Annotated in this window: 103 protein-coding genes, 4 pseudogenes and 1 riboswitch (2 of these 108 running past the window's edge); of the genes and pseudogenes, 42 read left to right on the forward strand and 65 right to left on the reverse strand. The window is 71.9% G+C overall.

The window, feature by feature from the left end; all coding sequences use genetic code 11:
• From ACGFR9_RS01875 to ACGFR9_RS01930, 12 genes and pseudogenes are all read right to left on the reverse strand, one after another.
• Window positions 1-812: the 5' portion of a phytoene desaturase family protein gene (locus ACGFR9_RS01875; protein WP_393201936.1), read on the reverse strand. The gene continues 598 nt to the left of window position 1, outside the view; only the first 812 of its 1,410 coding nucleotides appear in the window; the start codon lies at window positions 810-812; its stop codon lies beyond the left edge, outside the window.
• 46 nt (window positions 813-858) lie between these two features.
• Window positions 859-1,734, reverse strand: a complete 876-nt coding sequence (locus ACGFR9_RS01880) for an inositol monophosphatase family protein (RefSeq protein WP_393201937.1) — start codon at window positions 1,732-1,734, stop codon at window positions 859-861.
• A 100-nt stretch (window positions 1,735-1,834) separates the two neighbouring features.
• On the reverse strand, window positions 1,835-3,664 hold the full coding sequence (locus ACGFR9_RS01885; RefSeq protein ID WP_393201938.1) for a gamma-glutamyltransferase family protein: 1,830 nt from the start codon (window positions 3,662-3,664) through the stop codon (window positions 1,835-1,837).
• A gap of 153 nt (window positions 3,665-3,817) precedes the next feature.
• Complete coding sequence (locus ACGFR9_RS01890; protein ID WP_393201939.1) at window positions 3,818-4,351, reverse strand: EF-hand domain-containing protein; 534 nt, start codon at window positions 4,349-4,351, stop codon at window positions 3,818-3,820.
• A gap of 182 nt (window positions 4,352-4,533) precedes the next feature.
• Window positions 4,534-5,445 carry a class I SAM-dependent methyltransferase gene (locus ACGFR9_RS01895; RefSeq protein ID WP_393201941.1) on the reverse strand — a complete coding sequence of 304 codons (912 nt, stop codon included), beginning with the start codon at window positions 5,443-5,445 and terminating at the stop codon, window positions 4,534-4,536.
• 68 nt (window positions 5,446-5,513) lie between these two features.
• Window positions 5,514-6,617 carry an NAD(P)-dependent alcohol dehydrogenase gene (locus ACGFR9_RS01900; RefSeq protein WP_393201942.1) on the reverse strand — a complete coding sequence of 368 codons (1,104 nt, stop codon included), beginning with the start codon at window positions 6,615-6,617 and terminating at the stop codon, window positions 5,514-5,516.
• A gap of 1 nt (window position 6,618) precedes the next feature.
• Window positions 6,619-8,013, reverse strand: a complete 1,395-nt coding sequence (locus ACGFR9_RS01905) for an aldehyde dehydrogenase family protein (RefSeq protein WP_393201944.1) — start codon at window positions 8,011-8,013, stop codon at window positions 6,619-6,621.
• Complete coding sequence (locus ACGFR9_RS01910; protein WP_393201945.1) at window positions 8,010-8,768, reverse strand: (5-formylfuran-3-yl)methyl phosphate synthase; 759 nt, start codon at window positions 8,766-8,768, stop codon at window positions 8,010-8,012. Before ACGFR9_RS01910 ends, ACGFR9_RS01905 begins: the two co-directional genes overlap by 4 nt.
• Window positions 8,769-9,060: 292 nt before the next feature.
• A complete protein-coding gene (locus ACGFR9_RS01915; protein ID WP_393201946.1) occupies window positions 9,061-10,365 on the reverse strand; it encodes an MFS transporter in 1,305 nt (434 codons plus the stop codon).
• A 72-nt stretch (window positions 10,366-10,437) separates the two neighbouring features.
• Window positions 10,438-10,668 (reverse strand): annotated as a pseudogene (locus tag ACGFR9_RS01920) (ATP-binding cassette domain-containing protein); the annotation flags it as partial.
• Window positions 10,665-10,896 (reverse strand): annotated as a pseudogene (locus tag ACGFR9_RS01925) (iron ABC transporter permease); the annotation flags it as partial. The pseudogenes ACGFR9_RS01925 and ACGFR9_RS01920, both read right to left, overlap by 4 nt.
• Window positions 10,897-11,148: 252 nt before the next feature.
• A complete protein-coding gene (locus ACGFR9_RS01930) occupies window positions 11,149-11,919 on the reverse strand; it encodes an AraC family transcriptional regulator (RefSeq protein WP_393201948.1) in 771 nt (256 codons plus the stop codon).
• A 78-nt stretch (window positions 11,920-11,997) separates the two neighbouring features.
• On the opposite strand from ACGFR9_RS01930, the gene ACGFR9_RS01935 reads away from it, so the two are divergent.
• The 3 genes from ACGFR9_RS01935 (at window position 11,998) to ACGFR9_RS01945 (ending at window position 15,133) form a co-directional block, all read left to right on the forward strand.
• On the forward strand, window positions 11,998-13,062 hold the full coding sequence (locus ACGFR9_RS01935; RefSeq protein ID WP_393201950.1) for a biotin/lipoate A/B protein ligase family protein: 1,065 nt from the start codon (window positions 11,998-12,000) through the stop codon (window positions 13,060-13,062).
• Between the two features lie 183 nt (window positions 13,063-13,245).
• Window positions 13,246-13,911, forward strand: coding sequence for a hypothetical protein (locus tag ACGFR9_RS01940; protein WP_393201952.1), 666 nt, complete (start codon window positions 13,246-13,248; stop codon window positions 13,909-13,911).
• Between the two features lie 346 nt (window positions 13,912-14,257).
• Window positions 14,258-15,133 carry a CAP domain-containing protein gene (locus tag ACGFR9_RS01945; protein WP_393201954.1) on the forward strand — a complete coding sequence of 292 codons (876 nt, stop codon included), beginning with the start codon at window positions 14,258-14,260 and terminating at the stop codon, window positions 15,131-15,133.
• Here the strand turns inward: ACGFR9_RS01945 and ACGFR9_RS01950 are convergent.
• From ACGFR9_RS01950 to ACGFR9_RS01975, 6 genes are all read right to left on the reverse strand, one after another.
• Window positions 15,130-16,662, reverse strand: coding sequence for an NCS1 family nucleobase:cation symporter-1 (locus tag ACGFR9_RS01950; protein ID WP_393201956.1), 1,533 nt, complete (start codon window positions 16,660-16,662; stop codon window positions 15,130-15,132). The genes ACGFR9_RS01945 and ACGFR9_RS01950 overlap by 4 nt on opposite strands.
• Window positions 16,663-16,684: 22 nt before the next feature.
• Window positions 16,685-17,686, reverse strand: coding sequence for a TIGR03842 family LLM class F420-dependent oxidoreductase (locus ACGFR9_RS01955; protein WP_393201958.1), 1,002 nt, complete (start codon window positions 17,684-17,686; stop codon window positions 16,685-16,687).
• A gap of 11 nt (window positions 17,687-17,697) precedes the next feature.
• On the reverse strand, window positions 17,698-19,101 hold the full coding sequence (gene hydA, locus ACGFR9_RS01960) for a dihydropyrimidinase (RefSeq protein WP_393201960.1): 1,404 nt from the start codon (window positions 19,099-19,101) through the stop codon (window positions 17,698-17,700).
• Window positions 19,102-19,144: 43 nt separating this feature from the next.
• Entirely contained in the window at window positions 19,145-20,431 is a 1,287-nt protein-coding gene (locus tag ACGFR9_RS01965; protein ID WP_393201962.1) for an aspartate aminotransferase family protein, read from the reverse strand.
• Window positions 20,428-21,270, reverse strand: coding sequence for a nitrilase-related carbon-nitrogen hydrolase (locus ACGFR9_RS01970; RefSeq protein WP_393201964.1), 843 nt, complete (start codon window positions 21,268-21,270; stop codon window positions 20,428-20,430). Before ACGFR9_RS01970 ends, ACGFR9_RS01965 begins: the two co-directional genes overlap by 4 nt.
• A gap of 156 nt (window positions 21,271-21,426) precedes the next feature.
• Window positions 21,427-21,696 carry a helix-turn-helix domain-containing protein gene (locus tag ACGFR9_RS01975; protein ID WP_393201966.1) on the reverse strand — a complete coding sequence of 90 codons (270 nt, stop codon included), beginning with the start codon at window positions 21,694-21,696 and terminating at the stop codon, window positions 21,427-21,429.
• 33 nt (window positions 21,697-21,729) lie between these two features.
• On the opposite strand from ACGFR9_RS01975, the gene map reads away from it, so the two are divergent.
• Window positions 21,730-22,500, forward strand: coding sequence for a type I methionyl aminopeptidase (gene map / locus ACGFR9_RS01980; protein WP_393201967.1), 771 nt, complete (start codon window positions 21,730-21,732; stop codon window positions 22,498-22,500).
• A gap of 655 nt (window positions 22,501-23,155) precedes the next feature.
• Window positions 23,156-25,690, forward strand: a complete 2,535-nt coding sequence (locus ACGFR9_RS01985; protein ID WP_393202746.1) for an ATP-dependent Clp protease ATP-binding subunit — start codon at window positions 23,156-23,158, stop codon at window positions 25,688-25,690.
• On the opposite strand, the gene ggt is transcribed toward ACGFR9_RS01985, so the two are convergent.
• Window positions 25,687-27,489, reverse strand: a complete 1,803-nt coding sequence (ggt, locus tag ACGFR9_RS01990; protein WP_393201969.1) for a gamma-glutamyltransferase — start codon at window positions 27,487-27,489, stop codon at window positions 25,687-25,689. The two genes, ACGFR9_RS01985 and ggt, sit on opposite strands and share 4 nt — an antisense overlap.
• 153 nt (window positions 27,490-27,642) lie before the next feature.
• Here ggt and ACGFR9_RS01995 point away from each other — a divergent pair, with 153 nt between their 5' ends.
• Window positions 27,643-28,398: a hypothetical protein gene (locus ACGFR9_RS01995; protein ID WP_393201971.1), complete on the forward strand. Its 756-nt coding sequence runs from the start codon at window positions 27,643-27,645 to the stop codon at window positions 28,396-28,398.
• A 271-nt stretch (window positions 28,399-28,669) separates the two neighbouring features.
• On the opposite strand, the gene ACGFR9_RS02000 is transcribed toward ACGFR9_RS01995, so the two are convergent.
• From ACGFR9_RS02000 to ACGFR9_RS02030, 7 genes are all read right to left on the reverse strand, one after another.
• Complete coding sequence (locus ACGFR9_RS02000; RefSeq protein WP_393201973.1) at window positions 28,670-29,413, reverse strand: amino acid ABC transporter ATP-binding protein; 744 nt, start codon at window positions 29,411-29,413, stop codon at window positions 28,670-28,672.
• 143 nt (window positions 29,414-29,556) lie between these two features.
• The gene (locus ACGFR9_RS02005; protein WP_393201975.1) at window positions 29,557-29,964 is read right to left on the reverse strand and encodes a DUF6278 family protein; all 408 of its coding nucleotides are present in this window, start codon (window positions 29,962-29,964) and stop codon (window positions 29,557-29,559) included.
• Between the two features lie 67 nt (window positions 29,965-30,031).
• On the reverse strand, window positions 30,032-30,811 hold the full coding sequence (locus ACGFR9_RS02010) for an exodeoxyribonuclease III (RefSeq protein ID WP_030211981.1): 780 nt from the start codon (window positions 30,809-30,811) through the stop codon (window positions 30,032-30,034).
• A gap of 45 nt (window positions 30,812-30,856) precedes the next feature.
• Window positions 30,857-31,492, reverse strand: coding sequence for an MBL fold metallo-hydrolase (locus tag ACGFR9_RS02015; RefSeq protein WP_393201977.1), 636 nt, complete (start codon window positions 31,490-31,492; stop codon window positions 30,857-30,859).
• A 46-nt stretch (window positions 31,493-31,538) separates the two neighbouring features.
• Entirely contained in the window at window positions 31,539-32,834 is a 1,296-nt protein-coding gene (gene pcaC / locus ACGFR9_RS02020) for a 4-carboxymuconolactone decarboxylase (protein WP_393201979.1), read from the reverse strand.
• A 348-nt stretch (window positions 32,835-33,182) separates the two neighbouring features.
• Complete coding sequence (locus ACGFR9_RS02025; protein ID WP_393201981.1) at window positions 33,183-34,829, reverse strand: glycoside hydrolase family 27 protein; 1,647 nt, start codon at window positions 34,827-34,829, stop codon at window positions 33,183-33,185.
• Window positions 34,830-35,102: 273 nt separating this feature from the next.
• Window positions 35,103-36,116, reverse strand: coding sequence for a LacI family DNA-binding transcriptional regulator (locus ACGFR9_RS02030; protein WP_393201983.1), 1,014 nt, complete (start codon window positions 36,114-36,116; stop codon window positions 35,103-35,105).
• A gap of 205 nt (window positions 36,117-36,321) precedes the next feature.
• On the opposite strand from ACGFR9_RS02030, the gene ACGFR9_RS02035 reads away from it, so the two are divergent.
• Window positions 36,322-37,287 (forward strand): glycoside hydrolase family 6 protein, encoded by a 966-nt coding sequence (locus tag ACGFR9_RS02035; protein WP_393201985.1) that lies wholly within the window; start codon window positions 36,322-36,324, stop codon window positions 37,285-37,287.
• A gap of 394 nt (window positions 37,288-37,681) precedes the next feature.
• Here ACGFR9_RS02035 and ACGFR9_RS02040 read toward each other — a convergent pair whose 3' ends face one another.
• Both ACGFR9_RS02040 and ACGFR9_RS02045 read right to left on the reverse strand, forming a co-directional pair.
• Window positions 37,682-37,885 carry a cold-shock protein gene (locus tag ACGFR9_RS02040; RefSeq protein WP_356180235.1) on the reverse strand — a complete coding sequence of 68 codons (204 nt, stop codon included), beginning with the start codon at window positions 37,883-37,885 and terminating at the stop codon, window positions 37,682-37,684.
• A gap of 240 nt (window positions 37,886-38,125) precedes the next feature.
• Complete coding sequence (locus ACGFR9_RS02045) at window positions 38,126-38,464, reverse strand: MerR family transcriptional regulator (protein ID WP_393201987.1); 339 nt, start codon at window positions 38,462-38,464, stop codon at window positions 38,126-38,128.
• A 1,033-nt stretch (window positions 38,465-39,497) separates the two neighbouring features.
• Between ACGFR9_RS02045 and ACGFR9_RS02050 the strand changes: the two are divergent.
• A pseudogene (locus ACGFR9_RS02050) lies at window positions 39,498-39,799 on the forward strand (hypothetical protein).
• Window positions 39,800-39,899: 100 nt separating this feature from the next.
• Here the strand turns inward: ACGFR9_RS02050 and ACGFR9_RS02055 are convergent.
• The 7 genes and pseudogenes from ACGFR9_RS02055 to ACGFR9_RS02085 all read right to left on the reverse strand — a co-directional run bounded on the left by ACGFR9_RS02055 (window position 39,900) and on the right by ACGFR9_RS02085 (window position 44,922).
• Complete coding sequence (locus tag ACGFR9_RS02055; RefSeq protein ID WP_393201989.1) at window positions 39,900-40,208, reverse strand: SCO5918 family protein; 309 nt, start codon at window positions 40,206-40,208, stop codon at window positions 39,900-39,902.
• A 52-nt stretch (window positions 40,209-40,260) separates the two neighbouring features.
• Complete coding sequence (locus ACGFR9_RS02060; RefSeq protein ID WP_393201991.1) at window positions 40,261-40,665, reverse strand: CBS domain-containing protein; 405 nt, start codon at window positions 40,663-40,665, stop codon at window positions 40,261-40,263.
• 47 nt (window positions 40,666-40,712) lie between these two features.
• Complete coding sequence (locus tag ACGFR9_RS02065) at window positions 40,713-42,206, reverse strand: DEAD/DEAH box helicase (protein WP_393201993.1); 1,494 nt, start codon at window positions 42,204-42,206, stop codon at window positions 40,713-40,715.
• A 333-nt stretch (window positions 42,207-42,539) separates the two neighbouring features.
• Entirely contained in the window at window positions 42,540-42,743 is a 204-nt protein-coding gene (locus ACGFR9_RS02070) for a cold-shock protein (protein WP_023586116.1), read from the reverse strand.
• Window positions 42,744-43,508: 765 nt separating this feature from the next.
• A complete protein-coding gene (locus ACGFR9_RS02075; protein WP_393201995.1) occupies window positions 43,509-43,997 on the reverse strand; it encodes a GNAT family N-acetyltransferase in 489 nt (162 codons plus the stop codon).
• A gap of 287 nt (window positions 43,998-44,284) precedes the next feature.
• Window positions 44,285-44,437: pseudogene (locus ACGFR9_RS02080) on the reverse strand (DEAD/DEAH box helicase); the annotation flags it as partial.
• 200 nt (window positions 44,438-44,637) lie between these two features.
• Entirely contained in the window at window positions 44,638-44,922 is a 285-nt protein-coding gene (locus ACGFR9_RS02085) for a GlsB/YeaQ/YmgE family stress response membrane protein (RefSeq protein ID WP_393201997.1), read from the reverse strand.
• 339 nt (window positions 44,923-45,261) lie between these two features.
• Between ACGFR9_RS02085 and ACGFR9_RS02090 the strand changes: the two genes are divergently transcribed.
• The 4 genes from ACGFR9_RS02090 to ACGFR9_RS02105 all read left to right on the forward strand — a co-directional run bounded on the left by ACGFR9_RS02090 (window position 45,262) and on the right by ACGFR9_RS02105 (window position 49,688).
• Window positions 45,262-46,470, forward strand: coding sequence for a PP2C family protein-serine/threonine phosphatase (locus ACGFR9_RS02090; protein WP_393201999.1), 1,209 nt, complete (start codon window positions 45,262-45,264; stop codon window positions 46,468-46,470).
• A 197-nt stretch (window positions 46,471-46,667) separates the two neighbouring features.
• A riboswitch (cobalamin riboswitch) is annotated at window positions 46,668-46,789 on the forward strand.
• Window positions 46,790-46,843: 54 nt separating this feature from the next.
• A complete protein-coding gene (locus tag ACGFR9_RS02095; RefSeq protein ID WP_393202748.1) occupies window positions 46,844-47,848 on the forward strand; it encodes an ABC transporter substrate-binding protein in 1,005 nt (334 codons plus the stop codon).
• Window positions 47,845-48,915, forward strand: a complete 1,071-nt coding sequence (locus tag ACGFR9_RS02100) for a FecCD family ABC transporter permease (RefSeq protein WP_393202001.1) — start codon at window positions 47,845-47,847, stop codon at window positions 48,913-48,915. Before ACGFR9_RS02095 ends, ACGFR9_RS02100 begins: the two co-directional genes overlap by 4 nt.
• A complete protein-coding gene (locus tag ACGFR9_RS02105; RefSeq protein WP_393202003.1) occupies window positions 48,912-49,688 on the forward strand; it encodes an ABC transporter ATP-binding protein in 777 nt (258 codons plus the stop codon). Before ACGFR9_RS02100 ends, ACGFR9_RS02105 begins: the two co-directional genes overlap by 4 nt.
• A gap of 18 nt (window positions 49,689-49,706) precedes the next feature.
• Here the strand turns inward: ACGFR9_RS02105 and ACGFR9_RS02110 are convergent, their stop codons facing one another.
• From ACGFR9_RS02110 to ACGFR9_RS02130, 5 genes are all read right to left on the reverse strand, one after another.
• Complete coding sequence (locus ACGFR9_RS02110; RefSeq protein ID WP_393202005.1) at window positions 49,707-51,989, reverse strand: SWIM zinc finger family protein; 2,283 nt, start codon at window positions 51,987-51,989, stop codon at window positions 49,707-49,709.
• A complete protein-coding gene (locus ACGFR9_RS02115; protein ID WP_393202006.1) occupies window positions 51,986-54,868 on the reverse strand; it encodes an SNF2-related protein in 2,883 nt (960 codons plus the stop codon). Before ACGFR9_RS02115 ends, ACGFR9_RS02110 begins: the two co-directional genes overlap by 4 nt.
• Window positions 54,869-54,967: 99 nt before the next feature.
• Window positions 54,968-55,546: a sugar kinase gene (locus ACGFR9_RS02120; protein ID WP_393202008.1), complete on the reverse strand. Its 579-nt coding sequence runs from the start codon at window positions 55,544-55,546 to the stop codon at window positions 54,968-54,970.
• On the reverse strand, window positions 55,543-56,691 hold the full coding sequence (locus ACGFR9_RS02125; RefSeq protein WP_393202010.1) for an ROK family glucokinase: 1,149 nt from the start codon (window positions 56,689-56,691) through the stop codon (window positions 55,543-55,545). The genes ACGFR9_RS02120 and ACGFR9_RS02125 overlap by 4 nt, the downstream gene beginning before the upstream one ends.
• Before the next feature lie 385 nt (window positions 56,692-57,076).
• Window positions 57,077-57,826 carry a GntR family transcriptional regulator gene (locus tag ACGFR9_RS02130; RefSeq protein ID WP_393202750.1) on the reverse strand — a complete coding sequence of 250 codons (750 nt, stop codon included), beginning with the start codon at window positions 57,824-57,826 and terminating at the stop codon, window positions 57,077-57,079.
• Between the two features lie 116 nt (window positions 57,827-57,942).
• Between ACGFR9_RS02130 and ACGFR9_RS02135 the strand changes: the two genes are divergently transcribed.
• Window positions 57,943-58,965, forward strand: coding sequence for a Gfo/Idh/MocA family oxidoreductase (locus ACGFR9_RS02135; RefSeq protein ID WP_393202012.1), 1,023 nt, complete (start codon window positions 57,943-57,945; stop codon window positions 58,963-58,965).
• A 2-nt stretch (window positions 58,966-58,967) separates the two neighbouring features.
• Here ACGFR9_RS02135 and ACGFR9_RS02140 read toward each other — a convergent pair whose 3' ends face one another.
• Complete coding sequence (locus ACGFR9_RS02140; protein WP_393202014.1) at window positions 58,968-59,642, reverse strand: response regulator; 675 nt, start codon at window positions 59,640-59,642, stop codon at window positions 58,968-58,970.
• A 58-nt stretch (window positions 59,643-59,700) separates the two neighbouring features.
• Window positions 59,701-60,951 carry a histidine kinase gene (locus tag ACGFR9_RS02145; RefSeq protein ID WP_393202016.1) on the reverse strand — a complete coding sequence of 417 codons (1,251 nt, stop codon included), beginning with the start codon at window positions 60,949-60,951 and terminating at the stop codon, window positions 59,701-59,703.
• Between the two features lie 180 nt (window positions 60,952-61,131).
• Here ACGFR9_RS02145 and ACGFR9_RS02150 point away from each other — a divergent pair, with 180 nt between their 5' ends.
• Window positions 61,132-61,332, forward strand: a complete 201-nt coding sequence (locus ACGFR9_RS02150; RefSeq protein ID WP_393202018.1) for a hypothetical protein — start codon at window positions 61,132-61,134, stop codon at window positions 61,330-61,332.
• A gap of 16 nt (window positions 61,333-61,348) precedes the next feature.
• Here ACGFR9_RS02150 and ACGFR9_RS02155 read toward each other — a convergent pair whose 3' ends face one another.
• The 4 genes from ACGFR9_RS02155 to allB form a co-directional block, all read right to left on the reverse strand.
• Window positions 61,349-61,792 carry a ribonuclease domain-containing protein gene (locus ACGFR9_RS02155; RefSeq protein WP_393202020.1) on the reverse strand — a complete coding sequence of 148 codons (444 nt, stop codon included), beginning with the start codon at window positions 61,790-61,792 and terminating at the stop codon, window positions 61,349-61,351.
• 97 nt (window positions 61,793-61,889) lie between these two features.
• Window positions 61,890-62,504, reverse strand: a complete 615-nt coding sequence (locus ACGFR9_RS02160; RefSeq protein ID WP_393202021.1) for a dihydrofolate reductase family protein — start codon at window positions 62,502-62,504, stop codon at window positions 61,890-61,892.
• A gap of 529 nt (window positions 62,505-63,033) precedes the next feature.
• Window positions 63,034-64,107, reverse strand: coding sequence for an allantoicase (alc, locus tag ACGFR9_RS02165; protein WP_393202022.1), 1,074 nt, complete (start codon window positions 64,105-64,107; stop codon window positions 63,034-63,036).
• Between the two features lie 26 nt (window positions 64,108-64,133).
• Window positions 64,134-65,468: an allantoinase AllB gene (gene allB, locus ACGFR9_RS02170; protein ID WP_393202024.1), complete on the reverse strand. Its 1,335-nt coding sequence runs from the start codon at window positions 65,466-65,468 to the stop codon at window positions 64,134-64,136.
• Between the two features lie 240 nt (window positions 65,469-65,708).
• Between allB and ACGFR9_RS02175 the strand changes: the two genes are divergently transcribed.
• Window positions 65,709-66,503: an IclR family transcriptional regulator gene (locus ACGFR9_RS02175; protein ID WP_393202026.1), complete on the forward strand. Its 795-nt coding sequence runs from the start codon at window positions 65,709-65,711 to the stop codon at window positions 66,501-66,503.
• A gap of 12 nt (window positions 66,504-66,515) precedes the next feature.
• On the opposite strand, the gene ACGFR9_RS02180 is transcribed toward ACGFR9_RS02175, so the two are convergent.
• Window positions 66,516-66,830 carry a DUF5955 family protein gene (locus ACGFR9_RS02180; RefSeq protein WP_393202027.1) on the reverse strand — a complete coding sequence of 105 codons (315 nt, stop codon included), beginning with the start codon at window positions 66,828-66,830 and terminating at the stop codon, window positions 66,516-66,518.
• A gap of 196 nt (window positions 66,831-67,026) precedes the next feature.
• Between ACGFR9_RS02180 and ACGFR9_RS02185 the strand changes: the two genes are divergently transcribed.
• Both ACGFR9_RS02185 and aceB read left to right on the forward strand, forming a co-directional pair.
• Window positions 67,027-67,644 (forward strand): NTP transferase domain-containing protein, encoded by a 618-nt coding sequence (locus ACGFR9_RS02185; protein ID WP_393202029.1) that lies wholly within the window; start codon window positions 67,027-67,029, stop codon window positions 67,642-67,644.
• A 194-nt stretch (window positions 67,645-67,838) separates the two neighbouring features.
• Window positions 67,839-69,464 (forward strand): malate synthase A, encoded by a 1,626-nt coding sequence (gene aceB, locus ACGFR9_RS02190; protein ID WP_393202031.1) that lies wholly within the window; start codon window positions 67,839-67,841, stop codon window positions 69,462-69,464.
• A gap of 3 nt (window positions 69,465-69,467) precedes the next feature.
• Here aceB and ACGFR9_RS02195 read toward each other — a convergent pair whose 3' ends face one another.
• On the reverse strand, window positions 69,468-70,394 hold the full coding sequence (locus ACGFR9_RS02195) for a HipA family kinase (protein WP_393202033.1): 927 nt from the start codon (window positions 70,392-70,394) through the stop codon (window positions 69,468-69,470).
• 589 nt (window positions 70,395-70,983) lie between these two features.
• On the opposite strand from ACGFR9_RS02195, the gene ACGFR9_RS02200 reads away from it, so the two are divergent.
• Complete coding sequence (locus tag ACGFR9_RS02200) at window positions 70,984-71,394, forward strand: SRPBCC family protein (protein WP_393202034.1); 411 nt, start codon at window positions 70,984-70,986, stop codon at window positions 71,392-71,394.
• Between the two features lie 327 nt (window positions 71,395-71,721).
• Here the strand turns inward: ACGFR9_RS02200 and ACGFR9_RS02205 are convergent, their stop codons facing one another.
• Window positions 71,722-72,108, reverse strand: coding sequence for a VOC family protein (locus tag ACGFR9_RS02205; protein ID WP_393202036.1), 387 nt, complete (start codon window positions 72,106-72,108; stop codon window positions 71,722-71,724).
• Between the two features lie 64 nt (window positions 72,109-72,172).
• Between ACGFR9_RS02205 and ACGFR9_RS02210 the strand changes: the two genes are divergently transcribed.
• Window positions 72,173-73,138 carry a helix-turn-helix transcriptional regulator gene (locus tag ACGFR9_RS02210; protein ID WP_393202038.1) on the forward strand — a complete coding sequence of 322 codons (966 nt, stop codon included), beginning with the start codon at window positions 72,173-72,175 and terminating at the stop codon, window positions 73,136-73,138.
• Window positions 73,139-73,276: 138 nt separating this feature from the next.
• On the opposite strand, the gene ACGFR9_RS02215 is transcribed toward ACGFR9_RS02210, so the two are convergent.
• Entirely contained in the window at window positions 73,277-73,822 is a 546-nt protein-coding gene (locus ACGFR9_RS02215) for a MarR family transcriptional regulator (RefSeq protein ID WP_393202040.1), read from the reverse strand.
• Window positions 73,823-73,893: 71 nt separating this feature from the next.
• Here ACGFR9_RS02215 and ACGFR9_RS02220 point away from each other — a divergent pair, with 71 nt between their 5' ends.
• Window positions 73,894-75,984: an MMPL family transporter gene (locus ACGFR9_RS02220; RefSeq protein ID WP_393202041.1), complete on the forward strand. Its 2,091-nt coding sequence runs from the start codon at window positions 73,894-73,896 to the stop codon at window positions 75,982-75,984.
• Between the two features lies 1 nt (window position 75,985).
• On the opposite strand, the gene ACGFR9_RS02225 is transcribed toward ACGFR9_RS02220, so the two are convergent.
• Window positions 75,986-77,536, reverse strand: coding sequence for an IucA/IucC family protein (locus tag ACGFR9_RS02225; protein WP_393202043.1), 1,551 nt, complete (start codon window positions 77,534-77,536; stop codon window positions 75,986-75,988).
• Between the two features lie 37 nt (window positions 77,537-77,573).
• Here ACGFR9_RS02225 and ACGFR9_RS02230 point away from each other — a divergent pair, with 37 nt between their 5' ends.
• Genes ACGFR9_RS02230 through ACGFR9_RS02240 form a run of 3 tightly spaced genes read left to right on the forward strand, consistent with a single transcriptional unit; the run spans window position 77,574 to window position 81,196 of the window.
• Complete coding sequence (locus ACGFR9_RS02230; RefSeq protein ID WP_393202045.1) at window positions 77,574-79,079, forward strand: IucA/IucC family protein; 1,506 nt, start codon at window positions 77,574-77,576, stop codon at window positions 79,077-79,079.
• 45 nt (window positions 79,080-79,124) lie between these two features.
• Window positions 79,125-80,399 (forward strand): VWA domain-containing protein, encoded by a 1,275-nt coding sequence (locus tag ACGFR9_RS02235; RefSeq protein ID WP_393202047.1) that lies wholly within the window; start codon window positions 79,125-79,127, stop codon window positions 80,397-80,399.
• Window positions 80,399-81,196, forward strand: a complete 798-nt coding sequence (locus ACGFR9_RS02240; protein WP_393202049.1) for a hypothetical protein — start codon at window positions 80,399-80,401, stop codon at window positions 81,194-81,196. Before ACGFR9_RS02235 ends, ACGFR9_RS02240 begins: the two co-directional genes overlap by 1 nt.
• 50 nt (window positions 81,197-81,246) lie before the next feature.
• Here ACGFR9_RS02240 and ACGFR9_RS02245 read toward each other — a convergent pair whose 3' ends face one another.
• Complete coding sequence (locus ACGFR9_RS02245) at window positions 81,247-81,873, reverse strand: winged helix-turn-helix transcriptional regulator (RefSeq protein WP_393202051.1); 627 nt, start codon at window positions 81,871-81,873, stop codon at window positions 81,247-81,249.
• 83 nt (window positions 81,874-81,956) lie between these two features.
• On the opposite strand from ACGFR9_RS02245, the gene ACGFR9_RS02250 reads away from it, so the two are divergent.
• Together ACGFR9_RS02250 and ACGFR9_RS02255 are read left to right on the forward strand one after the other, a co-directional pair.
• Window positions 81,957-83,165: a pyridoxal phosphate-dependent aminotransferase gene (locus tag ACGFR9_RS02250; RefSeq protein ID WP_393202053.1), complete on the forward strand. Its 1,209-nt coding sequence runs from the start codon at window positions 81,957-81,959 to the stop codon at window positions 83,163-83,165.
• 36 nt (window positions 83,166-83,201) lie between these two features.
• Window positions 83,202-83,528 (forward strand): hypothetical protein, encoded by a 327-nt coding sequence (locus tag ACGFR9_RS02255; protein ID WP_393202055.1) that lies wholly within the window; start codon window positions 83,202-83,204, stop codon window positions 83,526-83,528.
• Window positions 83,529-83,583: 55 nt separating this feature from the next.
• Here the strand turns inward: ACGFR9_RS02255 and ACGFR9_RS02260 are convergent, their stop codons facing one another.
• Both ACGFR9_RS02260 and ACGFR9_RS02265 read right to left on the reverse strand, forming a co-directional pair.
• Window positions 83,584-84,288: a hypothetical protein gene (locus ACGFR9_RS02260; RefSeq protein ID WP_393202057.1), complete on the reverse strand. Its 705-nt coding sequence runs from the start codon at window positions 84,286-84,288 to the stop codon at window positions 83,584-83,586.
• Between the two features lie 34 nt (window positions 84,289-84,322).
• Entirely contained in the window at window positions 84,323-84,649 is a 327-nt protein-coding gene (locus ACGFR9_RS02265; protein WP_393202059.1) for a hypothetical protein, read from the reverse strand.
• A 159-nt stretch (window positions 84,650-84,808) separates the two neighbouring features.
• Here ACGFR9_RS02265 and ACGFR9_RS02270 point away from each other — a divergent pair, with 159 nt between their 5' ends.
• Window positions 84,809-85,696 (forward strand): serine/threonine-protein kinase, encoded by an 888-nt coding sequence (locus ACGFR9_RS02270; protein ID WP_393202061.1) that lies wholly within the window; start codon window positions 84,809-84,811, stop codon window positions 85,694-85,696.
• A 32-nt stretch (window positions 85,697-85,728) separates the two neighbouring features.
• Window positions 85,729-89,247 carry a protein kinase gene (locus tag ACGFR9_RS02275; RefSeq protein WP_393202063.1) on the forward strand — a complete coding sequence of 1,173 codons (3,519 nt, stop codon included), beginning with the start codon at window positions 85,729-85,731 and terminating at the stop codon, window positions 89,245-89,247.
• A gap of 217 nt (window positions 89,248-89,464) precedes the next feature.
• Here ACGFR9_RS02275 and ACGFR9_RS02280 read toward each other — a convergent pair whose 3' ends face one another.
• The gene (locus ACGFR9_RS02280; protein ID WP_393202065.1) at window positions 89,465-90,337 is read right to left on the reverse strand and encodes a helix-turn-helix domain-containing protein; all 873 of its coding nucleotides are present in this window, start codon (window positions 90,335-90,337) and stop codon (window positions 89,465-89,467) included.
• Window positions 90,338-90,482: 145 nt separating this feature from the next.
• On the opposite strand from ACGFR9_RS02280, the gene ACGFR9_RS02285 reads away from it, so the two are divergent.
• The gene (locus ACGFR9_RS02285; RefSeq protein WP_393202067.1) at window positions 90,483-91,415 is read left to right on the forward strand and encodes an MBL fold metallo-hydrolase; all 933 of its coding nucleotides are present in this window, start codon (window positions 90,483-90,485) and stop codon (window positions 91,413-91,415) included.
• A gap of 44 nt (window positions 91,416-91,459) precedes the next feature.
• On the opposite strand, the gene ACGFR9_RS02290 is transcribed toward ACGFR9_RS02285, so the two are convergent.
• Window positions 91,460-91,864 carry a hypothetical protein gene (locus ACGFR9_RS02290; RefSeq protein WP_393202068.1) on the reverse strand — a complete coding sequence of 135 codons (405 nt, stop codon included), beginning with the start codon at window positions 91,862-91,864 and terminating at the stop codon, window positions 91,460-91,462.
• 349 nt (window positions 91,865-92,213) lie between these two features.
• Here ACGFR9_RS02290 and ACGFR9_RS02295 point away from each other — a divergent pair, with 349 nt between their 5' ends.
• The 5 genes from ACGFR9_RS02295 to ACGFR9_RS02315 all read left to right on the forward strand — a co-directional run bounded on the left by ACGFR9_RS02295 (window position 92,214) and on the right by ACGFR9_RS02315 (window position 95,301).
• Window positions 92,214-92,336, forward strand: coding sequence for a hypothetical protein (locus ACGFR9_RS02295; protein WP_393202070.1), 123 nt, complete (start codon window positions 92,214-92,216; stop codon window positions 92,334-92,336).
• The gene (locus ACGFR9_RS02300; RefSeq protein ID WP_393202072.1) at window positions 92,333-92,959 is read left to right on the forward strand and encodes a hypothetical protein; all 627 of its coding nucleotides are present in this window, start codon (window positions 92,333-92,335) and stop codon (window positions 92,957-92,959) included. Before ACGFR9_RS02295 ends, ACGFR9_RS02300 begins: the two co-directional genes overlap by 4 nt.
• A 67-nt stretch (window positions 92,960-93,026) precedes the next feature.
• Window positions 93,027-93,449 carry an acyl-CoA thioesterase gene (locus tag ACGFR9_RS02305; RefSeq protein ID WP_393202074.1) on the forward strand — a complete coding sequence of 141 codons (423 nt, stop codon included), beginning with the start codon at window positions 93,027-93,029 and terminating at the stop codon, window positions 93,447-93,449.
• Window positions 93,450-93,688: 239 nt separating this feature from the next.
• A complete protein-coding gene (locus ACGFR9_RS02310; RefSeq protein ID WP_393202076.1) occupies window positions 93,689-94,564 on the forward strand; it encodes a lysozyme in 876 nt (291 codons plus the stop codon).
• A 137-nt stretch (window positions 94,565-94,701) separates the two neighbouring features.
• The gene (locus tag ACGFR9_RS02315; RefSeq protein ID WP_393202752.1) at window positions 94,702-95,301 is read left to right on the forward strand and encodes a peptidoglycan recognition family protein; all 600 of its coding nucleotides are present in this window, start codon (window positions 94,702-94,704) and stop codon (window positions 95,299-95,301) included.
• Between the two features lie 111 nt (window positions 95,302-95,412).
• Here the strand turns inward: ACGFR9_RS02315 and ACGFR9_RS02320 are convergent, their stop codons facing one another.
• From ACGFR9_RS02320 to ACGFR9_RS02345, 6 genes are all read right to left on the reverse strand, one after another.
• The gene (locus ACGFR9_RS02320; RefSeq protein WP_393202078.1) at window positions 95,413-96,792 is read right to left on the reverse strand and encodes an 8-oxoguanine deaminase; all 1,380 of its coding nucleotides are present in this window, start codon (window positions 96,790-96,792) and stop codon (window positions 95,413-95,415) included.
• A gap of 55 nt (window positions 96,793-96,847) precedes the next feature.
• Complete coding sequence (pucL, locus tag ACGFR9_RS02325; RefSeq protein ID WP_393202080.1) at window positions 96,848-97,756, reverse strand: factor-independent urate hydroxylase; 909 nt, start codon at window positions 97,754-97,756, stop codon at window positions 96,848-96,850.
• A gap of 4 nt (window positions 97,757-97,760) precedes the next feature.
• The gene (gene uraH, locus ACGFR9_RS02330; RefSeq protein WP_393202082.1) at window positions 97,761-98,132 is read right to left on the reverse strand and encodes a hydroxyisourate hydrolase; all 372 of its coding nucleotides are present in this window, start codon (window positions 98,130-98,132) and stop codon (window positions 97,761-97,763) included.
• A 1-nt stretch (window position 98,133) separates the two neighbouring features.
• A complete protein-coding gene (gene uraD, locus ACGFR9_RS02335; protein ID WP_393202084.1) occupies window positions 98,134-98,655 on the reverse strand; it encodes a 2-oxo-4-hydroxy-4-carboxy-5-ureidoimidazoline decarboxylase in 522 nt (173 codons plus the stop codon).
• 91 nt (window positions 98,656-98,746) lie between these two features.
• A complete protein-coding gene (locus ACGFR9_RS02340; RefSeq protein ID WP_393202754.1) occupies window positions 98,747-99,058 on the reverse strand; it encodes a helix-turn-helix domain-containing protein in 312 nt (103 codons plus the stop codon).
• A gap of 41 nt (window positions 99,059-99,099) precedes the next feature.
• Complete coding sequence (locus ACGFR9_RS02345; protein ID WP_393202086.1) at window positions 99,100-99,351, reverse strand: hypothetical protein; 252 nt, start codon at window positions 99,349-99,351, stop codon at window positions 99,100-99,102.
• Window positions 99,352-99,721: 370 nt separating this feature from the next.
• Here ACGFR9_RS02345 and modA point away from each other — a divergent pair, with 370 nt between their 5' ends.
• The 7 genes from modA to ACGFR9_RS02380 all read left to right on the forward strand — a co-directional run bounded on the left by modA (window position 99,722) and on the right by ACGFR9_RS02380 (window position 106,140).
• Window positions 99,722-100,525 (forward strand): molybdate ABC transporter substrate-binding protein, encoded by an 804-nt coding sequence (modA, locus tag ACGFR9_RS02350; RefSeq protein WP_393202088.1) that lies wholly within the window; start codon window positions 99,722-99,724, stop codon window positions 100,523-100,525.
• Window positions 100,522-101,331 carry an ABC transporter permease gene (locus ACGFR9_RS02355; protein ID WP_393202090.1) on the forward strand — a complete coding sequence of 270 codons (810 nt, stop codon included), beginning with the start codon at window positions 100,522-100,524 and terminating at the stop codon, window positions 101,329-101,331. The genes modA and ACGFR9_RS02355 overlap by 4 nt, the downstream gene beginning before the upstream one ends.
• Window positions 101,328-102,413, forward strand: coding sequence for an ABC transporter ATP-binding protein (locus ACGFR9_RS02360; protein WP_393202092.1), 1,086 nt, complete (start codon window positions 101,328-101,330; stop codon window positions 102,411-102,413). The genes ACGFR9_RS02355 and ACGFR9_RS02360 overlap by 4 nt, the downstream gene beginning before the upstream one ends.
• A 354-nt stretch (window positions 102,414-102,767) precedes the next feature.
• Entirely contained in the window at window positions 102,768-103,589 is an 822-nt protein-coding gene (locus ACGFR9_RS02365) for a TIM barrel protein (protein ID WP_393202094.1), read from the forward strand.
• A 31-nt stretch (window positions 103,590-103,620) separates the two neighbouring features.
• The gene (locus ACGFR9_RS02370; RefSeq protein ID WP_393202096.1) at window positions 103,621-104,538 is read left to right on the forward strand and encodes a 2-hydroxy-3-oxopropionate reductase; all 918 of its coding nucleotides are present in this window, start codon (window positions 103,621-103,623) and stop codon (window positions 104,536-104,538) included.
• A 501-nt stretch (window positions 104,539-105,039) separates the two neighbouring features.
• Window positions 105,040-105,279, forward strand: coding sequence for a hypothetical protein (locus ACGFR9_RS02375; protein WP_393202098.1), 240 nt, complete (start codon window positions 105,040-105,042; stop codon window positions 105,277-105,279).
• Window positions 105,280-105,441: 162 nt separating this feature from the next.
• Window positions 105,442-106,140, forward strand: a complete 699-nt coding sequence (locus tag ACGFR9_RS02380) for a TIGR04222 domain-containing membrane protein (RefSeq protein ID WP_393202100.1) — start codon at window positions 105,442-105,444, stop codon at window positions 106,138-106,140.
• A 24-nt stretch (window positions 106,141-106,164) separates the two neighbouring features.
• Here ACGFR9_RS02380 and gcl read toward each other — a convergent pair whose 3' ends face one another.
• A complete protein-coding gene (gene gcl, locus ACGFR9_RS02385) occupies window positions 106,165-107,949 on the reverse strand; it encodes a glyoxylate carboligase (protein ID WP_393202102.1) in 1,785 nt (594 codons plus the stop codon).
• 201 nt (window positions 107,950-108,150) lie between these two features.
• Between gcl and ACGFR9_RS02390 the strand changes: the two genes are divergently transcribed.
• Both ACGFR9_RS02390 and ACGFR9_RS02395 read left to right on the forward strand, forming a co-directional pair.
• On the forward strand, window positions 108,151-108,777 hold the full coding sequence (locus tag ACGFR9_RS02390) for a hypothetical protein (RefSeq protein WP_393202103.1): 627 nt from the start codon (window positions 108,151-108,153) through the stop codon (window positions 108,775-108,777).
• A 43-nt stretch (window positions 108,778-108,820) separates the two neighbouring features.
• Entirely contained in the window at window positions 108,821-109,333 is a 513-nt protein-coding gene (locus ACGFR9_RS02395) for a GNAT family N-acetyltransferase (RefSeq protein ID WP_393202105.1), read from the forward strand.
• Here ACGFR9_RS02395 and ACGFR9_RS02400 read toward each other — a convergent pair.
• Together ACGFR9_RS02400 and ACGFR9_RS02405 are read right to left on the reverse strand one after the other, a co-directional pair.
• A complete protein-coding gene (locus ACGFR9_RS02400) occupies window positions 109,330-110,949 on the reverse strand; it encodes an AMP-binding protein (RefSeq protein ID WP_393202107.1) in 1,620 nt (539 codons plus the stop codon). The genes ACGFR9_RS02395 and ACGFR9_RS02400 overlap by 4 nt on opposite strands.
• On the reverse strand, window positions 110,946-111,685 hold the end of the coding sequence (locus ACGFR9_RS02405; RefSeq protein ID WP_393202109.1) for an AMP-binding protein. The gene runs 934 nt beyond the window's last position; the window shows 740 of its 1,674 coding nt (coding positions 935-1,674); its start codon lies beyond the right edge, outside the window; it ends in the stop codon at window positions 110,946-110,948. The genes ACGFR9_RS02400 and ACGFR9_RS02405 overlap by 4 nt, the downstream gene beginning before the upstream one ends.

The raw sequence follows: 111,685 nt of genomic DNA on the forward strand, positions 1-111,685 counted from the left end.
TGGCTGCCGAAGCCGGCGATGCGGGCCAGGGCGGTGGGCGAGGTGTCGAAGACGTAGGCGCGGGCCGGTGGCAGGTCGTCGAGGCGCTTGACCTCGTAGTCGGTGTGGACGCTGCCGCCGAGGTCCTTCAGATACGCGGCGAGGGCGTCGGAGAGGGACTGGGAGCCGCCGCGGGCGACGGGCCAGCCGCGGGAGTGCGCGGCGAGCGCGAAGACCAGGCCGACGGCGGAGGTGGCGAAGCCGCCGAGGGGAGCCATGACATGGGCGACGAGGCCGGCGAACAGGGTGCGGGCCCGCTCGTCGCGGAAGCGGCGGGTGAGCCAGGTCGACGGGGGCAGCCCGACCAGTCCGAAGCGGGCGAGGGTGAGCGGGTCGCGGGGCAGCGCGGTGAGCGGCAGGGACATGAAGTCCCTTGCCAGGGTGTCCCACTTGGGCAGGAACGGCTCGACGAGCCGGCGGTACGTGCCGGCGTCACGCGGTCCGAAGGAGGCGGCGGTCTCCCCCACGGACCGGGAGAGAACGGCCGCGGTGCCGTCCGGGAACGGGTGCGCCATGGGGAGTTCGGGGTGCAGCCACTCCAGGCCGTAGCGCTCCAGCGGCAGGGCGCGGAACGCGGGCGAGCTGATGGCGAGGGGGTGTGCGGCGGAGCAGGGGTCGTGGCGGAAACCGGGCAGGGTGAGTTCCTCGGTGCGGGCCCCGCCGCCGACGGTGCCCTTCGCCTCGAACAGGGCCACGGAGAAGCCGCGCCGGGCCAGTTCCACGGCAGCCGTCAGACCGTTCGGCCCCGCACCCACCACGACCGCATCGAGCATCGACGGCACCTTCGGACTCCTTCGTCAGCCGACGGCCACTGGGGGATCAGGATATGCCGGGGCGCTCGCGTTCTCCCGGGGCCTTCCGCGACAGCAGGTCCACGACCCGGCGGGCGGTGGCCTCGTCGCGGGCCGCGGTGAAGGGCAGGGTGTTGCCGCCGCGGATGCCGAAGGGCAGGCCGGCGCGGGTGAGGTGGGTGCCGCCCGCCTCCTCGACCAGGAGCAGTCCGGCCGCGTGGTCCCAGGCGGCCTCCCAGCTGAACGCGGTCGCGTCGGACTCGCCGCGGGCGATCGCCAGGTATTCCAGCCCGGCGGAGCCGCAGGAGCGGGGAGCCACGCCCTCGGTCCACAGGCCGAGCAGGGCGCGCTTCTGTTCGTCGGTGGTGTAGTCGGGGTGGGAGGTGGCCACGCGCAGGTCGCGGCCGGGTTCAGGGGAGCCGGCGCGCAGCGGCTCGCCGTCGAGGAGGGCGCCCCTGCCCCGTACGGCCGTGGCGAACTGCTCGCGGACGGGGGCGTAGGTCCAGGAGGCGTGGACGACTCCGCGCACCGCGAGGGCCACCAGCGTGCAGAACCCGGTCTCGCCGCGTACGAACTGGCGGGTGCCGTCGACGGGGTCGACGATCCACACGGGGGTGTCGCCCTGTATCGCCTCGTACGACGCCGGATTGGCGTGCACCGCCTCCTCGCCGACCACGACGGAGCCGGGCAGCAGGGTGGCGAGCTCTCCCGTGAGGTACAGCTCGGCGTCCCGGTCGGCGTCCGTCACCAGGTCGTGCGGGCCGGACTTGAGGTCCACATCGTGCTCGCCGAGCCGCCGCCAGCGCGGCAGGATCTCCTTCGCCGCGGCCTTGCGGATCAGCTCCTCCACGTCGGAGGAGCGGCGGGCGAGAAACTCGTCGATGGTTTCGTGTGTCTCGATCATGTCTCCATGAGAGCACGCACCACTGACATTCCCCGCCCGTCCGGTGCACTCCAGGTGGAAACGGGATGAAAATGGGGTGTGCGCCCCGGCGGGCGTGGGTTCAGCGGCCCACGGCGTAGCCCTGCTGGCCGCGCGGATTGGCCGCCGCCGAGAGGACGCCGGTGGCCGGGTCGCGGGCGACCGCGCAGAGCCGGCCCTCGGACCAGTCGTCGCCGACGGTCACCTCGTGGCCGCGGCGGCGGAGCGCCTCCACCACCGCCGGGTCGGTGCGGGACTCGACGGTGACGCTGCCGGGGCGCATGCCACGCGGGAAGAAGGAGCCGGGGAAGCTGTCGTTGTGCCAGTTGGGGGCGTCCATGGCGCCCTGGAGGTCGAGTCCGCCGCGCACGGGCTCGCGCAGGGCGACGGCGAGGAGGAAGTGCAGCTGCCACTGGTCCTGCTGGTCACCGCCGGGCGTGCCGAACGCCATGACGGGCACCCCGTCGCGCAGGGCCATGGACGGGGTGAGGGTGGTACGGGGGCGGCGGCCGGGGGTGAGGGTGTTGGGCAGGCCCTCCTCGAGCCAGGTCATCTGCAGCCGGGTGCCGAGCGGGAAGCCCAGTTCGGGCACGACGGGGTTGGACTGGAGCCAGCCGCCGCTGGGGGTGGCCGCGATCATGTTGCCCCAGCGGTCGACGATGTCGAGGTGGCAGGTGTCGCCCCGGGTGCCGCCGTCGGCCGAGACATCGGGTTCGCCGGGGACGGGGGACGTCGGGCTCTTGGCGAACGTCGGCTCACCGACGCCCATCGGTCCGGCGCCGGGGTCCTCGGTGGCCACCAGGTGCGCGTACGCGCTCAGCCGTGGGGTGCGTCCGCCGGGGCTGCCGGGCCGCAGGTCGTGGGAGGCGCGGGGGCCCACCTTGGTCCGCCGCTCGGCGTTGTACTCGGCCGACAGCAGGTCGTCGAGCGGCACCTCGGCCGCGTCGCCGTACCAGGCCTCGCGGTCGGCCATGGCGAGCTTGCAGCCCTCGATCAGCAGATGCACATAGTCGGCGGAGCCGTAGCGGGGCAGTTCCGGCGGCAGCAGGGCGAGCTGCTGGAGCAGTACCGGCCCCTGGCTCCAGGGGCCCGCCTTGCACACGGTCCAGCCGTTCCAGTCGTAGGTCACCGGCGTCTCGTACGTGGCGGACCAGCCGGCGAGGTCGGCGGCGGTCATGGTGCCGGTGTGGCGTTCGCCGCTGGTGTCCAGCGTGGGGCGGCCGGACTGCCGGACCAGGGCCTCGGCGATGAACCCGGTCCGCCACACCTCCCGCGCGGCGTCGATCTGCGCCTCGCGTCCGCCCGCCCCGGTGACCTCGGCGAGCAGCCGCTTCCAGGTGGCGGCGAGGGCGGGGTTGCGCAGCAGCTCACCGGGGCGCGGGGAGCGGCCGCCGGGCAGATACACGTCGGCGGAGGAGGTCCATTCCGTCTCGAACAGCTCGCGTACGGTCTCGACGGTCCGGCCGACCCGCTCCACGGGCGCGTGCCCGTCCTCGGCGTAGCCGATGGCGTACTTCAGGACGTCGGCGAGGGACTTGGTGCCGTGGTCGCGCAGCAGGAGCATCCAGGCGTCGAAGGCGCCGGGCACGGCCGCGGCGAGCGGTCCGGTGCCGGGGACGAGGTCGAGGCCGAGCCCTGTGTAGTGGGCGACGGTGGCCCCGGCCGGGGCGACGCCCTGTCCGCACAGCACCCGCACCTCGCCGCCGACGGGCGCGAGCAGCATCGGCACCTCACCGGCGGGTCCGTTGAGGTGCGGTTCGACGACATGCAGAACGAAGGCCCCGGCCACGGCCGCGTCGTAGGCGTTGCCGCCGCCCTCCAGCACGGCCATCGCCGACTGCGAGGCCAGCCAGTGCGTGGAGGAGACCATGCCGAAGGTGCCCTGGAGGGTGGGACGGGTCGTGAACTGCATGCCTGACCTCGGTGTTCGTCTGCGTCGACGGCTGTCGGCTCCGGCCGCTGCCGCACGCAGACTAGATGCGCGCCACCGGCCGGCGCCACCCTCCTCACCAGGTCGAACGCGTCCCCGCTCCCCGGCGTGAGGCAGGCATGACGGACCGGCTCGTCAGTTCCCCGGGACCAGGTGGTCGCCGGCGATGCCGGACTTCTCGGGGCGGTAGTAGTCCCTGATGGCTTCGGCCCAGGTGGACGCCCGCACGCGGTCCTCCCCGTCCGGGCCGAAGGCCTGGAAGAGCGCCTCGATATTGGGCCGTGCGAAGCCGATCGCGAGCATCAGCGCGATGAACTCGGGGCGGGCCACGAAGCCGACGCCGCCGGGGTCGCCCATCGCGGCGAGGGCTTCGGCGAACTCGTCCACGACGGCGTCGAACCGCTGCGGGTCGAGGACGACGGAGAGGAACTCCTCGGGGCTGACGCGGCCGTCACCGTTGGCGTCCAGCTCGGTCAGGAGCGTCTCACCGTAGCGGCGGAAGGCACCGTCGAGCCGGCTCTTGGCGGCTTCCGGCGCGGCCGGTACCGCGGCCACCACGCGACTGCTCATCAGGGCGAAGTCCGCGGGCTCGAGGTAGCCGTTCCCGTCGGCGTCGAAGAGGGAGAAGACCAAGTCGATGCGGTCGGTCGCCTCGGTGGTGGGCACCATGGTGGACCCTGCCTTTCCTTGGGGGGTCATGCCGTCGGAACGCGCCGGGGACCTGCCCCCGGCGGCTGCCCCAACTATCGGGCCGCCCAGGCCACTTCAGGGGGAGACAACGGCACTTCACACACGAACAGGGGGAAACGGCGCGTTCCATGCATGAAACGGAGAACGTGCCGGCAGCGCAGTCACGCGGCCCCTGTCCGGTCCGCGAACACCCAGCGGTTGCCCGCCAGGGCGTCGTTCTCCTCGGGCAGCGGGCCGCGTCCGAGCCGGCGGGTGAAGTCGAAGGGCGTGTGGACCGACGCGGTCCAGCCCCGGTCCGTCAGACGTGCCGCGGAGTCGGGCCTCGGCTCCCGGCTGAACAGGCCGAGCAGGTCGATGCCGAGTTCTCGGCGCGTCGACGTGTACAGCGGGCTGTCGCGGTACTCCGTCAGGTCCTTCTCGAGCTTGACCTCGTACGCCAGTGCGCTGCCCGGCGCACTCAGCCGGTCGACCGTGTCGATGAGCGCGGTCTCGGCCGCGGGCGGCAGGTAGAACAGCAGACCCTCGACCAGCCACACGGTGGGGATCGTGGTGTCGAAGCCGGCGGACGTCAGCGCGCCGGCCCAGTCGTCGCGCAGGTCGGCCCCGATCGGCACGCGTGTGGCCCCGGGCTCGGCCGACACGGAGTCGAGGACCTTGTGCTTGAACGCGAGGACTGCCTCCCTGTCGATCTCGAAGATCACGCAGCCGGAGGGCCAGTCGAGCCGGAACGCGCGCGCGTCCAGCCCCGCTCCGAGCAGCACCACCTGACGGGCGCCGGCGGTCCGGACCGACCGGAGCAGGAAGTCGTCGAGAACCCGGGTACGCAGACCGAAGTAGCGGGCGAAGCGTCCCCAGAGCGGGCTCGCGTCCCCGCCCGGAGCCTGGTCCGGGCGGACCGGCCAGTGCGCGGACGCCTCGGCGCCCCGCACGAAGTGCTCCGCGTAGACGTCCTGGGCGAGGCTGTCGGGGCGGTGGGTCTCGATCGCCCGCGCGGCGGCGACGAGGAGGGCGGTCAGCCCCACTCCCCCCTCCACGCCGTCCGTACCGGTGCTGAGCGATGCCGTGTCGGCCATGCGTTCTCCCTGGTGGGTTCGCGTGGAGGGCCGGCGTCCGTCGGGGCGTCGGCAGGCGGGCGGCGCGTTCAGTGAGGCCGTCCGTCCGGGATGAGGACGGGTTTGACGACGCGGCCCGTGTCGCAGTCGTGCTCGGCCTCATTGATGTCGGCGAGCGGATAGGTACGGATCAGCTGGTCAAAGGGGAACCGCCCGGCCTGCCAGAGCGCGGTGAGCCGGGGGATCAGCAGTCCGGGGACGGCGTCGCCTTCGCAGATGTGGGAGATCGTGCGCCCGCGGTCCAGTGTTCCCACCTCGAGCGGCAGCGCCTCGCGCAGCCGGGCCACGAGGCCGAGACGGCCGGTCGGACGCAGTGAGCGGAGCGCGTCGTTGATCAGCCCGGCGGACCCCGTGGTGTCCAGCGCGTAGGCCGCTCCCCCGCCGGTCAGCCGCCGGACGCGGTCGGGCAGGCCGGTCGGTGAGGCGGGGACCGGCAGGGCGTGGAGCCGCTCGGCGAGGGCCAGCCGTCCGGGATGCCGGTCGACGGCCACGGTCACCGCCCCGGCGGCATGGGCCGCCATCACCGCGGCCAGGCCCACCGCGCCCGCGCCGAAGACCGCGAGGGTGTCACCGGGGCCGACGCCGAAGGAGTTGAGGACGGCACCGGCGCCGGTGAGGAATCCGCAGCCGAGCGGCCCGAGCAGTTCCAGGGGCAGTGCGGGATCGACCCGTACGGCGTTGCGGGCCGGGACCAGCGCGTACTCGGCGAACGAGGACTGGCCGAACCAGCGGGGAGCCAGGGCGGTCCCGGTCGCGTCGGTGAACCGTGCGGCGTTCTCCGCGCGCCCGCCGAACAGGTTCAGTGAGGCGAAGGAGTCGCAGTGCGCGGGGGCCGCGCCCAGGCAGTTGCGGCAGTGCCCGCAGGAGTCGAAGCTCAGCACCACATGGTCGCCGGCGCTCAGGCCGGTGCCCGTGCCTCCCGTCTCCAGCACCACTCCGGCCCCCTCGTGGCCGAGGACCGCCGGCAGGGGGGAGCGGCCCGCCGACCGCCGTACCGCGAGGTCGGTCCGGCACATTCCGCAGCCGGAGATCCGGACCAGGATCTCCCCCTCGGCCGGCCCCTGCGCCAGCATCACCTCCTCGACGGTGAACGGGTCGTCGTACGCACGCAGTACCGCCGCGCCGAACTTCACCTCACGCCTCCTCCGGCCGGTGCACGACGAACGGCCGGAGGTTTCCGTAGAGCCCCCACGGTCCGCCCGCGACACCGACACCGCTGTCCTTGGCGCCCGCGAAGGGCTGGGCGAGGGAGAGTTCGGCGTGGTGGTTGATCCACGCCGTCCCGCACTCCAGGCGGTCGGCGACGGCCGCGGCCCGGTCCAGGTCGGTCCCCCACACCGAGCCGCCCAGTCCGAAGCCGGTGCCGTTGGCCGCCCGGACGGCTTCGTCGAGACTGTCGTACGGCAGGACCGGCAGGACCGGGCCGAACTGCTCCTCGGTCACCACCGGGCTGTCGGCCGGCACGCCGGCCAGGATCGTCGGGGCGAAGAAGTACCCGGGCCGGTCCAGCCGGTGCCCTCCGGCGGCGGCCCGGGCGCCGTCCGCCAGGGCCCGTGCCGTGCGGTGCTCGACGCGGGCGAGCTGCGGGGCGTTGTTGACCGGCCCGAGCCGCGCGGCCGGGTCGAGCCCGGGTCCGACGGCGGTCGTCCTCGCCCGGTGTGCCAGGGCCTCCACCACCCGGGCGTGGAGCCGGGACGGGGCGTAGACGCGCTTGACCGCCATGCAGACCTGGCCGCAGTTGCGGAACGCCGACCAGAACAGCCGGTCCGCGATCTCCTCCACGTCGACGTCGTCGAGCAGGACGGCCGCGTCGTTGCCGCCCAGCTCCAGGGTGACCCGCGCGAGCGAGGCCGCCGCGCCCGCGGCTACGGCCCGCCCCGTGGCCGCCGACCCGGTGAAGGTCACATGACGGATCCCCGGGTGCGAGGCGAGACGGGCGCCGAGAGGCTCCCTCCCGGTGACGACCGTCAGTACGCCCTCGGGCAGGGCACCGGCGAGGACGGACCCCAGCATCCGGGTGGCGAGGGGCGTGAACGGCGAGGGCTTGAGCACCACCGTGTTGCCCGCGGCGAGCGCCGGCGCGAACTTCGCCGACGCCAGCTGCAGCGGGAAGTTCCACGGGACGATCGCGGCGACGGGCCCGAGCGGCCGCCACCGCAGCCGGCTGCGTACGGGACGGTCGTCCTCGATCGGCTGCGCCTCGATGTCCAGCCCGGCGAAGTAGCGCAGCCGGGCGGCCGTGCGGGCCACCTCCGCGTACGACTCGGCCAGCGGCTTGCCCTGTTCACGGGTGAGGAGGGGGCCGAGGGCGGCGGCGGCCCCGTCGACGGCGTCCGCCGCCGCGAGCAGCGCCGTCCTGCGGGCGGCCGGGTCCGCCCGCCAGCCGTGCCAGGCCGTCCGGGCCCGGTCGACGACCGCGTCCAGCTCCTCCGGCCGCACGTCGGGGGCCTCATCGAAGGCCTCGCCGGTGGCCGGGTCGACGACGGTGAAGTGCCGGGTGTGCGGGGGACGTCCGGTCGCCAGGGTCATGATCGGCTCTGGGCCGCGGCGGCCGCGTGTTCCCGGACGTGCCGGTCCATCTCGGCCCGGAAGGCGGCCACCAGGTGCGGCCGGATCCGTCCCGTGGTGCGGTCCCCGCCCTCGCAGACCGCTCCGCGCACCCCGACGATGTCCGTCCCGATACGGGCCAGTTCAGCCAGGTCGCCCGCCTTGACGCTGCCCGCCAGCGCGGCGAGAAGGCCCGCGTCGTGAGCACGCCGTACGAACTCGGCGCACACATCGGGCGGAACATGGTCGAACAGCCGTGTCCCGTCCTTGACCGCCGTGTCGAGCATGGCGGCGTCGGAGCCCGAACGGCGTGCGATGTCCGGCAGCGCGAGCGGGCTGACACAGCCGATGCGGTGGGCGTCGGCGTAACCCGAGGCGACGACGAACGCGTCCGCCCGGTGGTCCTTCACCGCCCGGACGACCCCGCTCATGACCTCGACGGCCTGTTCGGGTGTCGAGCAGCCGTAGAGGCCGACCTTGATGTAGGTGGCGCCGGACACGGCGGCGCCGAGCGCCGCCTGGGCCACCGTGCCGGGCTTGTACGGTACGTCCCCGACGGTGGCGGAGACCGGCTTGTCCGCCGGTACGGCCGCGCGGATCTCCCTGATGACCCACGGGTAGTTGGCTCCGAGCGAGCCCTCGTCGGGCTTCTTGACGTCGACGATGTCCAGATGCTCGGCCGCCTTCGCGCAGTCGAGGGCCTCGTCGACACCGTCCGGAGAGATGAGAAGCAACAAGGTTGAATCCTTCCCCCGCACCCCACCTGCCCCGAGGGCAGATCTGCGGATTCGCCTGGCTCACACGCGGTCCGCACATCATTTCCCCCGGGCGTCGCACCTCGGCAGGGCGCGCGGAGTGCCGCATGGATCAAAGCCACGGGGTTCCCGCGCCCCGCGCAACGCGCCGTCCGCGCTGGCCCGTTGCGCCGGCTTCGGCGCCGTTGCGCCGCCGGGAGGGCGGCCGTCGCCGAGCACCGGCACGGGCACACACCGTCGGCGACGGCCCTGGTGGCGGTGGCAGCGGGCAGGCCTACAGATCCGCGGCGACGTCCGCACGGCCCGGTGTGGTCCCGGTGGTCTCGGCGGCGCGGCGGCGGGCGTCCTCGTCGGTGCCGGCGTCGTAGCTGACGAGTTTCGGGAGTGCGGCGGTCAGCAGGCCCACGGCGGCGACACAGGCGAGGCCGCCGCTCCAGATCGCGGGGCGGGCGCCGGTCCAGCCGGCCATCGCGCCGGCGCGGACCTGGCCGAGCTGGGGGCCGATGCTGTAGGAGAGGACCTCGATGCCGGCGAGCCGGCCGCGCAGCCGGTCGGGGATGGTCTGGTTCCAGATGGTGGAGCGCCCGAGTCCGCTCAGCATGTCCCCCGCGCCCGCCAGGGCGAGGAAGACCAGCACGAGCCAGATGTCCGACACCCAGCCGGCCGCAGCCATGGCCAGCCCCCAGCCGGTGGCGCCGAACACCACGAACAGGCCGTGCCGCTGGGTACGGGAGACCCAGCCGCTGGTCAGGCTGAGCAGCAGCGAGCCGACGGCGCCCGCCGAGTACATCAGGCCCAGCGCCCAGTCGGCGTCGAGCTCGTCGGCGAGGAAGGGGAAGATCGTGTTGGGGAAGGCGAAGAACATGGCGGCGAGGTCCACCGCGTAGGTGCCCAGCAGCACCGGTCGGGACCAGGCGTACCGGGCACCTTCGGCGATGCCGCGCAGCGACGGCTTCTCGGCGTGCTCGACGGGCGGTACGGGGGTGAGCCGGCGGCACATCAGGACCGAGCCGCAGAAACAGACCACGGTGGTGGCGTACGCGGGGACGTTGCCGGCGTACGCGACGACGAGGCCGGCCAGCGCGGGTCCGCCGATGGCGCCCGCCTGCCAGCGCAGGGCGTTGAGGGCGGCCGCGGCGGCGAGCTGGTCGTGGGGGACGATCCGGGCCAGCAGTGAGTCCAGGGCGGGGCGCTGGAGGCCGGCGAGTGCCGCCACTCCGGCGGCGACCACGTACAGCGGCCACAGCATGGGGTGCGGCAGCAGCGCGTTCAGCAGCAGGACGACGGCGAGGAGTCCCAGTCCGGCCTCGGTGAGGACGATGACCTTGCGCCGGTCGACCGCGTCCGCGAGGGCACCGCCGTACAGGCCGAAGACCACGAGCGGCACGAGTTCCACGGCGCCCATCGCGCCGACCGCGAGGGGTGATCCGGTGAGTTCCTTGATCTGGAGCGGCAGCGCGATGAGCGCCATCACGCTGCCGAGGTAGGTGACCAGGCCCTGCGCCCACAGGAGGCGGAAGTCGCGGGAGGAGCGCCAGGGGGTGAGGTCGGGCAGGACGGAGGCGAGCTTCTTCTTCATGGTTCAGCGGCTCCCGGCCGCCGTCGAGTGGTGGCGTCCGATCGGGAGGACGAGGGGTCTGCCGGGGACGGGGTCCTTGGCGGGGGTGCGGTGCACCGCCCTGCCGTCCAGGACGACCCGGCCCGTACGCGGGACCAGCAGCCGGGACATCGGGCGCAGCAGGGTCGACCTGCCGTAGGCGTTGGCGCCGACGATCACCGTGATCCGCCCGGCCGCGGGGGTCAGGTCCAGGCCCTCGATGACGGCACGGTCGCCGTAGCCGAGCGTGAGGCCCTCGGTGGCGAGGGTGTGGGACGCGGTCACAGTGAGCCTCCGGCCCGGTTGGTGCGGACGATCGGATGGACACGGTAGGGGGCGCCCAGGACGCCGGTGACGACACCCACCGGGAAGCGGGTGCCGAAGGCGTACCGGCCGGTGAAGTCGGCCACCAGTCCGGCGGGGACCGGCAGGGAGCCGCCGGTTCCGGTGGTCCGGGCGGCTATCGGCCCGGACAGGAACGCGACGATGGCGATGGCCCGCCGCCGCGCTCGCGCCGACGCTGATGCCGATGATGTCGGGGCCGGCGAGCGGGTTGCGGAGCATCCGTCTTCCACTTTCGGTCCTGGGGTGCCGAAGGCTCGCACGTCCGGACCACGGACCGTGGGGGCGTAGGGCGGGGCACCGCACTCACTGAGCAAGTTAGGCAAGGCTTACCTCAATAGCTTAGGAAGTGGCGGCGCGCTGATCAATCGAGCCTTTCCGACAGCTCTTGTAGCGATCGGGACAAGGGGCCCTCTCAGCTCTTCAGCGCGCCCGGAACCTGCCCGGGGTCATGCCGGTGGTACGGCGGAAGGCGGCCCCGAAGGCGCTGGCCGAGCGGTAGCCGACCGCGTCGGCCACCACGTCCACCTCGGAGCCGACGGCCAGCAGCCGCACCGCGTGCTGGGCGCGCACCGAGGCGACCCAGCGGGCGAAGCTCGTGCCCGTCTCGTTCTGGAACGCCCGGGTGATCGTGCGGGCGCTGCACCCGAGGGCGGCCGCCCAGCCGGTCAGCGTGCGCCGGTCCGCGGGGTCGGCCCGTACGACGTCCACGATCGGCCGCAGCAGGGCGGAGGTGGGCAGCTGCACCAGCAGGGCCCGCGGGGAGGGGCGCAGCACGTCGAGCACCATCGCCTCGGCGACGGCACGGGAGTGCGGTGTCAGACCGGGCTCCTCGAGCCGTTCCAGGAGCAGCCGGAGCAGCGGGGTGATCTCCACGGCCACCGGCGCGTCGGGCAGTGCGGACCGGGTGCCGTGCCGGAAGAAGTGGGCGCGGTAGGTGGTTCCGGCGACCGCGGAGGCGGAGTGCAGCTGTCCGGCCGGCATCCACAGTCCGAGGGTGGGCGTGATGCACCACACCTGGGAGCCGGTCACGGCGGTGGAGGTGCCGTACTCGTTCCAGAGGAGTTCGTGCCAGGCGTGCGAGTGCTCGTTCCACGTCGTGTCGGCGGCGACGACCTCCTCGTACCCCTGGATGACGAAGGGCACGTCCCCCTCACCCGCGGCGAGTGCCGGCAGGTTCCTGATGACACGCATGAGGTCAGGCTATCCGGGGCGGGAACAGGGGGGCCGTCGCCGGTGTTGGCCCCGGTGTCAGCAGTGAAAGGCGGAGCCGTGCACGGTGAGTACAAGGTTCCCGGCGGCAAGCTGGTCGTCGTGGACGTGGACGTGGAGGACGGCGCGCTGCGCCAGGTGCGCGTGGCGGGCGACTTCTTCCTCGAACCCGACGAGGCACTGGACGCCGTGAACCGCGCCCTGGAGGGCGCGCCCGCCGACACCGACGCCACCGGTCTGGCCGCGCGGATCGACGCGGCCCTTCCCGGGGGGACCGTGATGTACGGGCTCACCTCGGAGGGTGTCGGCATCGCGGTGCGCCGCGCGCTCGCGCACGCCACCGACTGGACCGACTACGACTGGCAGCTGATCCACGAGGGCCCGCAGCCCCCCGCGCTGCACATGGCGCTGGACGAGGTGCTGACCACGGAGGTCGCCGCGGGGCGGCGTCCGCCGACGCTGCGGGTGTGGGAGTGGGGCGCCCCCGCGGTGATCATCGGCAGTTTCCAGTCGCTGCGCAACGAGGTGGACCCGGAGGGCGCCGGACGGCACGGCATCGAGGTGGTGCGCCGGATCTCCGGCGGCGGCGCGATGTTCGTGGAACCCGGCAACACCATCACGTACTCGCTGTCGGTGCCGGAGGCGCTGGTGCAGGGGCTGTCGTTCCAGGACAGCTACGCCTACCTCGACGACTGGGTGCTGGGCGCGCTGGGCGAGATGGGCATCCGGGCCTGGTACCAGCCGCTCAACGACATCGCCACCGACCAGGGCAAGATCGCGGGCGCGGCGCAGAAGCGGGTGGTGGGACCGGACGGCGGCCCCGGCGCGGTGCTGCACCATGTGACGATGGCGTACGACATCGACGCCGACAAGATGCTCGATGTGCTGCGCATCGGACGCGAGAAGCTGTCCGACAAGGGCACGAAGAGCGCGAAGAAGCGGGTGGACCCGCTGCGCCGGCAGACCGGTCTCCCGCGCGAGGCGGTCATCGACCGGATGATCGACTCGTTCCGCGCCCGCCACGGTCTGACGGTTGGCAAGGTGACGGACGAGGAGCTGGCGCTCGCGGAGGAGTTCGCCCGGACGAAGTTCACTTCACCCCAGTGGACCGCCCGCGTGCCCTGACACACGCAAATCACCTTTTCACGGGGGTAATTGCGGCAAGGCGGCGCCCTGGACGGTACGTCCGTGTCACCGCCTCCCTACGGAGCGAGTTGGCCCTTCCCGCACCATGGGAACCCGTGTGACACTGGCGTCCCGTCCGCTGTGCGGACCTCCTTCCGCACCGTCCCCCACGAAGAGTGCGCCGTGCGTTCCTTTCCTCTGCCGATCGCTCTGACCGCTCGCCTGTCCCCGGTGGTCGTCCTCGCCGCGGCCGGCTGGGCACTGTCCTCGGGCCCGATGGCCACGTCGTCGGACGCCGCGGACGAGCCGACCGGGAAGACGAAGCCCCAGTCCGCCTCCGCGCCTTCGCAAACCCAGGCGGTGAAGACGTACACCGAGGCGCCCGCGCCCTGCGGCAGCATCGCCGAGAAGACCGTCAACTCCCTTGTGCCGAAGGCCAAGACGGCCGGCAAGGAGATCGACTCCACGGACTCGAAGCTGCGCCGCACCTGTTCCTGGAACGCGCTCAAGGGCTTCGAGTACCGCTGGCTCGACGTGTCCTTCGAGGTGCTGGAGTCGGACGAGGCGGCGGAGCGGTCGTACCAGGGGCGGCTGGAGGACAAGAGCGGCGGGGGCGCGGTCCCGGGGCTCGGGGACGCGGGGTACTCGGTCGTGAACCTCACCACCGAGGACAAGCAGCAGACGCGTGAGGGCGTGGTGGTGGCCCGCACCGCCAACGCGCTGGTGATCGTCACGTACAACGGCAGCGACTTCGAGTCGAAGAAGGCGCCGGGCGCGGAGGAGATCAACAAGGGCGCCATCAAGGCCGCCAAGGAGGCGGTGGCGGCCCTGGAGAAGAACCGGAGTTGATGGTTCCGTGACATCCGTCACAGGCGCCCGGCGATCTGCGTGGGTCGCTTAGTAGACACCACCCCGGCGACATAGGCGACTTGTCCGTCTTGCCGTGAACGCGCAGCGGGGCGGGGCCAAGGGTGTGCGAGTGCGAAGCCGATGCCCGCCGCCTCGTCGCCGTACGAGGGTTTCTGACGGGCAGTCCGATGGGCCGCGGTGCCTGCCGTGGCAGGGTCGGCACGCTCTCCCGCCCGCCGCAAGCCCCTCGCCGTTCTACGAGGCCCGGTAGTACGAGGACCCTTTGCGCCCGGTACGGAGGCATCCCAAGAATGACCAGCCTCCGGACAGCAGGGTGAGGTCACGCATGGGAAAGCATCGTCATCAGCAGCGGTACCGGCGCACGGTCGTCACGGCGGTCGCCGTCGGGGTCATAGGCATCCCCTCGGTCGCCATGGCCTGTACGGACTGGCCCGGCGACGAACAGCGGCAGGACCACCGCACGGCGGCGGGGGCCGCCGGGGACCGGTGGGACGGCCCGGACTGGTACAGCAGGTGGAGCGGCCGGCAGCACGGTGAGCCGTCGGCCGTACCGTCGGACACGCCGGCCGCGAGCCCGTCGAAGCCCGGCGCGGCGAAGGACGGGGGCGCCAAGCCGTCCCACAAGCCGAAGCCACCCACGGCATCGGCCGCGAAGCCCACCACGGCCGCTCCGAGCCCGACCACGGCCGCGCCCAAACCGAAGCCGACCCCCACGACCGCGGCTCCGAAGCCCACCACGGCCGCTCCCAAGCCGACGCCCACGACGGCGGCTCCGAAGCCGACCACTCCCGCCCCCGAGCCCACGGCCACCGCTTCGGCCCCCTCCGGAGCCGTCGCCCAGGTCGTGGAACTCGTCAACGCCGAACGGGGCAAGGCGGGTTGCTCCCCGGTGAAGGTGAACTCCACCCTCACCGAGGCGGCCCAGAACCACAGCGAGGACATGGCGGCCACCGGCACCATGTCGCACACCGGCTCCGACGGCTCCTCCCCCGGCGACCGCATCACCCGCGCCGGCTACGCCTGGAGCACCTACGGCGAGAACGTCGCCTACGGCTACTCCACCCCGGAGCAGGTGATGAACGGCTGGATGACCAGCCCCGGTCACAAGGCGAACATCCTGAACTGCGCGTTCAAGGAGATCGGCGTCGGCCTCGCCCAGCCCGGCGGCTACTGGACCCAGGACTTCGGCACCGCACGCTAGCCGTACGCTCCGCCGCGCCGCCGGCCCGCCATCAGCGCGACGTACACGCCGAGCGACGCCGTCAGGCCGACCGCCCAGCCGTAGTCCGCGAGCGGCTTCAGGAAGGGGATCAGCCCGTCCTCCGGGAAGGGCCCCTTTCCGGGGGCCGAGTGGGAGCCGCCCACCGCGAGCACGCCGCCGGTCAGGAAGGCGGCGACGGCGCGCAGGTTCCAGCCGGAGGTGTACCAGTAGCGCCCGCCGGGCGTGTACAGGGCGGGCAGGTCCAGGGCGGTGCGGCGGACGATCCAGTAGTCGGCGATGAGGATCCCGGCGACGGTGCCGAGCAGCCCGCCGACCAGCCCGAGCCAGGTGAAGATGTACAGCTCGGGTGTCTCGGTGAGCTTCCACGGCATGATCAGCACCCCGACGACCCCGGTGACCAGGGCGCCGGTACGGAAGGTGATCAGCCGCGGGGCCAGGTTCGCCAGGTCGTACGCCGGTGACACCACGTTCGCCGCGATGTTCACCGAGATGGTGGCGATCAGTACGGTCACCAGGGCGAAGAGCAGTCCGAAGACGTTGTCGGTCTTCCCGGCGAGTGCGACGGGGTCCCACACCGGGGCCCCGTACACCGCCTGGCTGCCGGACGTCACGAACACCGACAGCAGCGCGAACAGGGTCATGGTGGTGGGCAGTCCGAGGGTCTGGCCCCACACCTGGGCGCGCTGGCCCGCGCCGAAGCGGGTGAAGTCGGGGATGTTCAGGCTCAGCGTCGACCAGAACGCGATCATGCCCATCAGGGCCGGGAAGAACACCGGCCAGAAGTCGGCGCCCCAGCCGAGCCGCGAGGGCTGGTCAAGCAGCGGGCCGAGTCCGCCTGCCTTGTTCGCGATCCAGACCAGCAGCACCAGCGCGCCCACGAGGACGAACGGCGCGGCCCAGTTCTCGAAGCGGCGCAGGGTCTCCATCCCCCGGTAGATGATGGCCAGTTCGAGGGCCCAGAAGAGTACGAAGCACACCCACAGCGTCCACGGCTGACCGCCCACCTCGGACGCCTGGGCCCAGCCGCCGAACAGCTTGCCGAGCAGGACGAAGATGCCCTGGCCGCCGATCCAGGTCTGGATGCCGAACCAGGCGCACGCCACCCCGGCCCGGATCAGCGCCGGCAGATTGGCGCCGCGCAGTCCGAAGGAGGCGCGGGCCAGCACCGGGAACGGGATGCCGTACTTGGGCCCCGCGTGACCGGTCAGCAGCATCGGCGCGAGCACGATGACGTTGGCGAGCGCGATGGTGAACACCGCCTGCTTCCAGTCCATGCCGAGCGCGACGAGCCCGGAGGCGAGCAGCCACGAGGGGATGTTGTGCGCCATCCCCACCCACAGGGCGGTGAAGTTGTACGTCGTCCAGCGGCGGCGTGCCAGTGGTACGGGCAGCAGGTCGTCGTTGACGAAGCGGCTGTCGGTGAGGACCGTGCCGGGCGGGAGTTCGACGCGTCCCGCCGGGTCGGGTATGGGCGGGTCGGAGGGCGTGGGCGGGACGGTCGCGGTCATGGGCGTGCCCCTTCGGCCGGGGTTACGGTTGGAGTGCGGGGATGATCTCCGCGCCGTACGCGTCGATCGTCGTCTCCTGCGCGTCGTGCATGTCGTACACGGCGAACTGGTCCACGCCCAGCTCCCGCAGTGCCCGCAGCTTCTCGATGTGCGCCTCGGGCGGGCCCAGCAGACAGAACCGGTCGACGATCTCGTCGGGGACGAAGTCCGTGGACGGGTTGCCGGCCCGCCCGTGGTGGCTGTAGTCGTAGCCGTGCCGCTCCTTGATGTACGAGGTCAGCGCCTCGGGGACGAGCGAGGAGTGTTCGCCGTAGCGGGCGACGAGGTCGGCGACATGGTTGCCGACCATGCCGCCGAACCAGCGGCACTGCTCGCGGGCGTGCGCCAGGTCGTCGCCGACGTATGCGGGGGCGGCGACGCAGACGGTGACGGAGTCGGGGTCGCGTCCCGCCTCCACGGCCGCGGCACGTACGGCCTTCACCATCACCCCGGTCAGATACGGGTCGGCGAGCTGCAGGATGAACCCGTCGGCCTTCCGCCCGGCGAGGGCGAGCGCCTTCGGCCCGTACGCGGCCATCCAGACGGGAAGCCGGCTGTCCCGTACCCAGGAGATCCGCATCAGCTGCCCGTCGACCTCGGCCTCACGCCCCTCGGCGAGGTCGCGGATCGCGTCGATCGCCTCGCCGAGGCGGGCCAGGGTGTTGGGACGGCGCCCGGCGACGCGCATCGCGGAGTCGCCCCGGCCGATGCCGCAGACGGTGCGGTTGCCGTACATGTCGTTGAGGGTGGCGAAGGTGGAGGCGGTGACCTCCCAGGTGCGGGTGCCCGGGTTGGTGACCATCGGGCCGACCTTCAGTTTCGTGGTGCCGGCCAGGATCTGGCTGTAGATCACAAAGGGTTCCTGCCAGAGCACGGCGGAGTCGAAGGTCCAGCCGTGGGTGAAGCCGTTGCGCTCGGCGCGTTGCATGAGGCTGACGACCCGCGAGGCGGGCGGGTCGGTCTGCAGGACGAGTCCGAAGTCCATGCGCGGCTCTCCTAGGTGAGGTACTGACAGGTGGACCGCGGGGTGTAGACGCCATGCCCGGCCCGCCCGGTGTACTCCCGGTCGGTGATGACGGGAACACCACGCGAGAGGACGGTCTCGACGCGTCCGGTGACCCGTTTGCCCTCGTACGCCGAGTAGTCGACGTTCATGTGGTGGGTGCCGGCGGACATGACCTGTTCGGCGGCCGGGTCGTAGACGACGACGTCGGCGTCCGCGCCAGGCGTGATGGTGCCCTTCTTCGGGTACAGACCGAACATCCGGGCCGGGGTGGCGCAGGCGATCTCGATCCAGCGGCGGCGGGAGATGTGCCCGTCGAGGACGGCCTGGTGGAGCAGGTCCATGCGGTTCTCGACGCCCGGGAGACCGTTGGGGATCTTGGAGAAGTCGCCCCGGCCGAGGTCCTTCTGGCCCGTGAAGCAGAACGGGCAGTGGTCGGTGGAGACCACTTGGAGGTCGTTGGTACGCAGCCCCCGCCACAGCGCGTTCTGGTGCTCCTTCGGCCTGAGCGGGGTGCTGCACACGTACTTGGCACCCTCGAAGTCCGGCTCGGCGAGGTTGTCGGTGGACAGGAACAGGTACTGGGGGCAGGTCTCGCCGAAGACGTTCAGCCCCTCGTCGCGGGCCCTGGTCAGCTCGGCGACCGCCTCCGTCGCGGAGACGTGCACGACGTACAGCGGGGCGCCGGCGACCTGGGCGAGCCGGATGGCACGGTGGGTGGCCTCGGCCTCCAGAAGGGCCTTGCGGACCTCTCCGTGGAAGCGGGGGTCGGTCTCGCCGCGGGCGAGGGCCTGTTCGACGAGCACGTCGATGGCGATGCCGTTCTCGGCGTGCATCATGATCAGCCCGCCGTTCTCGGCGGAGCGCTGCATGGCGCGCAGGATCTGACCGTCGTCGGAGTAGAAGACTCCGGGGTAGGCCATGAACTGCTTGAAGGAGGTGACGCCTTCCTCCACCAGCAGGTCCATCTCCTTGAGCGTCTCCTGGTTCACGTCCGAGACGATCATGTGGAAGCCGTAGTCGATGGCGCAGGTGCCCTCGGCCTTGGCGTGCCAGGTGTCCAGGCCCTGGCGCAGGGACTGTCCGACGGTCTGTACGGCGAAGTCCACGACGGTGGTGGTGCCGCCCCAGGCGGCGGCCCGGGTGCCGGTCTCGAAGGTGTCGGAGGCGAAGGTGCCGCCGAACGGCAGCTCCATGTGGGTGTGGGCGTCGACCCCGCCCGGGATGACGTACTTGCCGGTGGCGTCGATGGTCCGGTCGGCGGTGAAGGCCTCGGCGGCCCTGGTGGCGGAGGCGGCGAGGGCGGCGATACGGCCGTCCTCGATCAGGACGTCGGCGTGGATCTCGTCGGAGGCGGTGATGACCAGACCACCACGGATGACGGTACGGCTGCTCATGGTGCTCCCTCTCTACGAGCTTGATGAGCGCTGCGCGCCGGTGCTACGACGTGCCGAGCAGGGCGCGTTCGAGGATCGCGGCGCCCTCCTCGGCCTCCGCGACGCCGAGCGACAGCGGCGGGGCGATGCGCAGGGCGCTGGTGTCGTGGCCGCCGCCCTTGCCGATGAGCAGACCGCCCTCGCGGGCCGCTTCGAGGACGGCGGACGCGGCCGCCGGGTCGGCCTCGTCGGTGCCGGGCTCGGCCAGTTCGATACCGATCATCAGTCCGCGCCCGCGCACCTCGCGTACGGCGGGGACCTGGGCGGCGGCGGCCCGCAGCCGCTCGATGAGCAGGCCGCCGACCCGGCGGGCGTTGCCCTGGAGGTCGTGCTCCAGCAGGTAGTTGAGGTTGGCGAGGCCCGCGGCCATGGTGATCTGGGTGCCGCCGAACGTCGAGATGCTGTTGGCGTCCAGGCAGTTCATGATCTCGGCGCGGGCGACGACCCCGCCGATGGACATGCCGTTGCCGATGCCCTTGGCGAAGGTGAGCATGTCGGGCGGCCCGCTGCGGCTGTGGGCCTGCCAGCCCCAGAAGTGCTCGCCGGTGCGGCCCCAGCCGGTCTGCACCTCGTCGGCGATCCACAGGACGCCGTGTTCCCGCAGCACCTCGCGGAAGGCCGCGTACAGTCCGTCGGGCGGCGAGGTGAAGCCGCCGACGCCCTGGATCGGTTCGGCGATCAGCGCGGCGGGCGGGCGGGTGTGGCCGAGGAGGTCCTTCAGGTCGTCGACGCAGGCCGCGACGAAGTCGTAGTCGTCGAGCGCGGCGAACGGGCCCCGGGTGCGCACACCGCCGTGGACGTAGAGCGTCTGGAGCGGGGAGAGCGAGGTCGGGGACCAGCCGCGGTTGCCGGTGATACCGACGGAGCTGAAGGAGCGGCCGTGGTAGCTGTTGCGCATCGCCAGGATCGTGTTGCTGCGCCGGTGCGTGGTGGCGAGCATCAGCGCGGTGTCGTTGGCCTCGGTGCCGGAGGTGGTGAAGAACACCCGGGCGTCCGGGATGCCGCTCAGCTTCGCGATGCGCTCGGCGAGTTCCACCATCGGCCGGTTGAGGTAGAGGGTGGAGGAGTGGACGATCCGCCCGGCCTGTTCGCTCACCGCCTTGGTGACCTCGGGCAGGGCGTGGGCGGTCATGGTGGTGAGGATTCCGCCGAAGAAGTCCAGGTAGCGGTTGCCGTCGGAGTCCCAGACATGGCGGCCCTCGCCGTGGGTGATCTCCAGCGGCTTCTCGTAGTAGAGGGCGAGCCAGTCGGGGAGCACGGAGCGGTGGCGGCCCAGCAGGTCGTCGGTCACGGCCGCACCAGCCCCTCGTAGGCGTCGGGGCGGCGGTCGCGGTAGAACGCCCACTGCTGCCGCACCTCTTCGATGAGGCCGAAGTCCAGGTCGCGGACCACGAGTTCCTCCTTGCTGTCGCTGGCGACGTCGCCGACGAACTGACCGCGCGGGTCGACGAAGTACGAGGTGCCGTAGAAGTCGTTGTCGCCGTACTCCTCCTGGCCCACCCGGTTGATCGCCGCGATGAAGTACTCGTTGGCGACGGCCGCCGCCGGCTGTTCCAGCCGCCACAGGTGGGACGAGAGGCCGCGGTGGGTGGCGGACGGGTTGTACACCAACTGGGCGCCGTTGATGCCGAGTTGCCGCCAACCCTCGGGGAAGTGGCGGTCGTAGCAGATGTAGACGCCGACCTTGCCGACGGCGGTCTCGAAGACCGGCCAGCCGAGGTTGCCGGGCCGGAAGTAGAACTTCTCCCAGAAGCCCTTGACCTGGGGGATGTGATGCTTGCGGTACTTGCCGAGGACGGTGCCGTCGGCGTCGATCACGGCGGCGGTGTTGTAGTAGAAGCCCGACTGCTCGACCTCGAACACCGGCACGACGATCACCATGCCGGTCTCGCGGGCCAGCTCCCGCATCCGGCTGACGGTCGGTCCGTCGGGCACGGGCTCGGCCCAGCGGTAGTGCTCGGGGTCCTGGACCTGGCAGAAGTAGGGGGCGTTGAACACCTCCTGGAACCCGATGACCCTGGCGCCCCGGCGGGCCGCCTCCCGGGCGTGCTCCTCGTGTTTCGCCAGCATGGACTCGGTGTCACCGGTCCAGGTGGCCTGGACCAGAGCGGCGCGTACGACGTTGGCCATGAGCTGCTCCTTCGACACGACGTCAGAGCCTCTACGCCCGTAGAAACGGCCGTAGAGGGACGAACGTAAGCCTCCGGGGCGGACTTGCCAAGACCATCGCCGTGAACCCGCTGAAGCGGCCGGGTTTCAGCACTCCGGTGGGTGAGCCCGCCGGACTCAGGCGGCGGCCCGCTCCTTCGGGGCCGCCTCCGCGCAGCGTCCCAGGAGGTCGTCCATGGACAGGCCGAGCGCGCCGGCCAGCGCGGCGACCGTGAAGAAGGCGGGGGTCGGGGCCCGCCCCGTCTCGATCTTGCGGAGGGTCTCGGCGGAGATGCCGGCGTCCGCCGCGATCTGGGTCATGCTGCGGCCGCCACGCGCCTCGCGCAGCAGTCTGCCGAGCCGCTCGCCGCGTTCGCGCTCTTCGGGGGTCAAGGGGGTGCGCACCATGGCACCCATTCTAATACCGGTATAGTAATTGGCATGGTGGAGCTGAAGACCGACACATCGATCGATGCCATGTACGAGGCGGGGCAGGTCGTCGCGCGTGCGCTGACGGCCGTCCGGGACGCCGCCGACGTGGGCGTTTCCCTGCTGGAACTGGACGAGGTGGCACGGGGCGTGCTGCGGGGGGCGGGCGCGACCTCGCCCTTCCTGGGCTACCGCCCCTCGTTCGCGTCGACGCCGTTCCCGGCGGTGATCTGCGCCTCCGTCAACGACGCGATCGTGCACGGCGTCCCGGACGGCTACCGGCTGCGCGACGGGGACCTGGTCTCCATCGACTGCGGTGCCCAACTGGGCGGCTGGGCCGGGGACTCGGCGATCAGTTTCATCGTGGGTACGCCACGTCCGGCCGACGTACGGCTGGTCGAGACGGCCGAGCGGGCGCTCGCGGCGGGCATCGAGGCGGCCGTCGTCGGCAACCGCATCGGCGACATCGCGCACGCGATCGGCACGGTGTGCCGTAGCGGGGGCTACGGCATCATGGAGGACTTCGGCGGCCATGGCATCGGCCGCCGCATGCACGAGGACCCGGGCGTCCCGAACGAGGGCCGGCCCGGCCGGGGCATGCCGCTGCGCCACGGCATGTGCCTGGCGATCGAGCCCATGCTCATCTCGGGCGGCACGGACACCTACCACACAGCCCCGGACGGCTGGACCCTCCGCACCAACGACGCCACCCGAGCGGCCCATGTGGAACACACGGTGGCGATCACGGACTCGGGCCCCCGAATCCTCACAACCCGCCCCTGACCATCACGCCGCCCCGGCGCCCCCGCGACCCATCGCACCGCCAGGGGCGGCGCCCCCACCCCTCCGCGGGCAGCCACACCGCCAACGCGGGCAACCGCACCACACGCCTCCGCCCCCGCGGGCAGTCATGCCGCTGAGACGGCAAACCCCACCCCCGCCCCTCCGCCCCCGCGCAGGCCACCGCACCCCACGCCCCCGCCCTCCGCAGGCAGCCATGCCGCTGAGACGGCAAACCCCACCCCCTCCCCTCCACCCCCGCGCAGGCAACCGCACCCCACGCCCCCGCCCTCCGCAGGCAGCCATGCCGCTGAGACGGCAAACCCCACCCCCGCCCCTCCACCCCCGCGCAGGCAACCGCACCCCACGCCCCCGCCCTCCGCGGGCAGTCGTGCCGCTGGGGCGGCACGGGTGGGCGCGACGGCACCCCGCAAACGCCGGGCCGCGCGAACACCCCCCGCCCCACGCCAACGCGCGGCACCCCGCAAGCACCGGACGTGCCCCTGCGGGAGCGAACCCGGCCTCCCCCGGGGCCCGCCCCAGCACCACCCCCAACCTGGACATGCCCACCCAAAAAGTTCGTGTCATCGTGGGCATGAGCCGGCCCCCACCGGTTACCCGCCCCCGGCACGCCGACCCAGCGAAGGAACGGATGACGATGACGAGCGACTTCGTCGGCCCGGAGGGCGACCCCTTCGCAGAATTCCTCGCCCGATTCTTCGGCGGCCAACGCCCCCGCCAGATCGACATAGGCCGACTCCTCAGCCAGCCCGCCAGAGAACTGGTCCGCGGCGCCGCCCAGTACGCCGCCGAACACGGCAGCCGCGACCTCGACACCCAGCACCTCCTGCGCGCCGCCCTCGCCGCCGAACCCACCCGGAGCCTGCTCACCCGCTCCGGCGCGGACCCCGACTCCCTGGCGTCCCAGATCGACGACCGCTCCGGCCCCATACAGCACGGCCCCGGCGACGCCCCTCCCCCGACCTCGCTCTCCCTCACCCCCGCCGTCAAACGCGCCCTGCTGGACGCGCACGAGATGGCCAGGGCGTCCGGCGCCGGCTACATCGGCCCCGAGCACGTGCTCACCGCCCTCGCCGCCAACCCCGACTCGGCCGCGGGACACATCCTCAACGCGGCACGCTTCGCCCCCACCGGTCCCCCGGAGGCCCCCGAGGCGGCCCAGCAGTCCCGCGCCGAACGCCCCCGCCCCGCGACCGGCACCCCCACCCTTGACAAGTACGGCCGCGACCTCACCGCGCTCGCCCGCGAGGGCCGTATCGACCCGGTGATCGGACGCGACGACGAGATCGAACAGACCGTCGAGGTGCTCTCCCGGCGCGGCAAGAACAACCCCGTGCTGATCGGCGACGCCGGCGTCGGCAAGACCGCCGTCGTGGAGGGGCTCGCCCAGCGGATCGCGGAGGGCGACGTACCCGACATACTCCTCGGACGGCGCGTGATCGCCCTCGACCTGACGGCCGTGGTCGCCGGCACCCGCTACCGGGGAGACTTCGAGGAGCGGATGACCCACATCGTCGAGGAGATCCGCACCCACTCCGACCAGCTGATCATCTTCATCGACGAGCTGCACACCGTCGTCGGCGCCGGAGGCGGAGGCGAGGGCGGCTCGATGGACGCCGGCAACATCCTCAAACCGGCCCTCTCCCGCGGCGAACTGCACATCGTGGGCGCGACCACCCTCGAGGAGTACCGCCGGATCGAGAAGGACGCCGCGCTGGCCCGCCGCTTCCAGCCGATCATGGTGCCGGAGCCGACACCCGCCGACGCGGTCGAGATCCTGCGCGGCCTGCGGGACCGCTACGAGGCGCACCACCAGGTCCGCTACACCGACGAGGCCCTGCTCGCGGCCGTGGAGCTGTCCGACCGCTATCTCAGCGACCGCCGCCTGCCGGACAAGGCCATCGACCTGATCGACCAGGCCGGCGCCCGGGTACGGCTGCGGGCCAGGACCAAGGGCACGGACGTACGGGCCCTGGAGCGCGAGGTCGAGCAGCTGACCTGCGACAAGGACCAGGCGGTCGCCGACGAGCAGTACGAGCAGGCCACCCAGCTGCGGGACCGCATCGTGGAGCTGAGGCAGCGGATCGCCCAGACCGGTGGCGAGGACGAGGTCGACGAGGGCCAGAGCCTGTGGGTGGACTCCGAGTCGATCGCCGAGGTGGTGGCCCGGCAGACGGGCATCCCCGTCAGCCGCCTCACCGAGGAGGAGAAGGACCGGCTGCTGGGCCTGGAGCAGCATCTGCACCAGCGTGTCGTCGGCCAGGACGAGGCCGTACGGGTCGTCTCGGACGCCGTACTGCGCTCCCGCGCGGGGCTCGCCAGCCCCGACCGGCCGATCGGCAGCTTCCTGTTCCTCGGGCCGACCGGCGTCGGCAAGACGGAGCTGGCGCGGGCGCTCGCCGAGGTGCTGTTCGGCAGCGAGGACCGGATGGTGCGCCTCGACATGAGCGAGTACCAGGAGCGGCACACGGTCAGCCGGCTCGTCGGTGCCCCGCCCGGCTATGTGGGGCACGAGGAGGCCGGGCAGCTGACCGAGGTGGTGCGCCGGCATCCGTACTCGCTGCTGCTGCTCGACGAGGTGGAGAAGGCGCACCCGGACGTCTTCAACATCCTGCTCCAGGTCCTCGACGACGGCCGGCTGACCGACTCGCAGGGCCGGACGGTGGACTTCACCAACGCCGTGATCGTGATGACCAGCAACCTCGGTTCCGAGGCGATCACGCGGCGCGGCGCGACCCTGGGGTTCGCGTCCGGCGGGGCGGACACGGACGAGGAGGCACGCCGGGAGCAGGTCCTGCGGCCGCTGCGGGAGCACTTCCGGCCCGAGTTCCTGAACCGGATCGACGAGATCGTGGTGTTCCGCCAGCTGACCGCCGAGGAGCTGCGGCGGATCACCGACCTGCTGCTGGAGAGCACCCGGCGCGGCCTGAAGGGCCGGGGCGTCGCGGTCGACTTCACCGACGCGGCCGTGGACTGGCTCGCCGAGCGCGGCTACCAGCCCGAGTACGGCGCCCGGCCGCTGCGCCGCACCATCCAGCGCGAGGTCGACAACCAGCTGTCCCGGCTGCTGCTGGACGGCCGGGTCCAGGAGGGCGACCGGGTGACGGTGGACACGGAGAACGGGCGCCTGGCGTTCCTTACGCGGGAAACGCCGGCGCCCCCGTCCGACTAGGGCCGGACAACCATCGCGGAGCCGCCGCCCCGGCGGACCCTCTCCGCCGCCGCGAGCCATCTGCCGTCCGGCAGCCGCTGGACGGCCGTGGCGGCGCCGATCTCCGGGTTCTCCCGGAACGAGTGCCCGATGGCCTTGAGGCGCTGCCGCAACTCGCTGTCGTACAGCCCGGGTTCGAGGTCGGTCTGCGCGGTGTTGCGCTGGCTGGCGCGCGGTGCGGCGATCGCGTCGACCAGGGGCAGTCCGCGGTCGAGGAACCCGGTGAGGGTCTGCAGCACGGTGGTGATGATGGTGGAGCCGCCGGGTGAGCCGAGCGCCACCACGGGCCGGTCGTGCCGGTCGAGCACGATCGTCGGCGCGATCGACGACCGGGGCCGCTTGCCGGGGCCGGGCAGGTTCGGGTCGTGCACGGCCGGGTTCGCGGGGGCGAAGGAGAAGTCGGTCAGCTCGTTGTTGAGCAGGAATCCGCGGCCGGGCACGGTGATGCCGCTGCCGCCGGTCTGCTCGATGGTGAGCGTGTAGGCGACGACGTTGCCCCACCGGTCGGCGGTGGTGAGATGGGTGGTGCTCTCCCCCTCGTACGTCGTCGGGGCGGCCTTGCCGTCCGTGGCGCAGGGGCGGGGGTGGCGCGGGTCGCCGGGGGCGAGAGGGCTGGTCAGGACGGCGTCGTCCTTGATGAGGCACGCGCGCGAGTCGGCGAACCGCTGTGAGAGCAGTTCCCTCGTCGGTACGTCCTCGAAGGCGGGGTCGCCGACCCAGCGCCCCCGGTCCGCGAACGCGATCCGGCCGGCCTCGATGGAGCGGTGCAGATACTGGACGTCGCTCGCCTTCGAAAGGTTGGTGCGCTCCAGGATGTTGAGGGCCTCGCCGACCGTGGTGCCGCCGGAGGAGGAGGGCCCGATGGAGTAGACGTCCAGGCCGCGGTACGAAGTCCTGGTGGGCGGCTGTGACGTGGCGCGGTAGACGGCGAGATCACGCGCCGACAGTTCGCCGGGCCGGGCGTTCCAGCCGGATTCCGGGTCCACGGGCGGCCTGTTGACGGTCCGTACGATCTCCCGGCCGAGGTCGCCCCGGTACACGGCGTCGACGCCCTCGCGGCGCAACTCCTTGTAGGTGCGGGCCAGATCAGGGTTCTTGAAGGTGGAGCCCACGGCGGGAAGGGCGCCGCCCGGGAGGAACAGCTCGGCCGTGTCGGGGAAGTAGCGGAAGCGGGTCTCGTTGGCTGCGGTCTGCGCGCGGAAGGTCTCGTCGACGGTGAAGCCGTCGCGGGCGAGACGTTCGGCGGGCTCGAGGATTGTCCCCAGGTCGCGCTTGCCCCAACTGTCGAGCGCGCGCTGCCAGGTGGCGGGCGTGCCGGGGGTGCCGACGCCGAGTCCGCTGCTGACGGCCTCGGCGAACGGGAGCGGTGCGCCGTTCTCGAGGAAGAGTCCGGAGTCGGCGGTCAGCGGTGCCGTCTCGCGGCCGTCGATGGTGTGCACGGTGCGGGACCGGGCGTCGTAGTAGACGAAGTAACCGCCTCCGCCGACACCGGCCGAGTACGGCTCGGTGACGCCGAGCGCGGCGGCCGTGGCGACGGCGGCGTCGACGGCGTTGCCGCCCTTGCGCAGCACCTCGATGCCGGCGGCGGACGCGTCGGCGTCGACGCTGGAGACCGCGCCGCCGTGGCCGACCGCCACCGGCACTTTCGGGGTGGGCCGGGAGCGTTCGCCGTGCTGGGCGGGCGGGGCCGCGGCCCCCACCGACAGGACGGCGGCACCGACCGCCAGGACCGCGAGATTCCGTGCTACTGGGCGACGCATCCGCACCTCCGGTAAACGGCTGTTCGCGCAGCCTAGTTCGTCGCCCGGCCCGCGTCAGGGAGGCCGGAGGGTGTGCCGTACGGCCGTTCCGGGTGCCCTTCGCGGCCTGCCTCTCGAACACGGGTTTGCGAGGGACCGCTAGCATGCGCGCCCATGAGTGACGACGTGCGCAACATCGTTCTGGGCGTGGTGGCCGCCGGCATCAGTGCCGTGCTGGGCTGGATCGCCCGCACCTACCTGTGGAAGCGCAAGCTCCGCCGCAAGCAGACGTTCTTCGGGATGCCCGAGAACTCCGAGTCCCTGCTCGTCGTCAACCGCGATCCGGCGACGGCGGAACCGGCCGTGCACCGTTTCGACGTGTTCGCGCTGCTCGAGCTCTCCGCGCTGATCAAGGACTGCGGGGCGCACGCCCAGGTGGTCACCCAGGACGCGGCCCACCAGGGCTTCGGCGAACGGACGGAGTTCTGCGTGGGCGGGCCGGGGTCGAACCGGCGGATGGTGGCCCATATGGCGGCCATGCTGCCGGGGGTGCGGGTCAACGTCGATCCGGAGCCGGGCCCGGACCGGGGCGCCTTCCAGATAGGCCCCGAGCGCTACCGCATGGACCCGGGGGTCACCGAGTACGTTCTGCTGGCGCGGCTGACCGCCGGTGAACGGCGCGAGATGCGGCCGGTGTTCCTGTTCTGCGGCCAGCGCGCGATCACCAACCAGGCCGCGACCCGCTATCTCGCCCGCAACCACGAGCGGCTCGCCCGCAAGTACGGCTCGAACTCCTTCGTACTGCTGCTGAAGGTGATCAACTCGCAGGCGTACGGCCCCGATGTGGTCGAACTGGTCGAGGAGGTGACGAAGGCGGCACAGACGCCGCTGCCGGCTCCGGCGCCGCGGGGCAGTCACCGGGCGGACTGACCCCGTTCAGCACCACCCGCCCGGCGCGCAGCTGACCTTCTCCTCACCGGCGGACGGCCCGTGGTCCGGGTCGCGCCGCCGCGCGAGCAGTGATCTGCGGCTGCCGCCGGACGGGACTGGCCGATGTGATCCGCCGCCCCGTGGACTCGGGGCGGTGGGCCCCTCCCGGTGGCGGTGTCCCCGCTCCTGGAGCGAGGTCCCCTCCCCCGCCGGGAAGAAGGGACCATCCTAGTCGAGGTCGGGGCGGGCACGTCTACGGGCGTCACCCCGGTCAGTGCTTGAGGATCTTGGACAGGAAGTCCTTGGCCCGGTCGCTGCTGGGGTTGCCGAAGAACTCGTCGGGTGCGCGGTCCTCCACGATCCGTCCGTCGGCCATGAAGACCACCCGGTGGGCGGCGGAGCGGGCGAAGCCCATTTCGTGCGTGACCACGATCATGGTCATGCCCTCCTCGGCCAGTTGCCGCATGACCTCCAGGACCTCGTTGATCATCTCCGGGTCCAGTGCGGAGGTCGGCTCGTCGAAGAGCATCGCCTTGGGTTCCATCGCCAGCGCCCGCGCGATCGCCACCCGCTGCTGCTGGCCGCCCGAGAGCTGCGCCGGGTACTTGTCGGCCTGGTCGGCGACGCCGACGCGGTCGAGGAGTTCCCGGGAGCGCCGGTCAGCGTCCTCCTTCTTGCGCCCGCGGACCTTGACCTGGCCCAGCGAGACGTTCTGCAGCACGGTCCGGTGGGCGAAGAGGTTGAACGACTGGAAGACCATGCCGACATCGGCGCGCAGCCGCGCCAGCGCCTTGCCCTCGTCCGGGAGCGGCTGGCCGTCGAGCAGGATCGTGCCGGACTGGACGGTCTCCAGCCGGTTGATCGCCCGGCACAGCGTCGACTTCCCCGACCCCGACGGGCCGATGACCACGACCACCTCGCCCCGGTCCACGGTGAGCCCGATGTCCTGGAGGACATGGAGGTCCCCGAAGTACTTGTTGACGTCACGCAGTTCGATCAGCGGTTCGCCGGCCATTCCCACCCCTACTCGTTCTCGGCCGTGTGGTGGTCGCCGCAAGGTATCCAGGCAAGATCACCGCATTGGCGCGACACGCACTCTTCGGTCATTAGCCGTATTAACACCGAGCCGTGGGCCAGGACTTCACGCCGGCCGGGGCTTCACGCCTCCGCGACCTCCGCGTACAGCTGCGACAGTTCGGGCACACCGTTGGCCGCCCATTCGTGTCCGGCGTCCACGACGTCGAACTCCCGGCCCGAGGTGAGCCGTACGACCGGCTGGCCGTCGGCCCGGATCTCCCACGCGGCCCCCGCGACGGTGCGCACGATGACGGTGCCGAGATACAGTCCCGCGTCGTTGCCCAGCCAGTCCGAGGTCTCCTCGTCGTCCCGCCAGCGCGGCACCAGCTGGTCCAGCGCCTCCAACGAGGCCTGGGAGTCGTCGAGTCGGACACCCTCCCGGTACGCCTGGGAGCGCAGGAGTTCGCACTCGGCGAGGAGTTCCGCGATGCCCTCGGGATCGGGTACCCCCGCTTTCCGGCGCCGGCTGCCCAGGAAGGGGATGTTCATCCCACCAGCCTGTCATCCGTGCCGCCATGTGCACCACAGGCGCGCAGGGTCGGCGGGCGGCGGGCGGCTACACCTCGAGGTCGACGACGACCGGTGCGTGGTCGGAGGCGCCCTTGCCCTTGCGCTCCTCGCGGTCCACGTAGGAGTCCTTGACGGCCTTCGCGAAGGGCTCGTTGCCGTACACCAGGTCGATGCGCATGCCCCGGTTCTTGGGGAAGCAGAGCTGGCGGTAGTCCCAGTACGTGTACGGATGGTCGTACTTGAGGGGGCGCGGGACGACGTCGGAGAGGCCGGACTCGCGCAGCGAGGCCAGGGCGGCGCGCTCGGCGGGCGTGACATGGGTGGCGCCCTCGAATGCGGCCCGGTCGTAGACGTCGTCGTCGGCCGGCGCGATGTTGTAGTCCCCGAGGACCGCGAACGGGCGGCCGCCCGCCGCGTCACCGGCGACGGCGGCCTTCAGGGCCTCCAGCCACTGGAGCTTGTACGCGTAGTGCGGGTGGTCCACCTCGCGGCCGTTCGGCACGTAGACCGACCAGACGCGCACGGATCCGCAGGTCGCGGCGACGGCGCGGGGCTCCACGGAGCCGTCGTAGCCGGGATCGCCCGGCAGGCCCTTGACGACGTCCGCGAGGCCGACGCGGGAGAGCACCGCCACGCCGTTCCACCGGCCGGTGGCGTGCACGGCCGACTCATAGCCCAGCTCGCGCAGCTGTTCGACCGGGAACTGCTCCTCGGCGACCTTGGCCTCCTGGAGGCACAGTACGTCCGTGCCGCTGCTCTCCAGCCAGGCCAGGAGCCTCGGCAGGCGGGCGGTGATCGAGTTCACGTTCCAGGTCGCGATGCGCATGTTCCCCAACCTACCCGGCACCTATGACAACGCCGGCCCGCCTTCTCACAGCTCGGCGGAACCACCCGGTGCGAGCCGCAGGTGCTCGGCGCCGCCGAGGGCGCCGATCTGGCGGTCGTAGACCGGGCGGGCGAGGTCGGTGAGGAGGGCGTCGTGAATGTCGTAGGCGCGCTGCGGCTTCAGCTCGCGGACGTAGTCGATGACCTCGGAGATCTTGTTCCAGGGGGCCATGACGGGCAGCATCAGCGTCTCGACCGGCCGGTCGGGGACGGTGAGCGCGTCGCCGGGGTGGAAGAGCTTGCCGTCGTCGACGAGGTAGCCGACGTTGGTGACGCGCGGGATGTCCGGGTGGATCACCGCGTGGAGTTCGCCGTGGACCTGGACGTCGAAGCCGGCGGCGGTGAAGGTGTCGCCGTGGCCGACGGTGTGCACCCGGCCCGGGAAGGCCGCGGAGAGCTGTTCCGCGACCGACCTCAGGGTCCAGATCTCGGCGGCCGGGTTGGCCTCCAGGGCGGTCCGCAGCCGGTTCTCGTCGAAGTGGTCGGGGTGCTCGTGGGTGATCAGGACGGCGTCCGCGCCGAGGGCCGCGTCCTGTTCGCTGAGCATCCCGGGGTCGAGGACGAGGACACGGCCGTCCTTCTCGAGACGGACGCAGGCGTGCGACTTCTTCGTGAGCTTCATGCTTCCATCCTGCCTCGCACGCCTGTGCGCCCGCGCGGGGCGTGGCCTACTCCTGGGGCGTGGTCTCCTCGCGGACGACCCGCTGGGCCACCCGGAAGGCGGCGTTCGCCGCCGGGATGCCGCAGTAGACGGCGGCCTGGAGCAGCACCTCCTTGATCTCGTCCGGGGTGAGGCCGTTGCGCAGGGCGGCCCGGGTGTGGAAGGCGAGCTCGTCCAGATGACCACCGGCGACGAGGGCGGTGAGGGTGACACAGCTGCGGGTGCGCCGGTCGAGTCCGGGCCGGTCCCAGACCTCGCCCCAGGCGTAGCGGGTGACGAGTTCCTGGAAGTCTCCCGAGAAGTCGTCGGCCTCGGCCAGGATCCGGTCGACGTGCGCGTCCCCCAGCACCTCCCGGCGGACCTTGAGCCCGGTGTCGTACGGGTCGGACGCGGCGGGTGTCCCCTGCGCCGGGACGGCCGGGGCGATCTCTGCGACGGGCACGGGCTGCGGCGGGGCGGCGAGCACCGGCTGCACCATCGCGGCGGGCAGCGCGGTCTGGCCGGTGGCGGTGTCGTAGGCGGGCTGCCAGGCCGTCGAGAAGTGCCGTACCAGCAGGTCGGTGACGGCGGCCGGCTGCTCCACCGGCACCAGGTGGGAGGCCCCGGGTACGACGGCGAGCCGCGCGTCCGGGATCCCGGCGACCAGCGTTCGGGCCTCGGCGGGGCCGGTGACCTGGTCCTCGGAGCCGACCAGCACCAGCGTCGGCACCCCGACGCTGCCGAGCCCGGCCCGCGCGTCGAACGAGGCCAGTGCCTCACAGGCGGCGATGTAGCAGCCGGGGTCGGTGGTGCGCACCATCTGCACGGCCCACTCGGTGATCGCGGGCTGCGCTGCCGCGAAGCCGCCGGTGAACCAGCGTTCGGGCGCGGAGCGGGCGATGGGGTCGAGCCCGTTGGTCCGTACGATCACCCCGCGCCGGCGGAACTCGTCCGCCGTACCGAAGCGGGGCGAGGCGGCGAGCAGCGCCAGCGACGCGAGACGCTCGGGGTGACGCAGCGCCAGCTCGATCCCGACGGCACCCCCGAGCGCACACCCGGCGTACCCGAACCGCTGTACGCCGAGCCCCTCGAGGGTGGCGAGCAGCCGCCCGGTCAGCTCACCGACCGAGCCGGCGGGATGCGCGGGGGCGCCTCCGTGCCCCGGCAGATCGAACCGGAACACACGCCACTGTCTGGTCAGCTCGGGGACCTGCCGGTCCCACATGTGCCAGGTGGTACCCAGCGAGGGACCCAGGATCAGAACCGGAGCGTCTTCCGGCCCGTCAAAGCGGTATTGCAGGGTGTTGGGTGGTGTCTCGCTCACGCCCCAGACCCTCTCACGTCTCACGGACGCCCTTATAACGCGGGGGCGCGGGGAACCGGTCCGACCGGATTGAAGACCTCGCGAGCGGTATACCGCTCGCGACATCGGATGATCTCACGCCGGCTCCTGCCCTCCTGGGTGCGGCGTTCGTCGTACGCCTGGGTGCGCGGGAAGGACTCGATGCCCAGGGGACCTCCCGGTGATCACCTCCTACCTGGGCCCCAGGGCGCCCGGCCGGAAGCAGGTCCGCTCCGTTTGGCGTCACGTACCACTTCTTCGCCGTTCTCACGTTCGGGTGCCCGGCCCACCTGGCGAGCAGGTGATCTGGCACACCGTTGTCGGCGAGGTTCACGCGCGGGCCCACTTCTGGTTGGCCTGGCCGTTGCAGGTCCACAGCACCAGCGGGGTCCCGTTGACGGTGCCGGCCTCATTGGCGTCGAGGCACAGTCCGGAGTGGACGTTGCGGATCGAGCCGTCGGAGCCGACGGTCCACTTCTGGTTGTTCTGGCCGTTGCAGGGCCAGGTGATGACACGGGTGCCGTTGGTGGTGCCCTGGTTGTAGGCGTCCAGGCACTTGTCGCCGTAGACGCGGATCTCGCCGCCCGCCCATGTGGTCCACAGCTGGTTGGCGGCCGTGTGACAGTCCCACAGCAGAGTCGCGGCGCCGGCGGCCGTGGAGGCGTTGTCCACGTCCACGCAGCGGCCGGAGGGGTTGCCCCGCAGGCGTGAGGTGGTGGCGGCCGACGGGCTGCCACCGCTCACCCGGTACACGGCGACGCCGTGCGCGGGGACGCTCGCCGAGATCTGCCCGGACGTGCCCGCAGTGCCGCCGGTCCACAGGTCGGTGAGGGTGAACGGACCGCCGGTCAGGCCGATCTGGGCGGCCGTCGTGGTGACCGTCGTCGCGCTTCCACTCCGGTTGAACAGCCCCACCGCGACCGAACCGTCCGCCAGCGGCTTGGCGAACACCTCGGCGTTGCCGTCGTCGCGCACCCTGCGTCCGCCCGCGCCCAGGGAGTCCTGGTTCACCGCCAGCAGGCGCGGGTTGCGCAGGATGGCGCTGACGTCGGCGGACATCGTACGGATGTCGTTGCCGGCCATCAGCGGGGCACTCATCAGCGCCCACAGGGCGAAGTGGGAACGGGACTCGGTCAGCGACAGGCCGGGGCGGCCGACGACCAGCATGTCGGGGTCGTTCCAGTGCCCCGGGCCGGACTGTGCGGCCAGCGGCGCATTGACGTCCAGGACGTTGCCGACGCCCATCGGGTAGCTGTTGGTGTTGCCGTTCTGCCAGATGTCGAGCAGGTCCTCGGTCGTCCGCCACAGGTCGGCGACCTCGCCCCAGTTGTACGTGGACCCTGTGATGGCGTGGAAGCTGTTGGGGTTGATGCTGTAGACGATCGGCCGACCGGTGGCGCGCAAAGCATCACGCATCAGCTTGAACCGCGCGACCTGCTCGTCACGCGTGCCGCTCGAGGAACACCAGTCGTACTTGAGGTAGTCGACCCCCCACGTGGCGAACGTGGCGGCGTCCTGGACCTCGTGGCCCCTGCTGCCGGTGGAGCCCGGGTAAGTGCCCACGGTCTGCGCGCAGGTGCGCTCGCCCGGCACCTGGTAGATGCCGAACTTCAGGCCCTTGCCGTGGATGTAGTCCCCGAGGGCCTTCATCCCGCTCGGGAACTTCGCCGGGTTGGCCCGCAGGTTGCCCTGCGCATCACGCTGCGGGTCGAACCAGCAGTCGTCGACCACCACGTACCGGTAGCCGGCGTCCCGCATACCCGAGGACACCATCGCGTCGGCGGCCTGGCGGACCTGGGCCTCGGTGACCCCGCACCCGAAGCTGTTCCAGCTGTTCCACCCCAGCGGTGGGGTGAGCGCCGGACTGCCCGGCGCGGCCGTGGCGGTGGACTGCGCTGAGGCAGTCACGGACGCGGTCACCGCCAGCACGGCGGCCGTGAGGAGGCGGAACAGTCGTCCGCCTGATCGTCTGGGCACCAAAACTCCTTCGGCAGGGAGACAGGAGAAGAAAGAGTTCGAAATTTCGATTGCCGTTCGGAAACTTCGGGATGCCCCACGGATACTAGAGAGGCGACCGACCATGTCAACACCTCCTCGGGGAGCAGGATGTGTCGCGTGACCGCAAAAGAGCAGGGCCGAGGCGCACCGACTCCGCACGAGACACTTCGAACATTTCGAAGCGGCGCACGACTCACGCGAGAAGGGATGACGGGGTAACTCCAGGGCCCGCCCCTCCCGGACAGTGAGGAGTCAGGCGCTGGCCCGGACGGTCAGGCGGGTGGGGAGGACCAGCGGGATGGGATCCTGCCCGTTGACGAGCGCGACGAGCATGCGCGCCATCTCCCGTCCGAGAGCCTCTACAGGCTGATGGACGGTGGTGAGCGGCGGATCGGCGATCTGGGCGATTGCCAGGTCGTCGAAGCCGACCACGGCGACGTCGGCGGGGACCCGCCGGCCGGCTTCCCGCACGGTGCGCAGCGCTCCCGCCGCCATGTTGTCGTTGGCGGCGAACACTCCGTCCACCTCGGGGTGTTCCGCCAGCAGCACGGCCATGGCGGCGGCTCCGCTGCGCTCCGTGAAGTCCCCCTCCAGCGGCGGGAACGGATCGAGGCCGGCACCCAGCATGGCGTCCCGGTAGCCGCGGTACCGGGCGCGCCCGGCCTCGGTGTCCAGACGCCCGCAGATCACGGCCACGCGCCTCCGGCCGAGTGAGACCAGATGCTCGGTCGCCTCGCGCGCTCCGCCGACGTTGTCCACGTCCACGTACCACCGGGGAGCCGGACCGACCGGGCGCCCGCCGAACACGACGGGCATCCGCGCCTCGTCGGCCATCCGGGTCAGCGGATCGTCCTCGCGCAGCGCCATCAGCATCACACCGTCCGCGCCCCTGGACCGCAGGAGCTCCTCGACCCGCTTGCGGCCCCGGTCGGAAGCGGCCAGGCACAGCATCAGATGCAGGTCCGCCTCGTCCAGGGCGGCCGACGCCCCCACGATCACCCGGGCGAAGAAGGGATCGGCGAAGATCGACGGATCCTCCCCCGAGACGATCAGGGCGGCCGCTCCCGTCTGACGGGTGGCCAGCGCGCGGGCGGTCGGATTGGGTACGTAACCAAGTTGCCGCACGGCCCGTTCGACAGCCTCGCGCTTGGCGCGGCTGACGTGCGGGGCGTTGTTGAGGGCGCGGGAGGCCACGGAGCGGGAAACACCGGCGCGTTCGGCCACCTCGTCGAGCGTCGGATGCCGACGCGGCGCTGCTTCTGCCATGGCTCGAAAGTCTTCCACAGGCGCGGAGCGCTCGGGGACGCAGCTATGGGACCGCTTCCAGTGCAGTGCCCCACAGGACCTGCGCCCCTGTGAAAGTCCAATGATGCGCCGACTATTGACACCCCAACCGCCCAACCGGACGATTGGGACCGCTTCCAGTGGGAGCGCTCCCAAAGCGCACATCCTCTGAAACCGAGGTCCTGTCTTGAGCCGCAGACTCCGCACCCTGATGGCAGCGCTCTGTGCTCTGCCGCTGGCGTTCGCCGCCGCATCGTCCGCCCACGCGGCCGACCCCACCACCATGACCAACGGGTTCTACGTGGACCCCGACTCGAGCGCGAGGCGGTGGGCGGCCGCCAACCCCGGCGACGGCCGGGCCGCCGCGATCAACGCCTCCATCGCCAGCACACCGATGGCCCGCTGGTTCGGCTCCTGGAGCGGCACCATCGGCACCGCGACAGGTGCCTACGCCGGAGCGGCGGACTCCCGGGACAAGCTGCCCATCCTCGTCGCCTACAACGTCTACCACCGTGACTACTGCGGCGGGCACTCCGCCGGCGGAGCCGCCTCGCCGTCCGCCTACGCCAACTGGATCGCTCAGTTCGCCGGAGGCATCGCGGCCCGCCCGGCCGTGGTCATCCTCGAACCGGACTCCCTGGGAGACTACGGCTGCATGACCCAGGCCCAGATCGACGAACGCGAGGCCATGCTCACCGGTGCCCTCGCCGAGTTCAACCGCCAGGCCCCCAACACCTGGGTCTACATGGACGCCGGCAACCCGCGCTGGGCCGACGCGGCGACCATGGCCCGGCGTCTCCACGAAGCCGGCCTCCGGCAGGCCCACGGCTTCTCGCTCAACGTCTCCAACTACATCACCACCGCCGAGAACACCGTTTACGGCAACGCCGTCAACAACGAACTGGCCTCCCGCTACGGCTACACCAAGCCGTTCGTCGTGGACACCAGCCGCAACGGCAACGGCTCCAACGGCCAGTGGTGCAACCCCTCCGGCCGCCGCATCGGCACACCCACCCAGACGGGCGGAGGCGCCGAAATGCTCCTGTGGATCAAGACCCCGGGCGAGTCCGACGGCAACTGCGGTGTCGGAACCGGCTCCACGGCCGGCCAGTTCCTCCCCGAAGTCGCCTACAAGATGATCTACGGCTACTGATCCAGGACTCCCGCCGCCCGTACAGGCGACCGGCAGTCCGCCGGGGCGGCGGGCCTTCCCCCGGCCATCTCACCGAGAGAGGGCGACGTGATCCCCCCTTCGAGGGCCTGGACGTGCGATCCGTCTACAGAGCAGTCGTCCGGTTCCAGCAGGTCGGCGCGATCCGGGCGGAGATCCCGCCACGACGGGCCTCGGTGCGGCCTCGCCGTGTCACGGCTCCTCCGAGCTGCACGGTAGCCGCGCCGGACAGGCGGCTCCCGTGCCCGACGACGCTTGCAGCGACTGAGGTCAGGAAGGTTCAAGCCGAAGTGGCAGCGGCCCCGGGGCGCCACGGATCAGGGGCCGCGCAGCCATTGCTGCGCGGCCCCCTGATCTCTCGGGCAGGTCCGCGAGGTCAGACCGGGTTGATGTTCTCGGCCTGCGGACCCTTCTGGCCCTGGGTGACGTCGAACGTCACGGCCTGGCCCTCCTGGAGCTCACGAAAGCCGGTGGAGTTGATCGCGGAGTAGTGCGCGAAGACATCCGGGCCGCCACCGTCCTGGGCGATGAAGCCGAAGCCCTTCTCCGCGTTGAACCACTTCACAGTTCCCGTTGCCATGCCTCATGCCTTCCAGTCGATGAACGCCTCCCACTCCATGTGGCAGACGGAGGTGATCGTCCTGGTCCCTGCGGCACAGCACAGCAAAACACCCACACCAACGGCGCGGGCAGGGAATTCCGAACCACGACAGCTGACGCAGACGCTACACGCCCACACACCGGGTCACCACAGGAAATGATCACGCCACACACGAGACCGTGCGTGCGGTGCCCGCCGGCGCCGACGGGCACGCTCATCTCATGCTGCTGCCGTCGGGTTCGCTGATTCGGCGGCGCGGCGGTATTCGGCGTTGAGGCGCTGGGCTTCCTCGAGCTGGTCTTCGAGGACGACGATCCGGCAGGCGGCCTCGATGGAGGTCCCGTGGTCGACGAGTTCCCGGGCGCGGGCGGCAACGCGCAACTGGTAGCGGGAGTAGCGGCGGTGGCCGCCTTCGGAGCGCAGGGGGGTGATCAGGCGGTGTTCACCGATGGCCCGGAGGAAGCCCTGTGTGGTGCCGAGCAGTTCGGCGGCCCGGCCCATGGTGTAGGCGGGGTAGTCGTCGTCGTCGAGACGGCCGAACGTGTCGTCTGCTGTCATTGCACCTCTCTGTGGAACGCGTGGAGGGGCCCTGGCGCCGTACTGGCACCAGGGCCCCGAAGGAACTACTACACCATCTGCCGGCCCTGATACTGCACCGGCCTTCTGTTTCCGCGAACCCGACCGAGACGCTGTCGGGGGCGCGGGGATCGCGGTTGCTTGACCGGAGACCACCTCACTATCGATGTCCTGCGGTACCCGGGTTCAGGACTTCCGCCCGGGCGATCCTGATGGCGCTCGGCCCCTCCGTTCTTCCCTCTTGAGCAACTACTCACTTTCGGAAACTGTGAACTGCTGGTGGCCTCGAACAGCGCCACTCTCCGGCAGTCGGCCCCGTCACCCGTCGTGCGTCTGCTCTGGCTTGGAACCCCACTGCCGAACCTCCCGGTGCGCGCGTCCGCAGCCGACGCCTTCACCGAGGTACTGCTCACTGACTTCGCTGCCGGGTACTTCGAACCTTCACTTACTGGTACTGCCACTGCGGCACTGCTCATGGCGGCCCCTGATCACTGCGGGCCACCCGGTCCGGTCGTCAGTCCCGTCGCCGTCCTGCAACCGCTCTGGCTTCGGAACTCCACCACCGCACCGTCCTGCGAACTACAACTGCGTACTGCTGCCCGGCAGTTCATCTCTGCCGGGCCTCTCTTGATCTCGGCTACGAGAGAAACCATAACCACACCGCCGACGCATGTCTACTGCGGCTGGCATAGATTTCCGTGCACCCGACGATGAGGTAGTCCGTCTCGACCAGTCTGCCTCGACCGGTCCCTGTACGGTTCAAGCAGCTTCGTGGCCTAGTCCGGCGCGCAGGGATCCCCCGCCGCACAGCACGTCGGGCTGAGCGGGACGTCGCCGACTGCGCCGCGGCTACCATCGGCGGGCACCGGCCAACACCGCGTCTCGTGGAGAACTCAACTGGCCGGGACGGGCGTTTCCAGCCGTGACGCCCCGCAGGTCGGCCGTCGACGAGCGCGGCAGGAGCCCTCCGTGGTGACCCTGATGATCACGGTGATGGCCAGCGCCGCAGCCGTCCGTGCAATCAGAGTCCCTGAGCGTGGTCACCAGTGGCGCTGTCGTCACCGGTCGATGGGCTCTCTCGCAGCCACGTGAAGGCACAGGGTGTCGGATGTGCTGACGGATTCCGCCCGCTTGGACGAGTCGCCGCCGTCTTCGACACCCCGGCGAAGAAGGACGGGCCGCCCACGCGTCCGCACTTCCATGTCGCCCGGATCCTGCAGGGCACCCTGGAGGCCCGGAGACGGGTGGAGGTACCGGGTTGCGACCGAGAACGTCAGCGCCTGGACCGTGGGCGACTTCAGCTGTTCCGGCCACTGAGCGACGGCGACGGGAACCCGCCGCACGCAGTGTGGGCCCGACCGGCGTACCGGTCGGGCCCACACTGCTGCTCGGATGCCGGCTCGTGCCTGCTACCCGGTCAGACCGTCACGGGGGTGCCGAGCATCGCGGAGGCGTGCTGCATCGGGCTGAGAATGCCCTGGGGCGCTGCCTTGGGAACGGCGCGGCAGGTGAAGCCGAGCTGAGCCATGGCCCGCAGGACTTCGGCGGCGCTGAAATCACGGCGGTCCTGGCGGGTGATGACCTGGCCGACCTGCTTGACGGGGTAATGGCGGCGGCCGATGATCACCGATTCTCCGGTGACCGGTTCGGGCTTGACGCCCTTCATCGACTCCAGCACTCCGCCCTTGGTGAGCTCGAAGGGGAAGCGGGCGATGACGCAGCGCATGTGGCCTCACAGAGAGAAGAGGGGGGAACGGTCCGACCAGGGGCGGGATGTCTCAGCGGGAGAGGGCGAGGATGCCCAGGGCGCTGCCTTGCTCGTCGACCACCGGCAGGACACCGAGCCGACGGGCGCGCATCGCGTGCTCGGCTTCGGCCATCGTGGTGACGGGTGAGGCGAACGAACCGTGCTCGCCGAGGATGTCGCGCAGGCGGACCCGGTCCGTGTAGCCGGAGCTGTCACGGACCGCGGCGAGTTCGGCATGGGCGACCAGGCCGGTGCACTGGCCGTCCTGATCGCAGACGACCAGCCGGCTCGTGCGGGCGGCGGCCATGACGGCCAGCGCCACCTCCACGCTCATGTCGTCACAGACCTGCGGTCCGGCCTCGTCCATGACCTCCACCGCCGTCCTGTGCGCGGGGTCGGTGTCCGCCGGGCGGGACTGTGTCTGGATCAGCGTCAAAAGGTGCCTCCTGCAGAGATGGGCCGGCTTTCTTGATCACGAACGTTCTAGGCCACCGCGCCGGAGCCGGACTGGCGTACGGGGGCGCGCCGGACCGCCGAGGAAGGGCGGCGTCGGCCTCGGGAGGTGGCGCTGCGCCTGGGGCGTTCGGTCACCGGTGCGGTGATGACGACCGGGATGCCGGACGGGGCCTGGGCGCCGGTGATGCGGCTCAGGGCTTCGTCCCCCGAGCGGATCTGGGTGGTCTGCGGCCGGATTCCGGCGTCCGACATGAGGCGGACCATGCCGCGGCGCTGGTTCGGTGTGACGAGGGTGACGACGCTGCCGGACTCGCCGGCGCGGGCGGTACGGCCGCCGCGGTGGAGGTAGTCCTTGTGGTCGGTCGGCGGATCGACGTTGACGACGAGGTCGAGGTTGTCGACGTGGATGCCGCGCGCCGCGACATTGGTCGCCACCAGGACGGTGACGTGTCCCGTCTTGAACTGTGCCAGTGTGCGGGTGCGCTGCGGCTGCGACTTGCCGCCGTGCAGCGCGGCGGCCCGTACCCCGCTGTCGAGCAGGTTCTGGGTCAGCCGGTCGACGGCGTGCTTGGTGTCCAGGAACATGATCACGCGGCCGTCGCGGGCGGCGATCTCGGTGGTGGCGGCGTGCTTGTCGGCACCATGGACGTGCAGGACGTGGTGCTCCATCGTGGTGACCGCACCGGCCGACGGGTCGACGGAGTGCACGACGGGGTCGGTCAGATAGCGGCGCACCAGAAGGTCTACGTTGCGGTCCAGTGTGGCGGAGAACAGCATGCGCTGCCCCTCCGGGCGCACCTGGTCGAGCAGCGCGGTGACCTGGGGCATGAAGCCCATGTCGGCCATTTGGTCGGCCTCGTCCAGCACGGTCATGCCCACCTGGTTCAGCCTGCATTCGCCGCGGTCGATGAGGTCCTTGAGTCGGCCCGGGGTCGCGACGACGACCTCGGCCCCGCCGCGCAGCGCGCTGGCCTGCCGGCCGATCGACATGCCGCCCACCACGGTGGCCAGCCGCAGCCGCACAGAGCGGGCGTACGGGGTCAGCGCGTCGGTCACCTGCTGTGCCAGCTCACGCGTCGGTACGAGGATCAGCCCCAGCGGCTGACGGGGCTCGGCACGCTGTCCGGCGGTGCGGGCGAGCAGGGCGAGACCGAATGCGAGGGTCTTGCCGGACCCGGTGCGCCCGCGGCCCAGCACGTCACGGCCCGCCAGCGAGTTCGGCAGCGTCGCGCCCTGGATGGGGAACGGCACGGTCACCCCCTGCCTGCCGAGTTCGGCCAGCAGCTGCTCCGGCATGTCGAGGTCGGCGAAGCCCTCGACGGCCGGCAGTGCGGGGGTGATCGTCTTGGGCAGCGCGAACTCACCCTGCACGGCGGCGGTCCGACGGCCGTAACCGCCGGAGCGGGCGGGCCCGCCGGCACGACGCGGTGCCTGCGAGCTCGTGCGGCTGCCGCCCCTTCCGGCGTCGGCACGGCCGTCGCGGGAGCGGGCGGGGCGGTCGTTCGTGTACGCGCGGTTCATGCGGAACCTTCCTCGATGTGGCACATATCAAGGAATTCCCGCCGGGATGAACGGCACGGAGAATTACCAGTATGGACCGGTGACAAAAGAATCTGGCCGACGGGAATAGCTGTGGGCACAGGTACTGAAATGGGTGACGCGATGGGGACTTTGCCATCTGGACGTCGACTGAAGTGCAGCGCTTCAGGATGCGTCCGCTTCCTGGAACCGCTTGTCGTGGTACTGCGGATTTCTCCGGGGCGTCCCGCGGGTGAAAGCCGCTGCGGGATACGCGTGCAGCTGGGGCCCGCACCCCGAAGGATGCGGGCCCCAGCTGCGGATTGCGCGTGAGCGTCAGGCCGGAACGATGTTCTCGGCCGTCGGGCCCTTCTGACCCTGGGCGATGTCGAAGGTCACCTTCTGGCCCTCGAGCAGCTCACGGAAGCCCTGCGCGGCAATGTTCGAGTAGTGGGCGAACACGTCGGCGCCGCCACCGTCCTGCTCGATGAAGCCGAAGCCCTTTTCAGCGTTGAACCACTTCACGGTACCAGCGGCCATGTCATATCTCCTTTGGGGCAGTGCGTCAGCACCCGCACCGCGCGGACGCCGTGTCGCCGCGATGATTACCCCGCCCGGAAATGACCGGAAATACAAAAGCGCTCCCCACCGGCAGAATCCTGGCGAGGGCACTTGAAGTTTCGGGAACCACAACTGCAACTGAGATGGACAGTAGCACGCCGGAACGGCCCGTGCACGGTGGATAATACCGCTCTGCTCTTCGCGGCAAAAACTCCCGCTGCACGGCCCCTAAAAAACTGATCCCTCGGGAACAGATATTGATTCACTCAGCGTTCAACGCCTCGGGAGGGGTAGCCAATCGGCACGCTGCGCGACGCCCGGGGAAAGCCGCTGCCGACAAGAAAACGCAGCTGCGCCTTGCCCCGTGTCGCCGCGTGGCCGGGCCGCTTCGGCGAGCACCACCACGCGCCTGCGTCGACAGCACCCCGATTCGCGAGGCCCTCACCTTCGGGCTCGCGCTCGCCCGCGGCGAACAACCACCCGAGCCGTACGGCGTGGACCGCTCCACCGTCTCCGGAGCGGTCCGAGAGGTCCGCCCGCTGTCGGCGGCCCGCGCCTTCGCCGCCCTGAGCGGCCGGGGCTGCGACTGCCCGCCCAGGAGGACGTCTTCGCCTACGCCGAGGCAGAAAGCGCGGTCCTGCGGATCGACGGGGCCGAGGTGCAGGCCGCACGCGCGCGGGCCGCGCCGGCCGCACGGCATTCGTCTCGGTCACGAGCCGGTGCCCCGCGAACCGGCACACCGCGTCATTCCGAAGGAATGCGGAACTCGAACTCGGGACGGTCCCACGGCACGGCGGGCGGGTTCGCGAGTGCGGTCCCGGTCCGTACCGCACCGACGCGGTGGTAGAAGTCCTCGGCGGGACGATGTGACACGACCTTGACACGGTCGAGCCCGGCGGCACGGGCCTCGGACTGCATGTGCGCGACGAGCAGCCGTCCAATACCCCGTCCCTGCACTTCGTCGGCCACGAACAGCAGGTCGAGCTCCGGTGGGGCGAGGACGAGCGCGTAGAACCCGAGGACCCGGTCTCCATGCTCGTCGGCGCCGACGGCCACGAAGGCGCGGTGGGCCTCGATGTAATCCGGACCTACCCGGTAGCCCGCGACTGCTGCTGCGTACTGACCCTCGTAGGCGCGTGAGCCACGCACGAGCCGCGTGAGCCGTTTGGCATCCCGCGCGACGGCCCTCCGTATCGTGATCGGCCGGCCGGTCGGGGAGGTGCGTGAACGCATAGGAAGAGTATCTCGCGCTGGGGAATGCCTTCGTGCGGCGGGTCGGCTGCTCACGCAGGCGCTCCTGCACGCTCCCGGGAAGGACGAGGGCGTCGGCCTCGGCCTCGGCAGGCCAGGTGGCCGGCGTCCGGGTAGGCCGACAGGCCATCGGCGGCCACGACGAACTCCGCAGAAGCCCCGTCGGGATGGCTCCCCCGTATCACCCGCTGTCACAGACGCCCCAGAACGCGGGGCGCGGGAATCCGGTCTGACCGAGTTGAAGACCTCGCGGGCGGCACAATCGGCGGCGGCGTGAAACCCGTGTCGGCCATCTGGTCAGCCTCGTCCAGCACCGTGATGCCCACGCGGTTCAGCCTGCATTCGCCACGGTCGATGAGGTCCTTGAGCCGGCCCGGACTCGCGACGACGACCTCGGCCCCGCCGCGCAGCGCGCCGGCCTGAGTGTGGGTGAGGCGTCTGATCACTCTCATGCTGTCGTTGCTCGCGCACGGCCTGTCTGGTCAAGGGCGAGCGCGGTGGGCCCAGGAGAACGGCGACCGGCGGGTGGGCCACGGGTGGCTCGGCCGGACACACCTGGACGGCCCCCGTCCTGCTGACAGGAAGGGGGCCGTCCAGATGTGCAAAAGGAGACGTGGTGACTTCAGCGGGTCGCGTGACGGTGCGAATGCCGGTTGCCGGTGACGAGGCGGTAGAGGGCGAGCAGGATGACGGAGCCGGCGATCGCGGCGATCCAGGTGGAGAGATCGAAGAACCCGTCGATGGAGTCGACACCGAAGATGACCTTGCCGAGCCAGCCGCCGAGCAGACCGCCGACGATGCCGATGAGCATGGTGATGATAATTCCGCCCGGGTCCTTGCCCGGCATCAGGGCCTTGGCGATGGCGCCGGCGAGCAGGCCGATGATGATCCACGCGATGATGCTCATGATGCCTTTCCACTTCGTCATATAAAGGTTGTGTCAGCTCATCGTCTGCACCGATCGGGCCCGGACAAACATCTTCCCCGGACCCGGCCGTGCCAGCTCCTGACGCCATCGGGCGTCGCCCCCTCCACCGGCAACCAGACCTGGCCGAACAGGGGCGTACCCCTCCGCATCCCATGTCCCCCGGCGCACCGGCCGCACGATCGCCCACGAACGCCGCCTGTCGAAGACGGCACGTGCTCGCACCGATCCGGAATGCGGCCCTGACCAGACAAAACGGGCACGATATGTGAGGTCGCACGGACTCGGGGAAGAAGGTGCGGCAACCGACAGGAGGTTGCTGTGAAGGGTGGAGATCTGGAACTGGGCGAGTTGCTGGCCGCTGCGGAAGCGGCCCCGCCCGGTGAGTCCGTCGACGTGGTGGCACACGATCTGCAGAAGCGGTTCGGTGCCGAGGCCGTGTCCTTCCTGTTCGTCGACCTCATCGGCCGGCGGCTGGTACGCCTGGCCGCGACCGGTGACCAGGCCGCCGACCTGGGCGAGCCGATCGACCTGCGGGGCAGCGTCTACGACAGCGTTCTGCAAAGCCAGCGCCAGAAGGTGGAACCGGACGGCCAGGGCGGACAACGCGTCATCACGCCCGTCACCAACCGCGGCGACTGCATCGGCGTCCTGGAGGTGAGCCTGCAGGCCGCGGACGACACCGTGCTGCGCCAGGTCAGCCACGCGGCCCACGCGCTGGCCTACATCATCGTCACGGACCGCCGCTTCACCGATCTGTACCACGAGGGCCGGCGCACTACCGAGACCAGCCTGGCGGCGGAGATCCAGCACCAGTTGCTTCCCTCGGCCTCCTGCTGCGAGGCGGCCCAGTTCACTCTGGCCGCCGGACTGGTCCCGGCCGACGACATCGGCGGCGACACCTACGACTACACGCTGGACCGCGACACTCTGCACCTGTCGATCACCGATGCCATGGGCCACGACACGAACTCTGCTCTGCTGGCCACCTTGCTGGTCGGCGCGCTGCGGCGAGCACGTCGCAGCGGCTGTGACGCCCTCAAGCAGGCCCACCACGCCCACGAGGCCCTGCTGAGCCACAGCCGCGGCCTGGCCACCGGTCAGCTGCTCTGCGTCGACCTCGCATCGGGCCGGTGCGAACTGGTCAACGCCGGCCATCCCCGGCCCCTGCTGCTGCGTGACAACGCCGTCGAAGAGGTGAAACTCGCCGTCAACCTGCCGTTCGGTGTGGCGGCACCCACCGCCTACCGCCTACAGGAACTACTCCTGAGACCCGGGGACCGCCTGGTCCTGCTCACCGACGGAATGTACGAACGCGATGCCGCGGCCGTCGACCTGGCCTCGGTCATTCACGACACCCGCGCGCTGCACCCGCGAGAAGCCGTCCGGACCCTGACCGCCGCGGTGCTCGACGCCTGTCACGGCAACCTCAAGGACGACGCCACGGTCCTGATGCTGGACTGGCACAGCAATCGCAGCCGTCCGGCCGGACCGGGCCCCGACCCCGCAACGATGACGGCCTGCTCCTGAATCCCTACGGGGAGCCGTGGAGAAGACGTTGACCCGGCTACCCGACCGGCGTCCGCCTGGCCGTTGGCCGTGAGGAGCGCGTCGGCATGGTCGGTGACCTCGCCGAACCGGATTCGGTGAGGGGTGCGCGGGGCGGACCGCGTTCATTCCGGCGGTCCCGGAACCGTAGGATCGTCGGGTCATCGCCGCGACGGGAGACAGGAAGCCGGTGTGAGTCCGGCACGGTCCCGCCACTGTGACCGGGGAGCGCTCCTCCGACATGCCACTGCGCGTCGCGCGGGAAGGCGGAGGGAACGCGGATCCGGGAGTCAGGACACTGGTCCGTCGCGGGCCCGATCCGAGGAGCGCGGACTCCAGGAGGCCTCACGTGTCCCTGTTCACCCCTGCCCGCATACGCGGGTTCCTTCGTACCACGGCTGTTTCGGTCGTGCTGCTGACGGCCGGCTGCGGTTCGGCCGACATAGGCGGCGGAGACGCGAAGAGCACCGCCGCCGTGCCGCCCGGCTTCCCCGTCACCGTCGACAACTGCGGTGTGAGGACGACGTACGACAGGCCGCCGTCGCGGGTGGTCACCATCCATCAGCACCCGGCCGAGCTGCTGCTCGCTCTCGGGCTCGAGGACCGTATGGCCGGTACGGCCTTCCCGGACTCCGCCGTTCTGCCCGAGCTGCGGAAGAAGTACGAGGCGGTCCCCGAACTCGCCGAGCGGGAGCCGTCGTTCGAGAAGATCCTGGACGCGGAGCCCGATCTCGTCTACGGCGGTTACGGCAGCGCCTTCGCCGAGAACGAGGGACGTTCCCGCGAGGCGTTCGCCGCCGCGGGCATCGACACCCACCTCAACCGTGAGTACTGCGGGAAGAAGCGGGTGACGATGAAGGACACGTACGACGAGATCCGCACCATCGGCAGGATCTTCGGCGTCCAGGAGCGCGCCGACCGCCTGGTCGAGGACCTCGAGGGGCGCGTCGGGGCGGCCACCGGCAAGGTCGGGGACGAGCCCGAGGTGTCCGTCTTCGTCTACGACAGCGGCGACAGGAGCGCCTTCACCGCGGGCGGCAGGAGCCTGGGCACCGAGCTGATCCGGCTGGCCGGCGGTGAGAACGTCTTCGCCGGCCTCGACGACGTCTTCGGCGACGTCTCCTGGGAGCAGGTCGTCGAGCGCAGGCCCGAGGTCATCGCCATCTACGACTACGCCGGGGCCGGAAGCGTCCAGGAGAAGAAGGAGTTCCTGCTCTCCCAGCCCGCGCTCGCCGATGTACCCGCCGTCAGGAACGAGCGGTTCGTCGTACTGCCGCTGACCGCCACCCTCGTCGGCATCCGCTCCGCCTACGCCGTCGAGGACCTGGCTCGCGGGCTGCACCCCGAGAGCTTCCGGTGAGCCCAGCCGCCGTCGTGCGGGCCGGCCGTACGCGGTCGGCCGTCACGCTGCTCGTCCTCACCGTCCTGCTGCTCCTCTCCGTCACGGCGGGGCTCGCGATCGGTTCGGTCCGGGTGCCGCCCGGTCAGGTGTGGGGCATCGTCACGCACGCGCTGGGTGCCGGCTGGCGGGAGCCGGACTGGTCGCGGGCGCGGGCGACCATCGTGCTGGACGTACGGGCGCCGCGGGTGCTGCTCGGCGCGGTCACCGGGGCCGGTCTGGCGGTGATCGGTACCGCGTTGCAGGCCCTGGTGCGCAATCCGCTCGCCGAGCCCTATCTGCTGGGCGTCTCCTCGGGGGCGTCCCTCGGCGCGGTCTCCGTGATCGTGTTCGGGGTCACCCTCTTCGGGCCGGTGTCGCTGTCGGTGGCCGCGTTCGTGGGCGCCCTGGGCGCGCTGCTGCTCGTGTACGCCACCGCCCGTACCGGCGGACGCATCACCTCGTCACGGCTCGTGCTGTCGGGGGTGGCCGTCGCCGCGGTGCTCACCGCCGTACTCGATCTGCTGCTGCTCACCACCGACCGGGGCAACGAGACCCGCGCGGTCCTCGCCTGGACCCTCGGCGGCCTCGGCGGGGTCGCCTGGGGCACGCTGTGGCTGCCGGGCCTGGCGCTGTTGTTCGGCATCGGTGTGCTGACCGCGCAGGCCCGCAATCTCAATCTGCTGCTGGCCGGTGAGGAGGCGGCCACCACGATGGGGCTGGACGTCGCCCGGTTCCGTGCCCGGCTGTTCGTCGTGCTCTCCCTCGTCACGGGTGTGCTGGTCGCGGCGGCCGGGCCGATCGGCTTCGTCGGTCTGATGATGCCGCACATCGTGCGCCTGTTCGTCGGCGGCGACCACCGCCGGGTCCTTCCGACGGCGGCGCTCGGCGGGGCGGTGTTCCTCGTCTGGGCCGACATCGCCGCACGGACGGTCGCCGCGCCGATGGAGATACCCGTCGGCGTTCTCACGGCCCTGTGCGGCGGGCCGTTCTTCCTGTGGCTGATGCGCCGGGACGCCCGGCGCGGCACCGACCGGGGAGTGGCATGACCGCGACCGAGCTGAGCGTCGAGGCGGTCACGCTCACCGCCGGGGCCCGTCATCTGGTGCGCGAGGTCTCGCTGACCGCCCGCGCGGGCGAGACGATCGGGCTCGTGGGCCCCAACGGCAGTGGCAAGTCCAGCCTTCTGCGTGCCGTCTACCGCGTTCTGCGCCCTGATGCCGGTCGGGTCCGGATCGACGGGGGTGACGCCTGGGCGCTGCCGGTGCGGCAACTGGCCCGTACCGTGGCGGCGGTGGTGCAGGACTCGGCGGCCGACCTCGACCTCGCCGTGCGCGAGGTCGTCGCGATGGGCCGCACCCCGCACAAGCGGTTCCTCGCCGGTGACACTCCCGAGGACGGCGACATCGTCGGCTCCGCGCTGCTGGCGGTCGACGCCGTGCATCTGGCCGACCGCCCGTTCGACCGGCTCTCCGGCGGCGAGCGACAGCGCGTTCTCATCGCGCGCGCCCTCGCCCAGCGGCCGGCCCTCCTCGTCCTCGACGAGCCCACGAACCATCTCGACATCCGGCATCAGCTGTCGGTGCTCGGCACCCTGCGCCGGCTGCCCGTCACGGTGCTGCTCGCCCTGCACGACCTCAACCTGGCCGCCTACTACTGCGACCGCCTCTACGTCCTGCACGGCGGCGAGATCGTGGCGTCGGGACCGCCCGCCGAGGTGCTGACGCCCCGCTTGCTGGCGGAGGTCTACGGGGTGGCGGCGGAGGTCGCCACCCATCCGCGTACGGGCGCTCCGCAGGTGACGTTCCTCCCGGACGGCTGAGCACTCCGGTCCCGGGGTTCACAGGTCGCCCGGTGTGTCCAGGCCGGTCAGGGCGCCGACGGGGTCGGGGTCGGGGGTGCCCCGGGGCCACCAGTCGTCGTGGTCGGGTTCGGACTCGTAGGCGTACCAGAGGTGGTCGCGGCCCAGGCGGAGCTGGAGATGGCCGCGGGGGTGGGTGAGGTGGTTGCGCCAGGGGCGGAAGGCGGGGAGGTCGGCGGCGAGCAGGAGCGGGCGGGCACGGTCGAAACGGCCGGCCGGCGGGTCCCAGGGCTCCTCCAGGACGGCGAGGCCGGTCGGGCCGCCCTGGCGCCAGGCGGCGACCGCGCGGGCCAGCTCGGCGGGGGTACGGCCGGCCGCCCGGGCGAGGGAGGAGTACAGCGCGCGGGTGGCGGCGGTCAGGCCGGAGCCGGGGCGGGCGGCGGCGACGCGCACCGCGTCCTGCCACAGGGTGAGCCCGCCGACCGGGTCGCGGCCGGTGGTGAGCAGGGCGTGGGCGCGGGCGGCTGCGTCGGTGGCGAGCTGGTCCAGCGCGAACGGGTCCGGCCCGCCCGGCGCGGCCGGGTACACGGGCGGCTGTTCGGGGTGCGGCGGCGGGGGCAGCGGGGGCGGGAGGGGGACCCCGCCGGGCCGGGTGAGGGCCTCGGTCGCCCGGATGCCGGGGAGGGGTTCCGGTTCGCGTTCCTGGGCGGCGCGGGCCGCGCGGGTGGCGCTGAGCCGGGACAGTGCGTCGACGACCTGGCGTTCACCGCGGCCGCGCAGCAGGAGCAGTACGAACGGGTCGGCGTCGAGGAGCCGGGCCGTCTGGTAGCAGAGGGCGGCGGCGTGTTTGCAGGGGTGTCCGGAGTCGGGGCAACTGCAGCGCGGGTCGAGGTCGCCGGGGCCGGGCAGCAGCGGGGCTCCGCAGTCGGCGAGGGACTGGGGCATCTCCTTGTCGAGCAGCGCCGCGATATGGCCGGGGCGGTCGGCGGCGGCGTCCAGGAACCGCTCCCAGTCGGTGTCCGCGAACGTCCGCAGCCGCAGCTGTACCCGGTAGGGGCGCGGGCGGCTGCCCTGTACATACGCGAGCACGAGTCCCGGCGTGACGGTGATGGCGTCCACGTGCCCCTGCTCGGCGTAGCCGCGTCCGCGCGCGAGCCGGGCGGTGTCCAGCGCGCCCTCCTCCAGCGCCGTGACCCAGGCGTCACCCCACCAGGTCTCGGCGAAGCCCCGGCCGTCAAAGGGGCGGGGCGGGAGTGCCGGGAAGGTACGGCGCAGGTCGCTGTCGCGGGCGGGGGCCGCCATGGAGCGGGGGGTGGCGGACGCGGGGGGTGTGCTTTCGCGCGGGGCGCTGGACGGGCGGGGTGCGGCCCCGACGTGTCGGGCGGGGGTGGACGGGGGGACGTCGTGTGGGCGCGCGGAGGCGGTGTCCGGGGCGGGGGTGGCCGCAGGGCCGTCGTGTGAGCGTGCGGAGGCGGCCGTCGCCGGGGCCGTGTCCGGGCCGGAAGTGGCCGAACGGCGCGCGTGGCCGGGTGCTGCGGGGGTCGCGTCCGGGCCGGGGGTGGCCGGACGGCCGCCGTACGAGCGCGCGTCATCGGCGGTCGCCGGACCGGAAATGGCCGGACGGCCGCCATACGAGCGCGCGTCATCGGCGGTCGCCGGACCGGAAATGGCCGAACGGCCGCCATACGAGCGCGCGTCATCGGCGGTCGCCGGACCGGAAATGGCCGAACGGCCGCCGTGTGAGTGCCCGTGGTCGGCGGTGTCCGGGGCCGGTTCGGGCAGACGGAAGGCGTCCGTGAGTGCTTCCCGTACCTCGCGGGCGCGGGCGTCGGCGGCCCGGTCGCCGCGGGTCGTGCGCGGTACTCGGGGGGCCGGGGCGCGCCGCTCGGGGGGCTCGGCGTCCGTCGCGCCGTCGCCGGGTGCCGGGCGCTCCCGCAGCGCCTCCTCGCGGGCCGAACGCAACGCCTCCCGGGCGATGTCCCCCGGGCGCCGGGCGGTCTCGGTCTCGGGCGACGGCTTCTCGGACGGTCCCTGGTCAGCGACCACCGCGTCGTCCGGTGCGAGGCTCGCCGGTACGCCGGTGTCCTCCCGGTCCGGGTCGGCGGCGTCGGCACATGTCCCCGCGCCGCGCCGGTCCCGTACCGCCTGCCGCAGGGCCTCGCGGGCCACGTCGCCCGGGCGGGCGCCGGGGCCGGGATGGCCGGGGGCGGACGGCCGGTCCGTAGTGGGTGCGTGCTCGTCCGTGGCCGCCGGTTCGCCGGTCGTGCGGGCGCGGGCCGCGCGCAGGGCCTCGCGGGCCTCGTCGGAGGGGCGGGGGGTCATGCCGTCCTCCGCAGGGACACCAGGTCGGACAGGTCGCGGTCGGACAGCTCCGTGAGGGCCGACTCTCCGGAGCCGAGGATCGCGTCGGCGAGGGCGCGCTTGGACTCCAGCATCTCGGCGATACGGTCCTCGACGGTGCCCTCGGTGACCAGCCGGTGGACCTGGACGGGCTGGGTCTGTCCGATGCGGTACGCGCGGTCGGTGGCCTGCTCCTCCACCGCCGGGTTCCACCAGCGGTCGAAGTGGACGACATGACCCGCGCGGGTGAGGTTGAGGCCGGTGCCGGCGGCCTTGAGGGAGAGCACCAGGACGGGGGTCGCGCCGCTCTGGAAGCGGTCCACCATGCGCTCGCGCTCCGGCACCGGCGTACCCCCGTGGAGGAGCTCGACGGGGACGGCGCGCTCGGCGAGATGGGCGGTGATCAGGCGGGCCATGCCCACGTACTGAGTGAAGACGAGGGCGGAGCCGTCCTCGGCGAGCAGGGTGTCCAGGAGCTCGTCCAACAGGGCGAGTTTGCCGGAACGGGCGGCGAGCCGGTCGCTTCCGGCGGCGCGCGGCCGCTCCTCCTTCAAGAAGAGCGCCGGGTGGTCGCAGATCTGCTTCAGGGAGGTCAGCAGCTTCAGGACCAGTCCGCGCCGGCCCATGCCCTGAGCGGCCTCGATGGCGTGCATCGACTCGCGCACCACCGCCTCGTAGAGCGCGGCCTGTTCGCGGGTGAGCGGGACGGGGTGGTCCGTCTCCGTCTTGGGCGGCAGCTCGGGGACGATACCGGGGTCGGACTTCTTGCGCCGCAGCAGGAACGGGCGGACCAGCCGGGCGAGCCGCTCCGCCGCCTCCTCGTCCTCGCCGGTCTCCACCGCGCGCGCGTGCCGGGCGCGGAAGGACTTCAGGGGGCCGAGGAGTCCGGGGGTCGTCCAGTCGAGGAGGGCCCACAGCTCGGAGAGGTTGTTCTCCACGGGGGTGCCGGTGAGCGCCACCCGTGCGGGGGCCGGGATCGTGCGCAGGGCCTTCGCGGTCGCGGAGTGGGGGTTCTTGACGTGCTGTGCCTCGTCGGCGACGACCATGCCCCAGGTCCGCGCGGCGAGGTCGGACGCGGTGGAGCGCATGGTGCCGTAGGTGGTGAGGACGAAGCCGCCGTCGAGGCCGTCCAGGGTGCGGTCGGGGCCGTGGAAGCGGCGGACGGGGACGCCGGGTGCGAACCGGGTGATCTCCCGCTGCCAGTTGCCGAGCAGCGAGGCGGGGCAGACCACCAGGGTCGGCTCGGTGCGGGCCCGCTTGAGGTGCAGTGCGATGAGGGTGATGGTCTTGCCCAGACCCATGTCGTCGGCGAGGCAGCCGCCGAGGCCGAGGGAGGTCATGAGGTCGAGCCAGGCCAGGCCGCGCAGCTGGTAGTCGCGCAGCGTGGCGTCGAGACCGGGTGGCGGTTCGGCGGGCCGCACCCCGGTGGTGAGGCGGTCGCGGAGAGCGGCGAGGGCGCCGGCCGGTACCGCCTCGACGGTCTCCCCGTCGACCTCCGCGTGGCCGGTGAGGGCGACGGAGAGCGCGTCGACCGGGTCGAGCAGCCCCAGGTCCCGCTTGCGGGCCTTGCGGACGAGGGCGGGGTCGACGAGCACCCACTGGTCGCGCAGCCGTACGACGGGACGGTGGGCCTCGGCCAGGGTGTCCATCTCGGACTCGGTGAGCGGGTCGCCGCGCAGGGCGAGCTGCCAGCCGAACCGCAGCAGGTCCTCGCTCTCGAAGAAGCCGGTGCCGTCGGTGGCCGAGCCGGGAGCGGAGCGGACGACGGCCGTGGCGGTCAGGTCCTGGGCGAGGTCGCGGGGCCAGTGCACGGCGACCCCGGCCGCGCCGAGCCGGGTGGCCGCCACCCCGAGCAGGTCGTTCAGCTCGTCCTCGGTGAGTGCCAGGACGTCCGGTGCGTCCTGGTCGGAGAGCCGGTCCAGGGGCGGCCAGACACGGGCCGCGCGGCGCACCGCGAGGGCGGTGTCCACGCGCGCGCGGGGGCCGAAGGCGCTGTCGGCCTCGCCCGCCCACAGGGCCGCCGCGTCGGCCACCAGGGTGGGGTCGGCGAGGCTGTGCACCTGCACGATCGCCGCGCCGGCGCTCCGCGCGGCGCGCGCGTCCCCGCCGGCCCCCTCGCCGTCGAAGAGGTCGTAGGCGGACAGGTCGAGGCGGAGCGAGATCCGTACGCCGGCGTCCATGCCGGCGGCGACCTCGGCGGCCCAGTCCTGCGCGCCGGGCAGCCGCTGTGGCTTCCGGGCGGCGAACGGCAGCCCTGAGGCGTACGGCGCGGCGGGGGTGCGGGGCAGGGTGTCGGCGACGGCGTCCAGGAAGGCGCGCACCAGCGCCTCGGGGCGGGGCAGCCGGAGGGGTCCGGGGCCGGGCAGCGGGACGGCGTGGCCCTCGTACGGCAGGGCGGCGGCGATCGCGCGCAGGTGCGCCGCGTCGTCGGGGTCGAGCGGGCCGGCCCGCCAGGCGTCGTGGCCGGTGGGGGTCAGGCCGGGCAGCAGACGGCCGCGTGCGGTGAGCAGCAGGGCGTGCAGGGCGGCGGCGCCCCAGCAGGCGGTGGCGGGATGGGCCGCGGGGTCGTGCCGGGCGCGGACGAGCAGCGGGAGGGCCTCGTCGACGGGGAGGGTGAGCGCGGGGACCGTCCGGCGGCGCACCCCCGCGCCGTGCGGCCGGACGACGGTGAGGTCCGTGCGCGGCCCGGGGACGCCGTCCGGCGGGCCCTCGCCGTCGGGGGCGCCCTCGGGGTCGTAGAAGGCGATACGGCCCTCGCGCGGGAGGGGCTCCGGGAGGAAGACGGCCGCGAGCCGGACGGGGACGTCCGCACCGGCCGTCCCGCCCATGCCGTCCAACCCGGTGGTTTCCCGTCGGCTCATACGTCTTGTCACCTCCCGCCCGCGTGTCGGACTCAGTCGTCTTCGACTCTACGGGCGGGGTCTGACAATCGGCCCCGGCGGCCTGGTGAGCGGGCCGGCTCAGGGCACCGTGCGGGAGACGACGTACACCCTCGGATAGCCCGGCTTGTCATGGTTGACGACGACGTCGTGCGTGGGCGCCGGGTCCTTCTGCTGGTGGACGAGGCCGGACCAGGTGCCGGGCCCGGCCAGCGTCCAGCCGGAGACGTCCCGGTCGCGCTCGCTGATGGTGATGTCGTCGCGCCTCAGTTCGCTCTGCTGTACGCCGAGGCTGGTGAGGAAGGCGCTCAGGCCCGCGTCGGTGGTCTCGAACTCGACGTAGAGGCGGCTGGTCTTCCAGTTGTTGGTCTCGTACGAGGCCACCCACCACGCGGGGTGCGGTACGGGTACCTGGTAGAGGCGGCGCTGCACCTTCGACGGCCAGCCCTCGGTGAGGCCGGTCGCGGAGTACTTGGCTTCCTTGTCCTTGCCGCTGGCCCGGCTCTGGTTCGCGGAGATCATCAGATACCCGGCCGGGACACCGATGAGCAGCACGATGATCAGCAGGGTGAGCGCCCTGCGGCGGATCATGTGCCGCCGGTCCTCGGCCGGGCGGGGCTCGCCCGGAAGACTCGGCTGCTGGGGGGACTCGCCGCTCACAGCGACTCCGGGGTGCCGCGGCGGGCCTCCGCGTACCGTTCGTAGCGTTCGTAGCGCTCGACCCGGCGGCGCTTGGCGCGGCGGAAGCGGCGGGCGACCAGCCGGGCCAGGTCGGCGGCGCCGACCATGCCGGCCTCGGGGCCGAGCTGGGCGCGGACGATATGGGCCTCCGGGCGGTAGCCGCGGCCGGTGAGATGCCGTTTGAAGGCGTCCCGCGCGGGGCCGATCAGCAGGTCGTCGGCGGCGGAGACGCCACCGCCGATGACGAAGCAGGAGGGGTCGAGGGCGGCGGCGAGGTTGGCGATGCCGACGCCGAGCCACTGTCCGATGTCCTGGAGCAGTTCGATACACATGGCGTCGCCCTCGCGGGCCAGCTCGGTGATCATCGGGCCGCTGATGTCGGCGATGTTGCCTTTGACGTGCTCGATGATGCCGTAGGCGACCGGTGAGTCGGCGGCGGCCAGCTCGCGTGCCTCGCGGACCAGCGCGTTGCCGGAGCTGTACTGCTCCCAGCAGCCGCGGTTGCCGCAGGGGCAGCGGTGGCCGCCCGGGACCACCTGCATATGGCCGAACTCGCCGGCCACCCCGTACTTGCCGCGCTTGACCTGCCCGTCCTCCAGGATCGCGCCGCCGATGCCGGTGCCGAGCGTGATCATGACGAGGTGGTCCTCGCCGCGGCCGGCACCGAAGCGCCACTCCGCCCAGGCGGCGGAATTGGCGTCGTTGTCCACGAGGACGGGGACGGCGAGACGGCCGGCGAGGCGGTCGCGCAGCGGCTCGTTGCGCCAGGACAGGTGAGGGGCGAACAGGACCCGGTTGCGGTCCGCGTCGACCCACCCGGCCGCGCCGATGCCGACGGCGTGCACGTCGTGGCGGTCGGAGAGGTCCAGTACCAGTTCGACGATGGTGTCCTCGACGACTTTGGGGCTCTTGGACTTGTCCGGGGTCTCCGTGCGCAGCCGTTCCAGTATGTTGCCGTCGGCGTCGACGACGCCCGCCATCACCTTGGTGCCGCCGATGTCGATGCCGACCGTCGGGACGCGGGGCGCCGTCAGGTGGGAGCGGCGCTCCCGGGTGCCGACGGTTCTCAGGACCGGGGCGCGCCGGGAGCCGATGGGGGCGGTGAAGTCGCGGTAGGTGCTCATCGTGTGCGATTGTGCCGCACCGGTGCGGTGGTTGTGGTGCGGGGCGGGTGCGGGGTGGTGCGGATCATGGGCGGGTGCGGGTGGGTTCGGGGTGTCGCGCAGTTCCCCGCGCCCCTTAGGTGACGGCTCGCTGTCCGGTGCGGGTGGGTGGGGGTCGATCGCGCAGTTCCCCGCGCCCCTGGAGTGGTGGCGGCTCGCTGTCCGGTGCGGGTGGGTGGGGTTGGTCGCGCCCTCAGGGGCGCGGGGAACTGCGCGAACGGGGGTCTGGGGGCGGAGCCCCCAGGGTCGGGACGGGGAGGGGCGGTGGGGGCGGCGGGGGCGGGAAACGTCCGGGCCGCACCCCCCGGATACAGGGGGTTTCTCATGTTGTCCGGACATTGCGGCTTCAGGGGCGTACCAAGAGCTGGAACTCGAAGGAGTAGCGCGTGGGGCGATAGGTGTGCGTGCCGTATTCGACCGCCCGCCCCGTGTCGTCGAACGTGACGCGCTGCATGGTGAGGAGCGGAGCCGCGGGCTCCTCCCCCAGGCGGGCGGCCTCGTCCGGCGTGGCGGCGCGGGCGCCGATCGTCTGGCGGGCGCTGTGCAGGGTGATCCCGGCGGCCCGCATCAGCCGGTACAGGCCGGTGGCCTCCAGCTGGGCGGTGTCGAGGTCGAGCAGGCCGGGCGGCAGGTAGTTGCACAGGTACGCCATCGGCTCGCCGTGGGTGAGCCGTAGTCGTTCGATCCGGTGCAGTTCGCTGTTCTCGGCCACCCCGAGCGCGGCCGCGACCTCGGCGGACGCGGTGACGACGGTGTTGACGAGGACCTGCGTGGCGGGACGCTGCCCGGCCGTCTCCAGGTCGTCGTAGAGGCTGCTGAGCTCCAGGGGACGCTTGACCTGGCTGTGCACCACCTGGGTGCCGACCCCGCGGCGGCGCACCAGCAGCCCCTTGTCGACCAGCGACTGGATGGCCTGGCGGACGGTCGGCCGGGACAGACCGAGCCGCGCGGCGAGCTCGATCTCGTTGCCCAGCAGGGTGCCCGGGGTCAGCGCGCCGTGCTCGATGGCGGACTCCAGCTGTTGGGACAGCTGGTAGTACAACGGCACGGGGGATCCCCGGTCGACGCTCAGCTCCAGCTGTACGGTCGGGTCCACTTCTGGTTTCGGCACGGGCCGAGCGTAGCCCCGCGCGGTGTTGACGGGAAGTTGTGTAGTTCGATTGTCCGGACATACGGATTGACAGAGGGCGGCGCGGGCCCCACTTTGATTCCATGCGCATCGGGGTCATCGGTACGGGCCGTATCGGCACCATTCACGCCCACACGCTCAGCAGGCACCGCGACGTCGGGTCCCTGATCGTCACGGACGTCGATCCGGCGCGGGCCCAGGCCCTCGCGCTGCGGCTCGGCGAGACGGCGGCACCCGGGGTGGACGAGATCTACACCTGGGGTGTGGACGCCGTGGTGATCACGGCGGCCACGTCCGCCCACGCCGATCTGATCGGCCGGGCGGCACGCGCGGGGCTGCCGGTGTTCTGCGAGAAGCCCATCGCCCTCGACCTCGCGGGGACGTTACAGGCGATCACGGAGGTGGAGACGGCCGGGACCGTGCTGCAGATGGGGTTCCAGCGGCGCTTCGACGCCGGGTACAAGGGCGCGCGGGAGGCCGTGCGCTCGGGCAGGCTCGGGCGGCTGCACACCGTACGGGCGATGAGCAGTGACGCGGAGCCGCCGCCGGCCGGGTATCTGGCGCAGTCCGGCGGGCTCTACCGGGACACCCTGATCCATGACTTCGACATCCTGCGCTGGGTGACCGGCCGGGAGATCACCGAGGTGTACGCGGCCGGGTCCGACGCCGGTCCGGCGATGTTCCGTGAGATGGGCGACGTGGACACCGGCGCGGCGCTCCTCACCCTCGACGACGGCACGCTCGCCACGGTGACGGCGACCCGGCTGAACGGTGCCGGCTACGACGTCCGCATGGAGCTCGCCGGGGAGCGGGACCAGATCGTCGTGGGCCTGGACGACCGTACGCCGATCGCGTCCACCGAGCCGACCGGGCCGCCGGCCGCGGACAAGCCGTGGACGGGGTTCCTGGAGCGGTTCGGGCCCGCGTACGAGGCCGAGCTGATCGAGTTCGTGGAGGTGGTGCGGGGCGAGCGGGCCAACCCCTGTGACGGACGGGAGGCCCTTCAGGCGCTGCTGGTCGCGGAGGCGTGCGAGCTGTCCCGGCGGGAGCGCAGGCCGGTCCGGCCGACGGAACTGATGAGCGGGGCGACGGCGGCGTACACCTGAGATCAGTGGTCCCCGGGCTCCTCCAGGAGGCCCGCGTCGTGGGCGAGCAGGGCGATCTGGACACGGTTGTTCAGATCGAGCTTGGCCAGGATGCGGGACACGTGGGTCTTGACGGTGGCGACGCTCATGTACAGCTCGGCCGCGATGTCGGCGTTGGCCAGGCCCCGGCCGACCGCGACGGCGACCTCGCGTTCGCGCTCGTTGAGGCCGCCGACGTGGGCACGCGCGCGGATGCGGCGCGTGTCGGCGGAGGTGCCGGCCGCGTGCGCCATCAGCTGCCGGGTGACCGCCGGCGACAGCACCGGGTCACCGGCCGCGACCCGGCGCACCGCGGCGACGATCTCGGCGGGCGGGGTGTCCTTGAGGACGAACCCGGCGGCCCCCGCGCGGAGCGCGCGCAGCACCTGCTCGTCGGCGTGGAAGGTGGTCAGCACCACGACCTGCGGGGCGTCCTCGCGCGAGCGCAGCGCCTCGGTGGCGGTGAGGCCGTCCACCGTCGGCATCCGGATGTCCATGAGGACGACGTCCGGGCGGGCGCGGTCGACGAGCGCCGCGACATCGCCGCCGTCGGCGGCCTCGCCGACGATCTCGATGTCGTCCGCGCCGCCCAGCATGAGGGACAGCCCGGCCCGCACCAGCGGGTCGTCGTCGACGAGGAGCACTCTGATCGCGGTCATGGCCCGTAGGTAATCACGGCCGGGCGGGACGGCGACAGACGGAACAGCCGATCCCGGTTCACCTCCACGGCAGCCGCGCCCGTACCTCGAACCCGCCGTCGGACGCGGGCCCGTGCTCCAGGGTCCCGCCCGCCAGGGTCGCGCGTTCGGTGAGCCCGATCAGGCCCTGTCCGGCGCCGGGCACATGCGGTACGTCCCCCTCCGGGGCGGGGTTGCGCACGCGCACGGTGAGGCCCTGCCCCGGTCCGCCGGTGACCGACACGGTGACCTCGGTGCCGGGCGCGTGCTTACGGGCGTTGGTCAGGCCCTCCTGGGCGATCCGGTAGGCGGTGCGGCCCACGGAGGCGGGGACACCGGCCGGGTCGGTGACGCACTGGTCCAGGGTGACCTTCATACCGGCCTGCCGGGACTCGGCGGCCAGGGTGTCGAGCGCCGCGAGCGTCGGCTGCGGCCGGCCGGCGTCCTCGGACTCGCCGGCCCGCAGTACGCCGATGATCTCCCGCAGGTCCTGCAGCGCCTCGTGCGCGCTCTCGCGGATGACACCGGCCGCCCGCGCGACCTCCTCGCGCGGGGCGTCGGGCCGGAACTCGAGGGCGCCCGCGTGCACGCTCAGCAGCGTCAGCCGGTGCGCGAGCACGTCGTGCATCTCCCGCGCGATGGCCTCCCGCGCGAGCCGCTGCGCCTGCTCGGCCCGCAGCCGCGCCTCGGTCTCGGCCCGCCGCGCCCGGTCCCGCAGGCTCAGCATCAGCTGCCGCTTGGACCGTACGAACATGCCCCAGCCGACGGTCGCGGCCGTCAGCACGACGAACAGGACGAGCACGGCGAGATACGGCAGATCGGGGTCCGGGCGCCACCAGAAGTAGAGCGGCACCAGCACCGTCTGCGCGCCGCCCACCCAGGCCACGTACCGGAACGGCCGGTGCACGGCGAGCGTGAACAGGGCGATGATCGCCACGCCGCCTGAGGTCTCCGAGACGAAACCGACCGGCACCATCACGGCGGCCAGGGCGAACGGCCAGCGGCGGCGCAGCCAGACCGCGGCGCAGGACAGCGCGCCGAGCACCTGGTCGGTGACGGCCAGCGCGTGCGGGATGTTCTGGCTGTCGTTCAGCGTCTCGGCGCCCAGCACGCCCAGCAGGACGGCGAACAGGAAGCAGGCGAAGTCGACGGCCCAGTCGCGCACGGTACGCCTGGGCCTGCGCCCGGAGCGGGTCGAGTCGGGGTCGAGTTCGTGGATGAGGGCGGACGGGAAGAACCATCGGCGCCCCGTGAACACCGGGGCGGTCTGTTCCGCCTTGTCACCAGTCACGGTCGACAAATCTACGCACGGAGCGGGCGCCGGGACCGCCTCCCGGGTGGGATCTCCTACCGAAGTCGGCGTACCGCAGACTTTCGGCGTGCGGCCCGCGCGGGAGTGCCCTCTTTCGCCGGGTGGGGCTCGCCCCGCGGCCGATGTGGGTGGGGGGTCCGCGGGGCGAGAGTCGGTGGCATGAAGCAACTGCTGGAGGTTCTGGGGTTCCTCGCCGTGGTGCAGGGGGTGGCGGGTCTGGTGACCGAGTTCGCCGACTGGGACTGGGGGTTCGTGCGGCGGCTCGGATTCCTCGACGGCTACGAGGTGTACGCGAGCATCGCCCTGCTGGTGCTGGGCGGTGCCCTGTTCGCCGCCGCGGAGAGCCGGAAGTCCGGCTGACCGCCGGCGCCGGGCGTCAGCAGGTGTGGTCGACCAGGTCGAACGACGCGTAGTGGTCGGCGGTGTAGTAGTCCTCCTGGTTCTGCTCACCGGTCACGATGCGGCGGGCGCCACGGGTGGGGGAACCGGGCGTGATCACCGTGTACTCGTGGTAGTAGCCGGCGGACCGGCCGGGGAGGATGCCCTCACGGTTCTGGAAGACGGTCCCGTCCTGTTCGTACGGGTAGGGGCCGCCCTGCTGGATCAGGTCGAGCGTGTCGTGCGCCTCGGCGGGCAGGTCGCCGTAGCAGATGTCGCCGACCGCGAGGACGGCCGACGCGGAGGCGGCGGGGGTGACGGGGGCGGGGGCGGCGTGGGCCGTCGTCGCGGTGACGGAGCCGCCCAGGAGCACGGTGGACAGGAGTGCGGCTGCGGCGCCGGTCCGGGCCGCGCGCGAAGGGATTCGTGGGGGGAATCGCATGGTCCCATGATGACGCGCGTAGATTATGGCATGTCAATGACAAAGATGGGGATGTTGCCGTCGGGTCCGGTGGGTGTCCCGTGACGGCGTCCGTCTCCTAGAGCTCGTACTCGCCGTACGTGGGGCGGCCCGCGAAGTCGTACGTCTGGACGGAGACGCCCTTGCTCGTGGTCTCGCCGCCGGTGTGCCGGAAGGCGGTCGGTGTCGACCCCTCGGGGAACAGCCGGCGGCCGGCGCCGAGGACGACGGGGTACGTCAGCAGGTGGAGGGTGTCCACCAGGTCGAGCGCGAACAGGGACCGGGCGAGGTCGCCGCTCCCGTGCACCTGGAGTTCACCCTCGGTGCGCTCCTTGAGGGCGGTGACGTCCTTGGCGAGGTTGCTGCCGATGACGGTGGTGTTGGCCCACGCGGGGTCGTCGATGGTGGTGGAGGCGACATACTTCGGCAGTGTGTTGAGTTTGCCGGCGACCGGGTCGGCGGGGTCGGTCACCTTCGGCCAGGACGCGGCGAAGATGTCGTACGTACGCCGGCCGAGGAGGAAGGCGCTCACACGGGAGAACACCCCGTCCACGAACCGGCCGAAGTCGTCGTCGAGGTAGGGAACGCTCCAGCCTCCTTGGTCGAAACCGTCCCTGGTGTCCTCCTGGGGGCCGCCGGGGCCCTGGTAGACGCCGTCGAGACTGACGAAGGTGAGGACCACGAGCTTGCCCATGGGCGGGGCCTGCCTTTCGGTGTGCGGGGTGATGTGACGTCATGAGTTCAGACACCGGCGGGGGCCGCAACTCATCGGCGGGCGTCAGGTCGGCCGTGCCCCCTCGTTGCTGCGGGCAGTCGTGCCGCTGGGGCGATGTGGGTCCCCCCGCTCGAGCGAAGCCGAGAGTGAGCGAAGCCGAGAGTGGGGGAGGGTGGGCGCAGCGGCACCCCCTCCAGCGGGGCTGGCGCACACCCACCCCCGCCCAGCAGCCACCCGGGGTGACGGCTGAGCGGGGGGACGGAGCGCAGCCCGGCGCCGGCGGGGTGCCGTCGCGCCCACCCGTGCCGCCCTGCGGCACGCCTGCCCGCGGATCGGCGGCGGCAGGCACGCCGAGGCGCGGGACGCGGGCGCGCCAGGGCGCGGGAAAGCGCGAGGCGCGGGGCGGCTCGGAAAAGCGCGGGACGCGGGAAGACGCGGTGGGCCTTGAGGGGTCCCCAGGGCACCCCGGTGGGGGGTCGTGGGGAGCGGCGGTGGGGCGTGCCCGGGGCTACTGCCCCGTCAACGTGCCGAAGAGGTGGAGACGGGTGATGCCGCCGTCGGGGTGGATGTCCACGCGGGCGTGGGTGGCCGTCGCCGGGGTCGGGAGGATGAAGCGGTGGTTCGTGTCGGGCTGGAGGCGAGTGAGCGGGAGGATCACTCGCCAGTCCGCCGCATCGCCGTCCTTCACCGACACCGACGCCCACCCCGCGCTGTTGCCCTTCAGATACGCCGTGTCGATCTCCAGGGCGACGATGCGCGACCGCCCGGCCAGCCGGTACCGGATCCAGTCATGGCCCCGGTCCCGGCGCCGCCGGGTCTCCCATCCGTCGTCCATCTTCCGGGAGCGGCCCGGCCGGATCGTGTTCACGGCCGGTGAGTAGAACCGGTCGGAGGCATCCTCCACCAGGCCCCCGTTCTCCAGGGCCACCACATCGAAGGTGCCGAGCGCCCTCAGCCAGGTCAGGTCCGGGACGACCTCGCCGTACACACGCAACCGGGCGACACCCCCGTCCGGATACTGCCTCAGCCGCAGATGGGTGAAGCGCTCCTCGCACGTGACGGCGAAGCCGTTGGCCGCGTGACCCCCGACCTCGGTGCGCGGAACGAGCGTCGTCCACTTCACCTCGTCCGAGAGCAGCTCCTCCGGGGACGGGACACCGTCCACCGCCGTGCCCTCGACGGAGACGGCCTGCGGGTGATTGCCACGGAAGTGCGCGGTGTCCACGACGATCCCCCGCACCACCCCGGCCGCACCGAGCCGGATCAGCGCCCAGTCGTGGTCCCCGTCCGCCGGCCACGGGTGCTCCGCGGACACACCGCGCCGCCGCCGCGTCTCCCAGCCGTCCATGATCTTGCCCTTGTGGCCGAAGCGCCCGGGTTCGAACTCGGCGCGCTCCGGCAGCAGAAGGTTCTCGCGCTGGGCGAAGAACTCGTCGTTGGCGGCGACGACCCCGGCGCCGAGCCGCCGGTCGGCGAGGTCGGCAAGGCCGGAGAAGGGAAAGTCGGCGGCGCGGTAGTCCGCGTACGGGTCACCGCCGTTGTAGGGGCGCGCGTCGCCGGTGAAGCTCTCGATCGCCGTCACGGTGGTCCGGTCCTGCCTTTCGGGTGTCACGGGGAGCGGGTGAGGAGTCGGCCCTTCGGTTCGGTGAACTCGCCGCCGTGGAAAACGCGTTCGCCGCGCAGCCAGGTGGACTTGACGACGCCGTACAGGGTTCGCCCCGCGTACGCCGTCACACGGTTGCGGTGCTGGAGGGCCGCCGGGTCGACGGTGAAGGCCGCGTCGGGGGCGAGGACGGCGAAGTCGGCGTCACGGCCGGGCGCGATGGCCCCCTTACGGGCTTCGAGTCCGGCGAGCCCGGCCGTGCGCGTCGACATCCAGCGCACCACGTCCTCCAGGGCGTACCCCCGTCCGCGGGCCTCGGTCCAGACGGCCGGCAGGCTGAGCTGGAGGCCGGAGATGCCGCCCCAGGCGGTAGCGAAGTCGCCCGTCTTGAGGTCGGCGGTGCACGGGGAGTGGTCGGTGACGACGCAGTCGATGGTGCCGTCCGCCAGCGCCTGCCAGAGGAGGTCCTGGTTGGCGGCCTCGCGGATCGGCGGGCAGCACTTGAACTCACAGGCGCCGTCCGGGACTTCCTCTGCGGTGAGGGTGAGGTAGTGGGGGCAGGTCTCGGCCGTGACGCGTAGGCCCTCCGCCTTGGCCGCCGCGATCAGGGGCAGCGCGTCGCAGGACGAGAGGTGCAGGACGTGCACACGCGCCCCCAGCTGTCCCGCCCGGGCGACCAGGTGCGCGACGGCCATGTCCTCGGCGTCGCGCGGCCGGGAGGCGAGGAAGTCGGCGTATCTGGGGCCGCCCTGCCGCGGGGCGGCAGCGAGGCGGTGCGGGTCCTCGGCGTGCACGACGAGCAGCCCGTCGAAGGCGGCGATCTCCGCGAGGGACCGGGCCAGTTGCTCCTCATCGAGGGGCGGGAACTCGTCGACGCCCGACGGTGACAGGAACGCCTTGAAGCCGAAGACACCCGCCTCGTGCAGCGGACGCAGATCCTTGACGTTGCCGGGCAGGGCTCCGCCCCAGAAGCCGACGTCGATATGTGCCCGGCCCGCGGCGGCCCGCCGCTTGGTGTGCAGGTGGTCGACGGTGGTGGTGGGCGGGAGGGAGTTGAGCGGCATGTCGATCAGCGTGGTGATGCCGCCGGCCGCCGCCGCGCGGGTGGCGCTCCAGAAGCCCTCCCACTCGGTGCGGCCCGGTTCGTTGACGTGCACATGGGTGTCGACCAGGCCGGGCAGCAGCACGTCGTCGCCGAGGTCCTCCAGGCGGGCCCCGTCGGGCACGGGGGCGTCGTACGGCAGTACGGCGGTGATGACGCCGTCGGCGACCGTGACGGACGCGGCGCGCGTTCCCCCGGGGGTGACGACGCGCGCCGAGCGCAGCACCAGTTCGGCCACCCGGAGCCTCCTGACTTCCGCACGATGGAATTCAACGTTCTGTTGAAGGAGTCTTCACCGGCACTTCCGGCCCGTCAAGGGAGGATTCCCCCGCGGCGCGAATCGGCGACACCCCTAGACCATTCCACAAAGCGGAATTACAATTCCGTCAAGCAGAACCAAGCCATCCGCAATCGGGTGGCCGACCACGGCCGCCGGGTAGGCTTCTGCCCTCCCGCCAGGCCTCGAAAGGAACGCGCCGTGCCGACGTCCAGCGCCAGCACCACCGACTCCGCCCGGTCCGCCAGTGGCGGTGTGCAGTCCCTCGAGCGGGCCTTCGATCTGCTGGAGCGGATGGCGGACGCGGGCGGCGAGGTCGGGCTGAGCGAGCTGTCCGCGAGCAGCGGGCTGCCGCTGCCGACCATCCACCGTCTGATGCGCACGCTCGTCTCCTGCGGCTATGTACGCCAGCAGCCCAACCGCCGCTACGCGCTGGGCCCCCGGCTGATCCGGCTCGGCGAGTCCGCCTCCCGGCTGCTCGGCACCTGGGCGCGGCCGTATCTGGCCCGCCTCGTGGAGGAGACCGGCGAGACGGCGAACATGGCACTGCTCGACGGGGACGAGGTCGTGTACGTGGCGCAGGTGCCGTCGAAGCACTCCATGCGGATGTTCACCGAGGTCGGCCGGCGCGTCCTGCCGCACTCCACGGGCGTGGGCAAGGCCCTTCTCGCCGGTTTCCCGCCGGAGGAGGTGCGGGCCCTGCTCGGCCGTACCGGCATGCCCGCCGCGACGGAGAAGACCATCACCACGCCGGACGGCTTCCTCGCCGCGCTGGAGGACGTACGCCGTCTCGGCTATGCGATGGACGACAACGAGCAGGAGATCGGCGTCCGCTGCCTCGCCGTACCGGTGCCGGACTCCCCCACGGCTGCCGCGATCTCCATCTCGGGCCCGGCGGGGCGGGTCACGGAGCCGGCGAAGGAGCGGATCGTGCCGGTGCTCCAGCAGGTCGCGGTGGAACTCTCCGAGGCGCTCAGCACCGCCCCCAGCAGCTGAGAGGGGTGCATGTCAGGCGCGTGGCGACGGGCCGAACAGGTCCACCGCCTCACGCAGTTCACGTACGCCCTGGCCCAGCGCGCTCACCGAGCCGATCGCGCCCGCGACCAGCAGCAGGGAGCGCCGCAGCCGGGGGATGTCGGGATCGCCGTCGGCGGCCAGACCCGCCAGCGCGGCGAGTTCCTCCTCGGCGATGCTCCGGTCCCGGAACTCCCCCGGATGAGCGGCGAGTTGACGGCGTAACCGGGACACCGCGGAACGCAGCTCCATGACCCTAGGGTCCACCTGACTGCCGGGCACACGCCTCTGCTCCACGCTGCGCAACACAGTCCTCCCCCTGGCACGTCGTGCCTCCCCAGCCGGTCGCGATACCCGCCGACCGGTCGCGCCAGTAAACGCCACCCCGGCCCGGTTGCGCCAGTCCGCTGCGTCATCGAGTTGCACCACAGCGTGACATCCCGGCCAGGAGCGCCCTTCGCCACACCGGACCGCAAGCCCGTGACCGGTGCGGTATGCAGGACGTATGACGACACATCACAGGAACGGGGACCCCGCCGCCGAGGTCGCGGGACTGCTGCTGGCCGCGGGCGGCGGGCGGCGGCTCGGGGGCCGCCCGAAGGCACTGCTGACGCACCGGGGGCGGCCGCTGGTGGAACACGCGGTGGCCGCACTGCGCGCGGGCGGGTGCACGCGCGTGCACGTGGTGCTGGGCGCGCGGGCGGACGAGGTACGCGCCCGCGCGTCGCTGCCGGGCTGCGCCCTCGTGGACAACCCGGAGTGGGAGCGGGGCATGGGCACCTCGCTGCGGGCCGGACTGCGGTCACTGGCCGGCACGGGCACGCGGGCCGCGCTGGTCTCGCTGGTCGATCAGCCCGGGATCGGTGCGGAGGCGGTCGCGCGGGTGCTCGGCGCCTACGACTCCCCCGATGTGCTCGCTTCCGCCGCGTACGACGGCGTACGCGGCCATCCGGTCCTGTTCGGCTCCGCGCACTGGGCCGGGGTCGCCGCCACCGCCACCGGCGACCAGGGTGCACGCGCTTACCTGAGGGAGCACGCGCAACGACTGACCCTGGTCGAGTGCGGCGATGTGGCCCAGGCGTACGACATCGACACGGAGGCGGATCTGGCGCACCTTGAATGAGCGGCGGTGAGCGGGCGCCGCACTGGCTCGAACGGGAGACTTCCGACATCAACAGAACATTGAACTTCCACCATGAGGAAACTAGCATCCACTGATCAGAAGCTCCGATCCTCCCCGACGCCCCAGCCGCACCCCGGCCCCGCCCGGCACCCGGTGCCATGCCACGCCCCGCACGCCGAAGGAAGTGACAGCCGATGTCCGCACCAGCGCCGTCCCCGCTGGCCATCGTCGACGCCGAACCCCTGCCCCGGCAGGAGGAGGTCCTCACCGAGCCTGCGCTCGCCTTCCTGGCCGCGCTGCACCGGCGGTTCACGCCCCGGCGCGACGAGCTGCTCGCCCGCCGCAGGGAGCGCCGTGAGGCGATCGCCCGTACGTCCACGCTCGACTTCCTGCCGGAGACGGCCGCCGTCCGCGCCGACGGCTCCTGGCGGGTCGCCCCGGCCCCGGAGGCCCTGAACGACCGCCGGGTGGAGATCACCGGTCCCACCGACCGCAAGATGACGATCAACGCCCTCAACTCGGGCGCGAAGGTCTGGCTCGCGGACTTCGAGGACGCCTCGGCGCCCACCTGGGAGAACGTGGTGCTGGGTCAGCTCAATCTGATCGGCGCCTACACCCGGACCATCGACTTCACCGACCCGGGTTCCGGAAAGTCGTACGCGCTGCGCCCGGACGCGGAGTTGGCGACGGTCGTCATGCGTCCGCGCGGCTGGCATCTGGACGAGCGGCACCTCACCGATCCGGACGGCACCCCGGTGCCCGGCGCGCTGGTCGACTTCGGCCTGTACTTCTTCCACAACGCCAAGCGGCTGATCGACCTCGGCAAGGGCCCGTACTTCTACCTCCCCAAGACGGAGTCGCACCTCGAAGCCCGCCTGTGGAACGAGGTGTTCGTCTTCGCGCAGGACTACGTCGGCATCCCCCGGGGCACGGTCCGCGCCACGGTCCTGATCGAGACGATCACGGCCGCGTACGAGATGGAGGAGATCCTCTACGAGCTGCGCGACCACGCGTCCGGGTTGAACGCCGGCCGCTGGGACTACCTCTTCTCCATCGTCAAGAACTTCCGTGACGGCGGAGCCAGGTTCGTCCTCCCGGACCGCAACGCGGTGACGATGACCGCCCCGTTCATGCGCGCCTACACCGAACTCCTCGTCCGTACCTGCCACAAGCGGGGCGCGCACGCGATCGGCGGCATGGCGGCGTTCATCCCGTCCCGCCGGGACGCGGAGGTCAACAAGGTGGCGTTCGAGAAGGTCCGCGCCGACAAGGACCGTGAGGCGGACGACGGTTTCGACGGCTCCTGGGTCGCCCACCCCGACCTGGTCCCCATCGCCATGGAGTCCTTCGACCGGGTGCTCGGCGACCGGCCCCACCAGAAGGACCGCCTGCGCGAGGACGTGCGGGTGACGGCGGCCGAACTGATCGCCGTCGACTCGCTCGAGGCGAAGCCGACGTACGCGGGCCTGGTCAACGCCGTCCAGGTGGGCATCCGCTACATCGAGGCGTGGCTGAACGGCATGGGCGCGGTCGCCATCTTCAATCTGATGGAGGACGCCGCCACCGCCGAGATCTCCCGCTCGCAGATCTGGCAGTGGATCAACGCGGAGGTCGTCCTCGACAACGGCGAGCAGGTCACCGCGGAGCTGGCCCGCAAGGTCGCCGCCGAGGAACTGGCGAGCATCCGCGCGGAAGCCGGTGAGGAGGCGTTCGCGGCCGGCGGCTGGCAGCAGGCGCACGACCTGCTGCTGAAGGTCGCCCTCGACGAGGACTACGCCGACTTCCTCACCCTGCCGGCGTACGAGCAGCTCAAGGGCTGACGCCTACGGCTCCGAGCGGCCCAGGTGGACCGACCAGTCCTGGGCCGCCGCCGGTTTGCCGTGCAGGTCGGGAACGCTCTTCAGCCAGTCCGGCCGCCCTCGCCGCGTCCTCGCCGCCCGCCGGGCGTTCTCCTCGGCGAGCTGGTCCGCGCCGGGGAAGTCGGTGGGCAGCCACACCCCGGACGACCGCACACGCGCGTACAGATACGCCACATACGCCTCCCGGACCTCGTCGGGCGTGGCGAAGTGGGGGTCGTCCGCCAGCCAGTCGTCGGGGACCTCGGCGGTGATGGACCGCAGCAGTTCCTCGGTCACCTTGGGCGCGAGCTCGGCGTCGGCGGCCCGGACGTCGGGGCCGTAGTGGCCGAGGGCGTGATGACGGAAGTCGTACGCCTTGCTCGGGTCGGAGCCCTCCCAGCGGTGGTGGAAGACGAGCGCGGCCCCGTGGTCGATGAGCCACAACCGTGGACGCGCGACACCCAGCGTCGGCCACACCACCAGGTTGGAGCTGTGGACGGTACGGTCCACGTTCACGGTGAGGGCGTCGAGCCAGACGACCCGCCCCGCCTCCACCGGATCGACGGAGAAGTCCTGGGCGACCTCGGGGGTGAAGTCCCGCGCGCCCGGCAGATAGTCCATGCCGAGATTGATTCCGGCGCTGGCGGCGTGCAGTTCCCGAACCTCCTGGTGCGGCTCGCCGTCCGCGACCGCCGGATCGAAGTCCACCAGCACCAGCTCGGGAAACCGCAGCCCCAGCGCCCGCGCCAGCTCCCCCACGATCACCTCTGCGACCAACGCCTTCCGCCCCTGCGCGGACCCGGTGAACTTGACGACGTAGGTCCCGAGATCGTCGGCCTCGAACACTCCGGGGACGGAGCCCCCGGAGCGCAGTGGGGTGATGTAGCGGGTGGCGATGACCTCGGTCAGCATTTCCCCAGGCTACGCGATTACCTGGCCTTGCAATCCACGACCTCGCTTAGATTCCCGGGTTCCGGGGAGTCTGCCACGATCAGCCCTGAGGAGAATCTGGGGAGTTTCGGCCTGCGCGCTGATCCCCCGCTCCCCGAGCAGTCGATCACCGCGGCTTCGCGTGCGTCGGGTTCCGGGCGGGACGCTTGTCGTCGACGGCCGCCTCCAGGATGCTTGACAGCTCTGACAGAATGCCGCGCCGGTAGTCGACCGAGGAGACGGTGGCCTCCAACGTCGCTGTACGCGCACGCAGTTGCCTGGTTCTTCTGGGTCTTCGGAGCGCCTTCCCTGCCCGGGTCCCCTGCATTGCGATGTAGTCGGCCGACGTGACGGATCCGTCCGGCGGGTCTGCTCAACCGACTGCCGGCCCCGGCTCGCGCATGGTGGACCGGGATCCGGGACGCTCTGACGGACCGCGGCATGGATCGACGTCTCGGGCCGAGCCGGCTGAGACCCCACACAGCCGCTACCGTCCAGAGCCGGTCCGGCAGATCATGCATGTCCGATCCGTTCAAGACGACGGTGGCGGCCCCCCGCTAACGTCACTGCGATGAACAGCACCGGCAAGGAATCACGCCACGTCAGTATCTACATCGACCGCTCGGTCGACGACGTCTACGCCTACGCATCAGACCCGGTCAACCTGCCCTCCTGGGCCCATGGCCTGGGAAAATCCATCGAGAGGAGGGAAGACCATTGGGTAGCGGAATCCTCCCCCATGGGACGGGTCGTCATCGCCTTCGCGCCGCATAACAAACTGGGTGTACTCGACCACGAGGTCACGCTGCCTTCAGGGGTGACCGTCTACAACCCGGTCCGCGTGATCGCCAGCGACGCAGGCAGCGAAGTGATCTTCACCCTGCGCCGTCGGCCGGAGATGAGCGACGCCGACTACGAGCGTGATGCCGGCATGGTCGCTGCCGACCTGTCCCGCCTCAAGGAGCTGCTGGAGTCCGCTTGAGACCCTCTTCTGCCGTGGTCACGAGGACAGAGAAACCCGACGACGTTGCCGGGTGATCGACTGAGGCCGTCCTGCTCGTCACCCACCGCCTCACCGGCTTGGCGTCCCCGGGGAGTTCGGCCTGTCGCGGTGGCGGGATGTTCAGGTTGACGCAGATCAACGCCGGTGTGCTTCGACTTGTCCATCGCAACAGGTGTGGTGCTGTCGCTGGATCGGGTGAGTGGCGGCTGGGAGTCCGTACCACCCCTCTGTGCGCCCGGCGGGACAGCGCGGGTGCGCTGCCCCTATCCGGGTGCGCGATCGGAGTCGTCGGTTTGCAGGTCGTGCTCAGACCAGGGCGGAGATGCAGAACGGGTGACCTGCGGGGTCCAGCAGGACCCGCCAACGGCCGGGGTCCGGCTGGAATGCGGGCTTGACGGCTCCCAGGGCGAGGAGCCGGGCCTGGGCGGCATCCAGGTCGTCGACGCCCAGTTCGATGTGGGCCTGCTTTTCCTGGGCCGGGTCCGGCCAGGTGGGGCGACGGTAGTCGGACAGCCGGTTGAAGCCCAGTCCGGCCGCGCCCTCCTGGCCGAGCAGGACGAAGTCATCGGTGGAGAAGACGACAGGCAGGCCGAGGGCCTCGCCGTAGAAGCGAGCCAGTTCGGCGGGGTCCGGGCAGTCGAAGGTGACCGCCGAGTAACGGAACGTGGGTGCGGAGGTGTTTCCCGTGCTCATGGGGAAGACGCTACGGCGGAACCAGGACAGATTCGGTCCTGGTCATGTGGAACACTTCAACACCGTGATCAGTGCATCCGCCCGCCTGCTGCGACTGGTCTCTTTGCTGGCCGCCCGGCCATCGTGGACCTGCGGGGAACTGGCCGACCGGATGGCGGTCACCGAGCGCACGGTGCGGCGGGACATCGCCAAGCTCCGTGAAATCGGCTACACCGTCGAATCCGATCCCGGGCCATGGGGCGGTTATCGCCTCCGGGCCGGGTCCCGGGTGCCGCCGCTGATCCTCGATGACGAAGAGGCACTCGCCGTGGCTGTCGGGTTGCGCGAGGCGGCGCTGAGTGGCGCTCTCGGCGGCGACCAGGCCGCGCTGTCGGCGCTGCTGAAACTGCGGCAGGTTCTGCCGCAGCGGATCGCGGACCGGCTCGGTGAGATGGACGCCGCCTTCGTGCACACCCCCAGACTCGACGAGCCCCAGATCACACCCGGCATGCTGCTGGAGCTGGCCGCCGCATGCCGCCGGGGTGAGCGCGCCCGCCTGTCGTATCGCGACTGGGAAGGAAAAGCCACGGTCCGGGACATCGACCCGTACCGTCTCGTCCACACGGGCCGCCGGTGGTACTTCGTCGCCCGGGACGTGACGCGCGGCCAATGGCGGACCTTCCGGGCCGACAGGGTCGACCGGCTGCAGGCAACCGGACACCCTGTGGAACTCATCGACCCACCCGACCCTGCGTTGCTCGTCTCCCGCTCCGTCGCGACCGGCCCCTACCCGCTCTCTGCGACGATCCGCCTCCCTGTGTCCATGGATCAAGCGCTGCGGCTGATCCCGTCGACAGTTGGTTCCCACCGTCCCGAAGGCCCCGACGCCACGATCGTCGACATCGGCGGTCCCGACGCAGACGGGCTCGCCAAGTACCTCCTCAGCCTGGCCACACCCCTGCGAGTCCTGTCACCGGATGCAGTACGGCAAGCCCTGCTGCGCCGTACCCAGGAGCTCTTCGAGGACAACGCGAACGGTCAGTCCCGGTAGTGCCGCCGACGCAGCGGAACCGGACCGAGTAGCCGCATCACTGCGGTTCAGTGCCCCTGGGTGGACAACGTGACGACGTGGGTCCCGAGATCGTCGGCCTCGAACACTCCGGGGACGGAGCGCCCGGAGCGCCCTCCGTCAGCCGGCCGGCCGGCGCAGGAGCACGAGTTCACGGTTCATCTCCTTGAGGAACCGCATGATCACCGCGAGTTCGCCGGGGGTGAAGCGTCTGCGTGCCGTGTCGGTGCCGTGCGCCAGCGGCCGGAAGTACTCCCTGGCCAGGCTTCTGGACTGCTCCGCGTACTCCAGGTGCACCACCCGGCGGTCGTCGGCCGCCCTGACGCGCCGGATGTGACCGGCCCGCTCCAGGCGGTCGAGGCACGCGGTCACCGCTCCGGACGTGAGGTTGAGCTGCCTGCGGAGGCGGCCCGGTGTCATGGGCTCCCCCGACGCGCCGCCACGCGCGTCGGCGTCGGCATCGGCATCGGCATCGGCATCGGCATCGGCATCCAGGATCGCGATCAGGGCCTGCATGTCCGTGGGGTGCAGACCCTGGGCGTGCGCGAACTCCTGGGCGATGCGGTTGAACTCGCTGTTCATCCGGCGCAGCTGAACGGCGAAGGACCACAACCCTGTCGGATCGTCCGCCGGAAGAGGGGAAGAGGGGGTACCGGGACCGCTCATACCTGCCAGTATAGGGTCACTCAATGATTGAGATACTTAATCATTGACTTACCTCTTCCCCGGGAACTCACATGAAGAACGCACCCCGCCGTGCCCGATGGCTCGTCCCCCTCGCCCTGTTGATCGTCTGGCTGGGAGTGGGCGGCGCACTCGGGCCGTACGCGGGCAAGCTGGGCGAAGTGGCCACCAACGACCAGGCCGTCTTCCTCCCGCGGACCGCCGAGTCCACCAAGGTCCTCGAGGCCCGCGAGGCGTTCGACCAGTCCGAGAGCGTGCCGGCCATCGTGGTCTGGACGACGGACGGCGACCGGGTCACCGATGCGCAGCAGGCCGCCGCCTCGGACGCGGTCGGCGCCCTCGCGGGTACCGCCGGTGTCGTCGGCCGCCCCTCACCGGCCCTGGTCTCCGACGACCGAAAGGCCATGCAGGCGGTCGTACAGCTCGAGCCCGACCTGGGTGACGAGCTGCCCGGGGTGCTGGACCAGGTGCTCGGGGCGGCGGACGGCGTGTCCGGAGCCACGGCGCGGATCGCCGGGCCGGCGGCGACCCAGGCAGACCTGTCGGACGCGTTCGCCGGCATCGACGGACTGCTGCTGGGCGTCGCGCTCGGCGCCGTGCTGCTGATCCTGCTCCTGGTCTACCGGAGCTTCCTGCTGCCCTTCCTGATCATCCTCGGCTCGGTCTTCGCCCTGGGTCTCGCCTGCGCCGTCGTCTACGCGCTGGCGGACCGGGACGTGGTGCGGGTCGACGGCCAGGTGCAGGGCATCCTCTCCATCCTCGTGATCGGCGCGGCCACCGACTACGCCCTGCTGCTCGCGGCCCGTTTCCGCGAGGAACTCGCCGAGCGCGGTGACCGGTACGCGGCCGCGACGGCGGCCGTGCGCAGGTCCTTCGGCGCCATCACGGCGAGCGCCGCCACCGTCGCGCTCGGTCTGCTGGCCCTGCTCGCCAGCGACCTCACGAACAATCGTGCCCTCGGGCCGGTCGGCGCCATCGGCATCGTGTGCGCGGTCCTCTCGACCCTCACCTTCCTCCCGGCGGTGCTGGCCCTGGTGGGCCGGAGCGCGTACTGGCCGACCCGGCCGAAGGCGTCGGACGCGTCCGTGGAGGGGCACGCCGTGTGGCGCCGGGTCGCCGCGGCCGTGGACCGCCGGCCGCGCCGGGTGTGGCTGCTGACCGCGCTGGTCCTCGCCGTCTTCGCGGCCTTCGTCCCCTCCCTGTCCGCCAAGGGGGTGCCGCTCGACGAGATCTTCGTGAACGACGCGCCGTCGGTCGCCGCCCAGCGCACACTGGGCGAGCACTTCCCCGGCGGGTCGGGGAACCCGGCCGTCGTCATCGCCGACGCCGATCGCGGCGCCGAGGTGACGGACGCGGCGAGGAGGACGGCGGGCGTGGACTCGGCCGGCGCGGTCTCCGCCTCGGGACGGCCGGGGACCGGGGAGCCGCTGGTCGTCGACGGACGCGTCCGCGTCGACGTCACCCTGGAGGACGCGGCGGACAGCGACGCCGCGAAGGAGACCGTCGAGCGGCTGCGCGAGAACCTGCACGCCGTCCCCGGGGCCGACGCGCTGGTCGGCGGATACACGGCGCAGCAGTACGACACCCAGCAGACCGCTGCCCAGGACCGCACGCTGATCGTTCCGGTCGTGCTCGGCATCATCCTGCTGATCCTCGTGCTGCTGCTGCGTTCCGTACTCGTGCCCGTGCTGCTCGTCGCGACCGTGGCGCTCAACTTCCTGGCCACCCTCGGGGTTTCGACCCTCGTCTTCGAGCATCTGCTCGGGTTCGGCGGTACGGACGCGTCGGTCCCGCTGTACGGATTCGTGTTCCTGGTGGCTCTCGGCGTCGACTACAACATCTTCCTGATGTCCCGGGTGCGCGAGGAGGCGCTCGCGCACGGCACCCGGCAGGGGGTGCTGCGTGGGCTGACCACGACGGGCGGAGTGATCACCTCGGCCGGTGTGGTGCTCGCCGCGACGTTCGCGGCGCTGATGGTGATCCCGCTGGCCTTCCTGGTGCAGATCGCGTTCATCGTGGCCTTCGGTGTCCTGCTCGACACGCTCGTGGTCCGCTCGCTGCTGGTTCCCGCGCTGGTGATCGACATCGGGCCCCGGGCGTGGTGGCCCGGCGCCCTGGCACGCGAAGGGGCACGACGGGACTGACTCACCGGCCGGCCAGTGGATTGGGCAGCGGGCGGTAGCGGGCGTCCGCGCCGTCCGCCGCCGTCCAGCGGAGCAGGAGGTTCGTCTTGGCCGGGAGCGCCGGGGCGGAGAGGAGGGCAGGGATCTCGGGGAGGTCGTGGCGGGAGAGTTCGTCGCGGACGGCCGGCCATGGGTCGGCGCCCGGGTGGTGGTGCACCAGGGCGGCGGCGGTCTCCATCAGGTGGTTGACGAGCAGGCAGTAGACGAGCCGCTCCCAGCCGGCCTCCCGGGTGACGGCCGGGAGGAGTTTCACGCCTTCCGCGTCCCGGTAGAGGGCCCGGACGGGCAGGCCGGCGGGGTTCACCGCGATCAGGGTGTTCTGCAGGTGGGCCTCCAGGACGACGCCGTGCGCGTGGAAGGCCGTCAGGGCCGGGGGGATCACCGCCGACAGGTACGCCTCCCACCAGGCAGCCGGGTCGGCGGTGGTGGCCAGGGGGTTGCCGTCGAAGCCCTCCACCAGGGCGGCGGCCAGGTACGGGGTCGCGTCGGACGGGAGGTGGTCGCGCAGGCCGTCGCGTACGACCACGGCCAGCTGTTCGTGGGCGAAGTCCGCGGTGCGATACCCCCGGTCGCTCTGCCAGGCCGCGTCGAGTCCGGCGAAGGCGGCGCGGGCGGCCGTGTCCGTCGTACGGAGTCTCAGCAGGTCGTGGCGCCACAGCCGGCGAATGTCGTTGGTGATACGGACGTCCAGGCTGAACTTCAGGAACAGGTCGCGTTCGGGTGCGTACACGGTGCGGACCGCCGCCGTGGGCCACACCGGGGAGGCGGTCGCGCCGAGCCGGATCAGGCGGCCGTCGGCGAAGGCGGGGGCGAGGTCGCGGGCCGTGAGGTCCAGTTGCCAGGGGTGGGCGGGCAGCAGACGGTAGCCGGGCGGGGCGCTGCCCAGGTGGTCCAGGGCCGTGGTGTCGCCCTCCTCCACCACCGTGTCCTCGCGCAGTCCCAGCAGCGTCAGCGGGAAGCGGGCGTGCGCCTCGGGCGCGTACGGCAGCCAGGCCGCCGCCGGGCCGCCGCCGCGTGCCTTGGGGGCGGGGTGGTGGGTGTGGCCGGTGACGAGGGCCTGCTCGGAACGGAGATACGGATCGTCGGGCGGCGTCGCTTCCGCACGGGCGGCGAGCAGCGTGGCCACCGCCTCGCGGCTGTCCAGCATCTCGGCGGGCAGTTCGTGATTGGACAGTCCGGTGTGCCGGCGCAGTTCCTCGGCGACGAGTTTGACCAGTTCCGGGTGGCCGAGGCGGTGCCAGGCGCCGTCCGTCAGGAGTTCCGGTTCGGCGGGGCGGCGGGTGCCGCGCACCCGCAGCAGGCGGTCCGTGCCGGGCAGGCGGTACGTCGGATGCGCCGCCGTCCCCGGTACGGGCCGCGCCACCTCGCGCAGCAGGCAGTTCAGCAGCGGCACCGCCGCGTAGGCGTCGGCCAGGCGGGCCGTGTCGTCGTACGTGGGCGGGGAGGTGAGGTCCACGCGTTCCTCTGGTTCCTTGCGGTCTGTCCGGGCGGAGACGATCAGTATGTCTGTCATCGTCCACCCGTACCTTCCCCTCCCGAGGAGCCCGCCCGTGCACCGTCCCCCCACCGCCGAGGCCGAGATCGCCGACGAACTGGCCGTCGTACGGCCCGGTCTCGTGCCCCGGTACGCCGGCGAACTGCCCGGCGCCCGCGCGGCCGTGCTCACGCGGCTGTGGCGCGGTCTCACGCATGAGCCGCTGCCGTGGATCGTCCGTCGGCAGGCCAACTCCGACGGGCTCACCCTGCGGCTGGCGGACGGGCGCCGGCTGTGCGGTCCGCGCGCGGATCCGTATGCGACCGGCGCGTACGTCACCGCCGTACGGCTGGACGAGACGGTGTACGACGATCCGGCGCGGCTGATGACGGAGTTCGCCGTACCGCAATCGGCGGTGTTCGCCGCGGAACTCGGCCACAGTGTCGCGTCGTTGGCGCTGTCCCGGGCGGGAAGTGAACATACGCCGGAGTGGCCCGACCGGGACTGGGAGTGGGAGCGGCGGGTGGTGGACGGGCATCCGTTCCATCCCAACTGCCGTTCCCGGCCGGGTTTCTCAGTGGCGGAGCAGCTCGCGTACGGGCCCGAGCACGGACCGGTGGTGGAGCTGGGGCTGCTGCCCGTACCGGAGGCCGAGTGTCTGGTGACGGGGGTGTGGCCCACGTGGCTGCGGGAGCCGGGGCGGCTGGTGGTCCCGGTGCATCCGTGGCAGGCGGCGCATGTGCTGAAGCGGACGGGTGAGCGGGGGCTCGCGGCGCGTCCGCTGATGGCGCTGCGCACCCTCGCACTGCCGGAGGGGCCGCATGTCAAGACGGCGTTGAGCGCCCGGCTGACGTCCTCGATGCGGGACATCTCGCTGAGCTCGGTGGGCGCGTCGGCGGTGCTGTCGGACTTCGGGGAGATGGTGGCGACGCGGACGGACGGGCTGCTGCACATCACCCGCACGCTGGGCGCGGTGGCGGCCGGGTCGTCCGATCTGGCGGCGGTGCTGCGGGAGTCGCCCGAGGAGTACGCGGGGCCCGGGGAACGGGTGGTGCCGGTGGCGGCGCTGTCGACGACCGAACTGCCCCGCTCGGCGCGCTGGTTGAGTGCCTTCGCGCGGCTGGCGCTCACGGTCGGGCTGCGGTTGCTGGAGTGGGGGGTGGCGCTGGAGGCGCACGGCCAGAATCTGCTCGTGGTGCTCTCCCCGGAGGGGGATCCGGTGCGGCTGGTCTACCGTGATCTGGCCGATCTGCGGATCGGTCCCGCCCGTCTCGCCCGGCACGGCATCACGCTCTCCGAACGAGTGCCGGCACGCATGGTCACGGACGACGAACGCACCCTGCGCCGGAAGCTGTTCGGGTCGCTGGTGGCCGGGGCGCTGGCCGGTACGGCGGGGTCGGGTCCGGCGCTGCGGGCGGCCCTGGAGGACGCCGTACCGCATCTGCCGCGCACCCCGGATCTCACCGCGCTGCTTGAGGAGCCGCTGCCCGCGAAGGCGCTGACGCTGATGCGGCTGACGCCGCGGACAGCGGGGGACCAATGGGCCGAACTGCCCAATCCGCTGCTCTTCGGCCCGATGTGACACCCCGTTTTGGAGCCCGGCGCCTCCGGTCAATAGGATCCGCCGATGATCAGAAAGAAACGGCCGGTGGCAGGCGCCTGTGCCCTGCTCGCCGCACTGACGGCCGGGCTCGCCTTCCCGGCCGGGGCGGCCGCCGGAGAACCCACGGGCCAGAGCGCGCCGAAGGTCAACCTCGTCCTCGATGTGAGCGGCTCGATGCGCGCCAAGGACATCGACGGCCAGTCCCGCATGGCGGCGGCGAAGCAGGCGTTCAACGAGGTGCTGGACGCGACGCCCGAGGAGGTCGAGCTGGGCATCCGCACCCTGGGTGCGAACTACCCCGGCGACGACCGCAAGGAGGGCTGCAAGGACACCGCGCAGCTCTACCCGGTCGGCCCGCTGGACCGCACCGAGGCGAAGACGGCGGTGGCCACCCTCGCCCCGACGGGCTGGACACCGATCGGTCCCGCCCTGCTGAAGGCGGCCGACGATCTCGACGGCGGCGACGGCTCCAAGCGGATCGTGCTGATCAGTGACGGGGAGGACACCTGCGCCCCGCTCGACCCGTGCGAGGTGGCCCGGGAGATTGCGGCCCGAGGCATCGGTCTGACCATCGACACACTGGGCCTGGTGCCGAACGCCAAGCTGAGCCGCCAGCTCAGCTGCATCGCCGAGGCGACGGGCGGCACGTACACGTCGGTCGAGCACCAGGACGAGCTCACGGACCGGGTGAACGAGCTGGTGGACCGCGCGGCCGAGCCCGTGGTGACGCCGGTGGCCACGCAGGGCGCCGACTCCTGCGACAAGGCGCCCGCGCTCGAGTCCGGACTCTTCACCGACCGCGAGGAGTTCGGGCAGCAGCGCTGGTACCGCGTGGAGCTGCCGGCGGGGCAGGAGCTGCGTGCCTCGGTGAGCGTGGCGGCGGACCGGGCCGTGCGCCCGGACTACGGCGTGCTGCTGCGGGCCGTCACCGTGCACGGCCGGGAGATCGTACGCGGCGAGGCGGCGGGCAACGGCCGCACCGATGTGCTCTCCACCGGGCTGCGCTATCCCAGGCCCGAGCGGGACGACGACGACAGTGACAAGCCGGCCGCCGAGGTCGTGTGCCTGGTGGTGACCAACTCCTTCTCGGCGGACGCCGGGGTGAAGACCACGCCCGGTCTTCCGCTGGAGCTGACGGTCGACGTGGTGGACGGCCCCGACGGGTCGGGCGACGTGGCCTCCTTCGGTCTGGGCCGGGGCTGGTGGCTGCTCGGCGCGCTGATCGTCACCGGCTTCGTGGCCGGTCTGCTCTGGGGCTGGCTGTCCCGCTGGCGGTTCGCTGTCTGGAGGACCAACTGATGCGCGCCCTACGTGTACTGAGCGCCGCCCTGCTGGCCCTCGGGCTGGCCGCGGCCCCCGCCGCCGCCGACTCCTCGCCCTCGCCGGGTGAATCCGAGGACACCGGGGCGCCCACCCGCGCGGGCACCTCGTTCCGTACGGCGACGGAGGTCGAGCAGGGGCAGGCCGCCACCGCGCGCGCCTCCACGGGCGACTACCTGTACTGGTCGTTCCCCGCGGACGCCGGCCGGCGCCCCACCGTCCACGCGACGGTGAAGCTGCCGGAGAGCCACGCGGCCGAGACCTGGCAGATCGACGTGTACGACGGTCTGCGCCGGCGCCAGGCCTGCCAGTACGGGGCGCAGACCCGCACCGCCGGGGCGAACGCGCCCTCGGTGGAGCTGGACTGCGTGCTGCGTACGGTCCGTGCCTGGTCGGAGCCGTGGGCCAACGACCCGCTGCCGGGCACCTACTACGTCCGGCTGACCGCGCTGCGGCTGTCGACGGCCGACCTCGGCCAGGCGGTGGAGACCGAACTACGGGTCGAGTCCAAGGACATGGGCGGCGCGGCGGCGGTGGACGGCGCACTGTCCGAGCCGCTGATGCCGGGCATCGCCACCCGCGCCGACAAGGACGAGGAGGAGGACCCGGCGGTCCTGGCCGACCTCGAGCCCGAGGACGGCTGGACCTCCGGCTGGTGGTCCGACCGCTGGATATGGACGGCGGCGGGCGGTGTCCTGGCCGCCCTGGCGGGCGTCGCCGGGTACCGCCTGACGCGGGGGTCCGGGCGTCCGCCCGGGGCACCACCGCACGTGTGACACATACGCCGGAAGGCCCGCCGTCGTGCGGGCCTTCCGCCTTTTCGCCCCTACGCCTCCCGCAGCGCCTTGGCGAGCGTGCCCTCGCCGGTCACCTCGACCCGGCCCGCGCGGACCGCCTCCGTCAGTGCCAGCTCGCCCCGGCCTATCGCCGTACAGGTGTCCGTGTCCAGGCAGAGGAGGGCGTCGGGCTCGCCGGGAGCGGGACCGTCGCCGTACACGGGGCCTTCCGCGGTGCCGACGTGCAGATGGAATCTGCCCTCGTCCAGGCGGACTTCGACCAGTCCCTCGCCGTCCAGGGCGCGCAGCAGGGGCAGCGCGAACCAGTGGGCGCGGACCGCGTCCGTGGGGCGGCGCTCCCCCAGCTCGGCCTCGCCCCAGGTGCCGAGCGCCTGGAGCACGGGGAGCAACCCCGCGCCGCGCGGGGTGAGTTCGTAGACGTACGCCGCGCCGGGCGGGGGCAGTCGCCGTCGGGTGGTGAGGCCGTCGCGTTCCATGTCCTTGAGCCGGGAGGCCAGTACGTCCGTGCTGACGCCGGGCAGGTCCGCGTGCAGGTCGGTGTAGCGGCGCGGGCCTGCGAGCAGTTCGCGGACGATCAGCAGGGTCCAGCGGTCGCCGACGGCATCGAGCGCGCGGGCCGCGGAACAGTACTGGTCGTAGCTTCGGCGTGGTGACATGCGACGCAGTCTAGACATGTTGTTGGACTTTCCAAGCGTCCACTTGGTAAAACCAAGCAACACCACGTGAGGGGAAGCGGCGCATGGAGTTCCGGCAGTCGAGCAAGCTCAGCGAGGTCTGTTACGAGATCCGCGGTCCGGTCATCGAACACGCAAACGCGCTGGAGGAGGCGGGGCACAGCGTGCTGCGCCTGAACACCGGCAACCCGGCGCTGTTCGGTTTCGAGGCGCCCGAGGAGATCCTCCAGGACGTGATCCGGATGCTCCCGCGGGCGCACGGTTACACCGACTCGCGGGGCATACTCTCCGCCCGCCGCGCGGTGGCCCAGCGCTACCAGACGCTGGGCCTGGCGGTCGACGTCGACGATGTCCTCCTCGGCAACGGCGTCTCCGAGCTGGTGTCGATGGCCGTACAGGCCCTGCTGGAGGACGGCGACGAAGTCCTCATCCCCGCACCGGACTTCCCGCTGTGGACCGCGGTGACGAACCTCTCGGGCGGCAAGGCGGTGCACTACCTCTGCGACGAACAGGCCGACTGGTACCCGGACCTGGACGACATGGCCGCGAAGATCACGGACCGTACGAAGGCCGTGGTCATCATCAACCCCAACAATCCCACCGGCGCGGTGTACCCGAAGGAGATCATCGAGGGCATCCTCGACCTGGCCCGCCGCCACGGCCTGATGGTCCTCGCCGACGAGATCTACGACCAGATTCTCTACGACGACGCCGTGCACCACTCGGCCGCCGCGCTCGCCCCCGACCTGGTCGTCCTCACCTTCTGCGGACTGTCCAAGACGTACCGCGTGGCGGGTTTCCGCTCCGGCTGGCTGGTGGTCACCGGCCCCAAGCAGCACGCGCGGAACTACCTGGAGGGCCTGACGATGCTGGCCTCCATGCGGCTGTGCGCCAACGCGCCCGCGCAGTACGCCATCCAGGCCGCACTCGGTGGCCGGCAGTCCATCCACGAGCTCACGGCACCGGGCGGAAGACTGCGCGAACAGCGGGACGTGGCCTGGGAGAAACTGAACGAGATCCCCGGCGTGAGCTGTGTCAAACCGAAGGGCGCGCTGTACGCGTTCGCGCGCATCGACCCCTCCGTGCACAAGATCCACGACGACGAGAAGTTCGTCCTGGACCTGCTGCTGAGGGAGAAGATCCAGGTGGTCCAGGGCACCGGCTTCAACTGGCCCTCCCCCGACCACTTCCGCATCCTCACCCTCCCCCACGCGGACGTCCTGGAGACGGCGATCGGCCGGATCGGGCGATTCCTCGGCGGATACCGGCAGTAAGGAACCGGCCGCGCGGTGATCGCGTCGCTTCAAGGTATGCGAGAAGAGCGACAGGGCTGTGCGGGCATCCTCCTTGCGGCCGTGGGAGCCGTCACGGCGGTGCTCGCCTGGGCGCCGAAGGCGCGGGTCAGTGTCCATGGCGGCTTCGAGGGCATGCACCGGGACCTGAGCGTCCTCTACGTCGACCTCCCGCTCATCGCCGCCGGCGGTGCGCTCGTCCCGCTCGCCGCCTGGCTGCTCGCCCTGCGCGCATCGCGCCGGCCATGGCTCGCGGCCGCGTTCGCCGTGGGCGCGCTCGGGCTCGGCGTCTGGGGGCTGCTCAGCTGGTGGACGCCGTACGAGCGGCCCGAGTTCATGGGGTAGGCCCGTCCGGTCCTACGAGATGAGCGGCTCCGTGTCGGGCATGGCCTGCCCCGCCCTACGCGGTGAGCGGCTCGGTGTCGGGGCGGGCCCGCGTCTGCGGACGGCTGCCGGGGGACGTCCGCGGTTCCCCGATCTCCTCGCCCAGCGCCGTCACCGCGCCCTCGAGCACATCCGGGCCGACGATGTTGATCAGCAGCAGGCCGAGGGCGTACGACTTCTGCGTGTCCGTCATCTCGCTGGCGTCCAGCGACTCCACGGCGGTCGCGAGGTCCTGTTGCTCCTGCTCGGGCAGGTTCTGCAGCAGGGCCAGACAGAAGGCCGGCAGGGCGACACGGGCACGGGCGAACCGCACTCCGCGCATGATGCGGGTGACCTGCTGGGAACGGTCCTTGGCACGGACCCGGTCCACGCCCCGGTCGGCCACGCCGAGCAGCATCGCGAGGATGAGGTTGGGACCGACGCCGACCTCCTGGTCCCCGATGCGGACGTTGAACAGCGAGCTGCGGAACAGCGCCAGCGCGGCCAGCCCGGCGACGAGCACCTGGAGAGCGGCCGTCTGGTCGGCGGAGGTGGAGCCGAAGCGCCAGTCGAACGTGCGGATGAGCCACAGGACGCCGCCGCTCGCCGCCGCGTTCAGCAGGACGTAGAACCACGCGCTGGCGACACCCAGCAGGGCCGACGGACGGTCGCGGTAGCGCGACATCAGTTCGGCCGTGCCCACCAGCGCTCCCAGCACGCCCGCCGCGACGAATCCCTGCATCCGGTGCCACCTCCCGCCCTGCCGTATCCGGCTGCTAGCGCGTTCCGTCGACGAAGTCCCGGCCGCTCGGGGTGATTTCGACTGCCTCGTCCGCTCCGGCGGCGATGACCTCGACCAGCGACAGCCGCCGGAGGACCTCGACCGCCTCGGCGATCTGGAGTGTCGTCAGACCGAGTCCGACCCGCAGGTCACCCACCGCCGTGCGGGGCCTGCCGTACAGGGCCTGGATCACCCGCGTCGCGGCGGGGGGCAGGGCCTCCGTGGAGCGGCCGGGTCCGGCCGGCGAACCCCCGTGGGTGACCTGACGGTTCGTCGCGTTGAGGAATGTGCTGAACGGATCCACGGAACTGTCCCTGGACATCCCGGCCCTCCTCGAAGCGGTGCGACTACACGACCCCATCACCCTGTTGGACGGCTTTCCATACAAACCGTCCCTGTTCGGGTACGGCCCCCTACTATACGAGGAGACGTGGATCACAGGGTCCTGTTCCGATCCGCGCGAACACGGGGGAGAGCACGGATGGACATCCGGGACCGGGCGCCGGTCCTCGGCCGCTGGGTGATCGGCCCGCGGCTGGGGCGGGGCGGAATGGGCACCGTGTACAGCGCCGTGGACCGGGAGAGCGGTGAACGGTGCGCCGTGAAGGTGATGCGCGGGGACACCGCGTCGCCTCCCGGCGGGGATCCGCGCGTGCTGCGGGAGCTGCGTACGGCCGAGGCCCTCGTCCACCCCCACATCGTGCGCACCCACGCCTGCGGGTACGCCGACGGACGGTACTTCCTGGTGATGGAGCTGTGCGAGGGCGGCAGCCTGGACGAGCGGGTGCGCCAGGGGGAACCGCCCGGTCCGGCCGCGGCCGTCGCCCTGTTCCTCGACGTGCTCGACGCACTGCAGCACGCCCATACGGCACCCCTGGAGGCCCTGGACGCCCGGGGCAGGCCGGTCCCGGTCACGGGCGTGGTCCACCGTGACATCAAGCCGCACAACCTGCTGCTCACCGGCGATCCCTCCCAACCCCGGGTGAAGATCGCGGACTTCGGCCTGGCCAAGTCGTACGAACTGGCCGGGGCCAGCGGAGTGACCCGGACCGGCGCGTCCGCCGGGACACCCGCCTTCATGCCCCGCCAGCAGGTCGTCAACTTCAAGTACGTCCAGCCCGACGTGGACGTCTGGGCGGTGGCGGCGTCCCTGTACTTCGTCCTGAGCGGCGGCCGTACCCCGCGGGACTTCCGACCGGACCGCGACCCCTGGCTGACCGCCTGGCACAGCCGGCCCGTGCCGCTCGCCGAGCGGGCCCCGGACGTACCTCCGCGGCTGGCCCGGCTGGTCGACGAGGCCCTCACCGACACTCCGCGCATCCGCTTCCCCACGGCGGCCGCCCTCCGGTCGGCGCTGGAAGCGGTGTAACGCGCCCCACTCCCTTCCCGGAAGGCCCTCAGATGCCGACGCACAGTTCCCGTTCCTGGCCGTCGTCCGGGCATTCCGCCCGACGGGACGACGGCGCCTGGTCGGCCGGATCGACGGTGCTGGGCGAGTTCGTCGTCGAACGCCCCCTCGGTCAGGGCGGGTTCGGCGCGGTCGTCCTGGCGGTGAGCCGGCGCACCGGGGACCGGTACGCGGTGAAGCGGGTGCACCGGGACGACCCGGTGGAGCAGGGCCGGTTCCTCACCGAGGCGCAGCGCTGGATCGGACTGCCCCCGTATCCGCACATCACCCCCTGCCACTTCACCCGCACCGTCGGCTCCCAGCTGGCCGTGTTCAGCGAGTACGTCGCCGGGGGTTCGCTGGCGGACTGGATCGCGGACGGGCGGCTGTACGCCGGCACCGAGCGGGAGCGCCTGCGCACCGTGCTGCGTATCGCCGTCGAGGCGGCCTGGGGCCTGGCGGCCGCCCATGCGCACGGCCTGCTCCATCTCGACACCAAGCCCGGCAACGTCCTGCTCACCGGGTCCGGTGCCGCGCGGATCACCGACTTCGGACTGGCGACGGGCGGTGAGCGGGACGTCCAGGACGTCATCGGGCAGGAGTACGTCCTCGACTTCCTGGCCCGGGAGGGCGACGGCATCGACGCGGAGACCAGCGAGGTGCTGAGGAACGTACTGCGGCAGACGCTGGCGGAGGCGCGGGCGGAGGAGGCTCCGCCGCCGAGCGCGGTGGCGGAGGGCGTCACCCCCGGTTACGCGTCCCCTGAGCAGGCCGAGGGCCGTCCGCTGGGCCGGGCGGCCGACCTGTGGAGCTGGGCCGTGACCGTACTGGAGATGTTCACCGGCGGCCGCAGCTGGCCCTCGGGGACGCTCGCCGGGGCGGCGCTGGAGACGCACCTGGAGACGCTGCGGGACGGCACGCCGGGGCCGGTCGCCATGCCCGAGGGGGTGGTCGCACTGCTGCGGGCCTGCTTCCGCACGGATCCGCGGGAGCGTCCGGAGTCCCTCCAGGAGGCGGCGGACAGTCTGGTGCGGACCGCGGTCCGGGAGTGCGGCATCCCACTGCCCGGCGACCCCCCGCCCTCGACGCCGCGCCCCACCGTGAAGGGCGGCTTCGAGCGCCGGCTGCCCGGCGGGGCCGCCTGGCAGGATCCCCGGGAGCTCCTGGGCGCCGCCTATGAGGCCGCCGGCCGGGACCCCGGGGAGGCGGTGCGGTTCTGGCCGAGCGGCCACGGCAGCCGGGCGTCGCAGTCCATGGAGGACCTGCGGGCGCTCACCGAGGCGGCCGCGGTTCTCGACACGGTGCGGGACCCCGACGACTCGGTTCGGCTGCTGTGGGCACGTGTCGTCGCCGAGTCGGGCCGGGTCCGGCACGGCCTGGGCGACCTGCCCGGAGCCGTCGAGACGTACCGGGCGAGCGCCCGGGCGCTGCGGGGACTGGCAGGACCGGACCGGCAGCACGGACTCTCCCTGCGGCTCGCGGTCCTGCACTCGCTCGCCGTCGTGCTGCGGCTGTCGGGTTCCCCCGGTGAGTCGGTCGCGATCTGCGACCAGGTCCTCGACGGAGCGGGGGCGGTGTCGGATCCGGTCGAGGCGGCCCGCATCCGGGGCACGGCCCTCGGGACGAAGGCCAACGCGGTCGACGACCCGCACGAACAGATCCCCCTCCTCGAACAGGCCGTCGACGCCATGACCGTCGCCGGTGAGGACGAAGGGCTGGCACTGGCGCTGGCCGGCCGGGCAGCGGCGCTGGAGAAGACAGGACGGACCGACGAGGCCGCCGCCGCATGGGAGCGGGCCGACGCGCTGATCGAGGCCGCCGCCGCTCCGGGCCGCACCGACCTCGACGCCGTACGGGCCGCCGTGCGCCTCAACCGGGCGGTGACCGCGAAGGGCACGCAGGCCCCCGCGGTCCACGCGCGGGCGGCGATCGCCCTGTACGAGCCCCTGGTGCACGAGCGGGGCCGGCACGATGTCGCCGGGGATCTGGGCCGGGCGCTGCTGTTGTCGGCCCTGGGCGACGAACACGCCGGACGGCCGCAGCAGGCTCTCGCCGCGTACCGGTCGGCGCGCTCGCTGCTGGAGGACGCCGTGCTGCGCGACGGCCGGCTCGACTACGTCCGCTATCTGGCGCAGGCCCGTGACCACGAGTCGACCCTCGTACGGGCGCTGGAGGACCCCGCCGCCGCCGTAGCCCTCGCCCGGCGGGCCGTCGAGGTGTGGGACCGGCTCAGTGCCACGGACGGCCGGGACGCCTGGCTCGTCGACCGGGCCGAGGCCCGGCGCAAACTCGCCGACGCCCACATCGACGCGGGCGACGGGGCGGCCGCGGCAAGGGAGTTCGACGAGGCCGAGCGCGTGCTGGGTTCGGCGTCCGCCGCCGGCTCGGGCGGCCGGCTGGTCTCGACGCTGATCCACACCGGGCGGGCCGTGCTGCTGCGCAGGTCGGGAAAGCCCGAGGCGGCGTGCCGCGAAGTACGGCTCGCGCTGGACGCGCTGGGCACTCCGGCCGAACCGCAGGAGGAACAGGTCCGGGTGCGCTGCCTGCAAACCCTCAACGCCGCGCTGGGCGACCTGGACCGGCACAAGGAGGCGCTGGCGGTGGCCGACGGGATCACCACGGCGGTGGAGTCCCTGTTCGAACGCGGCGAGGTGTCCCTGCGCGAAGTCGCGGACGCCCGTCAGCGCCGGGTCAACGTGCTGCTGCGGCTCGGGCATGTCACCGAGGCACAGGCCCCCGCGCACCAGGCGCTGCGGGAGTACCGGAGTCTGATCGACGACGGGCGCACCGACCTGGTGGACGAGGCGGCGCGGCTGCGGGGAGCCCTGTCCGTGGCGCTCCATCGCTCCGGGGACCTGGACGGCGCGGTCCGCGAGATGGAGACGATGCGCCGCCACTTCGCCGAGCGGACCGCGTACCCATGGCAGCGCCTCCTTCCCCGGCAGGCCGTGGACACGGCCGCCTCGCTCGGCGCCGACCCTCACGCGATGCTGCTCGAGGGCCTGGACGTCCGCCTCGCCGACCTGGCGAAGGTACGGGACGTGCGGCCGCGCCACGTGGACCGACTGCTCGACGATCTGGCCCGGCGACGCGAGGAGTTGATGTCGGGCTCCCTGGCCTTCGTCGAGCCGGACCAGGTGTCGCAGGCCCTGGAGGACCTGTGCGGCAGTCTCGTATGGCTGGCGGAGAGGTTCCCGCGGGACGCGGTGCACGAGGCGTGCGTGGAGACGGCGCTGGTCTCGGGCGCCACCGCGATGCGGTGTCTCCGTGACGGCGCCGCCGAGCGCGGGTTCCGGCTGGCGGTGGCCCATGGGCGGGTGCTCGTGCTGGACCGGGGCCGGACCGGGCATCTGGAACGCTGGTGCAGCGCCCACCTGGCGCAGGCGTCCTGGCAGACCTTCCAAGGCGAGGAGACCGCCGCGGAACGCACGATCAGCGACATGGAGACCCACCTGACGGCCCTGGCCCCGTCCCAGGCACCGGCCTGGTCCGCCCACGCCCGCCGGACGCTCACCACGTTCCGCAGGGGGTAGCTGCCGGCCCGGCGGGCTCAACGGCTCACAGGTAGTGGACGCCCTACAATTCCTCGGCCGCAGCCCAGAGTCGCCCGCCCACGGCTGGATCCGCCGCCTCCCACCGCCGAGCCGGGCAGCGCCGACGCGGACCGGCTGCGCCTCCTCACGTCGTTGCGCGCGACCCGCTCCACCGCGAAGTCCGTTCAGCGGTGGCCTGGCGAGGGGCGGATGCCGGTTAGTGGCGCTTCGTGACGCCCTGTCCGCGAGCCTGTCCCAGCATCGTCAGCGCCGCGGACGAGGGGGTTCCGGCCTCCGCCGTGATCATGACGAGGGACTGATGCGGAGCCTGCGGTACGGGGAACGTCTGTTGCGTGACGGTCAGGTTCCCGACGACCGGATGGGCCAGGTCGTAGACGTCGCGGCCACAGGGCTCGACGGTGTGCTCGGCCCACAGGGACGCGAACTCGGAGCTGCGGATGGCCAGTTCGCCCACCAGTGCGGCGAGACGGGTGTCGCGGGGATTGCGGGCCGTCAGGATGCGCAGGTTGCCGACCACGGCGTGGGCCTTGGCGGGCCAGTCACGGTAGAGGGCGCGGGTGTGCGCGTCCAGGAAGACCAGCCGGGACAGGTTGGGCCGGGTGTCCGGGTCGTCGGGCGAGGCCTCGTCCAGGTGTCCGGCGAGCAGCGCGTGCCCGGCTCCGTTCCAGGCGAGTACGTCGTTGCGGCGGCCCACGACGAGTGCGGGCACGTCCTCCATGGCGGCCAGCAGCGTACGGAGATCGGCGGAGGCGTGTTCGTCGGGAGGTGGCGACGGTGCGGTCCGGTGGTTCGCCGTCGTCGACAGGACGGACAGGTGCTCCCGCTCGGCCGCGGTCAGCCGAAGAGCGGTCGCGATCGCGTCGAGGACCTCCGCCGAGGCGTTGAGCGACTGTCCCTGTTCGAGCCGCGTGTAGTAGCCGGCGCTGACCCCCGCGAGCATCGCGAGTTCCTCCCGGCGCAGACCGGGCACCCGGCGCCGTTCCCCGTACCGGGGCAGGCCGACGTCGTCCGGGCTCAGCTGTGCCCGCCGCGCCATCAGGAACTCACCGAGCGGTGATCTGCGGTCCATGACGGCAAGTATGCGCTCCGGCCCGGCCCGTCGCCTGTACCTGCCAGGGGTAGGCAGAAGCGGGTCTGGTTCCCTCCGCCCCGGGGGCTGGAGAGTCGGTCGCACGGAGCACTTCACAGCCCTCCCACCTGATCGAGGTAGCCGCATGCCCACCACCCCTGCCACGGAGTCCCAGGTCATCACGATGACGCTGGGGGACGTCGAGATCACCCGCGTCATGGAGTTCTCCGACGTCTCGCCGATGACGACCGACGTGTTCTTCCCCGGTTCCGAACCGGAGGAATGGCAGCGCCACGCCGCGCTGCTGGACCCGGATCACTGGGACGCCCGCACCGACCTGACGCGCGTCGCCACCCAGTCCTGGGCGTTGCGCAGCGAGGGCCGGGTCATCCTGATCGACACCGGTGCGGGCAATGGCAAGTACCGTCCGCTGCAGCCCATCTGGTCGTATCTGAACACGGGTTACCTGGACAATCTCGCCGCGGCCGGCATCATGCCGGAGGACGTCGACCTCGTCGTCAACACCCATCTGCACGACGACCACGTCGGCTGGAACACCCGGCTCGAGGGACGCGACTGGGTGCCCACGTTCCCCAACGCGACCTATCTGATGCCGCGCGCCGACGTCGAGTACTGGCGTCCGGAGAACCTCCCCAACACCCGGTTCGGCCGGGGGAACCAGAACGTGTACGAGGACAGCGTCGACCCGGTGCTCGACGCCGGACTCGTCAGGACCTGGGACGACTCCTACGTCATCGACGCCGGCCTCCGGCTCGAGGCGGCACCCGGGCACACCCCGGGCTCGTCGGTCATCCACCTCGAGTCCGGAGGCGACCGCGCGGTCTTCGCAGGCGATCTGATGCACGGCGCGATCCAGGTCCACGAACCCCACCTCAACAGCTGCTTCGAGGAGGACGAGGACACCGCCCGCGCCAGCCGGGCCCGGATGTACGCCTACGCCGCCGACCACAACGCCCTCGTCCTGCCCGCCCATCTGCCCGGCCACGGCGCCTTCGAGATCCGCCGCAAAGGCTCCGGCTTCGAGATCGCCGCCTGGGCGCCCTTCTCCCGCACCTGACCCCCTTGCGGAGAGCGACTGGCCGAGTCCTCCCGCTCCGCGGGTCAGGCGGGCTCGGGGAGGTGACCGAGGTGCTCGATGACGCGCTCGCGCAGAAGGAGATACTCCTCCCAGCGCCGAGGAAGCGGCCCGGGTGGACGTTCGACGACTCGGGACGCGGTGACGGTCTGGCCGTTCCGGAACTGCTCGCGCGTCAGGTCGAGGTCCAGACCGCTGGGCAATCGGTTCCACCAGTGGAATCCGTGCTGTTCCCCGCCGCAGTGGACCTCCCCGACCACGAGGTCGCCACCGAAGATGTCGTTCACTATCAAGGCGGTGATGTCGCAGTGACCCCACGCCGGGTTGTCGGGCTGCCAGCCGGCGCGGGCGAGGTCGTCCGGGGAACAGGTGTCAGCGGCCCAACTGGCGTGCAGAGCCCTGTCGATGACCAGCAGGTTCCAAGGGATCACGCCGGCAGCATCGCGGTCGCCACCGCCCTCGGCACATCGCCGGGGAGACGCCTTCCCGGCTGCCGGCCCGGACTCGGACCGCAGGTATCGGCGCAGAGCTTCCCGTCCTCCCGGAACGAAGGGCCGATGGTCGGCGACCTCGCGCAATTCGGCCTCGGTCAGCCAACCCTGCCACACGCGGTCCTGCTCTTCTACATGCTCCACCAGTTCGCCCATCGAGGCATGATCTCGGTCCCCACTGACAGCGCGGCCCCGTCGTCCAGGGAGAGGTGACGCTGCGCCGCCCGCGCGGGGGCAAAATGGTGATGCGGGAGCTCGTCTTCATCGGGACAGCGTCGGGAGAGACATGATGACCCATCCCCCCACGGAGCACTGCGGCTCCTTGGAGTGGTTCGAGAGCAGCTGCGGCTCCGCCGACGGTCCCGGGTGCGTCGAGGTCGCCTTCGCGCCGTATCTCTCCGGGTCTCGATGAGCCGACCGCTCAGCGCCGCTCAGCGGCGCCTCGTCGAGGGTGCCGAGGGTGGTAGCGGGCGGCTGCGGGGTGGTACGCCGGCCCAGCTTGCCGCGTTGGTGAAGCGGGGGCTGGCGTTTCGGCATCCCCGGCCGCCGCACGATCATTTTCTGACCCCGGCGGGGCATCGGGCGCGGGAGGAGGACGCCGCGCCCGAGCCGGTCGAGGGGCCGGACACGGCCGGGGTGTTCGCCGCGCGGGTCGGGGGTGAGCACTCTGCGGTGGGGTCGCGGCCCGGCCGGCTCCGGGAGGTGCGCGGTGCCTGGCAGGGGATGCTCGAGTTGCGGCGGATGACCAATCCGGACGGGGCCACCGACCGGCCCTGCGGGTGGGAGCGTTCGCATCTCGTGCAGGCCGCCGCGCTCGCGTTGGAGGCGGCGGGACATCGGCCCGCCGGTGAGGGCGAGGGTGGTTATCGCGTGCGGGAGACCCCGCAGCCCGAGGCGGTCGCCGTGTACGAGGCGGACGGCGACGCGCTGCGGGCCTGCGCGGCCACGCTGGAGGGGGCCGGGTGGCAGGTCGGGGAGTACACCGAGCCCAGGACGCGGGCGCGTTATCTGCTGGCCTCCCCGCGCCGGGTGTGAGAGGCATGCCAAGATCGGTGGGTCGGGCAACCATCTCTGCCGAGCGGGTGTGAAGGGGACAGCCACCGTGAGCGAGCCGTTTTCCGTGCGGGTGACCGTGCGCGGGTACGAGACCGATGTGCAGGGTCACCTCAACCAGGCCGTGTACCTCAACTACGCGGAACACGCGCGCTGGTCGCTGCTCCAGGAGGCGGGGATCACCCAGTCGGGGCTCATCTCCCAGGGCGTGGGACCGGTCGCCCTGGAGACCACCATCCGTTACAGGCGTGAGCTGCTCGCCGGTGACGAGGCCGACGTGAGCTGCGCCTTCGTCTGGAGCGGCGGCAAGACCTTCACCATCCAGCAGACGATCACCAAGGCCGACGGCACCGTGGCGGCCGAGCTCACGGCGGTCGGCGGGCTGATGGACCTCAAACGGCGCAAGCTCGTGCCGAACCCCGAGGACGTGTTCCGGGACCTGGCGAAGGCCCCGGGGCTGTTCGGGCTGTAGCCGAGCTTTCACGCTGTGAAAGTTTCAGCCGCCCGGTTCCCAAGTTTCCAGGCCATCCGCTCCTACAGTGGACCAGACCACCAGAGAGAAACGGAAGCTCTTTACAGGCCCGGAATCTACGTGCGTAACTAATGACGCGCGCACGTCAATCGGTACGTTCATCTGCACGGAACTGCCCAGGTGGCAGCGGCCGACGTCACCTCCTTCGCTCATCCCCACATGTGTCAGGAGGCAGCCCCATGTCCCTTCTCCCCCACCCCCGCAGACGAATCGTCAGTGCGCTCGGCATCCTCGGTGCCGCACTCGCGCTGACGGCCACCGCGGCGGGCGGCGCGACCGCCGCGCCGGGGCCCGACCGGGACCGTGTCCACGTGGAACCCGGCGAGGCCTACATGGGTGTCGGCACCCTTGCGCACGAGGGTTCCGCTCCGGCCGACGCGCCCACCCGTGGCGTGCAGGCCCCCACCGACGGAGTCCAGGGCATCGACGTATCGCACTGGCAGGGTGCCATCAACTGGGGGTCGGTACGCGGCGCCGGTATCCAGTTCGCCTGGATCAAGGCGACCGAGGGCACCTCGTACAAGGACGACCGGTTCAACAGCAACTATCCCGCCGCGTACAACGCGGGTGTGATCCGTGGGGCGTACCACTTCGCCCTCCCGAACGCCTCCAGCGGCGCCACCCAGGCGAACTACTTCGCCGGCAACGGGGGTGGCTGGTCGCGTGACGATCTCACCCTGCCGGGTGTGCTGGACATCGAGCACAACCCGTACGGGGCGATGTGCTACGGGCTGTCCACGACGCAGATGCGTACCTGGGTCAACGACTTCTACACCGCCTACAAGGCGCGTACCGGGCGTGATGTCGTGATCTATACGACAGCCGGCTGGTGGAACACCTGCACCGGGAGCTGGACCGGTATGGGCGCCAAGAGTCCGTTGTGGGTGGCGCACTGGACATCCGCGTCGGCACCGACGATCCCCAGCGGGTTCCCCACCTGGACGGTGTGGCAGTACACCAGCACCGGGGCGGTGAGCGGGGTCGCGGGGAGTGTGGACCGGAACCAGTTCAACGGGTCCCGTGAGCGGTTGCTGGCACTGGCGAACAACACCTGACGTTCGGTCGCTCGGGGAGTCGGCGGGTGCTCGTCGTCGGCTCCCCTCCACCCCCACCCCGACTGCGTGTCCGAGGAGTGATCGTGCAATCCGAGAGTGCCTTTCGGCGTCGGCTTCTGATCGCCGGTGCGGCGGGAATGGCCGCCGTCGGCGCCGTGCCCGGTGTCGCGCGTGCGCGCGGCGCCGACGCCATAGAGCCGGACATCGACTCGACAGGGGCCTGGGGCGCCCGTTCCCCGCAGGGGAACATCGGCGTCCTCCAGTACCGGCCGAGTCGGATCGTGATTCACCATACGGTCAGCGCGAACACCGCGGATTCCTCGCGGGCGCGGGCTCATGCGCACGCGCACTGGGTGCAGGACCTGCATCTGGACGAGAACGGGTGGGTCGACACCGGGTATCACTTTCTCGTCAGCCGGGGCGGCTGGATCACCGAGGGGCGGCACGGGAGTCTTCAGTCGTTGCGGGGCGGGCGGAGCTTTGTGCTCGGGGCGCACACGTCCGGGCAGAACGAGCGGGCGATGGGGATCGCTTGCGAGGGGGCGTACCACGCGGGGGCGGTACCGCCGGGCGCTCAGTGGGATGTGCTGGTGACCCTGTGCGCGTATGCGTGCGTCCGGTACGGCATTCCTGCCGCGCAGATCTTCGGTCACAAGGACTACGGCTCGACGTTGTGTCCGGGGGTGTACCACGACATGCTGCCCCGGCTGCGGGAGGAGGTGGGGGCGGCGGTGTAGGGGGGCCGGGGGTGGTGCAGTGGGCCGCGTTCGCGGGTGCCGCTGCACCCACCCGTGCCGCCCCAGCGGCACGACTGCCCGCAGCTACGCCGGGCGGAGTTCTCGGGGTGATCAGCCCTGTGCTGCGATGCCCGCCAGTCGCCGGGCCTCCGTACGGGTGGAGCGGGCGATCTCGTCCTCGTCGGCCGTGAGCAGGCGGCCGTTCCGCACGATCTGGTCGCCGTCGACGAAGGATGCCGTGACCGGGGCCGCCGCGCCGAGAACCAGCGCGGCCACCGGGTCGGCGATGGAGGCATGGGCCAGGGTGTCCATGCGCCACAGGACCAGGTCGGCGAGTTTGCCCGGCTCCAGGGAGCCGATCTCCGAGGCTCGGCCCAGCACTTGGGCTCCGCCGTAGGTGCCCAGGCGGAGTGCCCGGCGGGCGTTCAGGGCGGTTTCGCGGTGCGGGCCGAGGCGGTTGACCAACAGGGCGTTGCGGAGTTCGGTGTGGAGTTCGCCGGACTCGTTGGACGCCGTGCCGTCGACCCCGAGGCCCACCGGGACGCCCGCGGCGAGCATGTCAGGGACGCGGGCGATACCGGCCGCCAGCCGGGCGTTGGAGGACGGGCAGTGGGCAACTCCCGTTCCCGTACGGGCGAACGCGGCGATGTCGGAGTCGTTCATATGGACGCAGTGCGCCATCCACACGTCCTCACCGAGCCAGCCGGTGGACTCGAAGTAGTCGGTCGGGCCCCTACCGAACAGCTCGTGGCAGAACTTCTCCTCCTCCACGGTCTCCGAGCCGTGCGTGTGCAGGCGTACGCCGAGCCGCCGCGCCAACTCGGCTCCGTGTCGCATGAGTTCGGTGGAGACGGAGAAGGGAGAGCAGGGCGCGACGGCGACCTGGGTCATGGCGTCGAAGGAGGCGTCGTGGTGCCGGCGCACCGTTTCCTCGGTGGCGGCGAGCGCGTCGTCGAGGGTCTCGACGGCGAAGTCGGGCGGCAGTCCACCGTCCTTCTCCCCCCGGTCCATGGAGCCGCGGGCGAGGGTGAAGCGGATGCCCATGTCGCGGGCGGCGCCGATGATGGTGGCGGACAGGTCGCCGGTGCCGCGCGGGAAGACGTAGTGGTGGTCCATGGCCGTGGTGACGCCACCGCGGGCCATCATGGCGAGCGAGCCCTGGGCCGCCGCGTGGACCATCGGTTCGTCGATGCGCGCCCAGACCGGGTAGAGGGCGACGAGCCAGTCGAAGAGGTTGTGGTCGGTGGCCAGGCCCCGGGTGATCCACTGGTAGAAGTGGTGATGGGTGTTGACCAGGCCGGGGGTCACCAGATGGCCGGTCGCGTCGATCCGGCGTACGACGTTCTCCAGGCCGGCGGGAGCGGCACCCGCGCCGAGCGACTCGATGCGGTTGCCGGCGAGGACGACGTGTCCGGAGGCGTACTCGGTGCCGTGCGCGTCGACGGTCGCGATCGCGGCGTTCTCGATGACGGTGCGCCGGTCTGCTGCCATGGTGCGTCCTTTTCGCGTGCGTGGAGAGGAGAGGGCAGGGCCGGTCCCTGTGCGGTCAGAGGTGGGTGAGGTCCGCCGGTATGCGCGCCTCTCCTCCGTCCCGCAGGACCGTTGCCTCGATCAGGCCGTAGGGGCGGTCGGCGGCGACGTACACCTCGTTGTCGTTGCTCAGCCCGAAGGGCTCCAGGTCGACCAGGAAGTGGTGGCTGTTGGGGAGGGAGAAGCGGACCTCGTCTATCTCGTCGCGGCGGTCGATGATCCGCGCGCCCATCTCGTACAGCGTCTGCTGCAGGGACAGGGAGTAGGTCTCGGCGAAGGCCTGGAGGAGGTGCTTCCTGACCTGCGTGTAGGACCGCTCCCAGTCGGGCATCCGCCGGTCGTCGCCGGTCCAGTTGAACCGCCAGCGGCCGGAGACCGAGGTGGCGAGGACGCGGTCGCGGGTCTCCTCGAGGGTCGTGTACGCGTCCTTGACGTAGCCCCGGAACTCGGAGTCGGTGGAGTTGAGTACGGTCAGGTCCTTGAGGCCGGAGATCACCTCCCAGCGTTCGCCATCGTAGGTGATCTGCGTCAGCCGGGTCTCCTGGCCCTTGCGGACGAAGGAGTGCCCGCCCTCGACCGCCCCCTCGCACGCCCCCCCGATCCGCTCCCACGCGTACTCCTCGACGCGGATTCGGGCCCGCTGGATGGGCTCCTGGGAGGTGACGAAGTGCCTGGCCAGGTGGATGCCGAACTGTTCGGCCGACTCGATGCCGTACTTCTTGGCGAACGCGTACACGGTGTTCTTCGTGGTGTCGGTCGGCAGCACGCTGGCGTTGGAGCCGGAGTAGTGGACCTCGTCCATGTCGCCGGACAGTGCGACGGAGACGTTGAGGTCCTTGATGTGGTGGGTGGCGCCGTCCCGGGTGATCCTCACGACCCGGTTCTCGGCCTTGCCGTACTGGTTCTGTCCCAGGATGGTCGGCATGGAGCTAGCTCCCTCGGTAGACGGAGTAGCCGAACGGGTTGAGCAGCAGCGGTACGTGATAGTGCTCGCCCGGGACGACGGCGAACGTGACCGTCACCTCCGGGAAGAACACCGCGGCGCCGCTGTCCCCGTTCTCGGCGGAGTCCTCGAGGTACGCCTCGACGGCGAAGTCGAGCCGTACGTGGGTGGCGGCCTCCGGCAGCGCCGGCAGGTCCTCGCACCGCCCGTCCGCGTCGGTCGCGGAGCCGCCGAGCGCCGTCCAGTCCGCGTGCCGGCCCGCGCGGGCGGCGAGGCGGACGGCGACGCCCGCCGCGGGGCGGCCGGCGCTGGTGTCCAGGATGTGCGTGGACACGGAGGCGGTGGTGTCGGTGCTCATGTCAGTCCTCTCCGCGTTCGCCTTCGGCCAGGTGGGCCAGCCGGATGCGGTTGATCTTCCCCAGTTCGGTGCGGACGGTCTCGCGTTCCCGTTCCGGAGTGTTGCCGAGGCGTTCCCTGACGGCGTCGCGCAGTTGCCCGGCGGTCCGGCCGGTGGCGCAGATGAGGAACACATGACCGAACCGCTCCTGGTAGGCCAGGTTCAGTTCGAGCATCTCGGCCCTGAGGCCGTCCGGCGCGGCCGCCATGCCGCTCTGCTCCCGCGCGGAGACCGGGTCCCCCGGTTCGGGGCGGCCGATCGGCGGGTGTCCGGCCATCGCCTCGTCCAGGTCGGCCGCGGTCAGGCCTGCCATGGCGGCGTCACCGGCGGCGTACAGATCGCCGGCGGTGGCGTACGGGCGGGCGGCCAGCATGCGGCGGACCCATGCGGTGGAGGCGCAGGCCCGGTGGAGTGCGGCGAGGGCCGCGTGTTCCTCCAGTGCGTTGAAGCGGGCCAGGCCCGCAGGGGTGGGGGTCGACGACACGTGAGCCTCCGTGGCCGCGTGCTGAAACAGGCGTGCCGACAGTGAACGCCGAGGCGGGCAGCGCGTCAACAGTTTGTTGAAAATCCGGGGCTCAGATGCCCTTCTCGCGGTTCAGGTAGTTGTAGACGGTGAAGCGGCTGACCCCGAGGGCGCTCGCCACCGTCTCCACGCCGTGCCGTACGGCGAAGGCGCCGCGCGCCTCCAGACCGCGCACGATCTCCTGCTTGGCCTTGCGGTCCAGGTCCGCGAGCGGCCGTCCGTTCGCGCGCTCCAGGGCCGCGAGGATGTGGTCGAGGGAGTCCGCGAGCTGCGGCAGCCGTACGGCGACGACGCCGGCCCCCTGCCAGGAGAGCACGACGTCGTCGCTGCCGGCCTCGTCGGGCGGGATCATCTCGCCGCCCATGGCGTCGACCAGCGGTTTCACCGCCGCGATGAACGCCTCGCTCACCGGTCGCTCTCCTCTACGACATTGACCTGGAGGGAGATCCGGGTGGCACCGGCCGTCAGCGCCCTGCGCAGCACCGCGTCCACCGCGTCGAGGACCGCCTCCGCTCCGCCCTCCGCGGTGTTGCCGAACGGCCCGACATCGACGGCGTCCAGCTCGGCCCCTTCGACGACCTCCCGCGCCACCACCGCGTGCGCGGGCGCCTCGTCGAGGTCGAAGGGCTCGGTCGTGAACTCCACCCGCAATCGCACTGCGCCCCCACATGGCATCGACTCCGACCTGCGCGTCACATCGGCCGCCGGCCCAGGTCGGCACGACCTTAACGGACTCCCCCCGCGGCGGTCCTGGAGCAGGACGGGCCGGGCGCGGGACCGGCCGGGCGGGGCGTCGTCCGGGGCGGCCGTGAGGAGCCGAAGGACCACACCTGGACAACCCGTCCAGCACCTACGCACATGCCAGGTGATTCAAACAATCATCTCGCCCTTGCGAGGAACAGCGGGTGTTTCACTTGACATCTACGGCAGTATGATCGGCGACACGGGTGAAGCGGGGCCACGGGATCACGTGGTCGCCGGGAAACGTGGAAGCGTCCGTTCAGGACGGTGAGGGAGTGGACCCGAGATGACCCGAACCACGCGCCGGTACGGCCGGATACTTCAGGTGACCGGGGCGGGCGTCGCCGCGCTGCTGGCCCTGAGCGCCTGTTCGTCCTCCGGCGGCGAGCCGGACGCCTCGGCGCCGGCGGGGGTGTCCGGGACGGTGAACGTGTTCGCCGCCGCCTCGCTGACGGAGAGCTTCACCGAGCTGGGCAGGCGGTTCGAGAAGGAGCACCCCGGTACGGAGGTCGTCTTCAACTTCGGCGGCAGTGACTCGCTCGCCGCGGGGATCACCAGCGGCGCTCCCGCCGATGTGTTCGCCTCGGCCAGCCCCAGGACGATGAAGACCGTCACGGACGCCGGGGCGACGGAGGGGATCCCGGCCACGTTCGTCCGCAACGGGCTGGAGATCGCCACCCTCCCCGGCAATCCGGACCGGATCACCTCCCTGAAGGACCTCACCGGTGACGGTCTGAAGGTCGTGCTGTGCGACAGGACGGTGCCGTGCGGCGCCGCCGCCGAGAAGGCGCTGACCGCGGCCGATCTGAGACTCACCCCGGTGTCCTACGAGGAGGACGTCAAGTCCGCCCTCAACAAGGTGGTCCTCAAGGAGGCCGACGCCGCCGTCGTGTACAGGACGGATGTGAGGGCGGCCGGTGACAGGGTGGAGGGCGTGGAGTTCCCCGAAGCCGCCGAGGCGGTCAACGACTATCCGATCACCCTGCTCGAGGACGCCCCCAACGCCGGCGCCGGCAAGGCGTTCATCGAGCTGGTGCGGTCCGCCGAGGGCCAGAAGGTGCTGACCGGAGCCGGGTTCACCGCGCCGTGACGGCACCGCGCAGATCCGGTACGGCGACCGGCGGGGCGCCGCTCCCGCTGCTCGTGCCCGCCCTGATCGGCCTGGCGTTCCTGGTGCTCCCGCTGGTCGCGCTGCTGCTGCGGGCGCCCTGGTCGAGCATGCCCGAGCTGCTGACCAGCACGGAGGTGTGGCAGGCGCTGCGGCTGTCGCTGATCTGCGCCACGGCCGCGACCGTGGTGAGCATCGTGATCGGCGTACCGCTGGCCTGGCTGCTGGCCCGGGTCGAGTTCCCGGGCCGTGGGCTCGTACGGGCCCTGGTGACACTGCCGTTGGTGCTGCCGCCGGTGGTGGGCGGTGTGGCCCTGCTGATGGCGCTGGGCCGCAACGGGGTCGTGGGGCGGTGGCTGGACTCCTGGTTCGGGATCACGCTGCCGTTCACCACCACCGGCGTGATCATCGCCGAGGCGTTCGTGGCGATGCCGTTCCTCGTCATCAGCGTCGAGGGCACGCTGCGCGCCGCCGACCCCCGCTACGAGGAGGCGGCCACCACGCTCGGCGCGTCCCGTTTCACCGCGTTCCGCCGGGTGACGCTGCCGCTGATCGCGCCCGGCGTCGCGGCCGGTGCCGTACTGGCGTGGGCGCGGGCGCTCGGCGAGTTCGGCGCGACGATCACCTTCGCGGGGAACTTCCCCGGCCGCACCCAGACCATGCCCCTGGCCGTGTACCTCGCCCTGCAGAACGACCCGGAGGCGGCCATCGCGCTCAGCCTGGTGCTGCTGGCCGTGTCCATCGCCGTACTCGCCGGACTGCGCGACCGCTGGATGACCGCCTCATGACCGGCATCGCCGAGACATCCGCCCTCGAAGTCCCGTCCGGCGAAGGGCTCGACGCGCGGCTCGTCGTCGAGCGCGGTGCCTTCCGTCTCGATGTGCCGCTGGCCGCCGCACCCGGTGACGTGGTCGCGCTGCTCGGGCCCAACGGCGCCGGCAAGACCACCGCCCTGCGGGCCCTCGCCGGCCTTGTCCCGCTGTCGGACGGCGGTCGGCTGCGGCTCGACGGGCGGGAGTTGGACCGTACGCCGCCGGAGTCGCGGCCGGTCGGGGTGGTCTTCCAGGACTACCTGCTCTTCCCGCACCTTTCCGCGCTGGACAACGTCGCGTTCGGTCCCCGCTGCCGGGGCGCGGGCAAGGCGCAGGCACGCGCGCAGGCCGCCACCTGGCTGGAGCGGATGGGGCTGTCCGAGCACGCCGGTGCCAAGCCGCGCCGGCTCTCCGGCGGCCAGGCCCAGCGGGTCGCGCTCGCCCGCGCCCTGGCCACCCACCCCCGGCTGCTGCTCCTCGACGAGCCCCTCGCCGCCCTCGACGCCCGCACCCGTCTCGATGTCCGCGCCCAACTCCGGCGCCATCTGGCGGACTTCGAGGCCGTCGCCGTACTCGTCACACATGATCCGCTCGACGCCATGGTGCTCGCCGACCATCTGGTCGTCATCGAGGAGGGCCACGTCGTCCAGGAGGGCACGCCCGGCCACATCGCCCGTCACCCCCGCACCGACTACATCGCCCATCTGGTCGGCCTCAACCTCTACCGGGGCCGGGCAAAGGGGCACACGGTACGGCTCGACGACGGGCCGGTGATCACGACGGCGGAGGAGCTGACCGGGCCGGCGTTCGTCGCCTTCCCGCCCAGCGCGGTCACCCTCCACCGGGACCGCCCCACGGGCTCCAGCGCCCGGAATCTCTGGCGCTGCGAGGTCGCCGGCATGGAGACGCACGGCGACCGGATACGCGCCGCCCTCACCGGCGAACTGCCGCTGGCCGCCGATCTGACCACGGTCGCCGCCGCGGAACTCGACCTGCACGCCGGTGCGACGGTCTGGGCCACGGTCAAGGCCACCCAGACCCACGCCTACCACGACTGAGAACGGGCAGGTCACGACGGGTGGCGGGAGGAGGCCCCGTACGTCGGTGGCCTGGCCGTCAAGCGGTGTGCGGCGGAGCCCGAGGGCCGTGAGCGGCAGCGCCCCGCAGTGCGAGGCCGATCTCGTGGAGCCGACCGGCGGCGTCTTCAGGCCGGGACGCGGGACGCGGCGAAGGTGTCGGGCGTGCCGGACTCGCGGTCGCCGAACAGGCCGCCAGGATCCCGGCAGCCGGACCGCAGCGGGCGCCGGCGCCGGCCTCGCCCTGCCCCCTTGACAGTCCGCGGCAGTGGCGGCAATCTTCCATTGAATAGAAAGTAATTTCCACTATACGGAATTACAGGAAGGCCGTCCCCGATGGGATTCGCAGACCAGCGGTTCGACGTCAATCTGTCGATCCTCTTCACCGAACTCCCGCTCCTGGAGCGCCCGGCGGCCGCCGCCGCAGCCGGTTTCACCGCGGTCGAGCTGTGGTGGCCCTGGGTCGACTCCCCCACTCCCGGACGATCTCGGCTCGACGCGCTGCACAGGGCGATCGAGGACGCGGGCGTACACCTCACCGGCCTGAACTTCTACGCCGGACGGCTCCCCGGCCCCGACCGGGGCGCCCTGTCCGTCCCCGGTGAGGAGTCGGAGCGGTTCCGCGCCAACATCGACGTGGCCGCCGGTTTCGCCCACTCCCTCGGCTGTACGGCGCTGAACGCGCTGTACGGCAACCGGGTCGACGGCGTGGACCCGGCCGAGCAGGACGCGCTCGCGCTGGAGAACCTCGCCCTCGCCGCCCGCGCCGCCGACCAAATCGGCGCGATGCTGCTGATCGAGGCGCTGAACGCGCCCGAGTCACCGCGGTACCCACTGGTGTCGGCGCCCGCCGCCGTGGATGTCGTGGACCAGGTGAACGCGGCCACGGGACTGGGCAACGCCCGTTTCCTGATGGACCTTTACCACCTGGCGAGGAACGGCGAGGACCTGCCGGCGGTGATCGACCGGTACGCCGGAAGGACCGGCCATGTGCAGATCGCCGACAGCCCCGGCCGCGGCGCCCCCGGCACCGGTTCGCTCCCGCTGGAGGACCTCCTGGACCGGCTGCGCAAGGCCGGATACGACGGCTGGGTCGGCCTGGAGTACAAGACCGGCGACCGCCCCGGCACGGATGCCTTCGACTGGCTCCCCCGCTGACCAGAACCCTCGTATCGAGAGGCACTCCGACATGAGCAACCTTCCCCCTTCCTCCCGCCCGACCCGCCCGGCGGTCGCCTGGATCGGTCTCGGCATCATGGGCTCCCCGATGTCCGAGAACCTGATCAAGGCGGGCTACGACGTCACCGGCCACACCCTGGAGCGGGAGAAGCTGGACCGGCTGGCGGGTGCCGGCGGCACCGTGGCCGGCTCGGTCGCCGAGGCCGTACGGAACGCCGATGTGATCATCACGATGGTTCCGGCGTCGCCGCAGGTCGAGGCGATCGCGTACGGCCCCGGCGGCATCCTGGAGAACGCCCGTTCCGGGGCGCTGCTGATCGACATGTCCTCGATCACCCCACAGACCTCGGTCGATCTGGCCGCCGCCGCGAAGGACAAGGGCATCCGGGTGCTCGACGCCCCCGTGTCGGGCGGTGAGGCGGGGGCCGTCGAGGCGGTGCTGTCCATCATGGTGGGCGGCGGGCAGGCCGACTTCGAGGAGGCGAAGCCGCTCTTCGAGGCGCTCGGCAGGACGATCGTGCGGTGCGGCCCGCACGGCTCGGGGCAGACCGTGAAGGCCGCCAACCAGCTGATCGTCGCCGTCAACATCCAGGCGTGCGCGGAGGCCGTGGTCTTCCTGGAGAAGTCCGGCGTGGACCTCACGGCGGCGCTCGAGGTCCTGAACGGCGGACTGGCCGGCTCGACGGTGCTGACCCGGAAGAAGGACAACTTCCTGAACCGGGACTTCACGCCGGGCTTCCGGATCGATCTGCACCACAAGGACATGGGCATCGTCACCGACGCCGCCCGCTCCGTGGGCGCCGCCCTGCCCGTGGGTGCCGTGGTCGCCCAGCTGGTGGCGAGCCTGCGCGCGCAGGGCGACGGCGGACTGGACCACTCCGCGCTGCTGAGGGCGGTCGAACGGCTGTCCGGCGCGCACCTCGCATAGACCTCCGGGCGGCGCCGGCGCCGACATCTGTCCTGTCGCGCCCAAGGCACCGGCGCCGCCCGGAACCGCCCCGGCGGGGCACAGCGACTCGCGTACGGCCGTGGCTGTGGCCCTGGGCGCGGGGCGAGGGCGCCGCGGCGGTATGCGCGCCGGTGCGGTGGCGAAGGCGGCGGGACTCCCTCCCCGACCTCGGAAGGGGCCCGGAGCCATCGCGGCCGCCGCGGTCCCGAGCCACCCCCGGACAGCCTCGCTTCCGGAGGCCGTCCGGGGGTGGTGGCTCCGGGGAGGGACGCCTCCGGGGGCACACATCCGGGGTACGCGTCCTGCGTGCGGATCCGGCGGAGACGGATGCCCGGGGCGCAGGCCGGGGAGTGCATCCGGGCCTGCGTGCGGATCCGGCGGAGACGGATGCCCGGGGCGCAGGCCGGGGCGCAGGCCGGGGCGCAGGCCGGGGAGTGCATCCGGGGTGCGGATCCGGCCGGGGCGCAGCAGCCTGGGGGCATGGCACATCCCACGGAGCATCCGCACATCGTGGTGCACTCCCCGGCTCTCGACGGCTCCCGGCGGGTCACCTCGGGCGACGACACCCTGGGCATCGCGACGCACGCCGACGACGTGGCCGAGATCCTGCGGCTGGCCGACCTGTACGTCACCGATGTCGAGGCGACGGACCTGATCGACTGGCAGGGCGGCGGTCCCGACGACTGGCCGGGCCTCTCGGAACACCACGAGACGACATGAGCGCCGCTACGGCATCGGCCGTACAGCGGCTACGTCACCCTCAAATGAACCTCTGAAGGCGGCCCGAAAGGCTTCGGCCCCGGTCGCCGGCGGGCACACTCCTGGCAACGCGGGGCCCGCCGGCACGGGGGCGGCGGGCCCCGCTTCAGGGGGTGACACGCCATGAACGACAGCGGAGGTGTCCGGGGGACGCCGCACGAGCTCGCCCTGCTGGCCGGCGGTGCGCGCGCCGCGGTCACGGTGGCCGTGGTGGCGCTGCATCTGCGGGGCGCCGTCGAGGCGGGCGCGCCGGGCACGATACGGGCGGTCGACTCGGAGGCGGGACGGGCACTGCCCCCGCTGCCGCCGCCGGGGGTCTCGCTGGACGTGGCCGCCGAGGTGGCCGTGGGACGGGTGGACGCCCTCACGGGCGAGGTGCGCGCGCTGTACCTGGAGAGCGCCGTGTACCAGTGCCTCGGCGAGCCGTCCGAGATACGGGAGTTGCTGCGGCACCCGGACGTCCGCTGGGCGCTGGCGGAGGTGCGGGTCGGGCTGGCGGAGGCGGGGATGCTGCGGGCCACGCTGCTCGGTCCGAACAGGGCGGCCCGCCGACGGACAACCATCCTGCGGAAGGCGTTCCCGCTGCCGTCGAGCCGGCACGGCCTGACGGACGAACGGAAGCTGATCGCCGTCGCCCTGCACGGCAAGCCCGCCCTGAGCGCGCTCGTGCCGCGCTTCGCCCTGCGGGCGGGACTGACCGAACGGGTCAGGCTCAGGGACAAGGGCCTGCGCCACTCCGCGGGAGGCGGTACCTACGGCAGCGGCGGGTCTCCCCTGAGCTGTGGAGGCGGGGGCGGATGCGGCGGCGGGGGCGGGGACTGAGGCCGCGCGGGGCCCCCGCGCGGATCAGGGCTTCAGCGTCCTGATCGACGTGGGGGCGTGCCACGGTTCGGTCGCGGTCTCCTCGAACTCGACGACGGCACCGATGTCGTTGGTCGTCGACATCGCGATGTCGGTGACGCGTTCCAGGATCGCCTCGACGACGACCGGCACCCGGTACTCGGCCGCGAGTTTCCCGGCCTGTTCCAGGGCGGCGCCCAGTTCGTTCGGGTCGGTCACCCGGATCGCCTTGCAGCCGAGCCCTTCGGCGACCTTGACGTGGTCGACACCGTAGACGCCCAGCTCCGGGGTGTTGACGTTCTCGAACCCGAGGCTGACCTGGAAGTCGATGTCGAAGGCCCGCTGCGCCTGCCGGATCAGGCCCAGGTAGGCGTTGTTGACCAGAACATGGACGTACGGGATCTTGTGCTGGGCTCCGACGGCCAGTTCCTCGATCATGAACTGGAAGTCGTAGTCGCCGGACAGGGCGACGACCGGTGTCGCGGGGTCGGCCTTCGCCACGCCGAGCGCGGCGGGGACGGTCCAGCCGAGGGGGCCGGCCTGGCCGCAGTTGATCCAGTGCCGGGGCCGGTGGACGTGCAGCAGCTGCGCGCCGGCGATCTGTGAGAGGCCGATGGTGGAGACGTATCGCGTCTCGGGGCCGAAGGCCCTGTTCATCTCCTGGTAGACCCGCTGCGGTTTGATCGGGGTGTCGTCGAAGTGGGTACGGCGTTGGAGTGCGGCGCGCTTCTCCTGGGTGGCGGCGGCCCATTCGGAACGGTCGGGCAGCCGGCCCTCGGCCTTCAGTTCCCCGGCCACCTCGACGAAGAGCTCCAGCGCGGCGCGCGCGTCGGAGGCGATGCCGTAGTCGGGGGCGAAGATCCGGCCGATCTGGGTGGGTTCGATGTCGACGTGGACGAACGTCCGTCCGGCCGTGTAGACATCGAGGCGTCCGGTGTGGCGGTTGGCCCAGCGGTTGCCGATGCCGAGGACGAAGTCGGACTCCAGGAAGGTCGCGTTGCCGTAGCGGTGGGAGGTCTGCAGGCCGACCATGCCGGCGTTGAGTTCGTGGTCGTCGGGGATCGCGCCCCAGCCCATGAGGGTCGGCACGACCGGGGTGCCGGTCAACTCGGCGAACCGGACCAGCGGTTCGGCGGCGTCGGCGTTGATGACACCGCCGCCGGCGACGATCAGCGGGCGTGCGGCGGCGTTCAGCATGCCGAGCGCCTTCTCGATCTGGGCGCGGGAGGCCGCGGGCCGGTAGACCGGGAGCGGTGCGTAGGTGTCCGGGTCGAACTCGATCTCCGTCAGCTGTACGTCGACCGGCAGATCGATCAGCACGGGGCCGGGCCGGCCGGAGCGCATGAGGTGGAAGGCCTGCTGGAAGACGCCGGGGACCTGCGCGGCCTCCAGCACGGTCATGGCCATCTTGGTGACCGGCCGCGCGATGGCGGCGATGTCGACGGCCTGGAAGTCCTCCTTGTGGATCACCGCGGTCGGGGCCTGTCCTGTGATGCAGAGGATCGGGATCGAGTCCCCGATGGCGGAGTACAGGCCGGTGATCATGTCGGTGCCGGCCGGTCCCGACGTGCCGACGCAGACGCCGATGTTGCCGGGCCGGGTGCGGGTGTAGCCCTCGGCCATGTGGGAGGCTCCCTCTACATGGCGGGCGAGGGTGTGGGTGATGCCGCCGGACGCCTTGAGGGCCGCGTAGAAGGGGTTGATCGCCGCGCCCGGGACACCGAACGCGTCGGTGACACCCTCACGCCTGAGGATTTCGACTGCCGCGCGGGCAGCGGTCATACGAGTCATGGAGTCTCCTGATCCGACTGTCGGATTCGCGCTCCCGTCGCGCCCCGCGGGCGAGCAGATTCCGTATTACGGAAAATAGTTTCTACTATCTGGAATGAATGTATGAGGGGTGGCTGAGCCCGTCAAGAGAGGGGCAAGTGCCGGACACACGGCGGGCCGGTGGAGGACGATGGCCCCGTCTCGAGAACCCGGGAGTGGGTCATGGCCGAGAGCGTGCCGGTGCGCTGCCCCGCCTGTAGGCGCTCGCACCGCTACACGGCACCGTCGTATCCCTGCGCGTGCGGTGCGCCCGTCACGGCGCCGCTGGATCTCGACGGGGTGCCGGACCTCGTCGGGCACCGCGCCTGGGACGAGGAGTGGATCACCGTGCGCTGCGGACGGTGCGGGACGCCCGGCCAGTGGCCGCGACCCGAACTGGGGTGCGTGTGCGGGACGGTGCTGCGGATCCCGGTGACCGGCCCGCCGCCCCTCCCGGGAAAGCCCGCGGTCCGCGCCACGACGGACCCGGTCACGGCCGCCGTACGGCATCTGCGCCGGCTCGGCCACGAGGACGTCCGCCGCACCGGGCGGCACTCCCCGTCCGGGACCGGTCTGGTCGGCCGCGGGATCCTCGCCCAGGTCGACCCGTCGGCACGCCCGACGACCGCGCGGGACGTGGAGTGCCTGTGGCTGGCGGCGATGACGGAATCCGCGGGGTGCCTGTACTTCTCCGTCGCCGGTTACGACGGCGAGGCCCGCGCCCGCGCCGACACCCTGGACGTCCCGCTGTTCCTGCTCGACCCGGCCGGCCCCGCGCGTCCGGTGAACGGTCCCGCCGACAGGGCCTGAAATCCCGGCGACGGGCCCGCCGCCGGCACCCGATACTCGGCGGATGCGCATCCGTCCCGCCGCCCCCGGCGAACTGCCCGTCCTCCAGGACATCGAGCGGGCCGCCGGCGCCCCGTTCCGCGGCGTCGGCATGCCGGACATCGCCGACGACGAACCACCCGCCCTGAACATGCTGGAGCGCTACCGCGAGGCGGGCCGCTGCTGGGTCGCGGCACTCGGCGACCGGCCCGTCGCCTATCTGATCGCCGAACCCGTCGACGACGCGCTCCATGTGGAGCAGGTCTCCGTCCATCCGCTCGCCGCCCGCCGGGGCGTGGGACGCGCCCTGCTCGCCCACGCCGCCGGCCACGCCCGCGAGCACGGCCTGACGGCGCTCACGTTGACCACCTTCGCCGACGTCCCGTGGAACGCCCCGTACTACGCCCGCCTCGGCTTCCGCGCCCTGACCGAGCCCGAACTCACCCCCGGCCTGCGCCGGATCCGCGCCGAGGAGGCCGGCCACGGCCTCGACCGGTGGCCGCGCGTGTGCATGCGCGCGGACGTGCCGGGGTCCTAGGCCCTGTCGTCCGTCGCGTACCGCTCGCGCAGTTCCACCTTGCGTACCTTTCCGGACACCGTCATGGGGAAGGTCTCGAGGAGCTGGAGGCGGCTCGGGATCTTGTAGTGGGCGAGGCGGTCCGTGCAGAAGGCGCGCAGTTCCTCCAGGGTGAGCGGGTCGGCCGGGTCGCGCGGGACGACGCAGGCGAGCACCTCCTCGCCGTAGCGCTCGTGCGCGACGCCGACGACCTGGACGTCCGCGATCTTCGGGTGGGCGTAGAGGAACTCCTCGATCTCGCGCGGGTAGATGTTCTCCCCGCCCCGGATGATCATGTCCTTGATGCGGCCGACGATCTCCACATAGCCGTCCTCGCGCATCACCGCGAGGTCCCCGGTGTGCATCCAGCGGCCGGCGTCGACGGCCTCGGCGGTCTTCTCGGGCTCGTTCCAGTAGCCGAGCATCACGCTGTAGCCGCGGGTGCACAACTCCCCGGCTCTGCCCCGTGGTTGAGTCACACCGGTGGCCGGGTCGACGACCTTGACCTCGATGTGCGGCAGTACCCGGCCGACGGTGCCCGTGCGGTGTTCCAGGTCGTCGTCCATGCGGGTCTGGAGCGAGACCGGGGAGGTCTCGGTCATGCCGTAGCAGATGGAGACCTCCTCCATGTGCATCTCGGCGACCACCCGCTTCATCACCTCCACCGGGCAGGGCGAGCCCGCCATGATGCCGGTGCGCAGCGAGGTGAGGTCGTACGAGGCGAAGTCGGGCAGGTCGAGTTCGGCGATGAACATGGTGGGCACGCCGTAGAGCGAGGTGCAGCGCTCCCGCTGGACGGCGTCGAGGGTGGCCCTCGGCTCGAAGGAGGGGGCGGGGATGACGATGCAGGCGCCGTGGGAGGTGGCGCCCAGATTGCCCATGACCATGCCGAAGCAGTGGTAGAACGGCACCGGCAGGCAGACCCGGTCCTGTTCCGTGTAGCCGACCGTACGGCCCACCCAGTAGCCGTTGTTGAGGATGTTGTGGTGGGAGAGCGTGGCGCCCTTCGGGAAACCCGTGGTGCCAGAGGTGTACTGGATGTTGACCGGGTCGTCGCAGCTGAGCCCGGCCGCGATCTCGTCGGGCCGCTGGGGCGGTACGGCGGACGCGGCGGCGGTGAGCGCGTCCCAGGACGGGTCGCCGATGTATACGGTCTCCCGCAGGTCGGGGCAGGAGCCGCGCACCTGGTCCACGAGCTCCCGGTAGTCGGTGCCCTTGTGGGCGAGCGAGGACACCAGCAGCGCGATCCCGGACTGCTTGAGCACGTACTCCAACTCGTGCGCCCGGTAGGCGGGGTTGATGTTCACCATGATGACGCCGATACGGGCGGTGGCGTACTGGACGAGGACCCACTCGGGGCAGTTGACCGCCCAGATGCCCACCCGGTCGCCGGTCCCGATGCCGTTCGCCAGCAGCCCGCGCGCCACCTCGTCGACGGCGGCGCCGAACTCGGCGTACGTCCAGCGCCGTCCGGACGGCACGTCGACCAGGGCCTCCCGGTCGGGCCACGCGGCGATCGCCCGGCCGAGGTTGGCGCCGATGGTGTCGCCGAGCAGCGGGGTCCCGCTCGTCCCGTGCGTGTAGGAGCGTTCGGTCATCGGAAGTCCTCCTCGCGGTACTCGTCAGTGGAGCCGGCCGCCGTGGCCTCGCGCAGTTCGATACGGCGGATCTTCCCGGAGACCGTCTTGGGCAGTTCCCCGAACTCCAGTCGGCGCAGCCGCTTGTAGGGGGCGAGGGCCTCGCGGGAGTGCTCGAAGAGGACCTTCGCGGTGTCCGGTCCGGGCTCCCAGCCCTCCGCGAGCACGATGTACGCCTTCGGCACGGCCAGCCGCAGCGGGTCCGGGGCCGGCACCACCGCCGCCTCGGCGACCGCCTGGTGCTCCAGCAGCACGCTCTCCAGCTCGAACGGGCTGATCTTGTAGTCGCTGGCCTTGAAGACGTCGTCCGCGCGGCCGACGTAGGTGATGTATCCGTCGTCGTCGCGCGAGCCGATGTCACCGGTCCGGTAGTAGCCGCCGGCCATCGCCTCCGCCGTACGGTCCGGGTCTCCGTGGTAGCCGGTCATCAGGCCCACCGGGCGGGCGGAGAGATCGAGGGCGATCTCGCCCTCGGCGGCGCCGGGCGCGCCGGAGACGGGGTCGAGGAGTTCCATGCGGTAGCCGGGGCTGGGGCGGCCCATGGAGCCGGTCTTGAGGACCTGGCCGGGGCTGTTGGAGACCTGGACGGCGGTCTCCGTCTGGCCGAAGCCGTCCCGGATGGTGACGCCCCAGGCGCGCCGGACCTGCTGGATGACCTCGGGGTTGAGCGGCTCACCGGCGGCGACGACCTCGCGGG

Source organism: Streptomyces sp. NPDC048584, assembly GCF_043199595.1.
Lineage (GTDB): Bacteria > Actinomycetota > Actinomycetes > Streptomycetales > Streptomycetaceae > Streptomyces > Streptomyces edwardsiae.

Excerpts from the sequence above, each read along its gene's own strand:
- modA (WP_393202088.1), top strand. The coding sequence starts at position 99,722 with ATGACCCGAACCACGCGCCGGTACGGCCGGATACTTCAGGTGACCGGG.
- ACGFR9_RS02160 (WP_393202021.1), bottom strand. The coding sequence starts at position 62,504 with ATGGGCAAGCTCGTGGTCCTCACCTTCGTCAGTCTCGACGGCGTCTAC.
- gcl (WP_393202102.1), bottom strand. The coding sequence starts at position 107,949 with ATGACTCGTATGACCGCTGCCCGCGCGGCAGTCGAAATCCTCAGGCGT.
- ACGFR9_RS02085 (WP_393201997.1), bottom strand. The coding sequence starts at position 44,922 with ATGAGCATCATCGCGTGGATCATCATCGGCCTGCTCGCCGGCGCCATC.
- ACGFR9_RS01885 (WP_393201938.1), bottom strand. The coding sequence starts at position 3,664 with ATGCAGTTCACGACCCGTCCCACCCTCCAGGGCACCTTCGGCATGGTC.
- ACGFR9_RS02045 (WP_393201987.1), bottom strand. The coding sequence starts at position 38,464 with ATGACAGCAGACGACACGTTCGGCCGTCTCGACGACGACGACTACCCC.
- ACGFR9_RS02260 (WP_393202057.1), bottom strand. The coding sequence starts at position 84,288 with ATGCAGGGATTCGTCGCGGCGGGCGTGCTGGGAGCGCTGGTGGGCACG.
- ACGFR9_RS02300 (WP_393202072.1), top strand. The coding sequence starts at position 92,333 with ATGAGCCGACCGCTCAGCGCCGCTCAGCGGCGCCTCGTCGAGGGTGCC.
- ACGFR9_RS02275 (WP_393202063.1), top strand. The coding sequence starts at position 85,729 with ATGCCGACGCACAGTTCCCGTTCCTGGCCGTCGTCCGGGCATTCCGCC.
- map (WP_393201967.1), top strand. The coding sequence starts at position 21,730 with ATGGTGGAGCTGAAGACCGACACATCGATCGATGCCATGTACGAGGCG.
- ACGFR9_RS02150 (WP_393202018.1), top strand. The coding sequence starts at position 61,132 with ATGAAGCAACTGCTGGAGGTTCTGGGGTTCCTCGCCGTGGTGCAGGGG.
- ACGFR9_RS02070 (WP_023586116.1), bottom strand. The coding sequence starts at position 42,743 with ATGGCCGCTGGTACCGTGAAGTGGTTCAACGCTGAAAAGGGCTTCGGC.
- ACGFR9_RS02205 (WP_393202036.1), bottom strand. The coding sequence starts at position 72,108 with ATGAGCACGGGAAACACCTCCGCACCCACGTTCCGTTACTCGGCGGTC.
- ACGFR9_RS02040 (WP_356180235.1), bottom strand. The coding sequence starts at position 37,885 with ATGGCAACGGGAACTGTGAAGTGGTTCAACGCGGAGAAGGGCTTCGGC.
- ACGFR9_RS02315 (WP_393202752.1), top strand. The coding sequence starts at position 94,702 with ATGGCCGCCGTCGGCGCCGTGCCCGGTGTCGCGCGTGCGCGCGGCGCC.
- uraH (WP_393202082.1), bottom strand. The coding sequence starts at position 98,132 with ATGAGCACCGACACCACCGCCTCCGTGTCCACGCACATCCTGGACACC.
- ACGFR9_RS02105 (WP_393202003.1), top strand. The coding sequence starts at position 48,912 with ATGACCGCGACCGAGCTGAGCGTCGAGGCGGTCACGCTCACCGCCGGG.
- ACGFR9_RS02285 (WP_393202067.1), top strand. The coding sequence starts at position 90,483 with ATGCCCACCACCCCTGCCACGGAGTCCCAGGTCATCACGATGACGCTG.
- ACGFR9_RS02215 (WP_393202040.1), bottom strand. The coding sequence starts at position 73,822 with ATGAGCGGTCCCGGTACCCCCTCTTCCCCTCTTCCGGCGGACGATCCG.
- ACGFR9_RS02055 (WP_393201989.1), bottom strand. The coding sequence starts at position 40,208 with ATGCGCTGCGTCATCGCCCGCTTCCCCTTCGAGCTCACCAAGGGCGGA.
- ACGFR9_RS02115 (WP_393202006.1), bottom strand. The coding sequence starts at position 54,868 with ATGAGCCGACGGGAAACCACCGGGTTGGACGGCATGGGCGGGACGGCC.
- ACGFR9_RS01945 (WP_393201954.1), top strand. The coding sequence starts at position 14,258 with ATGGGAAAGCATCGTCATCAGCAGCGGTACCGGCGCACGGTCGTCACG.
- ACGFR9_RS02395 (WP_393202105.1), top strand. The coding sequence starts at position 108,821 with ATGCGCATCCGTCCCGCCGCCCCCGGCGAACTGCCCGTCCTCCAGGAC.
- ACGFR9_RS02195 (WP_393202033.1), bottom strand. The coding sequence starts at position 70,394 with ATGCTGACCGAGGTCATCGCCACCCGCTACATCACCCCACTGCGCTCC.
- ACGFR9_RS02295 (WP_393202070.1), top strand. The coding sequence starts at position 92,214 with ATGACCCATCCCCCCACGGAGCACTGCGGCTCCTTGGAGTGGTTCGAG.
- ACGFR9_RS01880 (WP_393201937.1), bottom strand. The coding sequence starts at position 1,734 with ATGATCGAGACACACGAAACCATCGACGAGTTTCTCGCCCGCCGCTCC.
- ACGFR9_RS02005 (WP_393201975.1), bottom strand. The coding sequence starts at position 29,964 with ATGAACATCCCCTTCCTGGGCAGCCGGCGCCGGAAAGCGGGGGTACCC.
- ACGFR9_RS02310 (WP_393202076.1), top strand. The coding sequence starts at position 93,689 with ATGTCCCTTCTCCCCCACCCCCGCAGACGAATCGTCAGTGCGCTCGGC.
- ACGFR9_RS02000 (WP_393201973.1), bottom strand. The coding sequence starts at position 29,413 with ATGGCCGGCGAACCGCTGATCGAACTGCGTGACGTCAACAAGTACTTC.
- ACGFR9_RS02255 (WP_393202055.1), top strand. The coding sequence starts at position 83,202 with ATGCGAGAAGAGCGACAGGGCTGTGCGGGCATCCTCCTTGCGGCCGTG.
- ACGFR9_RS02365 (WP_393202094.1), top strand. The coding sequence starts at position 102,768 with ATGGGATTCGCAGACCAGCGGTTCGACGTCAATCTGTCGATCCTCTTC.
- ACGFR9_RS02075 (WP_393201995.1), bottom strand. The coding sequence starts at position 43,997 with ATGCGTTCACGCACCTCCCCGACCGGCCGGCCGATCACGATACGGAGG.
- ACGFR9_RS02360 (WP_393202092.1), top strand. The coding sequence starts at position 101,328 with ATGACCGGCATCGCCGAGACATCCGCCCTCGAAGTCCCGTCCGGCGAA.
- ACGFR9_RS02265 (WP_393202059.1), bottom strand. The coding sequence starts at position 84,649 with ATGTCCAGGGACAGTTCCGTGGATCCGTTCAGCACATTCCTCAACGCG.
- ACGFR9_RS02245 (WP_393202051.1), bottom strand. The coding sequence starts at position 81,873 with ATGTCACCACGCCGAAGCTACGACCAGTACTGTTCCGCGGCCCGCGCG.
- ACGFR9_RS01950 (WP_393201956.1), bottom strand. The coding sequence starts at position 16,662 with ATGACCGCGACCGTCCCGCCCACGCCCTCCGACCCGCCCATACCCGAC.
- ACGFR9_RS01955 (WP_393201958.1), bottom strand. The coding sequence starts at position 17,686 with ATGGACTTCGGACTCGTCCTGCAGACCGACCCGCCCGCCTCGCGGGTC.
- ACGFR9_RS01995 (WP_393201971.1), top strand. The coding sequence starts at position 27,643 with ATGAGTGACGACGTGCGCAACATCGTTCTGGGCGTGGTGGCCGCCGGC.
- aceB (WP_393202031.1), top strand. The coding sequence starts at position 67,839 with ATGTCCGCACCAGCGCCGTCCCCGCTGGCCATCGTCGACGCCGAACCC.
- ACGFR9_RS02030 (WP_393201983.1), bottom strand. The coding sequence starts at position 36,116 with ATGGCAGAAGCAGCGCCGCGTCGGCATCCGACGCTCGACGAGGTGGCC.
- ACGFR9_RS02010 (WP_030211981.1), bottom strand. The coding sequence starts at position 30,811 with ATGCGCATCGCGACCTGGAACGTGAACTCGATCACCGCCCGCCTGCCG.
- ACGFR9_RS01895 (WP_393201941.1), bottom strand. The coding sequence starts at position 5,445 with ATGGCCGACACGGCATCGCTCAGCACCGGTACGGACGGCGTGGAGGGG.
- ggt (WP_393201969.1), bottom strand. The coding sequence starts at position 27,489 with ATGCGTCGCCCAGTAGCACGGAATCTCGCGGTCCTGGCGGTCGGTGCC.
- ACGFR9_RS02400 (WP_393202107.1), bottom strand. The coding sequence starts at position 110,949 with ATGACCGAACGCTCCTACACGCACGGGACGAGCGGGACCCCGCTGCTC.
- ACGFR9_RS02250 (WP_393202053.1), top strand. The coding sequence starts at position 81,957 with ATGGAGTTCCGGCAGTCGAGCAAGCTCAGCGAGGTCTGTTACGAGATC.
- ACGFR9_RS01930 (WP_393201948.1), bottom strand. The coding sequence starts at position 11,919 with ATGCGTGTCATCAGGAACCTGCCGGCACTCGCCGCGGGTGAGGGGGAC.
- ACGFR9_RS02065 (WP_393201993.1), bottom strand. The coding sequence starts at position 42,206 with ATGAACCGCGCGTACACGAACGACCGCCCCGCCCGCTCCCGCGACGGC.
- ACGFR9_RS02220 (WP_393202041.1), top strand. The coding sequence starts at position 73,894 with ATGAAGAACGCACCCCGCCGTGCCCGATGGCTCGTCCCCCTCGCCCTG.
- ACGFR9_RS02125 (WP_393202010.1), bottom strand. The coding sequence starts at position 56,691 with ATGAGCACCTACCGCGACTTCACCGCCCCCATCGGCTCCCGGCGCGCC.
- ACGFR9_RS02110 (WP_393202005.1), bottom strand. The coding sequence starts at position 51,989 with ATGACCCCCCGCCCCTCCGACGAGGCCCGCGAGGCCCTGCGCGCGGCC.
- ACGFR9_RS02015 (WP_393201977.1), bottom strand. The coding sequence starts at position 31,492 with ATGAAGCTCACGAAGAAGTCGCACGCCTGCGTCCGTCTCGAGAAGGAC.
- ACGFR9_RS02340 (WP_393202754.1), bottom strand. The coding sequence starts at position 99,058 with ATGGGCGGCGAGATGATCCCGCCCGACGAGGCCGGCAGCGACGACGTC.
- ACGFR9_RS01890 (WP_393201939.1), bottom strand. The coding sequence starts at position 4,351 with ATGGTGCCCACCACCGAGGCGACCGACCGCATCGACTTGGTCTTCTCC.
- ACGFR9_RS02240 (WP_393202049.1), top strand. The coding sequence starts at position 80,399 with ATGCGCGCCCTACGTGTACTGAGCGCCGCCCTGCTGGCCCTCGGGCTG.
- ACGFR9_RS02390 (WP_393202103.1), top strand. The coding sequence starts at position 108,151 with ATGGCCGAGAGCGTGCCGGTGCGCTGCCCCGCCTGTAGGCGCTCGCAC.
- ACGFR9_RS02235 (WP_393202047.1), top strand. The coding sequence starts at position 79,125 with ATGATCAGAAAGAAACGGCCGGTGGCAGGCGCCTGTGCCCTGCTCGCC.
- ACGFR9_RS02140 (WP_393202014.1), bottom strand. The coding sequence starts at position 59,642 with ATGACCGCGATCAGAGTGCTCCTCGTCGACGACGACCCGCTGGTGCGG.
- ACGFR9_RS02135 (WP_393202012.1), top strand. The coding sequence starts at position 57,943 with ATGCGCATCGGGGTCATCGGTACGGGCCGTATCGGCACCATTCACGCC.
- ACGFR9_RS02375 (WP_393202098.1), top strand. The coding sequence starts at position 105,040 with ATGGCACATCCCACGGAGCATCCGCACATCGTGGTGCACTCCCCGGCT.
- ACGFR9_RS02200 (WP_393202034.1), top strand. The coding sequence starts at position 70,984 with ATGAACAGCACCGGCAAGGAATCACGCCACGTCAGTATCTACATCGAC.
- ACGFR9_RS02155 (WP_393202020.1), bottom strand. The coding sequence starts at position 61,792 with ATGCGATTCCCCCCACGAATCCCTTCGCGCGCGGCCCGGACCGGCGCC.
- ACGFR9_RS02185 (WP_393202029.1), top strand. The coding sequence starts at position 67,027 with ATGACGACACATCACAGGAACGGGGACCCCGCCGCCGAGGTCGCGGGA.
- ACGFR9_RS02370 (WP_393202096.1), top strand. The coding sequence starts at position 103,621 with ATGAGCAACCTTCCCCCTTCCTCCCGCCCGACCCGCCCGGCGGTCGCC.
- ACGFR9_RS01915 (WP_393201946.1), bottom strand. The coding sequence starts at position 10,365 with ATGAAGAAGAAGCTCGCCTCCGTCCTGCCCGACCTCACCCCCTGGCGC.
- ACGFR9_RS01975 (WP_393201966.1), bottom strand. The coding sequence starts at position 21,696 with ATGGTGCGCACCCCCTTGACCCCCGAAGAGCGCGAACGCGGCGAGCGG.
- ACGFR9_RS02320 (WP_393202078.1), bottom strand. The coding sequence starts at position 96,792 with ATGGCAGCAGACCGGCGCACCGTCATCGAGAACGCCGCGATCGCGACC.
- ACGFR9_RS01985 (WP_393202746.1), top strand. The coding sequence starts at position 23,156 with ATGACGAGCGACTTCGTCGGCCCGGAGGGCGACCCCTTCGCAGAATTC.
- ACGFR9_RS02270 (WP_393202061.1), top strand. The coding sequence starts at position 84,809 with ATGGACATCCGGGACCGGGCGCCGGTCCTCGGCCGCTGGGTGATCGGC.
- ACGFR9_RS02380 (WP_393202100.1), top strand. The coding sequence starts at position 105,442 with ATGAACGACAGCGGAGGTGTCCGGGGGACGCCGCACGAGCTCGCCCTG.
- pucL (WP_393202080.1), bottom strand. The coding sequence starts at position 97,756 with ATGCCGACCATCCTGGGACAGAACCAGTACGGCAAGGCCGAGAACCGG.
- hydA (WP_393201960.1), bottom strand. The coding sequence starts at position 19,101 with ATGAGCAGCCGTACCGTCATCCGTGGTGGTCTGGTCATCACCGCCTCC.
- ACGFR9_RS01970 (WP_393201964.1), bottom strand. The coding sequence starts at position 21,270 with ATGGCCAACGTCGTACGCGCCGCTCTGGTCCAGGCCACCTGGACCGGT.
- ACGFR9_RS02225 (WP_393202043.1), bottom strand. The coding sequence starts at position 77,536 with ATGACAGACATACTGATCGTCTCCGCCCGGACAGACCGCAAGGAACCA.
- ACGFR9_RS01905 (WP_393201944.1), bottom strand. The coding sequence starts at position 8,013 with ATGACCCTGGCGACCGGACGTCCCCCGCACACCCGGCACTTCACCGTC.
- ACGFR9_RS02280 (WP_393202065.1), bottom strand. The coding sequence starts at position 90,337 with ATGGACCGCAGATCACCGCTCGGTGAGTTCCTGATGGCGCGGCGGGCA.